This window comes from Caballeronia sp. GAWG1-5s-s (assembly GCF_023631445.1).
Lineage (GTDB): Bacteria > Pseudomonadota > Gammaproteobacteria > Burkholderiales > Burkholderiaceae > Caballeronia.
The window spans coordinates 112481-226626 of the sequence record NZ_JALQDC010000012.1 but is presented as its reverse complement, the minus strand read 5'-3'; the positions used below and the strand labels follow the sequence as shown (position 1 = coordinate 226626).

105 protein-coding genes, 2 tRNA genes, 5 pseudogenes and 1 riboswitch (2 of these 113 running past the window's edge) are annotated in these 114146 nt (G+C 64.7%); of the genes and pseudogenes, 64 read left to right on the top strand and 48 right to left on the bottom strand.

Translation table 11 applies throughout. The features are described from left to right. From NCR34_RS11940 to NCR34_RS11915, 6 genes are all read right to left on the bottom strand, one after another. Positions 1-216 carry the 5' end (the start) of a prepilin peptidase gene (locus NCR34_RS11940; RefSeq protein ID WP_250500003.1) on the bottom strand. It extends 696 nt beyond the left edge of the window, so 216 of the gene's 912 nt are visible here — the first part of the coding sequence; its start codon is at positions 214-216; its stop codon lies off the left edge, out of view. Positions 217-247: 31 nt separating this feature from the next. Continuing rightward, positions 248-1459 (bottom strand): type II secretion system F family protein, encoded by a 1212-nt coding sequence (locus NCR34_RS11935; protein WP_250500001.1) that lies wholly within the window; start codon positions 1457-1459, stop codon positions 248-250. Continuing rightward, positions 1459-2658 carry a GspE/PulE family protein gene (locus NCR34_RS11930; protein WP_250500000.1) on the bottom strand — a complete coding sequence of 400 codons (1200 nt, stop codon included), beginning with the start codon at positions 2656-2658 and terminating at the stop codon, positions 1459-1461. The genes NCR34_RS11935 and NCR34_RS11930 overlap by 1 nt, the downstream gene beginning before the upstream one ends. Positions 2659-2736: 78 nt before the next feature. Continuing rightward, complete coding sequence (locus NCR34_RS11925) at positions 2737-4023, bottom strand: HlyC/CorC family transporter (protein ID WP_206467060.1); 1287 nt, start codon at positions 4021-4023, stop codon at positions 2737-2739. Positions 4024-4167: 144 nt separating this feature from the next. After that, positions 4168-4244 (bottom strand) — tRNA-Pro (locus NCR34_RS11920). Between the two features lie 38 nt (positions 4245-4282). Then, positions 4283-5275 carry a polyprenyl synthetase family protein gene (locus NCR34_RS11915; protein ID WP_175945149.1) on the bottom strand — a complete coding sequence of 331 codons (993 nt, stop codon included), beginning with the start codon at positions 5273-5275 and terminating at the stop codon, positions 4283-4285. A 235-nt stretch (positions 5276-5510) separates the two neighbouring features. On the opposite strand from NCR34_RS11915, the gene rplU reads away from it, so the two are divergent. From rplU to proB, 4 genes are all read left to right on the top strand, one after another. After that, a complete protein-coding gene (gene rplU / locus NCR34_RS11910; protein WP_008342953.1) occupies positions 5511-5822 on the top strand; it encodes a 50S ribosomal protein L21 in 312 nt (103 codons plus the stop codon). 31 nt (positions 5823-5853) lie between these two features. Continuing rightward, positions 5854-6117 carry a 50S ribosomal protein L27 gene (gene rpmA / locus NCR34_RS11905; RefSeq protein ID WP_175945147.1) on the top strand — a complete coding sequence of 88 codons (264 nt, stop codon included), beginning with the start codon at positions 5854-5856 and terminating at the stop codon, positions 6115-6117. A gap of 205 nt (positions 6118-6322) precedes the next feature. Beyond that, entirely contained in the window at positions 6323-7429 is a 1107-nt protein-coding gene (gene cgtA, locus NCR34_RS11900; RefSeq protein WP_175945145.1) for an Obg family GTPase CgtA, read from the top strand. Positions 7430-7478: 49 nt separating this feature from the next. After that, entirely contained in the window at positions 7479-8597 is a 1119-nt protein-coding gene (proB, locus tag NCR34_RS11895; protein ID WP_250499998.1) for a glutamate 5-kinase, read from the top strand. 80 nt (positions 8598-8677) lie between these two features. Here proB and NCR34_RS11890 read toward each other — a convergent pair whose 3' ends face one another. Then, positions 8678-9202, bottom strand: a complete 525-nt coding sequence (locus NCR34_RS11890; protein ID WP_250500038.1) for a CNP1-like family protein — start codon at positions 9200-9202, stop codon at positions 8678-8680. A 177-nt stretch (positions 9203-9379) separates the two neighbouring features. Further along, positions 9380-10030 (bottom strand): RNA pyrophosphohydrolase, encoded by a 651-nt coding sequence (locus NCR34_RS11885; RefSeq protein ID WP_175945142.1) that lies wholly within the window; start codon positions 10028-10030, stop codon positions 9380-9382. 315 nt (positions 10031-10345) lie between these two features. Between NCR34_RS11885 and NCR34_RS11880 the strand changes: the two genes are divergently transcribed. Then, the gene (locus NCR34_RS11880; protein WP_250499997.1) at positions 10346-12082 is read left to right on the top strand and encodes a proline--tRNA ligase; all 1737 of its coding nucleotides are present in this window, start codon (positions 10346-10348) and stop codon (positions 12080-12082) included. Beyond that, the gene (locus NCR34_RS11875; RefSeq protein ID WP_175945138.1) at positions 12083-12682 is read left to right on the top strand and encodes a MarC family protein; all 600 of its coding nucleotides are present in this window, start codon (positions 12083-12085) and stop codon (positions 12680-12682) included. Between the two features lie 48 nt (positions 12683-12730). Here the strand turns inward: NCR34_RS11875 and NCR34_RS11870 are convergent, their stop codons facing one another. Beyond that, positions 12731-13282, bottom strand: coding sequence for a hypoxanthine-guanine phosphoribosyltransferase (locus NCR34_RS11870; RefSeq protein WP_244847266.1), 552 nt, complete (start codon positions 13280-13282; stop codon positions 12731-12733). A gap of 118 nt (positions 13283-13400) precedes the next feature. Continuing rightward, positions 13401-14768, bottom strand: a complete 1368-nt coding sequence (ffh, locus tag NCR34_RS11865) for a signal recognition particle protein (protein WP_175945134.1) — start codon at positions 14766-14768, stop codon at positions 13401-13403. Positions 14769-14888: 120 nt separating this feature from the next. Between ffh and NCR34_RS11860 the strand changes: the two genes are divergently transcribed. The 3 genes from NCR34_RS11860 to NCR34_RS11850 all read left to right on the top strand — a co-directional run bounded on the left by NCR34_RS11860 (position 14889) and on the right by NCR34_RS11850 (position 20634). Continuing rightward, entirely contained in the window at positions 14889-15803 is a 915-nt protein-coding gene (locus NCR34_RS11860) for a cytochrome C assembly family protein (RefSeq protein ID WP_250499995.1), read from the top strand. A 24-nt stretch (positions 15804-15827) separates the two neighbouring features. Further along, on the top strand, positions 15828-16148 hold the full coding sequence (locus NCR34_RS11855) for a PP0621 family protein (protein ID WP_250499994.1): 321 nt from the start codon (positions 15828-15830) through the stop codon (positions 16146-16148). A 1474-nt stretch (positions 16149-17622) separates the two neighbouring features. After that, positions 17623-20634: a ribonucleoside-diphosphate reductase subunit alpha gene (locus NCR34_RS11850; protein ID WP_250499992.1), complete on the top strand. Its 3012-nt coding sequence runs from the start codon at positions 17623-17625 to the stop codon at positions 20632-20634. Between the two features lie 793 nt (positions 20635-21427). Here the strand turns inward: NCR34_RS11850 and NCR34_RS11845 are convergent. Beyond that, positions 21428-22825 carry an MFS transporter gene (locus NCR34_RS11845; protein ID WP_175945126.1) on the bottom strand — a complete coding sequence of 466 codons (1398 nt, stop codon included), beginning with the start codon at positions 22823-22825 and terminating at the stop codon, positions 21428-21430. A 119-nt stretch (positions 22826-22944) separates the two neighbouring features. On the opposite strand from NCR34_RS11845, the gene NCR34_RS11840 reads away from it, so the two are divergent. From NCR34_RS11840 to NCR34_RS11825, 4 genes and pseudogenes are all read left to right on the top strand, one after another. Next, a complete protein-coding gene (locus NCR34_RS11840) occupies positions 22945-23154 on the top strand; it encodes a DUF3820 family protein (protein WP_250499991.1) in 210 nt (69 codons plus the stop codon). 525 nt (positions 23155-23679) lie between these two features. Next, entirely contained in the window at positions 23680-24933 is a 1254-nt protein-coding gene (locus NCR34_RS11835) for a ribonucleotide-diphosphate reductase subunit beta (RefSeq protein WP_250499990.1), read from the top strand. A gap of 105 nt (positions 24934-25038) precedes the next feature. Next, positions 25039-25364: pseudogene (locus NCR34_RS11830) on the top strand (hypothetical protein). Positions 25365-25395: 31 nt separating this feature from the next. Then, positions 25396-26100 carry a histone H1-like DNA-binding protein gene (locus NCR34_RS11825; protein ID WP_244847258.1) on the top strand — a complete coding sequence of 235 codons (705 nt, stop codon included), beginning with the start codon at positions 25396-25398 and terminating at the stop codon, positions 26098-26100. Between the two features lie 249 nt (positions 26101-26349). Here the strand turns inward: NCR34_RS11825 and NCR34_RS11820 are convergent, their stop codons facing one another. The 9 genes from NCR34_RS11820 to NCR34_RS11780 form a co-directional block, all read right to left on the bottom strand. Beyond that, entirely contained in the window at positions 26350-26829 is a 480-nt protein-coding gene (locus NCR34_RS11820; RefSeq protein WP_248320525.1) for an outer membrane lipoprotein, read from the bottom strand. A gap of 25 nt (positions 26830-26854) precedes the next feature. After that, positions 26855-27793, bottom strand: a complete 939-nt coding sequence (locus tag NCR34_RS11815; RefSeq protein ID WP_248320524.1) for a carbohydrate kinase family protein — start codon at positions 27791-27793, stop codon at positions 26855-26857. Positions 27794-27923: 130 nt separating this feature from the next. Then, complete coding sequence (tpx, locus tag NCR34_RS11810; protein WP_175945115.1) at positions 27924-28424, bottom strand: thiol peroxidase; 501 nt, start codon at positions 28422-28424, stop codon at positions 27924-27926. Between the two features lie 102 nt (positions 28425-28526). Further along, positions 28527-29855, bottom strand: coding sequence for a zinc-ribbon and DUF3426 domain-containing protein (locus NCR34_RS11805; protein WP_250499988.1), 1329 nt, complete (start codon positions 29853-29855; stop codon positions 28527-28529). A 61-nt stretch (positions 29856-29916) separates the two neighbouring features. Then, positions 29917-30819: a 50S ribosomal protein L11 methyltransferase gene (gene prmA, locus NCR34_RS11800; protein WP_250499986.1), complete on the bottom strand. Its 903-nt coding sequence runs from the start codon at positions 30817-30819 to the stop codon at positions 29917-29919. 23 nt (positions 30820-30842) lie between these two features. Continuing rightward, positions 30843-32210: an acetyl-CoA carboxylase biotin carboxylase subunit gene (gene accC / locus NCR34_RS11795; protein WP_248320520.1), complete on the bottom strand. Its 1368-nt coding sequence runs from the start codon at positions 32208-32210 to the stop codon at positions 30843-30845. Between the two features lie 151 nt (positions 32211-32361). Beyond that, entirely contained in the window at positions 32362-32835 is a 474-nt protein-coding gene (gene accB / locus NCR34_RS11790; protein ID WP_175945107.1) for an acetyl-CoA carboxylase biotin carboxyl carrier protein, read from the bottom strand. A gap of 449 nt (positions 32836-33284) precedes the next feature. Then, complete coding sequence (locus NCR34_RS11785) at positions 33285-33824, bottom strand: TlpA family protein disulfide reductase (protein ID WP_250499984.1); 540 nt, start codon at positions 33822-33824, stop codon at positions 33285-33287. A gap of 29 nt (positions 33825-33853) precedes the next feature. After that, the gene (locus NCR34_RS11780; RefSeq protein ID WP_250499983.1) at positions 33854-34510 is read right to left on the bottom strand and encodes a UDP-N-acetylmuramate--alanine ligase; all 657 of its coding nucleotides are present in this window, start codon (positions 34508-34510) and stop codon (positions 33854-33856) included. Between the two features lie 185 nt (positions 34511-34695). Here NCR34_RS11780 and mpl point away from each other — a divergent pair, with 185 nt between their 5' ends. The 16 genes from mpl (at position 34696) to pyrF (ending at position 51737) form a co-directional block, all read left to right on the top strand. Then, positions 34696-36111 (top strand): UDP-N-acetylmuramate:L-alanyl-gamma-D-glutamyl-meso-diaminopimelate ligase, encoded by a 1416-nt coding sequence (gene mpl / locus NCR34_RS11775; protein ID WP_250499981.1) that lies wholly within the window; start codon positions 34696-34698, stop codon positions 36109-36111. Then, positions 36108-36707, top strand: a complete 600-nt coding sequence (locus NCR34_RS11770) for a YqiA/YcfP family alpha/beta fold hydrolase (protein ID WP_248320517.1) — start codon at positions 36108-36110, stop codon at positions 36705-36707. The genes mpl and NCR34_RS11770 overlap by 4 nt, the downstream gene beginning before the upstream one ends. Positions 36708-36766: 59 nt before the next feature. After that, on the top strand, positions 36767-38818 hold the full coding sequence (locus NCR34_RS11765) for a ribonuclease catalytic domain-containing protein (RefSeq protein WP_250499980.1): 2052 nt from the start codon (positions 36767-36769) through the stop codon (positions 38816-38818). Continuing rightward, positions 38815-39672: a shikimate dehydrogenase gene (aroE, locus tag NCR34_RS11760; RefSeq protein ID WP_250499979.1), complete on the top strand. Its 858-nt coding sequence runs from the start codon at positions 38815-38817 to the stop codon at positions 39670-39672. Before NCR34_RS11765 ends, aroE begins: the two co-directional genes overlap by 4 nt. Continuing rightward, the gene (gene mtgA / locus NCR34_RS11755; protein WP_250499977.1) at positions 39672-40433 is read left to right on the top strand and encodes a monofunctional biosynthetic peptidoglycan transglycosylase; all 762 of its coding nucleotides are present in this window, start codon (positions 39672-39674) and stop codon (positions 40431-40433) included. Before aroE ends, mtgA begins: the two co-directional genes overlap by 1 nt. A 336-nt stretch (positions 40434-40769) precedes the next feature. Beyond that, complete coding sequence (locus tag NCR34_RS11750) at positions 40770-41684, top strand: IclR family transcriptional regulator (RefSeq protein ID WP_241269802.1); 915 nt, start codon at positions 40770-40772, stop codon at positions 41682-41684. Next, positions 41681-42646 carry a 2-dehydro-3-deoxygalactonokinase gene (locus NCR34_RS11745; RefSeq protein ID WP_250499975.1) on the top strand — a complete coding sequence of 322 codons (966 nt, stop codon included), beginning with the start codon at positions 41681-41683 and terminating at the stop codon, positions 42644-42646. Before NCR34_RS11750 ends, NCR34_RS11745 begins: the two co-directional genes overlap by 4 nt. Before the next feature lie 47 nt (positions 42647-42693). Further along, positions 42694-43371, top strand: coding sequence for a 2-dehydro-3-deoxy-6-phosphogalactonate aldolase (locus tag NCR34_RS11740; protein ID WP_250499974.1), 678 nt, complete (start codon positions 42694-42696; stop codon positions 43369-43371). Then, positions 43368-44147, top strand: coding sequence for an SDR family oxidoreductase (locus NCR34_RS11735; protein ID WP_250499972.1), 780 nt, complete (start codon positions 43368-43370; stop codon positions 44145-44147). Before NCR34_RS11740 ends, NCR34_RS11735 begins: the two co-directional genes overlap by 4 nt. A 140-nt stretch (positions 44148-44287) precedes the next feature. Further along, complete coding sequence (locus NCR34_RS11730; RefSeq protein ID WP_206467033.1) at positions 44288-45295, top strand: arabinose ABC transporter substrate-binding protein; 1008 nt, start codon at positions 44288-44290, stop codon at positions 45293-45295. Between the two features lie 57 nt (positions 45296-45352). Next, positions 45353-46867 carry an L-arabinose ABC transporter ATP-binding protein AraG gene (gene araG, locus NCR34_RS11725; protein WP_206467032.1) on the top strand — a complete coding sequence of 505 codons (1515 nt, stop codon included), beginning with the start codon at positions 45353-45355 and terminating at the stop codon, positions 46865-46867. 45 nt (positions 46868-46912) lie between these two features. Beyond that, on the top strand, positions 46913-47929 hold the full coding sequence (gene araH, locus NCR34_RS11720) for an L-arabinose ABC transporter permease AraH (RefSeq protein ID WP_206467031.1): 1017 nt from the start codon (positions 46913-46915) through the stop codon (positions 47927-47929). A 16-nt stretch (positions 47930-47945) separates the two neighbouring features. Continuing rightward, the gene (locus NCR34_RS11715) at positions 47946-48734 is read left to right on the top strand and encodes an SDR family NAD(P)-dependent oxidoreductase (protein ID WP_250499970.1); all 789 of its coding nucleotides are present in this window, start codon (positions 47946-47948) and stop codon (positions 48732-48734) included. Beyond that, the gene (locus tag NCR34_RS11710; protein ID WP_250499969.1) at positions 48725-49636 is read left to right on the top strand and encodes an SMP-30/gluconolactonase/LRE family protein; all 912 of its coding nucleotides are present in this window, start codon (positions 48725-48727) and stop codon (positions 49634-49636) included. Before NCR34_RS11715 ends, NCR34_RS11710 begins: the two co-directional genes overlap by 10 nt. Positions 49637-49730: 94 nt before the next feature. After that, complete coding sequence (locus tag NCR34_RS11705; protein WP_250499968.1) at positions 49731-50837, top strand: aldose 1-epimerase; 1107 nt, start codon at positions 49731-49733, stop codon at positions 50835-50837. An 87-nt stretch (positions 50838-50924) separates the two neighbouring features. Continuing rightward, complete coding sequence (gene pyrF / locus NCR34_RS11700; protein WP_250499966.1) at positions 50925-51737, top strand: orotidine-5'-phosphate decarboxylase; 813 nt, start codon at positions 50925-50927, stop codon at positions 51735-51737. 16 nt (positions 51738-51753) lie between these two features. Here the strand turns inward: pyrF and NCR34_RS11695 are convergent, their stop codons facing one another. Genes NCR34_RS11695 through thiL form a run of 3 tightly spaced genes read right to left on the bottom strand, consistent with a single transcriptional unit; the run spans position 51754 to position 53810 of the window. Beyond that, entirely contained in the window at positions 51754-52254 is a 501-nt protein-coding gene (locus tag NCR34_RS11695) for a CinA family protein (protein WP_175945071.1), read from the bottom strand. 31 nt (positions 52255-52285) lie between these two features. Then, positions 52286-52831, bottom strand: a complete 546-nt coding sequence (locus tag NCR34_RS11690; protein WP_250499965.1) for a phosphatidylglycerophosphatase A family protein — start codon at positions 52829-52831, stop codon at positions 52286-52288. Then, a complete protein-coding gene (gene thiL, locus NCR34_RS11685; RefSeq protein ID WP_250499964.1) occupies positions 52821-53810 on the bottom strand; it encodes a thiamine-phosphate kinase in 990 nt (329 codons plus the stop codon). Before thiL ends, NCR34_RS11690 begins: the two co-directional genes overlap by 11 nt. 250 nt (positions 53811-54060) lie before the next feature. Between thiL and NCR34_RS11680 the strand changes: the two genes are divergently transcribed. From NCR34_RS11680 to NCR34_RS11670, 4 genes and pseudogenes are all read left to right on the top strand, one after another. Continuing rightward, positions 54061-56355, top strand: a complete 2295-nt coding sequence (locus NCR34_RS11680; protein ID WP_175945065.1) for an NADP-dependent malic enzyme — start codon at positions 54061-54063, stop codon at positions 56353-56355. A 418-nt stretch (positions 56356-56773) separates the two neighbouring features. Beyond that, positions 56774-57256: a guanyl-specific ribonuclease gene (locus NCR34_RS11675; RefSeq protein WP_250500037.1), complete on the top strand. Its 483-nt coding sequence runs from the start codon at positions 56774-56776 to the stop codon at positions 57254-57256. A gap of 15 nt (positions 57257-57271) precedes the next feature. After that, positions 57272-57379: pseudogene (locus NCR34_RS28340) on the top strand (barstar family protein); the annotation flags it as partial. A 69-nt stretch (positions 57380-57448) separates the two neighbouring features. After that, a pseudogene (locus NCR34_RS11670) lies at positions 57449-57844 on the top strand (barstar family protein); the annotation flags it as partial. A 97-nt stretch (positions 57845-57941) separates the two neighbouring features. Here NCR34_RS11670 and NCR34_RS11665 read toward each other — a convergent pair. Both NCR34_RS11665 and NCR34_RS11660 read right to left on the bottom strand, forming a co-directional pair. Beyond that, on the bottom strand, positions 57942-58679 hold the full coding sequence (locus tag NCR34_RS11665) for a 16S rRNA (uracil(1498)-N(3))-methyltransferase (protein WP_250499963.1): 738 nt from the start codon (positions 58677-58679) through the stop codon (positions 57942-57944). 49 nt (positions 58680-58728) lie between these two features. Next, the gene (locus NCR34_RS11660; protein ID WP_206467021.1) at positions 58729-59142 is read right to left on the bottom strand and encodes a VOC family protein; all 414 of its coding nucleotides are present in this window, start codon (positions 59140-59142) and stop codon (positions 58729-58731) included. A gap of 361 nt (positions 59143-59503) precedes the next feature. On the opposite strand from NCR34_RS11660, the gene tkt reads away from it, so the two are divergent. Both tkt and gap read left to right on the top strand, forming a co-directional pair. Next, on the top strand, positions 59504-61555 hold the full coding sequence (tkt, locus tag NCR34_RS11655; protein ID WP_250499962.1) for a transketolase: 2052 nt from the start codon (positions 59504-59506) through the stop codon (positions 61553-61555). Positions 61556-61603: 48 nt separating this feature from the next. Beyond that, on the top strand, positions 61604-62614 hold the full coding sequence (gene gap, locus NCR34_RS11650; RefSeq protein ID WP_250499961.1) for a type I glyceraldehyde-3-phosphate dehydrogenase: 1011 nt from the start codon (positions 61604-61606) through the stop codon (positions 62612-62614). A gap of 60 nt (positions 62615-62674) precedes the next feature. Here the strand turns inward: gap and NCR34_RS11645 are convergent, their stop codons facing one another. Then, positions 62675-63064, bottom strand: coding sequence for a hypothetical protein (locus NCR34_RS11645; protein ID WP_250499960.1), 390 nt, complete (start codon positions 63062-63064; stop codon positions 62675-62677). 261 nt (positions 63065-63325) lie between these two features. After that, positions 63326-63754 (bottom strand): ferric iron uptake transcriptional regulator, encoded by a 429-nt coding sequence (gene fur, locus NCR34_RS11640; protein WP_159836963.1) that lies wholly within the window; start codon positions 63752-63754, stop codon positions 63326-63328. A 228-nt stretch (positions 63755-63982) separates the two neighbouring features. Here fur and NCR34_RS11635 point away from each other — a divergent pair, with 228 nt between their 5' ends. The 9 genes from NCR34_RS11635 (at position 63983) to NCR34_RS11595 (ending at position 73263) form a co-directional block, all read left to right on the top strand. After that, entirely contained in the window at positions 63983-64780 is a 798-nt protein-coding gene (locus NCR34_RS11635; RefSeq protein WP_250499959.1) for an outer membrane protein assembly factor BamE, read from the top strand. A gap of 127 nt (positions 64781-64907) precedes the next feature. Continuing rightward, on the top strand, positions 64908-65705 hold the full coding sequence (gene dapB / locus NCR34_RS11630; protein WP_250499958.1) for a 4-hydroxy-tetrahydrodipicolinate reductase: 798 nt from the start codon (positions 64908-64910) through the stop codon (positions 65703-65705). A gap of 14 nt (positions 65706-65719) precedes the next feature. After that, positions 65720-66385, top strand: a complete 666-nt coding sequence (locus NCR34_RS11625) for a MotA/TolQ/ExbB proton channel family protein (protein ID WP_244847221.1) — start codon at positions 65720-65722, stop codon at positions 66383-66385. A gap of 10 nt (positions 66386-66395) precedes the next feature. Further along, entirely contained in the window at positions 66396-66818 is a 423-nt protein-coding gene (locus tag NCR34_RS11620; protein WP_250499957.1) for an ExbD/TolR family protein, read from the top strand. A 318-nt stretch (positions 66819-67136) separates the two neighbouring features. After that, on the top strand, positions 67137-69731 hold the full coding sequence (gene leuS / locus NCR34_RS11615; RefSeq protein WP_250499956.1) for a leucine--tRNA ligase: 2595 nt from the start codon (positions 67137-67139) through the stop codon (positions 69729-69731). Between the two features lie 59 nt (positions 69732-69790). After that, on the top strand, positions 69791-70342 hold the full coding sequence (locus tag NCR34_RS11610; RefSeq protein WP_250500036.1) for an LPS-assembly lipoprotein LptE: 552 nt from the start codon (positions 69791-69793) through the stop codon (positions 70340-70342). Positions 70343-70363: 21 nt separating this feature from the next. Beyond that, a complete protein-coding gene (gene holA / locus NCR34_RS11605; RefSeq protein ID WP_250499955.1) occupies positions 70364-71446 on the top strand; it encodes a DNA polymerase III subunit delta in 1083 nt (360 codons plus the stop codon). 108 nt (positions 71447-71554) lie between these two features. After that, on the top strand, positions 71555-72826 hold the full coding sequence (locus NCR34_RS11600; protein ID WP_250500035.1) for a glutamate-5-semialdehyde dehydrogenase: 1272 nt from the start codon (positions 71555-71557) through the stop codon (positions 72824-72826). A 20-nt stretch (positions 72827-72846) separates the two neighbouring features. Next, entirely contained in the window at positions 72847-73263 is a 417-nt protein-coding gene (locus NCR34_RS11595) for a CopD family protein (RefSeq protein ID WP_250499954.1), read from the top strand. 27 nt (positions 73264-73290) lie between these two features. Here NCR34_RS11595 and NCR34_RS11590 read toward each other — a convergent pair whose 3' ends face one another. Next, complete coding sequence (locus NCR34_RS11590) at positions 73291-74130, bottom strand: MurR/RpiR family transcriptional regulator (RefSeq protein WP_206466997.1); 840 nt, start codon at positions 74128-74130, stop codon at positions 73291-73293. A 298-nt stretch (positions 74131-74428) separates the two neighbouring features. Here NCR34_RS11590 and edd point away from each other — a divergent pair, with 298 nt between their 5' ends. From edd to NCR34_RS11570, 4 genes are all read left to right on the top strand, one after another. Beyond that, positions 74429-76336 (top strand): phosphogluconate dehydratase, encoded by a 1908-nt coding sequence (gene edd / locus NCR34_RS11585; RefSeq protein ID WP_250499953.1) that lies wholly within the window; start codon positions 74429-74431, stop codon positions 76334-76336. An 81-nt stretch (positions 76337-76417) separates the two neighbouring features. Then, positions 76418-77050, top strand: a complete 633-nt coding sequence (eda, locus tag NCR34_RS11580; protein ID WP_250499952.1) for a bifunctional 4-hydroxy-2-oxoglutarate aldolase/2-dehydro-3-deoxy-phosphogluconate aldolase — start codon at positions 76418-76420, stop codon at positions 77048-77050. 703 nt (positions 77051-77753) lie between these two features. After that, positions 77754-79118: a GntP family permease gene (locus tag NCR34_RS11575; RefSeq protein ID WP_250499951.1), complete on the top strand. Its 1365-nt coding sequence runs from the start codon at positions 77754-77756 to the stop codon at positions 79116-79118. A 10-nt stretch (positions 79119-79128) separates the two neighbouring features. Continuing rightward, positions 79129-79623, top strand: coding sequence for a gluconokinase (locus NCR34_RS11570; RefSeq protein ID WP_175945018.1), 495 nt, complete (start codon positions 79129-79131; stop codon positions 79621-79623). Between the two features lie 69 nt (positions 79624-79692). Here NCR34_RS11570 and purB read toward each other — a convergent pair whose 3' ends face one another. From purB to NCR34_RS11555, 3 genes are all read right to left on the bottom strand, one after another. Beyond that, the gene (gene purB / locus NCR34_RS11565; RefSeq protein ID WP_175945015.1) at positions 79693-81081 is read right to left on the bottom strand and encodes an adenylosuccinate lyase; all 1389 of its coding nucleotides are present in this window, start codon (positions 81079-81081) and stop codon (positions 79693-79695) included. Positions 81082-81170: 89 nt separating this feature from the next. Next, positions 81171-81872, bottom strand: coding sequence for an N-acetylmuramate alpha-1-phosphate uridylyltransferase MurU (murU, locus tag NCR34_RS11560; protein WP_250499950.1), 702 nt, complete (start codon positions 81870-81872; stop codon positions 81171-81173). 14 nt (positions 81873-81886) lie between these two features. Beyond that, complete coding sequence (locus NCR34_RS11555) at positions 81887-82912, bottom strand: aminoglycoside phosphotransferase family protein (RefSeq protein WP_250499948.1); 1026 nt, start codon at positions 82910-82912, stop codon at positions 81887-81889. 246 nt (positions 82913-83158) lie between these two features. Between NCR34_RS11555 and NCR34_RS11550 the strand changes: the two genes are divergently transcribed. The 4 genes from NCR34_RS11550 (at position 83159) to rsmA (ending at position 88808) form a co-directional block, all read left to right on the top strand. After that, positions 83159-85549 carry an LPS-assembly protein LptD gene (locus NCR34_RS11550; RefSeq protein ID WP_250499946.1) on the top strand — a complete coding sequence of 797 codons (2391 nt, stop codon included), beginning with the start codon at positions 83159-83161 and terminating at the stop codon, positions 85547-85549. 71 nt (positions 85550-85620) lie between these two features. Next, on the top strand, positions 85621-86985 hold the full coding sequence (locus NCR34_RS11545; RefSeq protein ID WP_502800071.1) for a peptidylprolyl isomerase: 1365 nt from the start codon (positions 85621-85623) through the stop codon (positions 86983-86985). A 5-nt stretch (positions 86986-86990) separates the two neighbouring features. Continuing rightward, positions 86991-87980, top strand: coding sequence for a 4-hydroxythreonine-4-phosphate dehydrogenase PdxA (gene pdxA, locus NCR34_RS11540; RefSeq protein WP_250499943.1), 990 nt, complete (start codon positions 86991-86993; stop codon positions 87978-87980). 18 nt (positions 87981-87998) lie between these two features. Beyond that, positions 87999-88808, top strand: coding sequence for a 16S rRNA (adenine(1518)-N(6)/adenine(1519)-N(6))-dimethyltransferase RsmA (rsmA, locus tag NCR34_RS11535; protein ID WP_250499941.1), 810 nt, complete (start codon positions 87999-88001; stop codon positions 88806-88808). A 12-nt stretch (positions 88809-88820) separates the two neighbouring features. Here the strand turns inward: rsmA and NCR34_RS11530 are convergent, their stop codons facing one another. Continuing rightward, the gene (locus NCR34_RS11530) at positions 88821-89042 is read right to left on the bottom strand and encodes a hypothetical protein (protein WP_175945001.1); all 222 of its coding nucleotides are present in this window, start codon (positions 89040-89042) and stop codon (positions 88821-88823) included. Positions 89043-89220: 178 nt separating this feature from the next. Between NCR34_RS11530 and NCR34_RS11525 the strand changes: the two genes are divergently transcribed. After that, positions 89221-90486, top strand: a complete 1266-nt coding sequence (locus NCR34_RS11525) for a metallophosphoesterase family protein (RefSeq protein WP_250499940.1) — start codon at positions 89221-89223, stop codon at positions 90484-90486. A gap of 4 nt (positions 90487-90490) precedes the next feature. Beyond that, positions 90491-93955, top strand: a complete 3465-nt coding sequence (locus NCR34_RS11520; RefSeq protein WP_250499939.1) for an ATP-binding protein — start codon at positions 90491-90493, stop codon at positions 93953-93955. Between the two features lie 14 nt (positions 93956-93969). Here NCR34_RS11520 and NCR34_RS11515 read toward each other — a convergent pair whose 3' ends face one another. From NCR34_RS11515 to NCR34_RS11505, 3 genes are read right to left on the bottom strand one after another with little or no spacing between them, the layout of a single operon-like run. Then, entirely contained in the window at positions 93970-94791 is an 822-nt protein-coding gene (locus NCR34_RS11515; RefSeq protein WP_250499938.1) for an SIR2 family NAD-dependent protein deacylase, read from the bottom strand. Beyond that, positions 94788-95888, bottom strand: coding sequence for a helix-turn-helix transcriptional regulator (locus tag NCR34_RS11510; RefSeq protein WP_250499937.1), 1101 nt, complete (start codon positions 95886-95888; stop codon positions 94788-94790). The genes NCR34_RS11515 and NCR34_RS11510 overlap by 4 nt, the downstream gene beginning before the upstream one ends. 19 nt (positions 95889-95907) lie before the next feature. Beyond that, positions 95908-96300, bottom strand: coding sequence for a LuxR C-terminal-related transcriptional regulator (locus NCR34_RS11505; protein ID WP_250499936.1), 393 nt, complete (start codon positions 96298-96300; stop codon positions 95908-95910). 78 nt (positions 96301-96378) lie between these two features. Between NCR34_RS11505 and NCR34_RS11500 the strand changes: the two are divergent. The 3 genes and pseudogenes from NCR34_RS11500 to NCR34_RS11490 all read left to right on the top strand — a co-directional run. Next, positions 96379-97151: pseudogene (locus NCR34_RS11500) on the top strand (acetyl-CoA C-acyltransferase); the annotation flags it as partial. 14 nt (positions 97152-97165) lie between these two features. After that, entirely contained in the window at positions 97166-99028 is a 1863-nt protein-coding gene (locus tag NCR34_RS11495; protein WP_250499934.1) for an acyl-CoA dehydrogenase, read from the top strand. An 8-nt stretch (positions 99029-99036) separates the two neighbouring features. Beyond that, positions 99037-99820 (top strand): annotated as a pseudogene (locus NCR34_RS11490) (SDR family oxidoreductase). 110 nt (positions 99821-99930) lie between these two features. Here the strand turns inward: NCR34_RS11490 and NCR34_RS11485 are convergent. The 9 genes from NCR34_RS11485 to NCR34_RS11445 all read right to left on the bottom strand — a co-directional run bounded on the left by NCR34_RS11485 (position 99931) and on the right by NCR34_RS11445 (position 106585). Continuing rightward, positions 99931-100006: transfer RNA gene (locus NCR34_RS11485), tRNA-Lys, on the bottom strand. Positions 100007-100151: 145 nt separating this feature from the next. Next, entirely contained in the window at positions 100152-100901 is a 750-nt protein-coding gene (gene ybgF, locus NCR34_RS11480) for a tol-pal system protein YbgF (RefSeq protein ID WP_250499932.1), read from the bottom strand. Positions 100902-100937: 36 nt separating this feature from the next. Continuing rightward, on the bottom strand, positions 100938-101444 hold the full coding sequence (pal, locus tag NCR34_RS11475) for a peptidoglycan-associated lipoprotein Pal (RefSeq protein ID WP_244847193.1): 507 nt from the start codon (positions 101442-101444) through the stop codon (positions 100938-100940). Positions 101445-101498: 54 nt separating this feature from the next. Beyond that, positions 101499-102791, bottom strand: a complete 1293-nt coding sequence (gene tolB / locus NCR34_RS11470) for a Tol-Pal system beta propeller repeat protein TolB (protein ID WP_250499931.1) — start codon at positions 102789-102791, stop codon at positions 101499-101501. 107 nt (positions 102792-102898) lie between these two features. Next, positions 102899-103990, bottom strand: coding sequence for a cell envelope integrity protein TolA (gene tolA / locus NCR34_RS11465; RefSeq protein ID WP_250499930.1), 1092 nt, complete (start codon positions 103988-103990; stop codon positions 102899-102901). Further along, entirely contained in the window at positions 103987-104430 is a 444-nt protein-coding gene (gene tolR / locus NCR34_RS11460; RefSeq protein WP_175944941.1) for a protein TolR, read from the bottom strand. Before tolR ends, tolA begins: the two co-directional genes overlap by 4 nt. 12 nt (positions 104431-104442) lie before the next feature. Next, positions 104443-105120, bottom strand: a complete 678-nt coding sequence (gene tolQ, locus NCR34_RS11455) for a protein TolQ (RefSeq protein WP_175944939.1) — start codon at positions 105118-105120, stop codon at positions 104443-104445. Between the two features lie 121 nt (positions 105121-105241). Beyond that, complete coding sequence (ybgC, locus tag NCR34_RS11450) at positions 105242-105712, bottom strand: tol-pal system-associated acyl-CoA thioesterase (protein WP_175944937.1); 471 nt, start codon at positions 105710-105712, stop codon at positions 105242-105244. 126 nt (positions 105713-105838) lie between these two features. Beyond that, the gene (locus NCR34_RS11445; RefSeq protein ID WP_248320471.1) at positions 105839-106585 is read right to left on the bottom strand and encodes an SDR family NAD(P)-dependent oxidoreductase; all 747 of its coding nucleotides are present in this window, start codon (positions 106583-106585) and stop codon (positions 105839-105841) included. Positions 106586-106806: 221 nt separating this feature from the next. Then, positions 106807-106905: riboswitch (ZMP/ZTP riboswitch) on the top strand. Positions 106906-107053: 148 nt separating this feature from the next. On the opposite strand from NCR34_RS11445, the gene glyA reads away from it, so the two are divergent. The 7 genes from glyA (at position 107054) to NCR34_RS11410 (ending at position 111674) form a co-directional block, all read left to right on the top strand. Then, on the top strand, positions 107054-108301 hold the full coding sequence (glyA, locus tag NCR34_RS11440; RefSeq protein ID WP_175944933.1) for a serine hydroxymethyltransferase: 1248 nt from the start codon (positions 107054-107056) through the stop codon (positions 108299-108301). 30 nt (positions 108302-108331) lie between these two features. Next, positions 108332-108814: a transcriptional regulator NrdR gene (gene nrdR, locus NCR34_RS11435; RefSeq protein WP_175944931.1), complete on the top strand. Its 483-nt coding sequence runs from the start codon at positions 108332-108334 to the stop codon at positions 108812-108814. Positions 108815-108972: 158 nt separating this feature from the next. Continuing rightward, positions 108973-109551: a GspH/FimT family pseudopilin gene (locus NCR34_RS11430; RefSeq protein WP_250499929.1), complete on the top strand. Its 579-nt coding sequence runs from the start codon at positions 108973-108975 to the stop codon at positions 109549-109551. Further along, positions 109548-109931, top strand: a complete 384-nt coding sequence (locus NCR34_RS11425; RefSeq protein ID WP_250499928.1) for a type IV pilus modification PilV family protein — start codon at positions 109548-109550, stop codon at positions 109929-109931. Before NCR34_RS11430 ends, NCR34_RS11425 begins: the two co-directional genes overlap by 4 nt. Next, positions 109928-110707: a PilW family protein gene (locus tag NCR34_RS11420; RefSeq protein WP_250499926.1), complete on the top strand. Its 780-nt coding sequence runs from the start codon at positions 109928-109930 to the stop codon at positions 110705-110707. The genes NCR34_RS11425 and NCR34_RS11420 overlap by 4 nt, the downstream gene beginning before the upstream one ends. Continuing rightward, entirely contained in the window at positions 110673-111203 is a 531-nt protein-coding gene (locus NCR34_RS11415; RefSeq protein WP_250499925.1) for a pilus assembly PilX family protein, read from the top strand. Before NCR34_RS11420 ends, NCR34_RS11415 begins: the two co-directional genes overlap by 35 nt. A gap of 12 nt (positions 111204-111215) precedes the next feature. Continuing rightward, the gene (locus tag NCR34_RS11410) at positions 111216-111674 is read left to right on the top strand and encodes a type IV pilin protein (RefSeq protein WP_250499924.1); all 459 of its coding nucleotides are present in this window, start codon (positions 111216-111218) and stop codon (positions 111672-111674) included. A gap of 13 nt (positions 111675-111687) precedes the next feature. On the opposite strand, the gene NCR34_RS11405 is transcribed toward NCR34_RS11410, so the two are convergent. The 4 genes from NCR34_RS11405 to NCR34_RS11390 form a co-directional block, all read right to left on the bottom strand. Then, positions 111688-112197 carry a DUF3318 domain-containing protein gene (locus NCR34_RS11405; RefSeq protein ID WP_206466917.1) on the bottom strand — a complete coding sequence of 170 codons (510 nt, stop codon included), beginning with the start codon at positions 112195-112197 and terminating at the stop codon, positions 111688-111690. 69 nt (positions 112198-112266) lie between these two features. Next, positions 112267-112647 (bottom strand): phage holin family protein, encoded by a 381-nt coding sequence (locus NCR34_RS11400; RefSeq protein WP_175944917.1) that lies wholly within the window; start codon positions 112645-112647, stop codon positions 112267-112269. Between the two features lie 215 nt (positions 112648-112862). Next, positions 112863-113165, bottom strand: a complete 303-nt coding sequence (locus NCR34_RS11395) for an ElaB/YgaM/YqjD family protein (RefSeq protein WP_175944915.1) — start codon at positions 113163-113165, stop codon at positions 112863-112865. A gap of 289 nt (positions 113166-113454) precedes the next feature. Further along, positions 113455-114146: the 3' portion of an acyl-CoA dehydrogenase gene (locus NCR34_RS11390; protein ID WP_250499922.1), read on the bottom strand. Its footprint extends 499 nt past the window's final position; the window shows 692 of its 1191 coding nt (coding positions 500-1191); its start codon lies off the right edge, out of view; the stop codon is at positions 113455-113457.

Genomic DNA, 114146 nt, shown 5'->3' with positions numbered 1-114146 from the left:
CGGCTTCGGCGCATCGGGCAGCGCCGCGTCGAGTTCCGCGCGCCACGCGCGTTCGAGCATGACCGGCAGGCGATGCACGACCACGCTCAGAAAGCTCCCGACGATCAGCCCGAACACGATCGCGAACGCGTATTGCGCGGCCACCGGCAACGCGGCGAACGTTGCCAGATAAGGGCTCGCGTGATGCGCGGCGGACGTAGTGATCGGAGGCTGCATGGTCGTGATGCGATGTCTTTGGCCCGCGATGCTACACCACGTTGCCGAGCTGAATGATCAGAAGATACATCGCGATGACGAGTCCGCCGACGAGCGCCCCCAACACCGCGATGACGAGCGGCTCGCACAAGCTCGCGAACGCGCCGATGCGCTCGTCCACCTGACGATCGGCGAGCGCCGCGAGATCGAGCAGCATGGAGTCGAGCGAGCCGGATTCTTCGGCGACGGCGATCGGCTGCACCACGTCCTGCGGAAAGCAGCCGAGCGCGCGCATCGCGGCGGCGAGCCGCTCGCCGTTGCGCAGGCGCGACGCGATCTCGACGGTGGCGCTATCGAACACCGGACTCCCGGTGGCCTGCGAGAGCGAGTCGAACGCGTCGGAAAGCGGGGTGCCGGCCGCGAGCAGCGTGCCGAGCGCGCGGCTCCAGCGCGCGACGGCCAGTGACCGTAGCAAGGGACCGGCAATCGGCAACTTCAGTGCGATGTGGTCGGCCGTCTTGCGGGCGTGGGCCGATCGCTTGATCCAGCGAGCCGCGACGAGCGTCATGCACGCGCTCACCGCGATGAACGGCACGCCATGTCGCGCGACCACATCGGACAACGCGAGCACGAAGCGCGTCGGTGCGGGCAGCGCGGCGCCGAAGCCGTCGAAAATCGTCTTGAAAGTCGGCACGACGCCGATCAGCAGTCCTGCGGTGATCGCGAGCGACAGCAGCAGCACCACGACCGGATAGGCGAGGGCGGCGCGCAGCTTCGCGCGCTGGGCGCTGGCCCGCTCGCGATCGTCGGCGAGACGCGCGAGCACCGCAGGCAGCGCACCGGCTACTTCTCCGACGGCGACGAGTTGACAGTACAACGCGCCGAACGCCGGGTGACGCGCGAGCGCGGCCGAGAACGGCACGCCGCGCGTGATGTCGCGCGCCAATGAACGCACAATGCGCGGCAAACCTCCGCGCCCGCCCGCGTTGCCAAGCAGGTCGAGCGCGCTCGCGAGCGGCAACCCGGCGCGAAGCAATCCGGCGAGTTGGCGCGTGAACACGCCGACTTCCGCCGACGATGCCTTGGGCGGCGGCGCTGCGCCCAACGCGTCGAGTTCGAGCACGGTCACGCCTTCCCGGCGCAACGAGGCGCGCGCCGAAGCGGAATTCGCCGCGATCAGCTTGCCGCGCTTCGTCGCGCCTTGCGCATCGATGCCGCGCCACGCGTAGCGCATCTCGCGCATCTCGGATAAGTCGGCGGCCATCACGCGATCTCCGTCGCGTCGGCGGCTTCCGCGACGCTCGTCACGCCTTCGCGCACGCGCGCGAAAGCGGCGTCGCGCAAGGCGGGCATGCCTTCGGACTGCGCAAGCCGCGCAACCGCGTGAGTCGCCGCGCGACCGACGATCAACTCGCGGATACCATCCGACACCGGCATCAACTGATGCACGCCGACGCGCCCGCGATATCCGATGCCGTGACACGCCGGGCAGCCGCGCGGCTCGAACGGACGAAAACCATCTGGGAGCGTCAGCGCGGACGGCGCGCGGCACGCATCGCAGAGCTTGCGCACGAGCCGTTGCGCCGTCACCAGCCGCAACGCCGACGCGAGGTTGTACGGCGCGACGCCGATGTCGATCAGGCGCGCGATGGCGGCGGGCGCGTCGTTGGTGTGGAGCGTCGAGAGGACGAGGTGGCCGGTCTGCGCGGCTTTCACGGCGACGTCGGCGGTTTCGGCATCCCGAATCTCGCCGACCATGATGACGTCCGGGTCCTGCCGCATGAACGCACGCAGCGCGACGGCGAAGGTGAGGCCGGCCTTCTCGCGCACGCTGACCTGATTGATGCCCGCAAGCTGGATCTCGGCGGGATCTTCCACGGCGCAGATGTTGCGCGCTTCGGCGTTGAGCATCTGAAGGAAACAGTACAGCGAGAGCGTCTTGCCGCTGCCGGTCGGACCCGTGACGAGCACGAGGCCATGCGGCGCGCGAATCGCGGATTCGACGACGCCGCTTTGCTCGTCACTGAGGCCGAGCGCGCCGAGCGACAGGTCTCGCGGCAACGCATCGAGCCGGCGCAGGACCAGCTTTTCGCCGAAGAGCGTCGGCAGTGAACTCACGCGATAGTCGCCGGTCTGGCCGCCCGGCAAGGCGAGCCGCAGACGTCCGTCCTGCGGCACGCGACGTTCCGCGATATCCATGCGCGCGAGCACTTTGATTCGCGTGACGAAGGCATCGCGCAAATGCGGCGGAGGACGGCGCAAGACGTGCAGCGCGCCATCGACGCGCAGCCGAATGCGCCAATCGTGCTCGGACGGCTCGACGTGGATGTCCGACGCGCCGCGCTCGGCGGCTTCGCGCAAGGTGTCGGCGAGCAGCGAAACGGCGGGCGAGTGACCGTCGGACGTTGTCTCGAAGGTGGGGTCGGCCGGGCGTGGAAACGCGGCGGGAGGAACGGAATTCATCGGCGGTAGCGGGTCGGGATCGGAACGAGATGACCGATCATCCCGCCGTCCCGCGTGCCCGGCTACTCGTCCGAACGGCTAACGCAACGCGCGCTTCGCCGGCGCGGCCGGACGAAAGATCTTGACCGTGCGAACCGCCTGATCGTCGCTGCGCATGACTTCCAGATACACGCCGCCGATGCGCATCGCCACGTCGCCGTCCGGAATGTCTTCGAGCGTTTCGAGGATCAGCCCGTTGAGCGTCTTCGGACCGTCCGTCGGCAGCGTCAGCTTGAGCCAGCGGTTCAGTTCGCGCAGCGGCATGCTGCCGGGCACGATGCACTCGCCGTTCTCGTCCCAGCCGCGCGAGCCCGCGCCGCGCGGAATCGTCGACGTGAATTCGCCGATCAGTTCCTCGATGATGTCTTCCGGCGTGACGAGCCCTTGCAGCTCGCCGTATTCGTCGACGACGATCGCGATGCGGTGACCGCTCTCTTGAAAGTACTGCAACTGCTGAAAGACAGGCGTGCCGGCCGGCACGAAATAAGGCTCGGTCAGCAGTTCGCGCAGCGTGTCGCGCTCGAGTTCCTGGTTATGCAGCGCCGACAGCGTCTTGCGCACATGAAGGACGCCGAGCACGCGGTCGATATCGCCCTGATAGACGACGAGCTTGTTGTGATAGCACGTCTCCAACTGATGCAGGATGTCGTCGAACGGCGCGTCGAAGTCCAGCGCCTCGATGCGCCGGCGCGGGATCATCACGTCATCGACGGAGATGTTTTCCAGGTCGAACAGATTGAGCAGAATGCTGCGGTGCTTGGTCGGCATGAAGCTGCCGGTTTCCAGCACGATGGTGCGCAGTTCCTCGGGCGAAAGACGCTGATCGCGGTTGCCCTTCAGATTGATATGCAGCGCGGCGAGAATCGCGTTGGCGAAAAGGTTGACGAACCACACCAGCGGCCGCGCGATGCGCATGAGCGGCGCGAGCACGAGACTCGCCGGCAATGCGACCTTTTCGGGATACGTCGCGCCCACGATCTTCGGCGCGATTTCTGCGAACACGATGATGAGGAACGCGATCACGCCCGTCGTGACCGAGAGCACGACGTTGTCGTGCCCGAACGTGCGCAGCGCGATGGAGGTGGTCAGGACCGGGATGATCGTGTTGATCAGATTGTTGCCGATCAGGATGACCGAAAGCAGCTGATCCGTCTTGGCGAGCAAACCTTGCGTCGTCCGCGCGCCCAACGAGCCTTGGCTAGCCAGGAACTTCAGCCGATGGCGATTGAGCGCCATCATCGACGTTTCAGAGATGGAGAAAAAACCGGAAAGGAACAGCAGCAGAAAAATGGCGCAGATTTGCGCCCATAAGGGAAGGTTGTCCACGCGGTGATCGAGTAGGGGCGGTGATGGATGGACTATAGCAGACGGCTTTCCCGGGCCGCCGGGGCCCGCCCGCTGGCTCGCGCGCGGAGCATCGGACGAAAAAGAAAAAACCCGCATGGCGAACCATGCGGGTTTTTGCAATTCTGGTCGGGGTGAGAGGATTCGAACCTCCGGCCTCTACGTCCCGAACGTAGCGCTCTACCAGGCTAAGCTACACCCCGAATTCGTTACTTGGACGCTTTCGGCTCGAAAGTCTCTTTCAAGACTGCCTCGACGTCGAGTAAGAACATAATTCTAGCAGGCTCTCTTTGTAAATGGAAGCGGGGAATGCAGAAATCGCGTTCGCCGCTGCCTGCGCTTCTTTCCGCGCGCATTCGAGCGTATGGTCCAGCGCGCCCGACGTGGTGATGGCGTGGAAAATCGTGTCGAAGCGATCCGTGCCGCCGTGCTCGATCGCCTCGCGCGCGAGCGCCGCCTGTTCCGCCGTGCCGTGCTCCATCAAATAGATGAGCGGGAGAGTGGGCTTGCCTTCGCGCAGATCGTCGCCGGCGTTCTTGCCCATGGATTCGGGCGTGCCGGTGTAGTCGAGCCAGTCGTCCATGATCTGGAATGCGGTGCCGATGCGCCGGCCGAATTCCGCCGCCGCCGCTTCCGTGCGCGCGTCGGAACCCGAAAGCACCGCGCCCAGTTGCGCCGCCGCCTCGAAGAGCTTCGCGGTCTTGTAGCGGATGACCTGCATATAGCGCGCTTCGTCCACATCCGGGTCGTGCATGTTGAGGAGCTGCAGCACTTCGCCTTCGGAGATAATGTTGGTCGCGACCGACAGAATCTCCATCACGCGCATCTTCCCGACGCTCACCATCATCTCGAACGAGCGCGAGTAGAGGAAATCGCCGACGAGCACGCTCGCCGCGTTGCCGAAGAGCGCATTCGCCGTCTTGCGGCCGCGGCGCAGGTCGGATTCGTCGACGACGTCGTCGTGCAGAAGCGTGGCCGTGTGAATGAACTCGACCACGGCGGCCAGTTCATGGCGATGCCCGGTCGTATCGCCCAGCGCGCCCGCCACGAGCAGCAAGAGCGCCGGGCGCAGCCGCTTGCCGCCCGCGCCGATGATGTACTCGGAAATCTGGTTGATGAGCATCACTTCTGATGCCAGGCGCTGCCGGATGACGCGATTGACCTGCTGCATGTCCTCGGCGATCGGGGCAAGCAGTGCGGCGGCGTCGGGGGAGGAAGTGGCGGTGGACGACATGATCGGCAAATGAGGTAATGCGGCGGATTATAAGGCGAATCGGACCCGCGACGAATCACCGGGCGCTTTGCGGCGTCCTTCGCGCACCGCTTTGCGGCTGCCATCGCCTTCAACGGGCTCCCAAAGCCGCTTGCGCGAAATGTCAATGCCTTTTGACGCGGCGTCTAAGCCTATGTATAATCTCGTGTTTTCCCCGCGCGGTGCGTGGAAAAACGAATTCTGAGTGAGGTTCTCAATGTACGCGGTCATAAAAACCGGCGGCAAGCAGTACAAAGTTGCCGTTGGCGAAAAATTGAAAGTAGAACAGATACCGGCAGACATTGACGCTGAAATCACGCTCGACCAGGTTCTCGCAGTAGGCGAAGGCGAATCGATTCAGTTCGGTACGCCGCTGGTCAGTGGGGCTTCCGTCAAGGCTACCGTCGTGTCGCAAGGTCGTCACAAGAAAGTGACCATCTTCAAGATGCGTCGCCGGAAGCACTACCAAAAGCACGCTGGCCATCGCCAGAACTACACCGAACTGCGCATCGACGCGATCAACGCTTAAGCGTCGCGCAACGGTCAAGGAGCTATAGCAAATGGCACACAAAAAAGCAGGCGGGTCTTCCCGCAACGGCCGCGATTCGGAATCGAAGCGCCTCGGCGTGAAGGTTTACGGCGGCCAGGCAATCAATGCAGGCGGCATCATCGTTCGCCAGCGCGGCACGCGCATGCACCCGGGTGAAAACGTCGGCATCGGCAAGGATCACACCTTGTTCGCGCTGACGGACGGCCACGTCCAGTTCACGACGAAGGGCGCAGCGAAGAAGCACACGGTCGTCGTCGTCCCGGCAGCAGCGTAAGGTTCACTGCACGGGCTTCAGGACCGCAAAAAAGGCCCCGCGAAGTTCGCGGGGCCTTTTTCATTGGCGCGCCGGAAAACGCGGCGCCCACAGAATCGAAGCATATGAGTGCCCGGCACGCGCCGGTCACGGCAAAATAGCGTGTCGACTGAGCGAGTTCGGACTCGCGGCAGTCATCGCACGGAAACACGGGACGGAGCAACGCATGAAGTTCATTGACGAAGCGAGGATCGAAGTCATCGCCGGCGACGGGGGAGATGGCAGCGCGTCGATGCGCCGCGAAAAGTTCGTCCCCTTCGGCGGGCCGGACGGCGGCGACGGCGGGCGCGGCGGCAGCGTCTACGCGGTCGCGGACCGCAACATCAACACGCTGATCGACTACCGGTTCGCGAAAAAGCACCAGGCGCGCAACGGCGAAAACGGGCGCGGTTCGGACTGCTACGGCAAAGGCGGCGACGACATCACGCTGCGCATGCCGGTCGGCACCATTATCTCGGACCAGGAAACGGGCGAGATCATCGCCGACCTCACCGAGCACAATCAACAAGTGCTGATCGCGCAAGGCGGCGCGGGCGGTCTCGGCAACCTGCACTTCAAATCGAGCACGAACCGCGCGCCGCGTCAGAAGACCGACGGCAAGCCGGGCGAGCGCCGCATGCTCAAGCTCGAGCTGAAGGTGCTCGCGGATGTCGGCTTGCTTGGCATGCCGAACGCGGGCAAATCGACGTTCATCGCTTCCGTTTCGAACGCGCGGCCGAAGATCGCGGACTATCCGTTCACGACGCTCGCGCCGAATCTCGGCGTCGTGCGCGTCGGGCCGAGCAAGAGCTTCGTGATCGCGGACATTCCGGGGCTGATCGAAGGCGCAGCGGAAGGCGCGGGCCTCGGCCACCGCTTCCTGCGCCATTTGCAGCGCACGGGCGTCTTGCTGCACCTCGTGGACCTCGCTCCGTTCGATGAAAACGTCGATCCGGTCGCGGAAGCGAAGGCGATCGTCAACGAACTCCGCAAGTACGACGAGTCGCTGTACGAAAAGCCGCGCTGGCTCGTGCTGAACAAGCTCGACATGGTGCCGGAAGACGAGCGCGCGTCGCGCGTGAAGGACTTCCTCGACCGCTTCGAGTGGGACGGCCCGGTGTACGAAATTTCGGCCCTCACCGGCCAAGGCTGCGAGGCGCTGGTCTACGCCATCTACGACTACATCTCGACGCATTCGGACGCGTCGCGTGCGGCGGAAGCAGAAGATCTCGCGGCCGACGTGCGTTTTCGCGATGACATCGCCGGAAATCAGGCGGACGACGAAGACAGATAACGACGCCGCCCGCAGTCGCGGGCCGCGACACCGAGGAGAGAAGCGCACGATGCGTTCGGTCATTGCCGCTGCGAAGCGAATCGTAGTGAAAGTGGGGTCCAGCCTCGTCACCAACGACGGGCGCGGACTGGATCACGCGGCCATCGCCCGGTGGGCGGCGCAGATCGCGGCGCTGCGCGGAGAGGGCAAGGAAGTCGTGCTCGTGAGCTCGGGCGCGATTGCGGAAGGCATTCACCGGCTCGGCTGGACGAAGCGCCCAAGCGAAATCGACGAATTGCAGGCCGCCGCGGCCGTCGGGCAAATGGGCCTCGCGCAAGTCTACGAGAGCAGCTTCGGCGCGCATGGCATCCGCACCGCGCAGATTCTGCTCACGCACGCCGACCTCGCCGACCGCGAGCGTTATCTCAACGCGCGCTCCACGCTGCTCACGCTGCTGCGTCTGGGCGCGGTGCCGGTCATCAACGAGAACGACACCGTTATCACCGACGAAATCAAGTTCGGCGACAACGACACCCTCGGCGCGCTCGTTGCCAACTTGATCGAAGGCGACGCCCTCGTCATTCTCACGGATCAGCGCGGCCTGTTCACCGCCGATCCGCGCAAAGACCCGAACGCGACGCTCGTCGAACAGGCCGATGCCGGCACGCCCGAACTCGAAGCGATGGCCGGCGGCGCGGGATCGAGCCTCGGCCGGGGCGGCATGCTGACCAAGATTCTGGCGGCCAAGCGTGCCGCGCACAGCGGCGCGAACACCGTGATCGCGAGCGGCCGCGAGGCCGACGTGCTCACGCGCCTCGCGTCGGGCGAGCTCATCGGCACGCAGCTTATCGCGCGCACCGCTCGCATGGCTGCGCGCAAGCAGTGGATGGCGGACCACTTGCAGGTGCGCGGGCACGTCGTGATCGACGATGGCGCGGTGCAGAAGCTCACCGCCGACGGCAAGAGCTTGCTGCCGATCGGCGTGGTCGATGTGAAAGGCGCCTTCGGTCGCGGCGAAGTGATCGCGTGCGTCAACGATAAAGGGCAGGAAGTCGCGCGCGGCATCACGAATTACAGCAGCGCCGAGGCGCGGCTGATTCATCGGCGGCCGAGCGCGGAGATCGAAGCCGTGCTCGGGTATATGCTGGAGCCGGAACTCATCCATCGCGACAATCTGGTGCTGGTCTGAGGCACTTCATCCCGCCGAATGAAAAAAGCCCGCTGAGCCGAAAGGCCAGCGGGCTTTTTACTGCTACATCGCCAACGCAATCAGCGCAGGTTGATGGACCGTTGCGTGCGCTCGTACTGGATGTTGTTGACGATCTGCTTCGCGGTGCCGACCGGCAGCTTGCTCGTGCAGAAGTAGTCCTGATACAGCGCTGCCTGATACGCGTTCAGTTCGCCGTTCTCGATGCGCCGGAAGTCGAACGCGACGCCGCGATCCCAGCCGGTGCCGTCTTCGTTGATGCTCGCATAGCGGCGCCATTCGTACGTGTCGCAGCGAATGCCTTCGTAGTTGATGTTGCGCGCGCCGCTCGGGCTCGTCGCCACGACGACATAGCGCACGACGCCGTCATCGCCGACCGTGAGCGAGGTCTTGTCGACCGCGAACGTCAGCGGTGTGTTCTGCGAAACATTGAACGGCAGCAGGTTCGACGGCTGCGGCAGCGGCGGCAGCGTATCTATTTTGTTCTCCACCCATTCGGTCTTGCGGTCGAGCAGATAGGTGAAGACGCCGTCGTCCTGATTGGACGGGCCCTTGGAACTGGAACAGCCGGCAAGCGCGGCGAGCATGGCGACGAGTACCGCGGATGAGACGATGACTTTCAATTCGATGTTCCCGAATAACGGATGCGCGGACGGCGAACGCCCGGCGCCGCGAGCAGTGCTCGCCGCGCCGGGCTATGAAACATGCCGAGTGTCAGAATGAACGAAGAATCGCCGCGCTCGACGCCAGGACCGAGCGCGAAGTCAGTCGCACGATGAACGCCGCGCGATGATCTGCACTTCTTCGCTGACCGTACATTCTGCCTGAACCGCGGCGCCCGCGGCGGTTACGGCAGGTGTCTCGATCGTCATGGTTTGAATGACGCGCGGATAACGCGGCCCATGATGCGCGGCGCGCTCACCGCGTTCGCCACGAGTATTGGTTCGCCGCAAGAAGCGGGAAAGCTCGGTGAGAGCCAGTTGATAAACGTCGCGCTTGAACTCGATCACCGCGTCGAGCGGCACCCAGTATTCGTTCCAGCGCCAAGCATCGAATTCCGGATGGTCCGTCGCGCGCAGGCAAATGTCGCAGTCGCGCCCGACCATGCGCAGCAGAAACCAGATCTGTTTCTGACCGCGATAATGACCGCGCACTTCGCGCTTGATGAACTTATCCGGCACCTCATAACGCAGCCAGTCGCGCGTGCGACCGACAACTTTCACGTGCTCAGGAAGCAGGCCGGTTTCTTCGTGTAACTCCCGATACATTGCTTGCACGGGGGTCTCGCCGTATTTGATACCCCCTTGCGGAAACTGCCAGGAATGTTCACGCAGCCGCTTGCCCCAAAACACTTCGTTGCGCGCGTTCAAGAGGATGATGCCGACGTTCGGGCGAAAGCCTTCACGATCCAGCATACAACCACCTTCGAATCCTTTAAAATTGCTTTGATTATAAACAGATAACGGCCCCGGCGCATCCGTTCCAACCCGTGTCGGAGCCCTAATTTCGGGGCTCGCGGTGCGCCTGCCCGCAAGGAATCTTTGCCAGGCAACCCGGAAGTCGGCAGAATCTTCTTTTCCGGCTTCATGCAGGGCGGTCGGCCGCAAGTGGCGCGCGAGCGTTTCATTGCGGCCTCGTGCAGAGCCGTCGACCGTTTCGTCGTTCACCCGTTTCGCCAGCCTTCAACCACATGGTTTCGTGGGCGCGCGCCGCTTTTGGAAAATTTCTGAATGAAAGCATCCCGTTTCTTCATCGGCACCCTGAAGGAAGCTCCCGCCGACGCCGAGATCGTCAGCCACAAGCTGATGATGCGCGCCGGCATGATCCGCCGCGTCGCGGGCGGTATCTACGATTACATGCCGATCGGCCTGCGCTCCATTCGCAAGGTCGAAGCCATCGTGCGTGAAGAGATGAATCGCGCGGGCGCGCTCGAACTGCTGATGCCGGCCGTGCAGCCGGCCGAGTTGTGGCAGGAATCGGGACGCTGGGAGCAGTACGGCCCCGAACTGCTGCGCATCAAGGACCGTCACGAACGCGATTTCGTCGTCGGCCCGACGCACGAGGAAGTGGTCACGGACATCGCGCGGCGCGAGATCAAGAGCTATCGCCAGTTGCCGGTCAACTTCTATCAGATCCAGACGAAGTTCCGCGACGAGATTCGTCCGCGCTTCGGCGTCATGCGCGGCCGCGAGTTCATCATGAAGGACGCGTATTCCTTCGATAAGGACACCGCCGGCCTCGCCGAGTCGTACAAGAAGATGTATGACGCCTACGTGCGCATCTTCACGCGCATCGGCCTGGAATTCCGCGCGGTCGCGGCAGACAACGGGTCGATCGGCGGCAGCGGATCGCACGAGTTTCACGTCATCGCGGAAACGGGCGAGGACGATATCGCGTACTGCCCGGACTCGGACTTCGCGGCGAACGTGGAAGCGGCCGACGCCTTGCCGTTGATTGCCGAGCGCGCCGCGCCCGCCGAGGAGATGAAGAAGACGCCGACGCCCGGCGCGGCCAAGTGCGAAGCCGTCGCACAGTTGCTCAACATCCCGCTCGAACGCACGATCAAGTCGATCATTCTCGCGACCGACAACGAAGGCGCCGAGCCGACCATTTGGCTCCTGATGCTGCGCGGCGATCATTCGCTGAACGACATCAAGGTCAGCAAGCTGCCGGGCCTGAAAGGTTACCGCTTTGCGACGGAAGCCGAGATCGTCGAATGGTTCGGCACGCCGCCGGGCTATCTCGGTCCCATCGGCACGAAGAAGCCGGTGCGCGTGATCGCGGATCGCACGGTCGCAAACATGAGCGATTTCGTCGTCGGCTCGAACGAGGTCGACTATCACACGACTGGCGTGAACTGGGGCCGCGATCTGCCGGAACCGGAAGTCGCCGATATTCGCAACGTCGTGGCGGGCGATCCTTCGCCGGATGGCCGTGGCACGCTGGAAATCTGCCGCGGCATCGAAGTGGGGCACGTGTTCCAGCTCGGCACGAAGTATTCGGATTCGATGGGCGCCACGTTCCTCGACGAAGGCGGCAAGCCCGCGCCGATGCAGATGGGCTGCTACGGCATCGGCGTGACGCGCGTCTTGGGCGCGGCTATCGAACAGAATTTCGACGACAAGGGCATCATCTGGCCGGAAGCCATTGCGCCGTTCGAAGTCGTGATCTGCCCGATGGGCTACGACCGCAGCGACGCCGTGCGCGAGCAGGCCGACAAGCTGTACGCCACGCTGCAGGACGCGGGCATCGACGTGATTCTCGACGATCGCGGCGAGCGCCCCGGCGTGATGTTCGCGGACTGGGAGCTGATCGGCGTGCCGCATCGCATTGTGATCGGCGATCGCGGGCTGAAGGAAGGCAAGCTCGAATATCAGGCGCGCCGCGACACCGAAGCCACGCTGCTGCCGGTGGACGAAGCGGCGGGCGTCGTGACGGCGAAAGTTCGGGCCGCGCTCGGGAAGTAAATGCAGTACAACTTCCTGTCGGCGACGATCCTTCTGCTGCTGATCACCGATCCGCTCGGCAACATTCCGATCTTCATCAACGCGCTGCGCGGTGTCGCCACCGAGCGGCGCCGCGTGGTGATCTTGCGGGAAGTGGCGATCGCGTTCGGCATTCTGCTCGTCTTCATGCTGGCCGGCGACCGCTTCCTGCGGGCGATGAATCTCACGGATGTGTCGCTGCGCATCGGCGGCGGGATCGTGCTCTTTCTGATCGCGCTTCGGATGATCTTCCCGCATCCGGATGGCCCGATGGGCGGCGACACGCGCGGCGGCGAACCGCTGATCGTGCCGCTCGCGATTCCGGCGCTCGCCGGCCCGTCCGCGCTCGCGACGGTGATGCTGCTGACGTCGCAGGCGCCGGGCAAGATGTTCGAGTGGATCGGCGCGCTGACCGTCACGATGGTCGTCTGCGCGGTCGTGTTGATTCTCGCGGAGAAGATTCAGCAATGGCTAGGCGAGCGCGCGGTCACGGCGTTCGAGCGGCTGATGGGACTCGTGCTCGTCGCGATTTCCGTCGAGATGATTCTTACCGGGATACGCGCGTTCGTGCATCAGTTGTGAAAAAAGCGGCCGAGGCCGCTTTTTCTTTTTCGTCGCACGTGCGAGCGCTCACGCCCCTTCGGTCAACGCCCGGATAGTCGGCAGATTTCGCCAGTAACCCTTCGCATCCATCCCGCAGCCGAACACATAACGGTCCGGCACTTCGAAGCCGCAGAAATCCGGGCGCAGCGGCTTCGCCTTCGGGATGAGCTTCTCGCACAGCACCGCCGACAGGAATTGCTTCGCGCCCATCGCCATAATGCGGTCGCGAATGGCGGCCATCGTTTCGCCCTCGTCGAGAATGTCGTCGAGCACGAGCACCACGCGGTCCTTCACCGATTCGGCCGGCGCCACGCGCCACTGCATTTCGCTGCCGCCCTTGATGGCGTTGCGATAGCGCGTCAAATGGATGTAGTCGAATTCCAGCGGGAAATCCAGATGCGGCAGCAGCATGCCGGTGAACACGGCCGCGCCGCCCATGACGGAGAGCAGCAACGGGAAGTCGTCCTGCGTCGCGGCCTTGATGTCCGCAGCCATGCGTTTGATCGACGCGTCGACCTGATCGGCGCTGACGATCTCTTCGGAGTGGCTGAAAATGTGGAGAGCTTCTTCGCGGTTCATAGAGGCAGGCGGGGGAGACGACGACTCAGTGTGGAAAAAACGGCGGCGTGCGCCATATGATAAACCCGCGTTCTCTTCGCGTCGGGCGAACGAAAGCGCGGGTTCGAAGCGGCGCGGATTAGCGCATGCCCGGCATCATGCCTTTCATGCCGCGCATCATCTTCTGCAGGTTGCCGCCTTTGAGCTTCTTCATCATGCCGCGCATCTGCTCGTACTGATTCAGCATGCGGTTGACTTCCTGCACGTGCACGCCCGCGCCCGCGGCGATGCGGCGCTTGCGAGCCGCCTTGATAAGCTCCGGCTTCGCGCGCTCCTGAAGCGTCATTGAATTGATGATGCCTTCCATGCGGCGCATCTGCTTCTCGGCGTTGTTCATGTCCGCGCCTTGCGCCGCCTGCTGGAACTGCGCGGGCAGCTTGTCCATCAGCGACGACAGCCCGCCCATCTTCTTCATCTGGGAAAGCTGCGCCTTGAAGTCGTTCAGGTCGAAGTCGCCGCCCTTCTTGACCTTGTCGGCGAGCTTCTGCGCCGCTTGCGTATCGACGCCGCGCTGCGCTTCCTCGACGAGCGCGAGAATGTCGCCCATGCCGAGAATCCGGTTCGCCATGCGATCCGGATGGAAGACTTCGAGGCCGTCCAGCTTTTCCGCGACGCCGACGAACTTGATCGGCTTGCCGGTGACGTGCCGCACCGAAAGCGCCGCGCCGCCGCGCGAATCGCCGTCGAGCTTCGTGAGCACGACGCCCGTGAGCGGCAACGCGTCGTTGAACGCCTTCGCGGTGTTCACGGCGTCCTGGCCGAGCATCGCATCGACGACGAAGAGCGTTTCAGCGGGCTTGAGCAGCGCGTGCAGCTCGCTGATCTCTTTCATCATCGCTTCGTCGATACCGAGACGACCGGCCGTATCGACGATCACGACATCGTGGTAATGACGCTTTGCCCAGTCGATCGCCGCGCGCGCGATGTCCGCGGGCTTCTGGTCCGGCTCTGACGGGAAGAAGTCCGCGCCGACCTGTTCCGTCACCGTTTGCAGTTGGCGGATAGCGGCGGGGCGGTACACGTCGACGGAAACCGTCAGCACCTTCTTCTTCTGCTTTTCGCGCAGCAGCTTGGCGAGCTTGCCGGTGGTCGTGGTTTTACCCGCGCCCTGCAAGCCGGCCATCAGGATGACAGCGGGCGGCGTGACGGCGAGATTCAGCTCGGCGGCCTTGCCTTCGTAGTCGCCGCCGATCACGGCGGTCAGCTCGCGCTGCACGACGCCGACGAGCGCCTGACCCGGCGACAGGCTCGAAAGCACTTCCTCGCCGAGCGCCTTTTCCTTCACCTTGGCGATGAACTCGCGCACGACGGGCAGCGCCACGTCGGCTTCGAGCAGCGCGAGGCGCACTTCGCGCAGCATTTCCTGCGTGTTGGCCTCGGTGAGCCGGGCCTCGCCGCGCAGCGTCTTGACGACGCGCGCCATCCGTTGAGTGAGGTTGTCGAGCATGGGAGTGTGAGAGTGCGGCCCTGGTTTCCGGCGACGCGCAGGCGGTTTAGCGGCGATGCGCCCTACTTTGGCGCAAGGGGGAAGACGTCGCGGGTTCGGGGCCTAGTGTAAACTTCGAACATGGATATTGTACTGTATGCCCTCACTGCGTTTCTCTACGGCGGACTGGCCGTGGCGGGCTGGCGCGCGCATCGTCATACGGCCGTGGAGCCGGTTCTGGCGGGCGTGCCATCGGGCATCGGCACCGGGCCGGCGAATCCATCGAAGGCGTCGGGCATGAGCGGCATGGGACGCGCTCTATTATTAATAGCGTTGGTCGTGCACGGCGTTCTCCTGCACATGACCATCTTCCCGCAGAACGCGATGATCTTCGGCTTCGCGTTCGCGTTGTCCGCCATGTTCTGGCTCGGCGCGGGCATCTACTGGATCGAGAGCTTCTTCTTTCCGCTCGACGGCCTGCGCCTGCTCGTGTTGCCGCTCGCCTGCGTCGCTTCCCTGTTGCCGCTCGCGTTCGGCGGCGTGCGCGTGCTGTCGTACTCCGCCGCGCCGATGTTCAAGCTGCATTTTCTGATCGCGAACATCGCGTATGGCCTTTTTGCCATTGCCGCGCTGCATGCCGTGCTGATGCTGATGCTCGAACGACGCCTTCAGCGCATGCGCGGCCTCGCGATGCGTCACAGTGGCGGCAACGGCTGGCTCGCGAGCTGGCTCGACACGTTGCCGCCGCTGCTCACGCTCGAAAAGCTGTTGTTCCGGCTGATCGGCGCGGGCTTCGTGCTGCTGACGCTCACGCTCGTGTCGGGCATCGCGTTCAACGAGCAACTGGTCGATCGGGCGCTGCGTTTCGATCACAAGACCGTCTTCGCCATTCTGTCCTGGCTGATGTTCGGCGGGCTGCTCACTGCGCGCCGCATCTCCGGCTGGCGCGGACGCGCCGCGCTGCGCTGGGTGCTGGCTTCGTTCGTGGCGCTGCTGCTCGCGTATGTCGGCAGCCGCTTCGTGTTCGAAGTGCTGCTGCATCGCGCGGTGGTCTGAGCGCGGTCTTACTTCATCAAGCCGATGCGAAATTTTCTTCTTCTTATCGTTCTCTTCTTCGTGACGCAATGGCTCCTGAAGAAGCTCCGCCGCGCCAACGAGCGCGAGCAGGCGGGGACGCGTGCTTCGTCTAGCCGCGCTTCGTCGACGACGGGCGGCGCGGGCGCCCGCAACGGCGCGGCTCGCCGCGATGCGCCGCAGCTTGCCGATCCGCTCATTCGCTGCGCGCAGTGCGGCGTGCATACGCCGACGAGCGAATCCATAGCCGTCGCGGGACAACGGTTCTGCTGTGCGGAGCACGCGCGGCGTCATGCGGCGCGTCCTGGCGGTCGGGACGCGAGATGAGGGCGCTGGCTGCGGACATCGAGGCGCATCTGCGCCCGCGCGTGAAGCAATAATCGTAGCGGACAAGCGTTCGGCCGCGTCGGGCGCGTCCGACGCCGGTGCGACGCGCGCTGAATGCGTTGCCTGCGAGCGATGCGGATAGCTACGCGCACGTGTGCCCACGAGCGAATTGCTAGACGTTGCGGGACAGCATTAGCTGCGTCTAGCGCGCGGCGTCGCGCGGGCGCGTAAGAGCGGTCGCGACGCCAGATAAATGCGCTGCCTGCGCGCGGTGCCTTTATCGGCGCGCACGGCCGGCTTGGAAGCGCGGCGCGTATGCCGCCGCTGAACGTCGAGGCGCGTCCTCGCGGCTTGACGCCGACGCTCGGCACGATTCGCAACATTTGCATGCCATCCGGTGATATCAGCGCGCGCTTTTTCGAACACGTTCAATCGCGACGCGCTTCCGTACTTCGATCGCCTCAGCCGCATGCGCGTGTCGGCGCATTTCATGATTCACTGCGACGGCGCGTTCGCGCTGTCCGTCCCGTGTGATGAACGCGCGCGCCAAGCGTGCGTGTCGTCGTTTCGGAGCGCGGGCGTCGTAGCGACGACTTGATGAGCCCTGCGGTTCGACGAGTACCGTAGCTTGCGCGGTCGTGTGAATCATCGCGAAGCAATATCCGATCGACGCTTTCCCGCTGTCCGTCCCGAGCGATGAACGTGCGTGCCACGCGTGTGTGTCGTCGTTTCGGGAACGCGGGCGTTGCAGCGACGACTCGATGAGCATCTTCGCGGAGCTTGCCGCTCGCGATGAATCCATCGCGAACCGATATCGCGATCAATGCAATCGCCCCGGCGCCCCCACTGCGACCACGCACCGCCGCCACTTCAACGAGTCGCCCAAGCCGAAACCTCGACGTCCCAGACCACCACCTACGGTCATTCTCGCTGCGATGCAACAGCGTCGCGCGGGAGCCCTTGCCGCGCTTCGACGCCGCAAAAGTCAACCCCGCGCGGGCGCTTCCGAAGCAAATAAACTTTTTTGAGACCGTGCGAAGTTCCACTATACTTGGTACCGAAGGACGTGATTTGCACTATATCTTGTGTTGTAGAGGCGGCGCCCGCTCCCACGAGCCGGCGCCGTCGGCTTTCCGGCGTATCTGAAGTTTGGCTGGCCCGGGGCGGTGCGCAAGCGGTTTCATCAAGAGACCCTCAGCGCATCGAGCGCCAGCGCAGCAGCACCGTGAAGAACGTATGCAAGTGAATGCGAGTCGCGTCGACCGACACCGCGCGCCAACGCGGGCACCGCACGCGACGCCATGACAGTGCGGGCCGCCATCGCCGCGACTCGTGTTCAGGGCCTGCCGTCTTCACAGCCCGCCTTACTGCCAAACACCGCGACGCGCGTCCTCGTTATCGACGGGCGACGCACGCGGCATAAGTGATAAATCCGCGGATCATCCGCACCATTCGAACACCAGGAGTTTTGCACATGCAAACCACCGACAACGCCACGACTTCCTTCGAAGGCGCATCCGCGCAGCATGCTGGCGGGGCGCACGTTCAGGGCGCGCAATCGCCCGCGTCGAACACGACGTATGCCGACTACAAGGTCATCCGTCGCAACGGGAGCGTGGTGTCGTTCGAGCCGTCGAAGATCGCGATTGCCGTGACGAAGGCGTTCATCGCCGTGAACGGCGGTCAGGGCGCTGCGTCCGCTCGCGTGCGCGAGCAGGTCGAGCAACTGACGCAGGCGGTCGTGCGCGCGCTGCTGCGCAGCCGTCCGCACGGCGGCACGTTCCATATCGAAGACATTCAGGATCAGGTCGAGCTGGCGCTCATGCGCGGCGGCGAGCACAACGTCGCGCGCGCCTACGTGCTGTATCGCGAGAAGCGCACGCAGCAGCGTGAGCAGGACCGCGGCCATGCGCAGAACGCGAAGACGCACGAAGGCGTCATTAACGTGACGGACAACGGCATCACGCGCCCGCTCGATCTCGACGCGCTGAAGGCGCTGATCGTCTCGGCCTGCGCGAATCTGGGCGATGCCGTCTCGGCTGATCCGATCGTCGCGGAAACGGTGAAGAACCTGTACGACGGCGTGCCGATGAATCAGGTCTACGATTCGGCCATTCTCGCCGCGCGCACGATGATCGAAAAAGATCCGGCGTACAGCCAGGTCACCGCGCGCATCTTGCTGCACACGATCCGCCGCGAGATTCTCGAAGGCGAAGTGACGCAAGCCGAGATGGGCGAGCGCTACGCCGAGTACTTCCCGCAGTTCATCAAGCGCGGCGTCGAAGCCGGCCTGCTCGACGACAAGCTGCAGCAGTTCGACCTGAAGCGTCTTGGCGCCGCGCTCGACGCGAACCGCGACCTGCAGTTCGGCTATCTCGGCCTGCAAACGCTGTACGACCGCTACTTCCTGCACGTCGAGGGCACGCGCATCGAGTTGCCGCAGGCGTTCTTCATGCGCGTCGCAATGGGTCTGTCGCTGAACGAAATCGACCGCGAAGCGCGCGCCATCGAGTTCTATAACGTGCTGTCGTCGTTCGACTTCATGTCGTCGACGCCGACCCTCTTCAACTCGGGCACGCATCGCTCGCAGCTTTCGTCGTGCTATCTGACGACGGTGGCCGACGACCTCGATGGCATCTACGAGGCGCTCAAGGAAAACGCGCTGCTCTCGAAGTTCGCGGGCGGCCTCGGCAACGACTGGACGCGCGTGCGCGCGCTCGGCTCGCATATCAAGGGCACGAACGGAAAGTCGCAAGGCGTCGTGCCGTTCCTGAAGGTCGTGAACGACACGGCGGTCGCGGTGAACCAGGGCGGCAAGCGCAAGGGCGCGGTGTGCGCGTACCTGGAGACGTGGCACCTCGACATCGAAGAATTCCTGGAACTGCGCAAGAACACGGGCGACGACCGCCGCCGCACGCACGACATGAACACGGCGAACTGGATTCCCGACCTCTTCATGAAGCGCGTGATGGAAGGCGGCGAGTGGACGCTGTTCTCGCCGTCGACGTGTCCGGACCTGCATGATCTGTTCGGCGCGGACTTCGAGAAGGCGTACGTCGCTTACGAAGAGAAAGCCGCGCGCGGCGAAATCAAGCTCTTCAAGAAGGTGCCGGCGCAGCACTTGTGGCGCAAGATGCTCGGCATGCTGTTCGAAACCGGCCATCCGTGGATCACGTTCAAGGACCCGTGCAACGTGCGTTCGCCGCAGCAGCACGTCGGCGTGGTGCATTCGTCGAACCTGTGCACGGAAATCACGCTGAATACGAGCGACACCGAAATCGCCGTGTGTAACCTCGGCTCGGTGAACCTCGTCGCGCACCTGACGAAGCAGGCCGACGGCACGCTCGCGCTCGACCACGCGAAGCTCAAGCGCACCATCAGCGTCGCGATGCGCATGCTCGACAACGTGATCGACATCAACTACTACGCGGTGCCGAAGGCGCGTAATTCGAACCTGAAGCATCGTCCGGTGGGCATGGGCATCATGGGCTTCCAGGACTGCCTGCACTTGCTGCGCACGCCGTACGCGTCGCAGGAAGCGGTGGAGTTCGCGGATCGTTCGATGGAAGCCGTCTGCTACTACGCGTACTACGCGTCGACGGAACTGGCGGAAGAGCGCGGCCGTTATTCAAGCTATCGCGGCTCGCTGTGGGATCGCGGCATCCTCCCGCAAGACACGGTGAAGCTCTTGGCCGAAGCGCGCGGCGGTTATGTGGAAGTGGACACGTCCGAGTCGATGGACTGGTCGACGCTGCGTTCGCGCATCGCGACGCACGGCATGCGCAATTCGAACTGCGTGGCGATTGCGCCGACGGCGACGATCTCGAACATCATCGGCGTGTCGGCGTGTATCGAGCCGACGTTCCAGAACCTGTACGTGAAGTCGAATCTGTCTGGCGAATTCACGGTGGTCAACGACTACCTGGTGCGTGATCTGAAGGCGCGCGGCCTGTGGGACGAAGTGATGGTGTCGGACCTGAAGTACTTCGACGGCACGCTCTCGCGCATCGACCGCGTTCCGGCCGACCTGCGCGCGATCTACGCGACGGCATTCGAAGTGGATCCGAAGTGGCTGGTGGAAGCGGCGTCGCGCCGGCAGAAGTGGATCGATCAGGCGCAGTCGCTGAACATCTACATGGCGGGCGCATCGGGCAAGAAGCTCGACGAGGTGTACAAGCTCGCGTGGCTGCGCGGTCTCAAGACGACGTACTACCTCCGCACGATGGCGGCGACGCACGTCGAGAAGTCGACGGTGGCGCACGGCGCGCTGAACGCGGTGCCGTCGGGTGAGGGCGGCTCCGGTGCTAGCGGTGGCTTCGGGGTGTCGTCGGGCGGTGCTGCTTCTGCTGCCGGCGGCGTGGGTGGCGGTTTTAACGCTGCCGCTGCTGCGCCTGCGGTCGAGGCGGCTGCGCCGGAAGCCGACGGTCCCGTCTGCATGATGCGTCCGGGCGATCCGGGGTTCGACGAGTGCGAGGCATGTCAGTGAGGTTTTTTGCTGGCGCCTGAGTAGGGTTCTGCTCGCGGCGAAGGCCGGTGCTGAGTTTCTCGGTGCCGGCCTTTTTGTTTTTTGTTTTTGTTGTCTTGTCTTGTCGTTGAACTTGTTTTCGTGTCGGTCTATTAGCGTTGCCCCTCCCCGGGGCGGGGGTCACTTTCTTTGCTGCTGCAAAGAAAGTAACCAAAGAAAGCAGCTTCTTCGCCCGTGGTATTGAATGACGTTGCACTCCGCAATACGTCGTTGGCACCCAGCTTGAATCAACCCTGAATCACCTTCCGCGCCCGCTGATCGCCACGTCCTCCGAGCCCCTTGGCTCGTCAACACCGAGGGTTGGCATGCGTGGGCTGCGGCTATCAATCTAAGTTGGGGCGCGACATGGGGGCTAGATGTGCACCGGTGCGTGCAGGAACTTATCGATGCGCTACCGACTACCACTTGCCAGAGGCGAAGCGTGAAGGCGCGCGAATGGTTTTATCGAGCCAAAGGGCTCGGAGGACGTGGCGCTCCGCGGGCGCGGAAGGTGATTCAGGGTTGATTCAAGCTGAGTGCCAATGTCGTTCTGCGGAGTGCACCGTTATTCCGAACCGCGGGCGACAAAGCTGCTTTCTTTGGTTACTTTCTTTGCATGGGACCAGCGTACGGCGCTAAAGCGCCTACTCTGGTCGACAGCAAAGAAAGTGACCCCCGCCCCGGGGAGGGGCAACGCTAATAGACCGACGCGAAAACAAATTCAACGACAAGACTGGCCCACAGGTCGTCGCCGGCAGGCAAAAACAAACAACCCTTACCCCCGCGTCCCACGCGAAATCTCAACGCCAGCATCCCGCGACAACCGAGCCGTAACCGGCATGGAAAGAAACGAGAACAACCCGACGACAACAAACGCAGGCCAGAAGTCCGACCATCGCACGGTCGCATGACCATTCACGTACTGCGTGAGTTCGAGCGTAATGCCCGCCACCGTGACGCCAAGCCCGAGCGACACCTGCTGCACGAAGCTGGCAAGACTCGTCGCCCGTCCGACATCGCGGGTTTCGATCTCCGCGTAAGCGAGCGAATTGAGGCTCGTGAACTGCAGCGCCGGAAAGAAGCCGCCGAGCAGCACCACAGCCCAGATCACCCAGGTCGGCGTGCCGGGAAAGAACGTGCCGCATGCCGCAATCGCCAAGCCCGACAACGCCGCGTTGAAGAGAAGCGTCTGCCGAAAGCCGAACCGATGCAACACGCGCGACGCAAGCGAGCGCATGAACATGCCGCCGAACGCCGATGCGCACGTGATCGCGCCGGACTTGAACGCCGTCATGCCGAGACCTTCCTGCAACGCGAGCGGCAAGAGGAACGGCACCGCGCCGAGCCCGATGCGAAAGAGCGAGCCGCCCAGCACGCTTGCCTGAAACGTCGGCACGCGAAAGAAGCGCAAGTCGAGCAGCGGTCGCGCGGCCCGGCGCGCGTAGAGACAGTAGAGCGCGGCCATCAGCGCGCCGGCCGCGCACATCGCGAACGCAACGCTTTGCGGCACCAGTTCACCGCCGACGAGCGAAAGCCCGAGCAGCAGCAACACCCCCGCGCCCGCCGAGAGAAAGAAGCCGAGCCAGTCGAGCCGGCCCGGGTGTTCTTCGCGCGAGTCGGCGATGTAGCGATTGGTCAGGTAGATGCCCGCAATGCCAATCGGAATATTGATGAAGAAGATCAGCCGCCAGTGCAGATACGTCGTGATGAAGCCGCCGAGCAGCGGGCCGGCGGCCGGGCCGAGCATGGCGGGAACGGAGAGATAGTTCATCGCGCGAATGAACTCGGAGCGGCGCACCGAACGGAAGATGATGATGCGCCCGACCGGTACCATCATCGCGCCGCCCACGCCCTGTATGAAACGCGCGACGGTGAAGGGCCCGAGCGACGTCGATGCCGCGCACAGGATCGAACCGGCCACGAACACGCCGATGGCCGCGCGAAAGACGGCGCGTGCGCCGAAGCGGTCGGCCACCCAGCCGCAGATCGGAATGAAGACGCCCAAGCCAAGCACGTAACTGGTGACGGCGACCTTGAGTGTGACGGGATCGCGTCCGAAGGCGCGCGCCATTTCGGGGATTGCAGTGACGATGACGTTCGCGTCGACGCTTTCCATGAACATCGCACACGCGACGATGAGAGGAGCGATGAAAGCTTTGACGGCGAGCGGCATCAGAGAATGCGATCAGTCATGGCGGCAAGAGCGGCGATTATGGCACCGATACTACGCGCATGCGATCGCGCGCCCGGGCGCGATGCGACGCGATCAACATAACGAGGAGTGAAGACACGATGGACCCGCAAGACCTGCAGCGTCTCGTGACGCAGACCATGCCTTACGGCAAGTACAAGGACAGACTCATCGCCGACTTGCCCGGTCACTATCTCGCGTGGTTCGCGCGTGAGGGTTTTCCTCAAGGCAAGCTCGGTGCGTTGCTTGCGCTCAGGCACGAGATCGATCACAACAATCTGCGCTCGTTGCTAGACCCTTTGAGGCGTTGACTCCACGCGCTATAGGTAGTAGAGCAGCGCGACAGCGGACACAATATATAGTGGTAAAGCGAGGCAGCGAATGCTAAACTTCGGCAACGAATTCGAAGCGCGCGAAGGCAACGAAGACATGTCGCTCCGCTGCTGGAGCGTCATCGGGCGAAGCCAGAACGAGCACGCGCTTTCATCTTCGCTTGCATCGCATCGCATTCGATCAACGGCACTCGCGTCGATCGCGTCGATCGCCTCGAACGATTATCGCGGACTGTCGCCAAGCGTTGCATGACAGCATCGAAGCATTGAAGCCACGCAGTTCAATCACACATCGCAACGCTTGAAGAGAGTCGATGAGGACCGCTTCACACACGTCTCTCTCTTGCTCGCATCACGCATGAAAGACCGTGCGCAGAGCCAAGTGTTGTATGCAGGTAGCAACGCTGAATCCAAATCGCTAGAAAACGAGAATTTTCATGAGCAAGCTCTTTTATCGCTCATGAAAAGATGGTACAAACCGATCTAAATTGATGGTGAGAATTTATGCTCAACTGGGATGACGAGACCACTGCCGTAACTCCGTCGAGCGGTTCGCAACACAACACGTTGCGCAACGCTCAAGGCACGGCTTTCGGTACGCGGAGCGCAGCGCATGCTGCCCAATCGTTCGATCATCAAGCCGCCCATCAGACTGCTCAGGCGCAGAACATCTTCTCGGATGGCTTCGTGCCTCCCGCAGCCGCCACGCCTTCCGCTGGCGCCATCGCCGCGCAGAGCGAAGCGCGCGTCAACGTCGCCGACAAGCGCATCATCAACGGCAAGACCGACGTCAACCAGCTCGTGCCGTTCAAGTACAAGTGGGCGTGGGAGAAGTACCTCGCCGGTTGCGCGAATCACTGGATGCCGCAGGAAGTGAACATGTCGCGCGACATCGCCCTGTGGAAAGACCCGAACGGTCTGTCCGACGACGAGCGCCGCATCGTCAAGCGCAATCTCGGCTTCTTCGTCACGGCCGACTCGCTCGCCGCGAACAACATCGTGCTCGGCACGTATCGTCATATCACCGCTCCGGAGTGCCGCCAGTTCCTGCTGCGCCAGGCGTTCGAAGAGGCGATCCACACGCATGCGTATCAGTACATCGTCGAATCGCTCGGCCTCGACGAAAGCGAGATCTTCAACGCGTATCACGAGGTCAAGTCGATCCGTGACAAGGACGAGTTCCTGATCCCGTTCATCCAGACGTTGACCGACCCGGCGTTCACCACCGGCACGCTGGAAGCGGACCAGAAATTGCTCAAGTCGTTGATCGTGTTCGCCTGCATCATGGAAGGGCTCTTCTTCTATGTGGGCTTCACGCAGATTCTGGCGCTCGGTCGCCAGAACAAGATGACGGGCGCGGCGGAGCAGTATCAGTACATCCTCCGCGATGAATCGATGCACTGCAACTTCGGCATCGACCTCATCAACCAGATCAAGCTCGAAGAGCCGCAACTGTGGACCGCCGAATTCAAGGCGGAGATTCGCGAGCTCTTCAAGCAAGCTGTCGATCTTGAATATCGCTACGCTGAAGACACCATGCCGCGCGGGGTTCTCGGCCTGAACGCGTCGATGTTCAAGAGCTACTTGCGGTTCATCTGCAATCGGCGTTGCCAGCAGATCGGCCTGAACCCGCTCTACCCGAACGAGGAAAACCCGTTCCCGTGGATGAGCGAAATGATCGACTTGAAGAAGGAACGCAACTTCTTCGAGACACGCGTGATTGAGTATCAAACCGGCGGCGCGCTGACCTGGGAATAACAACAAGCCCAGGACGTGTTGCAGACGAAATCGATGGGACGGCTGGGCTGCAGCGTGCGTCATTGCGCGCGCCCCGCCGACAAGGTTTAGGAGAACGGTCGCCTGATGCAAAGTGCGCCTACTGACTTGACGGACCGTGTGGTTCGATTGAAAGACAGGCGTTTTGCGTTCCCTTCAATGGGATGGGCAAACTTCCCCCCGGAAAATGCCGGCGACAAGCTCGCTGGCTCGATCAAGCGATGGCCGGCGCCGTGTATGGGCGCTGACTCAATTTGGCGCGCGGTGCCTCGGGGCACGGCGCGCCTTGCCGTATTCATTAGCGTAAGCAGGTGGGATCAGCGTACGCCGATGAATAATCCGCTTCGTAGCGTGTGCCCTGAGAGCCTCCACGTGAAGAAGCGGGTTTTGACGAAGGGTGTTGTTTGAACTGACTCTCATCTGAAAACCTGAAGGAGAAAAACCATGGCAGTTGCCAAGAAGAAACCCGCCGCGAAAAAGGCTGCAGCAAAGAAAGCCCCCGCCAAGAAAGCCGCCGCTCCGGCAAAGAAGGTAGCCGCGAAGAAGGTCGCTGCGAAGAAGGTTGCGGCGAAGAAAGTCGCCGTGAAGAAGGTCGCGGCGAAGAAGGCTGCGCCGGCCAAGAAGGCAGCAGCAAAGAAGGTCGCAACGAAGAAGGTAGCGGCCAAGAAGGCGCCCGCGAAGAAAGCCGCAGCGAAGAAGGTCGCCACCAAGAAGGTAGCCACGAAGAAGGCCGCAGCCAAGAAGGCGCCTGCGAAGAAGGCCGCAGCGAAGAAGGCGCCTGCGAAGAAGGCTGCCGCCAAGAAGGCGCCCGCGAAGAAAGCAGCGGCGAAGAAGGCCGCTGCGAAGAAAGCGCCCGCGAAGAAGGCTGCCGCGAAGAAGGCTCCTGCGAAGAAGGCGTCGGCGAAAACCGCCGCTGCTCCCGCTGCGCCTGCTGCTTCCGCGCCTGCTCCCGCAGCGAAGAAAGCCGAGCCTGCTGCAAAGAAGGCGCCGGCCAAGAAGGCTGCTGCTGCAAAGAAGACGACGGCTGCCGCTCCCGCAACGACGGCTACCACGGTGTCGACGCCCGCTCCGGCGGCTCCGGCCACTGCGGTCAAGACGGCGCTGAACCCGGCGGCGGCATGGCCGTTCCCGACGGGCAGCCGTCCGTAAGTCGCGACAACAGCAGTCCGAAGCACCGCGGCACACGTCGATGTGCCTTAAGACCGGGTAGGCCTACCCGGCCTCGACCCGTCGCCGGTCAAGTCCGGCGGCGGGTTTTTCGCTTCGGCGCCCGAAGTAACTGCGCGCCGTGGCCAGCCAGCCGCGAACGAAAAAAGCGCATGCCTCTTTCGATGCATGCGCTTCTTTGTGCCTATCGCAGGCTGGCTGCGAATCCTCGGCGGAATAGCTCCGACGGACTTAGTGCGTCACGCGCGTCACGCCGCCGCTCGACAGCAGCCGTACGCGCTCGCCGGCCTGGAACACTTCGCCATTCGACGTCTGCGTGATCGCGCGCAGGTCGCCGTTGTCGAGACGCACGGTGATTTCCAGCCCGTTCTTGGTCGCGACGCTGTTCTCGACCGCGTTGCCCGCGACCGCGCCAGCCAGACCACCGATGATGCCCGCGATGATCGACCCGTTGCCGCCGCCGATTGCGCTGCCCGCCGCGACGCCGCCGAGCGCGCCGCCGCCGATGGCGCCGAGGCCGGTCGGCTGGCCGTTGTTCGAGCTGATCTTCACGCCGCGCACGCTTTCGACGGTCGCCATGCGCACCGTTTCCTCGCGCTGCGCCTGCGACGCCGTGTAGACGTCGGGCGAACTGCTGTTGTAGGCGCAGCCCGTCAGCGCGACTGAGCCGATGAGCGATGCTGCCAGCACGATGCGACTTACCGTTTTCATTCCTTCACTCCCTTCATCCACTCGATCACGACAGGCTGCTTCCGAATGCCTGCTTGAAACGCTCTTCGATTTCGGCGCGCGTCGGCGCATAAGTTTGCGGGCCCTGATGCTCGATCTTCAACGCACCCATCAGACTCGCGAGACGCCCCGTCTTTTCCCAGCCAAGCTTGTTCTCGATGCCGTACAACAGGCCGCCGCGAAATGCGTCGCCGCAGCCGGTCGGGTCTACCACTTGCCGCGCCTTCACGGCCGGCACGTCCATCACGCCGTCTTCATGATAGATCTGCGCGCCGTGTTCGCCGCGCGTGACGACCAGCGCCTCGACCCGGCTCTTGATGTCTTCGATCGACCAGCCGGTCTTGTTGCTCAACAACTTGGCTTCGTAATCGTTGACCGTCACGTATGTGGCAAGTTCAATCATGCGACAAAGCTCTACACCTTCAAGAATGGGCAAACCCTGACCCGGATCGAAGATGAACGGCACGCCCGCCGCCGCGAACTGCTTCGCGTGCTCGCGCATGCCGTCCGCGCCGTCCGGCGCCACGATGCCGAGCGTGATGCCCTGGGCTTCGTCGGCGCGATTCAGGTGCGATTCCATCATCGCGCCGGGGTGGAAGGCCGTGATCTGATTGTTCGCGAGGTCGGTCGTGATGAAGCATTGCGCCGAGTGCTGCCCGGGCAGCACGCGCACGTATTCCTTCGACAATCCGAGCGCGTCGAGCCGGTCGATATAGAGCTGCGCGTCCGCTTCGCCGAGCGTCGCCATGATCTTCGCATCGCCGCCGAGCAGCTTCAGCGCATACGCGATGTTGCCCGCGCAGCCGCCGAAGTTGCGCCGCATCGTCGGCACCAGGAAGCTGATGTTCAGCATGTGCACCTGGTCCGGCAGGATGTGGTCGCCGAAGCGGCCCTGGAAGGTCATGATGTTGTCGTAGGCGAGCGAGCCGCAGATAAGCGTAGCCAAGGCGAACGTCCTTATTGGTTAGGCGCGAAGGAAGAGTAGCGCATACGGCGCGCGGCGGCGTTGGCATCGGTCGAACCGAAAGACCGCCGCGCCCCGTATGCGGACCGCCGCAGCGGTCCGTCGATGCACTTTACTTCAGTGCGGCGAGCGCTGAATCATAGTTCGGCTCGTTCTTGATTTCCGGCACGAGTTCGGCGTGCACGACCTTGTCGTTTTCGTCCAGCACGACGACCGCGCGCGCGGTCAGCCCTTTGAGCGGGCCGCTCGTCACGTCGACGCCGTACGACTGAGCGAACTCGTGGCCGCGGAACGTCGAGGCCGTCACCACGTTGGCGAGACCTTCGGTCGTGCAGAAACGCTTGGCCGCGAAGGGCAGGTCGCCGGAGACGACGAGCACCACGGTGTTGTCCAGCTTGCCGGCCGCTTCGTTGAACTTGCGCGTCGACGTGGCGCATGTGGGCGTGTCGAGGCTCGGCACGATGTTCAGCACCTTGCGCTTGCCCGCGAAGCTCGCGAGCGTGATATCGCCGAGATCCGCGCCGACGAGCGTGAACGCGGGCGCTTGCTGTCCTTCGCTCGGGAACGTGCCGCTGACTTCGATCGGGTTGCCACCGAGGGTAACTTGACTCATGTTGCGCTCCAGAGGATGTGTCAGATGCTGACGGGAACTGTGCGACCGGCTCTTGCTGCCGGGTCGCGTCTTGGAAAGCCGGGCGCTCGCGCCGCTATCCGGTCACGGATAGAAGACCTGCACCCGGTAATTCGCGGCGACGGCATCGCCCGTATCGAGCCGGACGACGACCGGTTGCGCGCTTTGCGGCGGAAGGCCGATGGCGAATATCGTACCCGGTCGCGCGTAATCCTGCGGCCACAGCACGCGGCGAATGGCGACGTCGCTCTTGTCGTCGAGCAGCGTGAGTTCGAGCGCCGGATAGGCGAGCGCGACGTCCGAGCGGTTGCGCAGCATGAGCTTCAGTTCGAGCTTGTGCGGGCCGTCCACCTGACGCAAGCCGGAACTCTCGATCTGCAAACCGGAGATGTAACGCGGCGGCGAAATCGTGCAGCCGACCTGGTCGCAGATATTGACGTAGAACGCGTGCGAGCCGGGGACATTCACCATGATCGTTTCGCGTTGCCACCAGGCGAACTGGACCAGGAGCAGCAACGCGAGCAAGACTGCAATGACGATACCGAGCGCACGCAAGCCCTTACGCGCGGGCTTGCTCGGTTGCGTCGTCTCGATAAGCGGCTCTCGCGAGACCGGAAACGCTTCGTTGGCGCTCGGCGGGTGCGCGGTGCCGAGACCGGCCGGCCGCGCGCCGAAGCCGGGCTCGTCCTCGTCCCATGCGGAAGCCGGCGTCGGGGTCGGAGTCGGGGCAGCGGCGGGGCGCGCGCGCGGCGGTTCGGGCCGGTTTTGCGCCGGACCGATGAAAGGCTCCGCGCGGTCGTCGAGCGGATCGACGAAGCGCGAGGGCGGCGGCGCGGGTTCGGGACGCCTCGGCGCTTCGCTTCTGGCGGGCGGCGCGGGTGCGTCGTCGTTGAGCGGCGCGCCGGACACGGCCACCGGCTTCACCCGGCCGAGCGGTACCGGTTCGACGACAGGCTCGGCGTCGGGTTCGTTCGCGGCGTCCTTGCGCGGCACGTTGCGGGACACATTGCGTTCGGGCGGCGGCGGCATCGGCGCGCCAGCGAACGCCGGCGCGTTCGCATGCACGGTCGGATCGTTGTCTTCTTTCGCCGGGGGCGGCGCGAAGGGTTTCGCGGCCGACTTGTTGCCGAGATCGAGCTGACGCGGCACTGCCAGCGTGGGCGGCACGCTCGTGGCTTCCTTTTTCGACGACGAGAACGTCAATGGCCCGACCGCGACTTCATCATCGATCAGCGCGGCGTGCTGCGCTTCGTCGGCTTCGGCCGACTCGTCCGGCAACTCGAACCGATGGTGCGCGGCGTCGAAAACTTCCTGGCAATGGCCGCAACGCACCCGCCCGTCATGCGGCGCGAGCAGATGCGGATCGAGCTTGAAGACGGTTTCGCAGTGTGGGCAGCGGGTAGCCAGCGCCATAGGAAGTGCCAGTGGAAAGTGCCAGCGGCCTCACGGCCGAAACGGTGACGATGGCGCTATTCTAAAGGCTTTCGCGCCGCGTTCCGGCAAGGCAGACCCAGCCTTCGTGCTCGCGCCAGACGCCGATGTCGATCCACTTCGCATAGACCGCCGCGACCTCGTCGGCCTGGCGCGCGAGGATGCCCGACAGCGCGATCCGCCCGCCCGGTTTCACCTTCGCGGCGAGCATCGAGGCCATGAGTTTCAGCGGATTCGAGAGGATATTGGCGACCACGATATCGAACTCGCCGGCGGGGCAGTCGTCGGGCAGGCCGTAGGTGACGTCCGCGTGATTGCGCTCGCTGTTCTGGCGCGCGGACTCGACCGCTTGCGGGTCAATGTCGATGCCATACACCGGATTCGCGCCGCACTTCTTCGCGAGAATGGCGAGGATGCCGGAGCCGCAGCCGTAGTCCAGCAACGACTGCCCCGGTTTCACCGATTGCTCCAGCCACTCCATGCACAGGCGCGTAGTCGGATGGCTGCCCGTGCCGAACGCGAGACCTGGATCGAGTTCGAGCACGAGGGCGTCGGGATCGGGCGCGTCGTGCCATGACGGCACGACCCAGATGCGCTCGCCGATGGCGATCGGATCGAACTGCGCCTGCGTCAGACGCACCCAGTCCTGCTCCTCGACTTCGCGCACCGAGAACGCGGGCGTCGCCTGCAAGCCGATGTCGTTGGACGCCGCGGCGAGCAGCACGGCCGGGTCCGCGTCCTGGCCGAGCAGCGCGACCACGCGCGAACGCTTCCACGCGCTGCGCTCGGGCGTGAGCCCGGGCTCGCCGAAGAGCGGCTGCTCGTCGGGCGTGTCGGCGTCGGCGTCCTCGACGGACACCGAGAGCGCGCCCATGTCCAGCAGCGCATCCGATAGCGCCTCCGCGTGCTCGCGGTCTAGCTCGGCGATCAGTTCCCGGTAACTCATGCTCGCTTCTCTGCCAAGGCGCTTCAGGACTCTTCGGCCACCGCCGCCTGACGCGCGGCGAGCTTGTTTTCGAGGTAGTGGATGCTCGTGCCGCCTTCGACGAACTTGGCGTCGATCATCAGTTCGCGGTGCAGCGGAATGTTGGTCGAGATGCCTTCCACGACCATTTCCGACAGCGCGATGCGCATGCGGTTGATCGCCTGTTCGCGCGTCGCCCCGTACGAGATCAGCTTGCCGATCATCGAATCGTAGTTCGGCGGGACGAAATAGCCGTTGTACGCGTGCGAATCGACGCGAATGCCCGGGCCGCCCGGCGCGTGCCACGACGTGATGCGTCCCGGCGACGGCGTGAACTTGAACGGATCTTCTGCGTTGATGCGGCATTCGATCGCGTGGCCGCGGAACTGGATGTCCTTCTGGCGCAGCGTGAGCTTCTCGCCGGCGGCAATGCGGATCTGTTCCTGCACGATATCGACGCCCGTGATCAGCTCCGTCACCGGATGCTCGACCTGCACGCGCGTGTTCATTTCGATGAAGTAGAACTCGTTGTTCTCGTACAGGAATTCGAACGTGCCCGCGCCGAGATAGCCCATCTTCTTGCACGCTTCGGCGCAGCGGTCGCCGATGCGGTCGATCAGCCGCCGCGCGATGCCCGGCGCCGGCGCTTCCTCGATCACCTTCTGGTGGCGGCGCTGCATGGAGCAGTCGCGCTCGCCGAGCCACAGCGCGTTGCGGAACGAATCCGACAGCACCTGAATCTCGATATGCCGCGGGTTCTCCAGGAACTTCTCCATGTAGACCTGCGGATTGCCGAACGCACGGCCCGCTTCTTCGCGCGTCATGTTCACCGCGTTGACGAGCGCCGCTTCGGTATGGACCACGCGCATGCCGCGACCGCCGCCGCCGCCCGCCGCCTTGATGATGACGGGATAGCCGACCGCGCGCGCAATTTTCACGATCTCTTTCGGATCTTCCGGCAACGCGCCTTCCGAACCCGGCACGCACGGCACGCCGGTCTTGATCATGGTCTGCTTGGCGGTGACCTTGTCGCCCATCAGGCGAATGGTCTCCGGGCGCGGCCCGATGAACGTGAATCCGGATTGCTCGACGCGCTCGGCGAAATCCGCGTTCTCGGAAAGAAAGCCGTAGCCGGGGTGGATGGCTTCGGCGTCGGTGACTTCGGCCGCGCTGATGAGCGCAGGCATGTTCAGATACGACAGATTCGACGGTGCCGGTCCGATACAGACGGCTTCGTCGGCGAGCTTGACGTACTTCGCTTCCTTGTCGGCCTCTGAATAGACGACGACTGTCTTGACGCCCAGTTCGCGGCACGCGCGCTGGATGCGAAGCGCGATTTCGCCGCGGTTCGCAATGAGGATTTTTTCAAACATGGCAGTGGGTCGGCTCATCAACGGGCACGCGCGAGCGGCCCTCGGGATTCGAATCGGCGGCGCGCGCGTCCGGATGCTTCCGGATGGCGCGCGCCGGCGCGGTGAAGCCGGGCGGACCGGAGCGAAGCGTCCGGCGCACGGCCCGACGCGCTTAGTCGCCGATCACGAAGAGCGGCTGGCCGTACTCGACCGCCTGACCGTTCTCGACAAGAATTTCCTTCACGACGCCGGACTTGTCCGATTCGATTTCGTTCAGAAGCTTCATGGCTTCGATGATGCACAGCGTCTGGCCTTCCTTGACCGTATCGCCGACCTGCACGAAAGGATCGGCGCCCGGCGACGGCGCGCGGTAGAACGAGCCGACCATCGGCGACGTCACGACGTGGCCCTGCGGCGCGGCGGCGCTCGCGGCGGCGCCAGCGCTCGCGCCGGCATCGCCCGATGCGGATGCGCTCGGCGCGGCTTGCGCCTGCACTTGCGGCGCGTATTGCTGCGGCGCCTGCATATAGACGGGCGCCGCGTTCTTGACGATGCGAACCTTGCCTTCGCCCTCCGTCACTTCCAGCTCCGAGATGCCGGATTCCGAGACGAGGTCGATCAGCGTTTTCAGTTTACGAAGGTCCATCGAAAAATCCCCTTTCAATACTTGGAGACCGGGACTGCCCGGTGCTTGACTTGATTTGTGGGTGTGTTCTGAGCGTCAGCCGCGTGCCGGCGCGGCCATCATCCGGTGCGCGCGGGCGTGTGGCGCAGCGCGCCCGCGGCGAAACTGGCGGCGGTGCGACCTGTCGTATGGGGCGCGGTGGCTCGGCCAGCGCCGCTTTCGCGGGCGGCTAAACGGGCGGCTACGTGGCCTTGCTGCGCCGGCGCAATAGTCATGGTCGCTTCGGGTTGTGCGGAATTCGGCGCACTTTAGCGCCGTTTAGAGAATTTTGTCTAGTTTTACAGCGCGACAGACCGTGCTCGTTCGCGCGTGCGACCCGACATTATCGCAGCCAAACAGAGAAATTACAGCAAACGTCCGGCAACTTGCTGCTTAATCGTGCGAACGTCAGCCGAAGTCGCAGCGAATTTTTACAGCGCGTCGAGCGTGTGGCGCAGTTCCGCTTCGTTGACTTCGCCTAGCTTGGTCGAGTGAACCACGCCCTTGCTGTCGATGACGACGGTGAACGGCAGCCCGCCCGCGTTGTTGCCGAAGCTACGCGCAAGGTCCGCGCCACCGAAGCCGGTGACGTAGACGGGATAGTCGACCGGGACCTTCTTTAAGAAGTCGTTGATGTTCTTCTCGCTGTCGACGCCGAGCCCAATGAACGTGATGCCCTTCTTTTGATACTCGCGCTGCAAGGCCGAGAGCGTCGGCATTTCCTTGACGCACGGTCCGCACCACGACGCCCAGAAGTTCACGACGACCGGCTTGCCCTTGTACGCCGCGAGCGGTTGCGATGTGCCGGACGCGGCGGGCGGCGTGATCTTCCACAGTTGATCGACGGCGTTGCCGCTCGGCTGCGTCGCGGCTTCGGTGTCGTTGCCGGTAAACAGATGACCTGCGTAGAAGCCGCCGACCGTCGCGGCGATGGCGACCGCCAGGGCCGCGAGGATACGTGTGCTGTTCATGGAGGTGAGATTGAAAGCGCCTTGCCGTTTCACTCGCCAATGTAAAGCGGCGGGCGATCCGGATCGTCGGTTTGATCGAGCAGCGCGCGCACGGCGGCGGCGTTCGCGCGGGCGAGCCGGCCGCGTCCGTCGGCGCGCACCGCGCCGCGCAGATCCACGGTGGTGTAGAGCGCGATGTGGACCCCGATCGGCTCCTCGCCGCGCAAGCGATGCAGAAAGCTCAATGTCTCCACATAACCGCGCCCCGCGAAGTGCCGCGTCTCCGAGACGTCGTATTGAATATTGGCATTGAGCAGATAGATTGCGACTTCCTTCGGGTTGTCGCAGAAGCATTGCAGATGGATATCCGAATGCTCGCCCGCTGTGCCGTTGAGCACCGCGCCGGTCAGATACGGATCGTAGGGCTTCAGGCGCTCCATCCATTCGAGCGCGGTTTCGCGCATGCGGCGCAGCACGGCGGGCTGGCTGTCGCTCTGGAAAATCGCCTGATATTCGCGGATTTCCTCTTCGATCTGATCGTTGTCGGGCAAAAACTCGCCGCCGATCTTGCTTTCGCCCACCACGAGCCGCGCCGCCTTGCGCTTGGCGGTGGAGTAGTCGAGACCGTCTTCGGCGATCATTCTCGCGGCCGCGATCGCGATTTCCTCGCGCACGCGCTGCGGATCGATATGTGATTTGCGAACCATGGGGGCATCATACTAGATAACGTCTGGGCGTCCGGCGGGGCGGCGGCCGTGGCAGCCTTGGCCTCAGGGCGGCGGGCGCGCTCGGTTACAATATGCGCCTCCGGGCGCACTCCCGCACGGCTTTTATCCGTGGTGCGCCGTTCCAGTTTTCCGCACTCCATCGCCCGCGCGGCGCGACACGCTTTATGCACATCCACATCATCGGCATCTGCGGCACCTTCATGGGCGGTCTCGCCGTCCTGGCGCGCGAGGCCGGACACAAGGTCACCGGCTGCGACGCCGGCGTCTATCCGCCGATGAGCACCCAGCTCGAAGCACAAGGCATCGAACTGATCGAAGGCTTCGGGGCCGAGCAGATCGAACTCGCGCCGGACCTCTTCGTCGTCGGCAATGTGGTGTCGCGCGGCAATCCGCTGATGGAAGCGATTCTCGACCGCGGCCTGCCGTACACGTCGGGCCCGCAATGGCTCGGCGAGCATGTGCTCGCGGGCAAGTGGGTGCTGGCGGTCGCGGGCACGCACGGCAAGACCACGACGAGTTCCATGCTCACGTGGCTGCTGGAAGACGCCGGCATGAATCCGGGCTTTCTGATCGGCGGCGTGCCGCTCAACTTCGGCATTTCCGCGCGCCTGACCGATTCGAGCTTCTTCGTGATCGAAGCCGACGAGTACGACACCGCCTTCTTCGACAAACGTTCGAAGTTCGTTCACTACCGCCCGCGCACGGCGGTGCTCAACAATCTCGAATTCGATCACGCCGATATCTTCCCGGATCTCGCGGCTATCGAGACGCAATTTCATCACCTCGTTCGAACGGTGCCGGGCGTGGGCCGCATCGTCACGAACGGGCGCGAGGCGGCGCTCGAGCGCGTGCTGTCGCGCGGCTGCTGGTCGGGCGTCGAGCGCTTCGGCGTCGAGGGCGGCTGGCAGGCCCTACCCGCCGAGGACGGTGCGACCGTCGACGAACAGTTCGCTGTCTACTGGCAAGGCGAGCGTCAGGGCGTGGTCGACTGGCAAGTGCAGGGCGAGCACAATCGCATGAACGCGCTCGCGGCCATCGCGGCGGCGCGCTCGGTCGGCGTGCCGGCGGCGCAGGCGGCGAAGTCGCTCGCGAGCTTTCGCAACGTGAAGCGGCGCATGGAAGTGAAGGGCAGCGTCGACGGCGTCACGGTCTACGACGACTTCGCGCACCATCCCACCGCCATCGAAACGACGGTGGCGGGATTGCGCACGCGCATCGGCGATTCGGGTCACGCGCGCATTCTCGCCGTGCTCGAACCGCGCTCGAACACCATGAAGCTCGGCACGATGAAGGCGCAACTGCCCGCGAGCCTTGCCGGCGCGGACGTCGTCTTCGGCTATGGCGCGCGCGAAGGCCGCGACAAGCTCGGCTGGAATCTGGCCGAGGCGCTGTCCCCGCTCGGCGACAAGGCGCACGCCTTCGACGAAATCGACCCGCTCGTGAAGGCAGTCACCGCCGCCGCGCGCCCCGGCGACCACGTGCTCGTCATGAGCAACGGCGGTTTCGGCGGTGTGCATCAGAAACTGCTCGACGCACTTTCCGCGCGTGAGTCCGGCACCACGACACGAGGCCCCGCGTGATCCTCTACCTGCACGGCTTTCGCTCGTCTCCCCAATCGTTCAAGGCGCGCGCCATGCGTGCGCGGCTCGCGGAACTTGGCCGGTTGAGCGAATGGCAGTGCCCGGTGTTGCCCGTATCGCCGTGCGACGCCATCGCGCTGGCGGAAACCATCGCGAGCACGGCGGCGTCGGACGATGTCACCGTCGTCGGCAGTTCGCTCGGCGGCTATTACGCGACCTATCTCGCAGAAAAGCACGGCTGGCGCGCGGTGCTGCTCAATCCCGCCGTGGTGCCGCAGTCGGACCTGAGCGCGTACCTCGGCGAACAGCCGTTGTGGCACGGCGGCGGCAGCATCACCGTATTGCCGCGCCATCTGGACGAACTGCGCGCGCTCGCCGTCGATGCCATCACGCGGCCCGAGCGCTACTTTCTGATTGCCGCGACCGGCGACGAAGTGATCGACTACCGCACGATGCTCGCGCGCTATCCCGGCGTGCGCACCACGTTGATTCAAGGCAGCAACCACGCGATCAGCGACTTCGCGGACTATCTCGGCGACGTGCTCGCGTTCTGCGATCAGTCGCCGCGTGCGGCCGTCGCGCCCGCGGCGGCATGACGCCTCATTCATCCACCGGCGCATGCCGCGTCCGGTCCACCGTCTTACGAGAGTATTGAGTGAACGTTTTCTTCGAGGAATCGGGTAGTTTCAAGGCCGGCTCGGTCTTGTCGAAACAAGGCGACGCGTTCCAGGTCGAGTTGCCGGGCGGACGCCGCGCAAAGGTGCGCGCGAAAGACGTGCTGATCGAATTCGAAAAGCCCGCCGCCGCCGATCTGATGCAGGAAGCCGACGCCATCGCGCAGGACATCGACCTCGATTTCCTGTGGGAATGCGCGCCCGAGGAAGAGTTTCCGTTCACCGCGCTCGGCGCGGACTATTTCGGCGACAAGTTCGGTCCGAGCGAGCGCGCCGCGCTCGTGCTGCGCATGCACGGCGCGCCGGTGTACTTCCGTCGCAAGGGGCGCGGGCAGTATCAGCGCGCGCCGCAGGAGCAGTTGCAAATGGCGCTCGCGTCGCTGGAGCGCAAGCGCCAGCAGGCGCTCGTGCAGGCGGGCTACGAAGAAGAACTGAAGGCGGGCAAGCTGCCCGAGGCGCTGAAGGACAAGGCCATCGGTCTTCTGACGAAGCCGGACAAGAATTCCATCGAATACAAGGCGCTCGAAGCGGCGGCGGCCGCGCGCGGCATTTCGCAGGCGCGGCTCATGCTCGAATGCGGCGGCATTGCGTCCGCGCGCCAGTTGCACGAAGCGCGTTTCCTCGCCGAGTACTTCCCGCATGGCGTCGGCTTCCCGTCCGTGCAGCCCGCGCGGCTGCCCGAAGACCTGCCCGAAGCGGACGTCGAAGCGTTCTCCATCGACGACGTGACGACCACCGAAATCGACGATGCGTTCTCCGTGCAGCATCTGGCGGACGGGCGCGTGCGCATCGGCGTGCATATCGCGGCGCCGGCGCTCGGCATCGCGCGGGGCGACACCATCGATTCGATCGCGCGCAGCCGTCTTTCGACGGTCTACATGCCCGGCGACAAGATCACGATGCTGCCCGACAACGTCGTCGATGTGTTCACGCTCGGCGAGGGCGGACTGCGGCCGGCGCTGTCGCTCTACATCATCGTGAATCGCGAGACGCAGGACATCGTCGCGAGCGAAACGCGGGCCGAGCGCGTGTTCATCAAGTCGAATCTGCGCCACAACCATCTCGACGAGCATGTCACCGAAGAAAGCCTCGCCGCCGGCACGGGCGATTATCCGCACAAGGAAGACATCGCCGTACTGTGGCCGCTCGCGCAGGCGCTTTTCGAAAAGCGCCAGCAAGCCCGCGCGACGTACGGCCTCAAGCGCGAGGTGCAGCGCAACAACGACTTCAACTTCTACGTCGAAGGCGAGCACATCACCATCACGCCGCGCCGTCGCGGATCGCCGCTGGACCTGATCGTGGCGGAACTCGCGATCCTCGCGAATTCGTCGTGGGGCGCGTTTCTCAACGATCACGGCGTGCCGGGCATCTACCGCTCGCAGCGCGGCTTCGGCGGTCCGGGCCCCAAGCGCACGCGCATGCAGACGACGCCCGCGCCGCACGAAGGCCTCGGCGTCGCGCAATATGCGTGGAGCACGTCGCCGCTGCGCCGTTACGTCGATCTGGTCAATCAGTGGCAACTGCTCGCGTGCGTGCAGCACGGCGTGACCGCGAAGCTCGCCGCGCCGTTCAAGCCGAAGGACGCGGACCTGTTCGCCGTCGTGCAAGGCTTCGACGATACGTACACCGCTTACGCGGATCATCAGCGCCGCATGGAGTACTTCTGGTGTCTGCGCTGGCTGAAGCAGGAGAACAAGCGGCAGGTTCCGGCGTCGGTGGTGAAGGACGACCTCGTGCGCTTCGAGGAAATCCCGCTGATTCTGCACGTGCCCGGCCTGGGCGTGCATGCGCGCGGCACGCGGGTGATGCTGGAAGTCGTGTCGATCGATGAACTGACCGTCGAAGCGTCGTGCCGTCTGCTGCACGTGATCGACGCGCCGTCCGCCGCCGCGCCGGTCGAAGAAGACGAAGCCGAGGAAGAAATCATCGAAGCCGACGACCTCAGCGCCGAAAGCGAAGCCGAAGCGCAGGCGGAGGCATCGGCGGATGAATCGGCGGAAGCATCGCCGCAGCCACAGGAGCCGAACGCATGAACGCGCCGCAGCCGCGCGACCGGTACGCGGTGATCGGCAATCCGGTCGAGCACAGCAAGTCGCCGTGGATTCACGCGCGCTTCGCGGAACAGACCGGCGAAGCGGTCGAATACGGGCGCATTCTCGGACCGCTCGGCGGCTTCGAGCGGGAGGTCACAGCGTTCATCGCGTCGGGCGGACGCGGCATGAACGTGACCGTGCCGTTCAAGCTCGACGCCCACGCGTTCGCCGATTCGCTCTCGCCGCGCGCGGCGGCAGCCGGCGCAGTCAACACGCTGTCGTTCACCGAGGACGGCGTGCGCGGCGACAACACCGACGGCGTCGGCCTCGTGCGCGACATCGAAGCGAATCTCGGCGTGAGTCTGCAAGGCGCGCGCGTGCTGCTGCTCGGCGCGGGCGGCGCGGCGCGCGGCGTCGTCTTGCCGATTTTCGACCGGCGGCCGGCGTCGCTCGTCATCGTCAATCGCACGGCGGCGAAGGCGCAGCAACTCGTCGGGCAATTCGCGCAGGCCGCGCAGGAGGCGAACGTGCGCCTGTCGGGCGGCGGCGCCCACAGCATCGAAAAGACGCGCTACGACGTGATCGTGAACGCGACGGCCGGCAGCCTCGACGCCGCGCTGCCCGAATGCGACGATGCCGCTTTCGGCGTGGGCACGCTCGCCTACGACATGATGTACGGCCCGAAGCCGACGGTCTTCATGCAGCACGCGGAGCGTCTCGGCGCGCGCGCGGCCGATGGTCTCGGCATGCTGGTCGAACAGGCCGCCGAATCGTTCTTCATCTGGCGCGGCGTGCGCCCGGACGGCGGCGCGGTGCTGCGCGAACTGCGTCAGACACTGACGGCAAAAGCCTGATGACCACCGCGCCCGGCCACAGCCGCACGTCGCCGAGCGACCGGCCCACGCGCCGCGCGGTGCGGCTCGGTCCTGCGCGATGGATCGCGTACGGCATATCCGTGTTCTTCATCGCGATTCTCGCGACGCAGCTCTACTTCTTCCTTCAGATCGGCGTGTGGACGGCGATCAATCCCGGTTCGACCGCCTTCATGCGCGCCGACGCGTGGACGCTCGCGAAGACGCATCCCGGCATCGCGCTGCAACGCACGTGGGTGCCGTACGACCAGATCTCGCGCAATTTGAAGCGCGCGATCATCGCGTCCGAAGATGCGAACTTCGTCAATAACAATGGCTACGAAACCGACGCCATCTTGCAGGCGTGGGAGAAGAACAAGTCGCGCGGAAAGATAGTCGCGGGCGGCTCGACTATCTCGCAGCAACTCGCGCGCAATCTGTTTTTATCGCGCGAGAAGAGCTATATCCGCAAGGCGCAGGAGTTGGTGATTACGTGGATGCTCGAATTTTGGTGGACCAAGGAACGCATCTTCGAGGTCTATCTGAATTCGGTGGAGTGGGGCAACGGCGTCTACGGCGCGGAAGCGGCGGCGCGCTATTACTACAAGACGTCGGCGGCCAAGTTGACGGCGGGACAGAGCGCGCGCCTCGCCGTGATGCTGCCGCGCCCGAAGTACTTCGACGACCATCGCAATTCGGCGTATCTGACGATGCGGGCGCGCGTCATCGCCCGGCGAATGGGCGCCGCCGAACTGCCGGAATAGAATTTAGCTCGCGTCGCTAAACTCGATAAGGCCCTGATCCGTCAGGGCTTTTTTTGTTGGCGCGTCGCTTTCCGTTGTCAGCTAGACTCCCATTATGTGAACAGCGCGGTCACATATTGAAGATTCGAGATAGCCGGAACTACAATCCGTCCAAGCCTTCGACGACATCGCCAGAAGGCACTGCAGAGGCCAAGACGCCTCGCGCCAACAAGAACAAAACCGGAGACACGTCATGCATTCGATCGCCTGCCCGCGCTCGCGGGTCGCGCCGCACGATTCATCCGCCTCACGCGAAAAGCGCGCGCCGTCTTGCTCGCCCATCGAGGGGTGATCGACATGACCAAGCTCCAGCATGCCGATACGGACAATGGCCTAGCCGCCAACGACGCCCGAGCGCGCGAAACCGGCCGCCGCGACGCCGACGCCATCGCGCTGCCGAGCGCGCTCGTCGATGTCACGCCGCAGCAGGCCGGCACGCAGACGCTGCTGCGCGGCCTGGCGATTCTGGAAGCGGCCGCGAACGGCGCGCGCGATCTGCGCTCGTTCAGCGCGGCGCTCGGCACGACGCGCAGCACCACGCACCGGCTCGTGAGCTCGCTCGTGCAGGCGCGGTATCTGCGGCAAGTGCAGGGCGGCTATCTGCTCGGGCCGAAGCTGATCGAACTCGGCACCATTGCGCTCGAACAGATGCCGCTGACGGCGGTCGCGCGTCCGCATCTTCAGGCGCTCGCGCAGCATACGCACGACACGATTCACCTGGGCGTGCGCGACGGCGACGACGTGCTCTACATCGACAAGATTCCCGGCACGCGCGGGCTCGAAATGCGTTCGCGCGTCGGGCACCGCATGCCGCTCGCATCGACGGGCATCGGCAAGGCGATGATGCTCGACCTCGAAGCCAACGCGTGGAAGAAGCTGCTCGACGCCTCGCACCGGGCGCTCGCCCGCACGAGCTTCAAGCCGGAGAACCGCCCGGACGTCGATACGTTTCTTCAGCGCATGACGCGCTATTCGCAAGGCGGTTACACCTTCGACCTCGAAGAAAACGAGGCGTCGATTCGCTGCGTCGCCGCGCCCGTGCGCGATGCGTCGGGCGCGATCGTCGCGGCGCTTTCTGTCGCGAGCACCATCCCTTATATGCCGGACGAACGCATGGAAGAACTGATCCCGGTCGTGCAGCGCGAAGCGCGCTCGATCTCCGAAGAACTCGGCTGGCGCGCGCCGCAGGCCAATCGCAGGATCAAGCGATGACCGCGCCCGCTCTCATTGCGCTCGACTGGGGCACCACGTCCCTGCGCGCCTATCTGCTCGGCGACGACGCCACGGCGCTCGACACCCGCGCGTCGTCGGCAGGCATCATGAAGCTGCCCGCGGGCGGCTTCGACGAGGCGTTCGAGGAAACCTGCGGCGCGTGGCTCGACGCGCATCCGCGCTTGCCCGTGATCGCGGCAGGCATGATCGGCAGCGCGCAAGGCTGGATCGAAGCGCCGTATGTCGATACGCCCGCAGACGCCAACGCCCTCGTCGCGGGCATCGTCACCGTGACGGCGGCGCGCGGCGTGACCGTGCGCGTGGTGCCGGGCGTGCTCGAACGCGGCGTGCTGCCGAACGTGATGCGCGGCGAGGAAACGCAGATCGTCGGCGCGCTTTCGGCGGACGCGTCGCTGTCCGCGCCGGGCGGCGCGTTGATCGGCCTGCCCGGAACGCATGCGAAATGGGCGTTCGTCGAAGACGGCCGCATCGAGCGTTTCTACACCTTCATGACCGGCGAGACGTTCAGCGCGCTTCGCGACCACACGATTCTCGGCCGCACGATGCAGCACGGCGCGGCCCCCGACGCAGCGGCGTTCATCCGCGGTGTCGATACCGCGCGCGATGCCGGTCATCCCGGCGTGCTCGCGACCATTTTTAGCACGCGCACGCTGGGACTCACCGGGCAACTGACGCCTGAACAGCAGCCGGAGTACTTGTCGGGGTTGCTCATCGGCCACGAACTGCGCGGGCTGAACGAAGTGCTGGGGCGGGATGCGTCGTCGCTCGCGGGCAGGACGCTACGGCTGATCGGCAACGATGCGCTCTGCGACCGCTATCGCGCAGCGCTCGCGCGTTTCGACTGCCAGGACGCGCAGACGGTCGCGCATGCCACCGAACACGGTCTGTACCGAATCGCCGCGCAAGCCGGGCTCGTGACCGCGCCCGCGAGCGCCGCCTGACGCAACGCATACGAACGCACACGAACGCATACGCAAGGAGCACGACGATGCAACCTCACATCAATCTGCCGGGGCCGTACGAGATGCACGCCGGTCTCGCGAAGGCGTTCGCCCAATGTCCGCTCATCGCGATCCTGCGCGGCGTCACGCCCGCCGATGCCGCCGAGCACGGCCGCGCGCTCTATGAAGCGGGCTTTCGGATCGTCGAGGTGCCGCTCAATTCGCCGCAGCCGTTCGACAGCATCGCAGCGATCCGGCAGGCGCTGCCGGACGACGCCATCGTCGGGGCGGGCACGGTGCTGCATCCGAGCTACGTCGATAACGTGAAAGACGCGGGCGGCGAACTGATCGTGATGCCGCACAGCGACGGCGATGTCGTGCGGGCCGCGAAGGCGCACGGACTCGCGTGCGCGCCGGGCGTCGCCACGCCGAACGAAGGTTTTCTCGCGCTGAAGAACGGCGCGGACGTGCTGAAAATGTTCCCCGCCGAGCAACTCGGCCCGACGGTGGTGAAGGCGTGGCGCGCGGTCATCGCGAAGGAAGTGCCGCTCGTGCCGGTCGGCGGCATCGCGCCGGACAACATGGGGCCGTTTCTCACGGCGGGCGCGAACGGCTTCGGCTTAGGGTCCGCGCTCTACAAGCCGGGACAGAGCGCGAGCGTGACGGCATCGCACGCGAAGGCGTTTATCGCTGGGCTCGCTATCGCGAAGGGTGAGAAGCGATGAACCGGCTGGCCGGCAAAGTCGCGATGGTCACCGGCGCGGGCCGCGGCATCGGCGCGGCGATCGCGCTCGCGTTCGCGCGCGAAGGCGCGGCGGTCGTGCTCGCGGAACTGGACATCGAGACGGCGCGCGAGACGGCGAAGCGCATCGCCGACGAAACGCAGTCCGAGCGCGTCTTCGCGGTGCAGACGGACGTGACGCAAAGCGCGTCGGTGAAAGACGCCGTCGCGCAAACGGAAGAGAAGTTCGGCGCGCTCGACGTGCTCGTGAACAACGCCGGCATCAACGTGTTCTGCGATCCGCTGACCATGACCGACGACGACTGGCGGCGCTGCTTCGCCGTCGATCTCGACGGCGTGTGGAACGGCTGCCGCGCGGTGCTGCCGGGCATGGTGGAACGCGGCCGGGGCAGCATCGTGAATATCGCCTCGACGCACAGCTTCAAGATCATCCCCGGCTGCTTTCCGTATCCGGTCGCGAAGCACGGCGTGATCGGGCTGACGCGCGCGCTCGGCATCGAATACGCGCCGAACAACGTGCGCGTGAATGCCATTGCGCCGGGTTACATCGAAACGCAACTGACGCTGGACTGGTGGGACTCGCAAGCCGATCCGAAGGCAGCGCGGCAGGCGACGCTCGATCTCCAGCCGATGAAGCGCATCGGCAAGCCGCAGGAAGTCGCGATGACGGCGGTGTTCCTCGCATCGGACGAAGCACCGTTCATCAACGCGAGCTGTATCACCGTCGATGGCGGCCGTAGCGCGCTCTATCACGACTGAGACGACTGAAGACGTACGAATCAAAAGAAATGACGCACTGGCCGCGGTGCGGCATCCACGCAGAAAGACACGCGGCCACACGCTTTTTACCGCCCGCACGCGGGTATTTTGAGACAACGGAAAAAGTCGGGAGACAAAAGATGAAACGCAGACTGTTCCTCACGCTGATCGCCGCCGCCACGGCCACGAGCGCCACGATGATCGCCGCGCCCGTCGCGCAGGCCGCCGACGACATCAAGATCGGCTTTCTCGTGAAGCAGCCGGAAGAGCCGTGGTTCCAGGACGAATGGAAGTTCGCCGAGACCGCCGCCAAGGAGAAGGGCTTCACGCTCGTGAAGATCGGCGCGCCGTCGGGCGAAAAGGTGATGAGCGCGATCGACAACCTCGCCGCGCAGAAGGCGCAGGGGTTCATCATCTGCACGCCGGACGTGAAGCTCGGGCCGGGCATCGTCGCGAAGGCGAAGGCCGACAAGCTGAAGATGATGACGGTGGATGACCGTCTCGTCGATGGTTCCGGCAAGCCGATCGAGTCGGTGCCGCACATGGGCATTTCGGCCTACAACATCGGCAAGCAGGTGGGCGACGGCATCGCCGCGGAAATCAAGAAGCGCGGCTGGGACATGAAGGATGTCGGCGCGATCGACGTCACTTACGAGCAGTTGCCGACCGCGCACGACCGCACGAGCGGCGCGACCGACGCGCTTCTCGCCGCCGGTTTCCCGAAGGCGAACGTGATCGCCGCGCCGCAAGCGAAGACCGACACGGAGAACGCGTTCAACGCGGCGAACATCGCGCTCACGAAGAACCCGCAGTTCAAGCACTGGGTCGCCTACGGCCTGAACGACGAAGCCGTGCTCGGCGCGGTGCGCGCGGCGGAAGGCCGCGGCTTCAAGGCGGACAACATGATCGGCATCGGCATCGGCGGCTCGGATTCGGCGCTCAACGAGTTCAAGAAGCCGAACCCGACGGGCTTCTTCGGCACGGTCATCATCAGCCCGAAGCGTCACGGCGAAGAGACGTCCGAACTGATGTACGCGTGGATCAAGGACGGCAAGGCGCCGCCGCCGCTCACGCTCACGACGGGCATGCTCGCCACGCGTGAAAACGTGTCGTCGGTGCGTCAGCAAATGGGCCTGGCGTCGAACTAAATCCATCGAGCAGGCGGGCCGCATGACAGCGCGGCCTGCGCAGAACAAGGAGGCGATGTGTCAGCGACGCTGCGTTTTGACAATATCGGCAAGGTGTTTCCAGGCGTGCGCGCGCTCGACGGCGTGTCGTTCGACGTCAATGCCGGCGAAGTACACGGTTTGATGGGCGAGAACGGCGCGGGCAAATCGACCTTGCTCAAGATTCTCGGCGGCGAGTATCAGCCCGATTCGGGGCGCGTGCTCATCGACGACCGCGAAGTGCATTTCGGAAGCGCCGCGGCTTCGATTGCATCGGGCATCGCGGTGATTCATCAGGAATTGCAGTACGTGCCGGACCTGACGGTGTCCGAGAACCTGCTGCTCGGCGCGCTGCCGAACCGGCTCGGCTGGGTCGACAAGCGCGCGGCGAAAAAGCACGTGCGCGAGCGGCTCGCCGCGATGGGCGTCGATCTCGATCCCAACGCTAAGCTGCGCAAGCTCTCCATCGCGCAGCGGCAGATGGTCGAGATCTGCAAGGCGCTCTTGCGCAATGCGCGCGTGATCGCGCTCGACGAGCCGACTTCGTCGCTCTCGCACCGCGAAACCGAAGTGCTGTTCAAGCTCGTGCGCGACCTGAAAGCGGACAAGCGCGCGCTCATCTATATCTCGCACCGCATGGACGAGATCTACGAGCTATGCGACGCCTGCACCATTTTTCGCGACGGCCGCAAGATCGCGTCGCATACGCGCTTGGCCGAAGTGCCGCGCGACACGCTCGTGCAGGAGATGGTCGGCCGCGAGATCTCGGATATCTATAACTATCGTCCGCGCAAACTGGGCGACGTGCGCTTCGCGGTGCAGAACGTGCAGGGCGAGGCGCTTTCCGCGCCGGTGAGCTTCGAGGTGCGGCGCGGGGAAATCGTCGGGTTCTTCGGGTTGGTCGGCGCGGGGCGCAGCGAACTCATGCATCTGATCTACGGCGCGGACAAGAAGAAGGAAGGCACGATTCAGCTCGACGGCCAGCCGATCAAGATTCGCAGCACCGGCGAAGCGATTCGCCACGGCATCGTGCTGTGTCCGGAGGATCGAAAGGAAGAGGGCATCGTCGCGATGGCGACGGTCGCGGAGAACATCAACATTTCGTGCCGCCGTCATTTTCTGCGCGCGGGGCTTTTTCTCGACCGCAAGAAGGAAGCCGAGACGGCGGACCGCTTCATTCAGCTTCTGAAGATCAAGACGCCGAGCCGCCGTCAGCGCATCCGCTTTCTGTCGGGCGGCAATCAGCAGAAAGCGATTCTCTCGCGCTGGCTCGCGGAGCCGGATCTCAAGGTCGTGATTCTGGATGAACCGACGCGCGGCATCGACGTCGGCGCGAAGCACGAAATCTACAACGTGATCTATCAGCTCGCGGAGCGCGGCTGCGCGATCGTGATGATCTCGTCGGAACTGCCGGAAGTGCTCGGCGTGTCCGATCGCATCGTCGTGATGCGGCAAGGGCGCGTCGCGGGCGAATTGCCGCGCGGACAGGCGAACGAACAGTCGGTGCTGAGCCTCGCGCTGCCGCAATCGGAGACGGTCGCCGAGGCCGCTTGAGGACGACGCGGACGAGGAAGAACAAGGGGACTGAGGAAAGAAATCATGGAAGCCAGAGAAAACATCGTGGGACAGGCTAGCGAAACGGTCGCGAACGCGCTGATCCCGCAAAGAAGCGACAAGCAGAAGTGGTGGCAGCAGATCACGGAATACAGCCTAATCGTGATCTTCATCGTGATGTTCGTCACGATGTCGCTGACCGTGGATCACTTCTTCTCCATCGAGAACATGCTCGGGCTCGCGCTGTCGATCTCGCAGATCGGCATGGTCGCCTGCACGATGATGTTCTGCCTCGCCTCGCGCGACTTCGACTTGTCGGTGGGTTCGACCATCGCGTTCGCGGGCGTGCTCTGCGCGATGGTGCTCAACGCGACGAACAACACGTTCATCGCGATCATCGCGGCCGTGGCGGCAGGCTCGGTGATCGGCTTCGTGAACGGCGCGGTGATCGCGTATCTGCGCATCAACGCGCTGATCACCACGCTCGCGACCATGGAAATCGTGCGCGGGCTCGGCTTTATCGTGTCGCACGGGCAGGCGGTGGGCGTGTCGTCGGATACGTTCATCGAACTCGGCAGCCTCACCATGCTCGGCATTTCTCTGCCGATCTGGGTCACGCTCGCGTGTTTCATCGTGTTCGGCGTGTTGCTGAACCAGACGGTTTATGGCCGCAATACGCTTGCTATCGGCGGCAATCCGGAAGCGTCGCGGCTCGCGGGCATCAACGTCGAACGCACGCGCGTATGGATTTTCCTCGTGCAGGGCGCGGTAACGGCGCTCGCAGGCGTTATCCTTGCGTCTCGGATCACGTCCGGACAGCCAAACGCGGCGCAAGGTTTCGAGCTGAACGTGATTTCGGCGTGCGTGCTCGGCGGCGTCTCGCTGCTCGGCGGCCGCGCGACGATTTCCGGCGTGGTGATCGGCGTGCTCATCATGGGCACGGTTGAGAACGTGATGAACCTGTTGAACATCGACGCGTTCTATCAGTACCTCGTGCGCGGCGCGATTCTGCTCGCTGCCGTGTTGCTAGACCAGTTGAAAAATCGCGGATCGCGCGACTGAAAGGACGGCGAAACATATGACATCCATCGACAAATCCCTCGCGCGCTACCCGAGCCTCGCGGGCAAGACCGTGCTCATCACGGGCGGCGCGACCGGCATCGGCGCGGCGTTCGTCGAGCATTTCTTCGATCAGGGCGCGAAGGTGGCGTTCTTCGATATCGACACCGAAGCCGGCGAGGCGCTGGCCGACCGGCTCGGCGCGGACCTTGGCGCGGACCGCACGCGCCCGATGTTCCTGCGCGTGGACCTAACGGACATCGACGCATTGCGCCAAGGCATCGCGGATGTGCGCGGCGCGCTCGGGCCGATCGGCGTGCTCGTGAACAACGCGGCCAACGACAAGCGTCATACCATTCAGGAAGTCACGCCCGAATCGTTCGACTGGGGCATCGCGGTGAATATCCGTCACCAGTTCTTCGCGGCGCAGGCGGTCGTCGACGACATGAAGCAACTCGGCGGCGGCTCGATCATCAATCTCGGCTCCGTCAGCTGGATGCTGAAGAACCCGAATCTGCCCGTGTACGTGACGGCGAAATCGGCGGTGCAGGGCCTGACGCGCGGTCTCGCGCGCGACCTCGGCAAGTTCGGCATCCGCGCGAATTCGCTGGTTCCGGGCTGGGTGATGACGGAAAAGCAGAAGCGCCTGTGGCTCGACGAGGCAGGCAAGCTCGCGATCAAGCAGGGACAGTGCATCGACGCCGAAGTGCTGCCCGAGCATCTCGCGCGCGCCGCGCTCTTTCTCGCATCGGACGATAGCAGCATGATGACGGCGCAGGAAATCATCATCGACGGAGGATGGGTCTAATGAACCAAAGCGGCGCAACCGATGCAACCGAGGCACGTCTTCTGATCGACAGCCGGTGCGCGCTCGGCGAGGGCGCGACGTGGTGCGCCGCGAGCGGGCGGTTCTACTGGACGGATATCGAAGGCAAGCGGTTCCTGCGATACGATCCGCGCGACGGATCGACCGAAGCCTTCGACATGCCGGAGCGCCTCGCGTGCTTCGCGCTCTGCGCGGACCCGGACTTCGTGCTGCTCGGGCTCGCGTCGCGGCTCGCGTTCTTCCAGTTCTCGACGGGCAAGATCGAGACGATCACGGAAGTGGAAGCCGGCCTGCCGACGCGCCTGAACGACGGCCGCTGCGACCGCGAAGGGCGCTTCGTGTTCGGCACGAAGCACGACGTGGACGACGCACAGCCGCTCGGCGCTTACTATCGGCTGAACCTGGATTTGTCGCTAGAGCGCCTGCCGCTCGGGCAGTGCGCGATCAACAACAGCACCGCGTTCAGTCCGGACGGCACGACGCTGTACTACTGCGATACGCCGACGCGCCGCATTCGCGTCTGCGATTACCCGAGCCTCGCGAACGACCGCGTGTTCGTCGAATTGACCGACGATACCGGCGCGCCCGACGGCTCCACGGTCGACGCGGAAGGCGGCTTGTGGAACGCGCAGTGGGGCGGGCGGCGCGTGGTGCGCTACGGGCCGGACGGCCGCGAGACGGCGCGCATCGAGGTGCCGAGCGCGCAGCCGAGTTGCGTCGCGTTCGGCGGCGACTCGCTCGATACGCTTTTCGTGACGACGGCGCGCATCGGCCTTTCCGACGACGCGCTCAAGACCGACGCCCACGCGGGCGGCATCTTCACCGCGCAGCCCGGCGTGCGCGGCATCGCGGAGCCGGTTTTCGCCGGCAAGCCGCGAGCATAAAAAAAAACCGAGGCGGCGCGCGATCCGACGCGCCGCCCGTTCAGCGCCCGGCGCGGCCGCGCCGGGTTCTTCGCCTCTCGATGGAGCACAGGTCATGACGGTTGCGCGCAATGAGCAAAGGGTGAATCCGCCGTCCGCGTCCACGGCGCAGGCGAACGCGCGCCGTTCGCGGCTCGCCGCCGCGGCCGAACCGCCCATTCGCCCGGGACCGAGCACGGCGGTCGTCGCCATCGGCGGCGCGGCCGTCGAAGGCTGCATCACGCTCGCGAACGCGCACTTGAGGCTCGATGTCGCGCCGGCGCTCGGCGGCGGCGTCACGCGTTTCGACTGGCGTCACGAAGGCGCCCTCGTGCCGATTTTCCGGCCGTGCGCCGAACCGGGCCCGGACACCGATCCAAACCAGCTCGCGTGCTATCCGCTGCTGCCGTATTCGAACCGCATCGGCAACGGGCATTTTCGATTCTCCGGACGCGCCATCGACGTGCCGCGCAATCGCCCGGATGAGCCGCTGCCGCTGCACGGCGACGGCTGGCTCGGCGCGTGGACCGTCGAGGAAGAAGAGGCGACGCGCGTGCGTCTGGCGTTCGAGCGCAGCGACGGCAAGCCGTACTCGTTTCGCGCGACGCAGACGTATGCGCTCGACGAAGCCACGCTCGTCGTCACGCTCGACGTGCAGAACACCGGCGACGAGGCGCTGCCCTTCGGTCTCGGCCTACATCCGTTTCTGATGCGCGAAGCCGATACCGAGCTTTCGGCGGCGGCGGGCGGCCTGTGGCTCTGTGGCGACGACTGGCTTCCGGTGCGCCATGTGCCCGCGCCGCCTGCGTGGCAGTTCGGCGTCGCCTATCCGATGCCATCGGAAATGGTGAACAACGCGTTCACCGGCTGGAGCGGACGCACGAGCGTGCTCTGGCCGAAGCGCCGTCTATCGCTGACGATTGCCGCCGACACCGACTACTACGTGCTCTATGCGCCGCCCGGCGAAGACTTCTTCTGCTTCGAGCCGGTCGATCATCCGATCAACGCGGTGAACCTGCCGGGCGGCGGCGAGGCGAACGGCATGACGGTGCTCGCGCCCGACGAGCGGCTTTCGCGCGAGTTCCGCTTCACCGTCGAGCGCACCGGCGAGGCCGCGCGTCGCGGCCGGCCGCGCACGCGTGCGGGAGCGAAGGCGCGCGGCCGCGCGGCCCTTGCGCGCTGAACGCGCTGAACGCGCCAAACGCCCGAACCGGAAAGCGATGCCGCGCACGTTAAAATGCGTGGCATCCCTTTCCGCCGGTTTTTCCCCATGTCTTTCATCCAGTCGCTCAACGCCGCGTGGTCGCGCACGCAGTCGCTCCTGTGCGTCGGCCTCGATCCCGAGCCGTCGAAGTTTCCCGGCGCGCTCGCGGGCCGCGCCGACGCGATCTTCGAATTCTGCAAGACTATCGTCGATGCCACCGCGCCGTACGCGTCGTCGTTCAAGCCGCAGATCGCGTACTTCGCCGCGCATCGCGCGGAAGATCAGCTCGAAGCGCTGATCGCGCATATCCATGAAAAGCACGCGGGGCTGCCGGTCATTCTCGATGCGAAGCGCGGCGATATCGGCAGCACGGCCGAGCAATACGCGAGGGAAGCGTTCGAGCGCTACAAAGCGGACGCCGTGACGGTGAATCCGTACATGGGTTTCGATTCCATCGAGCCGTATCTCGCGCATGAAGGCAAGGGCGTGATCGTGCTGTGCCGCACGTCGAACGCGGGCGGTTCCGACCTGCAATTCCTGACGACGGACGGCAAGCCGCTGTATCAGGTCGTCGCGAAGCTGGCAGCCGAGAAGTGGAACGCGAGCGGGCAACTGGGGCTCGTCGTCGGCGCGACCTTTCCGAAGGAGATCGAAGCGGTGCGTGGCATTGTCGGCGACATGCCGCTGCTGATTCCAGGCATCGGCGCGCAAGGCGGCGATGTCGAAGCGACCGTGCGCGCGGGCCGCACGGCGAATGGCACGGGCATGCTGATTAACTCGTCGCGCGCCATTCTGTACGCCGGCAAGAGCGACGATTACGCGAACGCGGCGGCCGAAGCCGCGAAGAAGACGCGGGATACGATCAACGCGTATCGGTGATGAGGGCGGCGCGGGTTTATCGCTCGCGCTGTTCCAGAAACTCCAGCAACTTTCTCAAAGCGTGCGCCGCTGCCTGCGTGCGCACCTGCTCGCGGTCGCCTTTGAAATGCTGCGTCTCGAACGCGGTATGCAGGCGATTGCTCCACGCAAAGCAAACCGTGCCGACCGGCTTCGCTTCGCTGCCGCCGGCAGGTCCAGCGACGCCCGTGATCGACACCGAAACCTGCGCGCGGCTGTTGCGCAGCGCGCCTTCGGCCATCGCTTTCGCGACCGGCTCGCTCACCGCGCCGTGCTGCTCGATCAGCGCGGCCGGCACGCCGATCATCTCCGTCTTCGCCAGATTCGAATACGTGACGAAGCCGCGCTCGAACCACGCGCTGCTGCCCGAAATATCCGTGATCGCGGCCGCCACCATGCCGCCCGTGCACGATTCGGCGGCGGCGAGCATCAGCCGTTCGTCGCGCAGCTTGTTGCCGACGCGGATCGCAAGTTGATGAACGACGGTATCGGTTGGCATGGCGGTGTCTCGCAGACAAAGGAGTGAAACGTCACACGGTCATGCGCCACAGCGCAATCACGAGCAGGCTGAAGAACGCGGCGACGAGATCATCGAACATGATGCCAAAGCCGCCTTTCAGATGGCGGTCGAAATAGCGGATCGGCGGCGGCTTCACCATGTCGAAGAAGCGGAACACGATAAACGCCCACAGCTGCCCGGTGAAGGTCGCGGGCGTCACGACCAGCAGCACGAGCCAGAACGCGACGATCTCGTCCCACACCACCGGCGACGGGTCCGCGACGCCCATCTTCTTCGCGGTGAAGCCGCAAAACCAGCATCCGGCGATGAAGCCGACGGCGATCAGCGCGCCCCATTCCGCCACGGTCAAATGCCGGTTGAGCGGCACGAACGACGCCCACGCGAAGAGCGTGCCGACCGTGCCGGGCGCAATGGGCGAAAGGCCGCTGCCGAAGCCGAGCGACAAAATGTGCAGCGGATGCGCGAGCATGAAACGTGCGCTCGCCTTGCGCGGTTTGGCGGGGGACGGCGAACGCGGCGGCGCGGATTCGCTCGCGGCGGTGGGGTCAGTCTGCATGAAAGTGGTCGAAGCCTTGCAACGTCAGGGAAAGCGGCGCGCCCGCGCCGTCGCGCCAGGCGATGGCGAGCGCGCCCGCGGAACCGATTGTACCGATGCGCGTGAGCGGCACGCCCACCCGCTCGCCGATGCGCGCGACCGCATCGCGCGCCTCGCGCGGCGCGGTGAAGCAGAGCTCGTAGTCGTCGCCGCCCGCGAGCGTGCACTGGCGGCGCGCGGTTTCGGGCAGCGCGCGCACCGCGTCGGAACACGGCACGGCGTCGGCATCGACTGTTGCGCTAACGCCCGAGCGCGTGAGGATGTGCATGAGGTCGCCCGCGAGGCCGTCGGAAATATCGAGCGCCGCGTGCGCGATGCCGGCGAGCGCGAGCCCGAGCGTCACGCGCGGCTCCGGGCGTTCGAGCGCCTGCTTCCATGCCGGCGCGCTCGCTTCGTCCGGCGCGCGCCATTCGTCGCGCAGGACGCCCAGGCCCGCGCGGGCATCGCCGAGCACGCCCGACACGTAGATGTCGTCGCCCGGTTTTGCTGCGTCGCGTCGCAGCGCCGCGCCGTGCGCCACATCGCCGAATACGGTGATGCAGATATTGAGCGGCCCGCTCGTCGTGTCGCCGCCGACGAGCGCGCAGTCGAAGCGTTCGGCCAGTGCGAACATGCCGTCGCTGAACGCGGCAAGCCACGCTTCATCGGCGCGCGGCAAGGCGAGCGCGAGCGTGAACGCGTGCGGCTTCGCACCCATCGCGGCGAGATCCGACAGATTCACCGCGAGCGCCTTGTGACCGAGCGCGTACGGATCGACGTCGGGGAAAAAGTGACGGCCGGCGACGAGCATGTCCGTCGAGATCGCAAGCTGATGGCCGGCGGGCGGCGCGATCAGCGCGCAGTCGTCGCCGATGCCGAGCGGCGCGTCGCCCTGTCTCGGCGAGGGCGCTTTCGCGCGGCGGGCGAAGTATCGATCGATTAGGGAGAACTCGGAAAGCATCGTCGGGGAAGCGGTTATTTGTGCGGTGCAAGAGAAAGGCGGCGCGGCAACGGCTGCGCCTCCAAGCGCCGCCGCACGTCTTCAAAAAACGGAATGATGTGTCGAAAGCCTTGCCCAGCCGGGCGATCAGGCGTTCTCCGGTCATGGCACTTGTAGCCGAATTGCATGGACTGCGCATAAAAGCGGGGCTTGATTGGCGCTACAATGCGTTCGAGGTTCCATTCTAATTCCCGCACTGCTAGCCCGCCTTATGACGACTCCCGCCAATACGAAGTTGCGCGAAGCCGCGCTCGATTATCACGAGTTTCCGACGCCCGGCAAAATCGCGATCGCCCCGACCAAGCAGATGATCAACCAGCGCGACCTCGCGCTGGCGTACTCGCCGGGCGTGGCGTTCGCATGCGAAGCGATCGTCGAAGATCCGCTGAACGCCGCGCGCTTCACCGCGCGCAGCAACCTCGTCGGCGTCGTGTCGAACGGCACGGCGGTGCTCGGGCTCGGCAACATCGGGCCGCTGGCCTCGAAGCCGGTCATGGAAGGCAAGGCCGTGCTCTTCAAGAAGTTCGCCGGCATCGACGTGTTCGACATCGAGCTGAACGAAAGCGACCCGCACAAGCTGGTCGATGTGATCGCCGCGCTGGAGCCGACTTTCGGCGGCATCAATCTCGAAGACATCAAGGCGCCGGACTGCTTCATCGTCGAGCGCGAGGCGCGCAAGCGCATGAAGATTCCCGTCTTCCACGACGACCAGCACGGCACGGCCATCGTCGTCGCGGCGGCCATCACGAACGGCCTGAAGGTGGTCGGCAAGAACATCGGCGAAGTGAAGCTCGTCGCATCGGGCGCGGGGGCGGCGGCGCTCGCGTGTCTGGATCTGCTCGTCGACCTCGGCATGAAGCTCGAGAACATTTTCGTGACGGATCTGGCCGGCGTGGTCTACAAGGGCCGCGTCGAACTCATGGACCCGGACAAGGAACGCTTCGCCCGCGAAACCAGCGCGCGCACGCTTGCCGAAGTGATCGAAGGCGCGGACGTGTTCCTCGGCCTCTCGGCGGGCGGCGTGCTGAAGCAGGACATGGTGAAAGGCATGGCCGCGAAGCCGCTCATTCTCGCGCTCGCCAATCCGACGCCCGAAATCCTGCCGGAGCTCGCGCTGGAAGTGCGCCCGGACGCGGTGCTCGCCACCGGCCGCACGGACTACCCGAATCAGGTCAACAACGTGCTGTGCTTTCCGTTCATCTTCCGTGGCGCGCTGGATGCCGGCGCGACGACGATCACGAAGGAAATGGAAATCGCCGCGGTGAACGCGATCGCCGAACTCGCGCGTCAGGAGCAGAGCGATATCGTCGCGACGGCGTATGGCATTCAGGACTTGTCGTTCGGGCCGGAATATCTGATTCCGAAGCCATTCGATCCGCGTCTCATCGTGAAGATCGCGCCGGCGGTGGCGAAAGCCGCGATGGAATCCGGCGTGGCCACGCGTCCTATCGAAGACATGGACGCGTACGAGCAGCACTTGCAGCAGTTCGTCTACCACAGCGGCACGACGATGAAGCCGGTGTTCCAGCTCGCGCGCAGCGTGGAGCCGGAGAAAAAGCGCATCGTGTTCGCGGAAGGCGAGGAAGAGCGCGTGCTGCGCGCGGTGCAGATCGCCGTGGACGAGAAGATCGCGAAGCCCATTCTCATCGGCCGTCCGGCGGTCATTCAGCAGCGCATCACGAAGTTCGGCCTGCGCCTCACGCCGGGCGTCGACTTCACCGTGGTCGACACGGACCACGACGAGCGTTATCGCGACTTCTGGCAGACGTATTACGCGATGATGGCGCGCAAGGGCATCAGCCAGCAGATGGCGAAGCTGGAAATGCGCCGCCGCACCACGCTGATCGGTTCCATGCTCGTGAAGAAGGGCGAAGCGGACGGCATGATCTGCGGCACGGTGAGCACCACGCATCGGCATCTGCACTTCATCGACCAGGTGATCGGCAAGAAGGACGGCTGCAACGTGTATGCGGCGATGAACGCGCTCGTGCTGCCGGGCCGCCAGATTTTTATCGTCGATACACACGTGAACGTGGACCCGACGCCCGAGCAGCTCGCCGAAATCACGATCCTCGCGGCGGAAGAAGTGAAGCGCTTCGGCATCATGCCGAAAATCGCGCTCTTGTCGCATTCGAACTTCGGCACGAGCAACGCGCCGACCGCGCAGAAGATGCGCGACGTGCTCGCCATCCTGAAAGAGCGCGCGCCCGATCTCGACGTGGACGGCGAAATGCACGGCGACGTGGCGCTGGATGCCCGTCTGCGCAAGGAAGTGCTGCCCGAATCGACGCTCGAAGGCGACGCGAACTTGCTGATCCTGCCGAACATCGACGCGGCGAACATCTCGTACAACCTGCTGAAGACGGCGGCGGGCAACAACATCGCGATCGGGCCGATCCTGCTCGGCGCGGCGAAGCCGGTGCACGTGCTGACCGCTTCAGCGACGGTGCGGCGCATCGTGAACATGACGGCGTTGCTGGTGGCGGACGCATCGGCGGCGCGCTGATTCTCGCTGGATGCAATCCCGACGCGGCGGAGCTTCCCGCCGCGTTTTTTTTTGCGCCCAAAAAAAACGTGCCGCGAGTGCGGCACGCCGGGGCAATAGCAAGGGGGAAGTTTGCTGTTCCCTAAAAGCGCAGGGCGTCCGGCATGGAGCGCATGCCGTGAAACTGGCGACAAGTGAGGCGGCTTGTCCAAGGGTTTCGATTCCCAGCGCGTGAAATTATTATCTTGCTCAGTTGAAATGTCTCTCAGATTTGGGCTAGATGTAGCTGCCTTTTCTCCGCAAAACGGTGCATGCGCCCGCGAAGTTGAGAAAAAATTTCCGAAATCCCGCCGAACGTTGCTTCGCTTTGGCATTAGCGATACCCTTACATCTTTCGGGGTTGTCGCATTTTTGGGTTTATCGCGGGGACAATCGTTTCGTGAAGCGCGCTACGGCACTTGCCTGCATCGTCGCACTCGGCGTCTTTCTGGGCGGCTGCGGCAAGGACGAATCCCGAAGCGCGGCAGACACGGTCATGCCCGCGAAACCGGCGAATCAGGCCGATCCGGCGAAGATCCCGCCGGAGGCCAGCCGGTCGTCCGCAGCGCAGACCCGGCAAGCGCGCAACGACGACTTCGCGACCGTGACCGTCGCGCAGTTGCCGAAACAGGCGGTCGAGACACTGCAGTTGATCCAGGCGGGCGGGCCTTTCCCTTACGAGAAAGACGGCGTCGTGTTCGGCAACCGCGAACGCTTGCTGCCACGGCGTGCGCGCGGCTACTACCACGAATACACAGTCCCCACGCCGCGAGCGCGGGATCGCGGCGCACGCCGGATCGTATGCGGCGGCCCCAAGCGGCAGATCGACGATTGTTACTACTCGGACGACCACTACGCCAGTTTTAAACGCATTGCGGGATAACGAGGGATTAACGGCATGAGCGACAACATCTACGCGCACGACAACGGCGTCGCGGGTGATTTTTTCGCAACCGGCGACGGCAACCTGTTCCAGCGAGTATTGCGGCTACGCATGACAGAACACGACAACAGACCCGATGACGAGCCGAATCCGAACCTGCATCCGGCGGCGCATCCGCAGGACGAGTCGGAGTCTCTGTTTGCGACGGTGCGGCCGAACATCGTGCAGTCCATCCGCGCGTTTCGCGTGCAGGAACTCGCCGACGAGGCCAATCGGCTGGGCCAGCATTTTCTGTATGCGTATCTCGGCCAGGCGCAGAGCAAACAGGAAGTGCTGGAAACCATCGCGACCTCGTTCCTGTTTCCGAAGCACTTCGGCAAGAACTACGACGCGCTTTACGACTGCCTCACCGACCTCGTTCATCGCGCGGGTTCGCAGCCGGGCTTCGTGATCGTGCTGGAGCAGTTGCCCATCGCGCAGAAGTTCGACAAGGAAGGGCGCGAAACGCTGCTCGACGTTTTCCGCGATGCCGCCGAATTCTGGGCCGAGCGGCGCGTGGCGTTCCGCGTGTTCTATTCGTTCGTTTGAGTTCGTTTGAGTTCGTTTGAGTTCTTTCGATCGCGTCAGCGGTTAGCAGAACAGCCCGTCACCGGGCTGTTTGCTTTTGTGGCGGCCGGGCGCGGCTTCACCATCCGCCCCAACGCGCGGCCAGCGCCGCGAGCACCGCGGTTCCCGCCGTTTCCGTGCGCAGCACGCGCGGTCCGAGACCGAGCGCCGCGAAACCCGCCGCGACGATCTCGCTCTCTTCTTTCGGCGAAAAGCCGGCTTCTGGACCGATCACCAGCGTGACACGGCCGCGCGGCGGCTCTGCGGGCAGCGCGGCGAACGAAACTTCGGCGCGAGGCGAAAGCAGCAGCCGCAGGTCGCCATCCGCAGCGGTCGGCAACGACGCCAGCCACGCGCTCAGGTCGCGCGGCGCGGCCACTTCCGGCACGCGATTGCGCCCGCATTGCTCGCAAGCCGCGCGCGCGAGCGCCTGCCAGTGCGCCTGACGCCGCAGCGCGCGCTCGCCCGCGAGCCGCACGACGCCGCGCTCGGCCGTGAGCGGCACGATCTGCGCGACCCCCAGTTCCACCGTCTTTTCGATCAGCCAGTCCATCTTGTCGCCGCCCGCGACGCCCTGCGCGAGCGTCACGCGATACGGCGGCTCCGCTTCGCGTTCGCTGTGCGCGTCGATGCGCGCGAGCGCCGCGCGTTTGCCGATCTCGACGAGCACGCCGTGATACTCGCCTCCGGTGCCGTCGAAGAGCGTGATCGCGTCGCCGTTCTGCAAGCGCAGCACGTGCACGTGGCGCACGACGTCGTCGGGAAGAGACAGGGTCTGGCCCGCCGCGAGCGGGCCGTCAACGAAAAAGCGTGGCATGGAGATCGATCACGGACGCACGGTCCGCGGATAGCGCCTTGCGGCGAGTTCAACGAAGGTGGCGCGCAATCGCCCAGCGATAACCGTCCGGGTCTTCGATCTGCGCGAAGCGGTCGCCCCAGAACTGGTCTTGCGGCTCGATGAGCGCCTTTGCGCCGACGGCGAGCGCCTGCGCGAAGGTGGCATCGACATCGTCGACATAGAGATAGAACGACTGCGGCGCCATCTGGCCCGCGCTCTTCGGCGTGCGCGCCTGCGATCCGTACGCGCCCTCCGGCGCGAACATCAGAATCAGTTGCCCGCGATACGTCATCTCGACGTGGATGATGGTGCCGTCGTCGTTCACGCTGTCACGTACCGCGAAGCCGAACGCCTTCTCGTAGAACCCGATGCTCACGCGCGCATCGCGCACGGTGAGATAGGGCGTGAGCCAGGGGACGTCGGCGGGGCGAGGGTCAGTCATCGAAAGCACTCCTTGAAGCCTTTTGCTCGTACCAGTGAGGGGCATTTTGCCATGAGGCGCGAACCGCCCGCGGCGCGACGCCGCGTGATGACGCGATGAACGGCTTCGCCCGGCTGCACGGAACATGCCCGCGAACGCCGGAAGCCGCACGTTCGGCGCCGTGTCGCACGCCTGTCGATCGGACCGGTCTGTTAGAATGACCGCCTCCCGATCCTCGTCGTTTCTCGTCGTTCCGGTACTGAAAACGCGGTGTGCCGCGGGTCCGGCGTCCGGTGCGAAGTACCGGTCAGACGCAGCGTCAAGAAGCACCGTGGATCATTCCAGCACTGCCCCAACGCTCCCGTAGCCGCCGACACCCGACATGACGATCCCGACTTCCAGCCCGACCGCCCTCATGGCCAACGCAATTCGCGCGCTCGCCATGGATGCCGTTCAACAAGCCAACTCCGGCCACCCCGGCATGCCCATGGGCATGGCCGAGATCGGCGTCGCGCTGTGGTCGCGCCATCTGAAGCACAACCCGTCGAATCCGCACTGGTTCGACCGCGATCGTTTCGTCCTGTCGAACGGTCACGGCTCCATGCTGCTGTACGCGCTTTTGCACCTCACCGGCTACGACCTGCCGATGAGCGAGATCAAGAACTTCCGCCAGCTGCATTCGAAGACGCCGGGCCATCCCGAAGTGGGCATCACGCCGGGCGTCGAGACGACCACCGGCCCGCTCGGCCAGGGCGTCGCCAACGCGGTCGGCATGGCGCTCGCCGAAGCGCTGCTCGCCGCCGAGTTCAACAAGGCGGACGCGAAGATCGTCGATCACTACACGTATGTGTTCCTCGGCGACGGCTGCCTGATGGAAGGCATCTCGCACGAAGCCTGTTCGCTCGCGGGCACGCTGAAGCTGAACAAGCTGATCGCCCTGTACGACGACAACGGCATTTCCATCGACGGCCACGTCGAGCACTGGTTCCACGACGACACGCCGAAGCGCTTCGAAGCGTACGGCTGGAACGTGATTCGCGCCGTGGATGGCCATGACGTCAACGCAGTCGACGCCGCCATCGCTCAGGCGAAGCAATCCGACAAGCCGACGCTCATTTGCTGCCGCACGGTCATCGGCAAGGGCGCGCCGACGAAGGCGGGCGGCCACGACGCACATGGCGCGCCGCTCGGCGGCGACGAGATCGCGGCCACGCGCGCGGCCATCGGCTGGCAGTACGAGCCGTTCGTGATTCCGCAGGAAGTCTATGCGGCGTGGGACGCGAAGGAGCAGGGCGCGCGCGTGGAAGGCGAGTGGAACAAGGCGTTCGACGCCTATCGCGCGAAATACGCCGAACAGGCCGCCGAATTCACGCGCCGCATGAAGGGCGAACTGCCCGCCGACTGGAAAGCGAGCGCCGCGAAGATCATCGAGGACGCGAACCAGCGTGCGGAAACGGTGGCGACGCGCAAGGCATCGCAGCAAGCCATCGAAGGGCTCGCCGCCGCGCTGCCGGAACTGCTCGGCGGTTCGGCCGACCTGACCGGCTCGAATCTCACGAACTGGAAGGCGTCGAAAGCCGTGCGCGCCGCCGGCGACGCGGAGAACGCCAACGCTGGCCACGCGGGCATCCAGTGGGGCAATCACATCAATTACGGCGTGCGCGAATTCGGCATGAGCGCGGCCATCAACGGCATTGCGCTGCATGGCGGCTTCCGTCCGTTCGGCGGCACCTTCCTGACCTTCTCGGACTACAGCCGCAACGCGCTGCGCGTCGCCGCGCTGATGAAAGCGCGCTCGATCTTCGTGTTCACGCACGATTCCATCGGCCTCGGCGAAGACGGTCCGACGCACCAGTCGGTCGAGCACGTCTCCAGCCTGCGCCTGATTCCGCAGTTGCAGACGTGGCGGCCGGCGGATACTGTTGAAACGGCCGTCGCGTGGACGCATGCCATCGAACACGAAGGCCCGTCGACGCTCATTTTCAGCCGCCAGAACTTGCAGTTCTCGCCGCGCAACGACATTCAGATCGCGAACATCGCGAAGGGCGGTTACGTGCTCGTCGACTGGAACGACGACATTCCCGCGCGCAAAATCATCCTGGTCGCGACGGGATCGGAAGTGCAGCTCGCGTTGCAGGCCGTCGAGGCGCTCGCGAAAGAAGGCATCGGCGCGCGCGTCGTCTCGATGCCCTGCACGAACCTCTTCGACAAACAAGACGCCGAGTACCGTGAGCGCGTGCTGCCGAAGGGCGTGGCGCGCGTAGCGATCGAAGCGGGCGTGACGGATTTCTGGCGCAAGTACGTGGGCCTCGAAGGCGGCGTGGTCGGCATCGACACGTTCGGAGAGTCCGCGCCGGCCGGTGCGCTCTTCAAGCACTTCGGCTTCACGGTGGAGCACGTCGTCGAAACGGCGAAGGCCGTTCTGGCCGCGTAAGCATCCGCGTGCAGCGAAGCAGGTTTTTTTAAGCCAAGGAGATAGACCATGACGATTCGCGTTGCAATCAACGGCTACGGCCGGATCGGCCGCAACACGTTGCGCGCCTTCTACGAGAACGGCAAGAAGCACGACATCGAGATCGTCGCCATCAACGATCTCGGCGATGCCAAGACGAACGCGCACCTGACGCAGTACGACACCGCGCACGGCAAGTTCCCCGGCGACGTGTCGGTGGACGGCGACTACCTGGTCGTCAACGGCGACAAGATTCGCGTGCTGGCGAACCGCAACCCGGCTGAACTGCCGTGGGGCGAGCTGAACGTCGACGTGGTGATGGAGTGCACCGGCTTCTTCACGACGAAGGAAAAGGCGAGCGCGCACATCAAGGGCGGCGCGAAGAAGGTCATCATTTCCGCGCCGGGCGGCAAGGACGTGGACGCGACCGTCGTGTACGGCGTGAACCACAACGTGCTGAAGGCATCGGACACGGTCATCTCGAACGCATCGTGCACGACGAACTGCCTCGCGCCGCTCGTCAAGCCGCTGAACGACAAGATCGGCCTCGTCAACGGCCTGATGACCACGATCCACGCCTACACGAACGACCAGGTTCTGACCGACGTGTATCACGAAGACCTGCGCCGCGCGCGCTCGGCCACGCACAGCCAGATCCCGACGAAGACGGGCGCTGCGTCGGCGGTCGGTCTCGTGCTGCCGGAGCTGAACGGCAAGCTGGACGGCTACGCGATCCGCGTGCCGACCATCAACGTGTCGGTCGTGGATCTGTCGTTCATCGCGGCGCGCGACACGACGGTCGAAGAAGTCAACAAGATCATGAAGGAACCGTCGGAAGGCGAGCTGAAGGGCATTCTCGGCTACAACGACGCCCCGCTGGTGTCGGTCGACTTCAACCACAACCCGGCTTCGTCGACGTTCGACGCAACGCTCACGAAGGTGTCGGGCCGTCTCGTGAAGGTTTCGAGCTGGTACGACAACGAGTGGGGCTTCTCGAACCGCATGCTGGATACGGCGGTCGCGCTCGCGAACGCGAAGTAACGTTCGGTCCGCTGAAATGACAAAGCCGCTCCTCCGAGCGGCTTTGTTTTTTGCGCGGCGTTATGCGAACCGCTGGCGCAGGAACGATATGACGTAAGGCGTCGCGGCGGCCGCAACGGTCGACGCCGTGCCCGGGTCCAGCCGCATGCGCGCGCCGATGGATTCCGCGATGCGTCCGGTCAGCACGCCTTCGCCGCCTTCTTCCAGCGACTTGAAGAAGCCGTCGCCGCGCACGAGTCCCGCCGCGAACGCCGCGAAGAAGCTCTTGCCGGGGTGGTCGCCCAGCAAGCCCTGGCTCTGCTCTTCGGCGTGCGCGTGCGCCGTTTCCGCAGCCGTACTAAGCATTTGCTGACTGTCTTCCTGGCTGAAGCCCTGATCGGTCAGCGCCTGCGTGGCTTGCGCCCCGTGCGACGAAGACAGAAATTCTGATACGAGTTGTTGCACGTCCATCGACGTTACTCCTTTTGACGTTCGCTGATTGCAGGTCCGCGGAAAGCTGATTGAAGCCACGGAGGGCTAGCGATCGCTCGCGGCCGGTGCTATGACCGCGGCTGTCGCGGGAAGTGCCTGCGTCAGCGGAGACGAACGTCGTTATCGGAATTCGCCGCATAGGGACGAAAATGGACGAAACAAAACCGCCGTCCATCGAAGCCGATGGACGGCGGCTCATTTTCGTCACTATGCGTTCGCGCCGCCCCGGGCGCGGGTCGCTCAGTGCTTGCGGTGCGGGCAGTTTTCCTTGGTGCAGGCGCCATAGAGCGCGAGCGCGTGCTCGTGCAGCTTGAAGCCGCGCTCCTTGGCGATGGACTGCTGGCGCCGTTCGATCTCGGCGTCGAAGAACTCTTCGACGCGCCCGCAGTCGATGCAGACGAGGTGATCGTGGTGCGAACCTTCGTTCAGCTCGAACACCGCTTTGCCCGATTCGAAATTGCTTCGCGACAGCAGGCCCGCTTGCTCGAACTGCGTGAGCACGCGGTACACGGTGGCGAGCCCGATATCGAGCTCTTCATTGAGCAGATTGCGATACACGTCTTCAGCGGTCAGGTGACGCACCGGACTATGCTGGAAGATTTCCAGAATCTTGAGGCGGGGCAGGGTCGCCTTGAGCCCGATATTTTTCAGATCGGAGGGATTGGTCATGGCTAGGCATCCCTAGAGTACAATTCAAGGTTCTCATAGTAATGCGTTTTTCCGAATCCTGACATCTCATGCGGAAAGTACGCAAAACGGCGCGGAAGCTACGCAGAAGCCACGCAGAAGCGCACGGAGAGCGGAACGAGAAGCGCGGCGTTGTCAGTGTCATCGGCGCTGTGCGCGAAAGGTGAAATGATCTCAAAATTTTTATCGAATTGCAGGGAGAGCCGTCGCATGCGGGGAACCATTATCGCAGCAACCCTCGCCGCGCTGCTCGCGGGTTGCTCGACGTACGACAGCGTCACGCAGAAGATCGCGCAGAGCATCACGCCATACCGCATCACGGTCGTGCAGGGCAACTTCGTTTCGCAGGAAGCGGCGAGCCAGATGCAGGTCGGCATGTCGCGCGATCAGGTCAGGCAACTGCTCGGCACGCCGCTGCTCACCGACATGTTCCACGCGGACCGCTGGGACTACGTGTTCTACTTCAAGCGCGGTTCCACCTCCGTCGTGCAGCAGCGTGACTTCGTCGTGAACTTCGCGAGCGATCGCGTCGTGAGCTGGTCGGGCGGCGAGAATCTGCCGTCTAACCTCGAACTGCTCGCCGAGATCGACGGCGACCGGGGCCTGAAGGTCGCGAAGGCGCCAACGGCGCCCGCGGCGGTTGCGGCATCGGCTTCGGCGGCTTCGGCAAGCACCGTGACCGCGCCCGTCGGCGAGCCGTCCACGCAGCCGAACACCGCGGCAGCCTTCGCGGGCGATGCGAATCAGCAGGCCGCGCAGGCTGCGAATCGCGCGACGGCGCAAGTCGAAATGCCGACTGGCCGCACGCAATCGTCCGTGCGCCCGAACGTGCCGCAAAGCGCGGGCGCGGCGCCCGGCGCGGCGAGCGTCGGCGGCAACTCGCAGATCCAGTTGCAGCGCAAGCCGCAGACGATCACGATTCCGGACAGCAGCGCGGTCGGTCCCGCGAGCACGTCGCCGGCTCCGGCCAACGCGGGCGGGCAAGCGCAGTTCAGCATGCCGCAGTAACGCGGCGAAGCATCGTCGGGAAGGCGCGCCGTTCGCGCCTTGCCGGACAGACCGGCGTCGCGGGCGCTCGCCGCGTGACGCCGTATCAATCAGCCGCGCTCGCCGCGCGGTCCAACACGAGACAGCCATGAAGATCGCCATCGCCGGGGCGTCGGGCCGCATGGGCCGGATGCTGATCGAAACCGTTCTCAACGACCCCGACGCGCAACTCGTCGGCGCGCTCGACCGTCCGGGCGTGCCGCAACTCGGGCAGGACGCGGGCGCGTTCCTCGGCAAGACCACCGGCGTCGCGCTCACCGACGACATCGAGCGCGTGTTCGCCGACGCCGACTATCTGATCGACTTCACGCGCCCTGAAGGCACGCTCACGCATCTGGAAGCGGCGCTGCGTCATAACGTGAAGATGGTGATCGGCACGACCGGCTTCTCCGACGAGCAAAAAGCGCAGTTGAAGCAGGCGGGCGACAAGATCGGCGTGGTCTTCGCGCCGAACATGAGCGTCGGCGTGAACGTGACGCTCAAGCTGCTCGAATTCGCCGCGAAGCAGTTCGCGCAGGGTTACGACATCGAGATCATCGAGGCGCATCACCGGCATAAGGTGGATGCGCCGTCCGGCACCGCGCTGGCGATGGGCGAAGTCGTGGCCCGCGCGCTCGGCCGCGATCTGAACGACTGCGCCGTCTATGCGCGTGAAGGCGTGACCGGCGAGCGCGATCCGTCGACCATCGGCTTCTCGGCGATACGCGGCGGCGATATCGTCGGCGATCACACGGTGCTGTTCGCGGGCATCGGCGAGCGCATCGAGATCACGCACAAGTCCGCGAGCCGTCTGTCGTACGCGCAGGGCGCGCTGCGCGCGGTGCGCTTCCTCGCCGCGCACGACAAGGGCTTCTTCGACATGCAAGACGTGCTCGGCCTGCGCTGAGGCGTTCACGGACGATGGCGGCAACGGGCGTTATCCACTATCTGCAAAGCGGCGATGCCGTCACGCATGCGGTCGCGGGCGTGCTGCTCGCCATGTCGCTCGCGAGCTGGTGCTTCCTGCTCGTGAAGGCGTGGGTGCTGGCGCGCGCAAAATGGCAAGGGCCGCTCGCGCTGCAACGCTTCTGGCAGGCGTCGACGCTGAAAGATGGCATCGGCGCGTTGCGCAGCGCGGACCGCGAGCGCGTGTATCTGCCGCTCGCCGAAGCGGCGTGGCGCGCTTCCGAAGCGGAAGTACCCGGCGCGCTGCTCGCCCGCGTCGAGCGCAACGAGCGCGTGTTGCGCGCGTTGCGCCAGGCGTTGCTGCGCTCGCAACGTCGGCTCGAATTCGGACAGGTGTTGCTCGCGTCGGTGGGCAGCACGGCGCCCTTCGTCGGCTTGCTCGGCACGGTCTGGGGCATCTATCACGCGCTCGGCAGCATTGCGGCGAGCGGGCAGGCGATGATCGAAAACGTCGCGGCGCCGGTCGGCGAGGCGCTCATCATGACCGCGTTCGGGCTCGTCGTCGCGATTCCGGCGGTGCTTGCGTACAACGTGCTCGGCCGCTACGTGCGGCAGATCTCCGAGGAACTCGACGGCTTCGCGCACGATCTGCACGCGTTCGTTTGCGGCGAGAAAGAATAGGGAGCGCGCGATGGCCTTCGGCGGACTCGACAACAAGCCCAACGGCTCGCCTATGGCCGACATCAACATGACGCCGCTCATCGACGTCATGCTCGTGTTGCTGGTGATCTTCATCATCACCGCGCCGCTTTTCACGCACGCCATCCGGCTGGATTTGCCGAAGGTCTCGTCGCAGCCTGCGCGCGAGACGCCGCAGACCATCACGCTTTCCATCGACGATACAGGCAACCTCTATTGGAACGACGCGCCGATCAGCGCCGCTGACATGCGCGCGCGCTTCGCCGCAGCCGGCAAGGCGGCCGAGAAGCCCGAGCTGCATCTGAGGGCGTCGAGCGCCACGCGCTATGAAATCGTCGCGCAGGTGATGGGCGCGGCACAGCAGGCCGGAATCGAGCGGATTGGTTTCGTGACGCAGCCGGTCGCCGCGCACTGACACGTTCAGATTCGGCCTATGCTGTTCGGCTGAGTTGCCGGGCGGCCGCGCGCCCCGCACACTTGCAGCGAATGGCCCGGAATTCGCGCGGCCAGCGGCTTTACGAATCCAGGACACGCGAAGAGCGGACGGTATAATCGCCCTTTGCCCGTCCAACGCGTCCCGCGTCAATCAGAGCAGGCCCGATTCCGCCGTTGCATCGCGCGGGTCGCGCCGGCCGGTCGACCACGCAGCGTCTGGATTCGCCACCGCAAGCCAGCGGCCAAGCCCAACGAAGCTCGCGCCCGTTCACAGCATCAAGCGTAAAGCCACCACACCATGCACGATAAATACGTACCCGCCGACGTCGAATCCGCCGCGCAGAGCAACTGGCGCGCGAACGACGTCTACCGGACGACCGAGACGTCGGCCAAGCCCAAGTTCTACTGCGTCTCGATGCTGCCGTATCCGTCGGGCAAGCTGCACATGGGGCACGTGCGCAACTACACCATCAACGACGTGATGTACCGTTATCTGCGCATGAACGGCCACAACACGCTGATGCCGATGGGCTGGGACGCGTTCGGCATGCCCGCCGAGAACGCCGCGATGGCCAATGGCGTGCCGCCCGCGAAGTGGACGTACGACAACATCGCGTACATGAAGAAGCAGATGCAGTCGATGGGCCTCGCCATCGACTGGTCTCGCGAAGTCGCCACGTGCTCGCCCGAGTACTACAAGTGGAACCAGTGGCTGTTCCTCAAGATGCTGGAAAAGGGCATCGCGTACAAGAAGACCGGCACGGTGAACTGGGATCCGGTCGACCAGACGGTGCTCGCGAACGAACAGGTCATCGACGGGCGCGGCTGGCGCTCGGGCGCGCTCGTGGAGAAGCGCGAGATTCCGATGTACTACCTGCGCATCACCGATTACGCGGATCAACTGCTCGACGATCTGGAAGGCCTCGGCTGGCCCGAGCGCGTGAAGATCATGCAGCAGAACTGGATCGGCAAGAGCTTCGGCGTCAACTTCGGCTTCCCGTATGAGATCGACGGCGAGGCGAAACTCTTGCGCGTGTTCACGACGCGCGCCGACACCATCATGGGCGTGACGTTCGCGGCGATCGCGGCGGAGCATCCGCTCGCCACGCGTCTTGCGCGCGACAACCCCGGTTTGCAGGCGTTCATCGAGGAATGCAAGCGCGGCGGCGTCGCGGAAGCCGACGTCGCCACGATGGAAAAGAAGGGCATGGCGACCGGCTTTTTCATCACGCATCCGCTGACGGGCGAGAAGGTCGAAGTGTGGATCGGCAACTATGTGCTGATGTCCTACGGCGAAGGCGCCGTGATGGGCGTGCCGGCACACGATGAGCGCGACTTCGCGTTCGCGAAGAAATACGATCTGCCGATCAAGCCGGTGATCGCTGTCGAAGGCAAGACCTACTCCACCGCGGCGTGGGAAGAGTGGTACGGCGACAAGACGGCCGGCCGCCTCGTCAACAGCGGCAAGTACGACGGCCTCACCACCGAGGAAGCGATCGATGCGATCACCGCCGACTTGAAAGCCAAAGACCTCGGCGATAAGCAGGTCACCTGGCGTCTGCGCGACTGGGGCATCTCGCGCCAGCGTTACTGGGGCACGCCGATCCCGATCATTCACTGCCCGAGCTGCGGCGACGTGCCGGTGCCGGAGAAGGATCTGCCGGTCGTGCTGCCCGAAGACCTGGTGCCGGACGGCACGGGCAATCCGTTAGCTAAGTCCGAAACGTTCCTGAATTGCTCGTGCCCGAAGTGCGGCGCGGCGGCGAAGCGCGAAACGGACACCATGGACACGTTCGTCGATTCGTCGTGGTACTTCTCGCGCTACAGCGCGCCGGACGCGGCGACGATGGTCGACGAGCGTACCGATTACTGGATGCCGATGGATCAGTACATCGGCGGTATCGAGCACGCCATTCTTCACCTCTTGTATTCGCGCTTCTGGACCAAGGTCATGCGCGACATGGGCCTCGTGAAGTTCGGCGAGCCGGCCAAGAACCTGCTCACGCAGGGCATGGTGCTCAACGAGACGTTTTATCGTGAAGACGCGAGCGGCAAGAAGACGTGGTACAACCCGCTCGAAGTCACCGTGTCGCACGACGACAAGGGCCGCCCGACCGGCGCGACGCTGATTGCCGACGGCCAGCCGGTCGTGCTCGGCGGCGTCGAAAAGATGTCGAAGTCGAAGAACAACGGCGTGGATCCGCAGACGCTCATCGACCAGTACGGCGCTGATACGGCGCGTCTCTTCGTGATGTTCGCGGCGCCGCCGGAGCAATCGCTCGAATGGTCGGGCGCGGGCGTCGAAGGCGCGAGCCGCTTCCTGCGCCGCGTGTGGCACTTCGCGCATGACAACGCGGAGGCGCTGCGCCAGCACCGCAAGCTGGATGCATCGAAGCTGAGCGACGCCGACCGCGCCCTGCGCCGCGAAGTCTATACCGTGCTGAAGCAAGCCGATTTCGACTATGGCCGCCTGCAGTACAACACGGTCGTGTCTGCCGCGATGAAGATGCTCAACGCGCTCGACAGCGCGAAGAATGCAGGCGAAGGCGTGCTGAACGAAACCTTCGGCGTGCTGCTGCGCGTGCTGTATCCGGTCGTGCCGCATATCACGTTCCAGTTGTGGTCGGAACTCGGTTATGCCGACGAATTCGGCCCGCTGCTCGACGCGCCGTGGCCGAAGGTCGACGAAGCCGCGCTCGAGCAAGCGGAAATCGAACTGGTGCTGCAGGTCAACGGCAAGGTGCGCGGCGCGCTGACCGTGGCGAAGGATGCAACGCGGGAAGCCATCGAACAGGCGGCGCTCGCGCACGAAATGTTCGCTAAGTTCTCGGAAGGCCGCGCGCCGAAGAAGATCGTCTTGGTGCCGGGGCGTCTCGTCAACGTGGTGGTCTGATGGCCAAAACCTGGGGATTCGATGTGAGCGTCAAAGCCGTCGAAAATCGCGCGGCGCGCGTGAGCCGGCGTACCTTCCTCGCGCTCGTGGGCGGCGCGGTCGCGCTGTCCGCGTGCGGCTTCCAGTTGCGCGGCGAGCAGGACTACGCCTTCAAGCGCCTGGCGATCAGCGGCGGCGCGCCGCAGATGGTCGGGCGGCTCGAACGCATGGTGCAGGGCGGAAGCGATACGGTTATCGTAAAGCCCTCGGAGAAGCCGGACGCGACGCTCTATCTCACGGAAGGCCAAGGCCTCAGCACACTCAGCCTCAATTCGCAGGGCGTGATCCAGGAGTACGAGCTCGTCTACAACCTGAGCTATACGCTCGTCGGCGCGGACGGAACGGTGCTGATTCCGCCTAGCGCCATCGCGCTGAATCGGGCGATGACCTATAGCAACCAGTACACGCTCGCGAAGTCGCAGGAAGCCACGCTGCTCTACAACGACATGCGCAACGACGCCGTGGATCAACTGACGCGCCGGCTCGCGGTCGTGCGTTCGCTGCATCCGACGCCGGCCGAGCAGACGCCGGGTATCGCGCCGAGAGCGCCGTTGCCCACGCCGCCGCTGTAACGGGCTACGCGACCGTCCACCATGCAACTGAAGCTCGACGCGCTCGAAGCGCATCTCGCCAAAGGCCTGAAGGCGCTGTACGTCGTCTATGGCGACGAGCATTTGCTCGTGCAGGAAGCGTGCGACCGCATCCGGGCCGCCGCGCGCGCGGGCGGCTTCACGGATAGAACCGTGTTCACGGTCGAGCGCGGGTTCGACTGGAGCGCGCTCATCGGCGCAACGCAGTCGATGTCGCTGTTCGGCGACCGGCAACTCATCGAGTTGCGGATTCCGACGGGCAAGCCCGGCAAGGAAGGCGGCGAGGCGCTGAAGACCCTCGCCGCCGCCGACAATCCCGACGTCGTGACCTTGGTCACGCTGCCGCGCCTCGATTCGGCGGCGCAGAAATCCGCGTGGTTCACGGCGTTGATCGGCGCGGGTGTCGCGCTGAAGGTCGATCCGGTCGACCGGGCGCAGTTGCCGATGTGGGTGGGCCAGCGGCTCGCGCAGCAAGGCCAGCGCGTCGCGCCGGGCGAAGAGGGCCGGCGCGCGCTCGTTTTCATCGCGGAACGCGTCGAGGGCAATCTGCTTGCCGCGCATCAGGAAATACAGAAGCTGGGGCTGCTTTATCCGCAAGGCGTGCTTACGTTCGAGCAGATTCACGACGCGGTGCTGAACGTCGCGCGCTACGACGTTTTCAAGCTGAACGAGGCGATGCTGACGGGCGACGTCGGCCGCCTTTCGCGCATGCTCGATGGTCTCAAAGGCGAAGGCGAAGCGGCGGTGCTCGTGCTGTGGGCGCTCGTCGACGAGGTGCGCACGCTCCTGCGCATCAAGCGCGGTGTGACGTCGGGCAAGCCGCTCGCCACGCTGCTGCGCGAAAACCGCGTGTGGGGACCGCGCGAGCGGTTGATCGGCCCGGCCCTTTCCCGCGTGACGGAAGACGCGCTCGAACGCGCCCTCTCGCTCGCGGCGCGGCTCGACCGGCAGGTCAAAGGGCTTTCGGGTAGTTCCGGCGCGGGTGCGCGCGGCAGCGAGCCGCCGCCCGATCCGTGGGCCGGCATGTTCGAACTGGCGATGGCCGTGGCGCAAGGCGCGTCGCCAGCCCCGCGACCGCGTCGCTAGTACGCGCCACGGCTTAGAATGATTCTTTGCGCGTCGGGCCATTCAACCGGACGCGACTCCCATCTCACTGATGCCGCGCTTTCGCAGCCGGCATACGGAATGATCCAGATGAACATCGACCAGTACATGACCGATCTCGGCCGCCGCGCGTGCGTGGCGTCACGCGCGATGGCGCGGGCGTCGACGGCGGCGAAGAACGCGGCGCTCGTCGCGGTGGCGGATGCGATCGAGCGGGAACGCGACACGCTCAAGGCCGCGAATGCGCGCGATCTGGATCGAGCCCGCGAGAAGGGCTACGACGCGGCGTTCATCGACCGTCTGACGCTCTCCGACAAGGCGCTCCGCACGATGGTCGAAGGCTTGCGGCAAGTGGCGTCGCTGGCCGATCCGATCGGGGAAATCAGCGGACTCAAGTTCCGTCCGACGGGCATTCAGGTCGGGCAGATGCGCGTGCCGCTCGGCGTGATCGGCATCATCTACGAATCGCGGCCGAACGTGACCATCGACGCCGCCGCGCTCTGCCTGAAATCCGGCAACGCGACGATTCTGCGCGGCGGTTCCGAGGCGCTCGATTGCAACACTGCGCTTGCCCGGCTCATCGGCGAGGGACTGCGAGCGGCCGGGCTGCCGCAGGACGCGGTGCAGGTCGTCGAGACGGCGGATCGCGCGGCGGTCGGCAAGCTCATCACCATGACGGAGTTCGTCGACGTGATCGTGCCGCGCGGCGGGAAAAGCCTCATCGCGCGGCTGATGGAACAATCCCGCGTGCCGATGATCAAGCATCTCGACGGCATCTGCCACGTGTACGTGGACGACCGCGCCGATCTCGCGAAAGCGGCGGCGATCTGCGACAACGCGAAGACGCATCGCTACGGAACCTGCAACACGATGGAAACGCTGCTCGTCGCGCGCGCTGTCGCCGACGCCGCGCTGCCCATGCTCGCGCGTGCTTTTCAGGCGAAAGACGTCGAACTGCGTGTCGACGCGGCGGCGCGCAAGGTGCTCGAAGCGGCGAACATTGGCGGGCTCGTCGATGCCACCGACGAAGACTGGAGCACCGAGTATCTCGCGCCAATTCTGGCGGTGAAGATCGTCGATGGTCTGGACGAGGCCATCGACCACATCAACACGTACGGCTCGCATCATACGGACGCGATCGTCACCGAAGATCACGACCGCGCCATGCGCTTCCTGCGCGAGGTGGATTCGGCGAGCGTCATGGTCAACGCGTCGACGCGCTTCGCGGATGGCTTCGAGTTCGGGCTCGGCGCGGAAATCGGCATCTCGAACGACAAGCTGCACGCGCGTGGCCCGGTGGGACTGGAAGGCCTGACATCGCTGAAATACGTCGTGCTCGGCCACGGCGAAGTGCGTCAATAAGAACGACCCAAAGACAAACGATGCTCTGGATCAAATCGCTGCATATCGTGCTGGTCGCCTCGTGGTTCGCGGGGCTGTTCTACTTGCCGCGCATTTACGTCAATCTCGCGATGGAGACGGACCCGGCAGCGACCGCGCGCCTGCTGCTGATGGCGCGCAAGCTCTTTCGCTTCATGACGTTCATCGCGGTGCCGGCGCTCGCGTGCGGGCTGTGGCTGTGGCTGGATGTCGGCATCGGGCGCGGGCAGGGGTGGTTGCACGCGAAGCTCGGCATCGTCGTGTTGCTGATCGTTTATCACGCGTATTGCGGCGTTCTGCTGCGCACGTTCCAGCGCGGCGAGAACACGCGCTCGGACAAGTGGTACCGTATGTACAACGAGCTGCCGGTGCTCGGCTTGCTCGGCGCGACGCTGCTGGTGGTCGTCAAACCGTTCTGATGTCTCTTCCGTGAGCCCGGCGCCGGCTCACGTTCCCACCCGGCGTCCTTCCAGTACGTCCTTCGCCTCGGCGAGCTTCTCCGCCAACTGCGGACCGCGCGCCAGCGCCAATCCCACCGCCAGAATGTCGCCGATTGCGAGATGCGAGACGCGCGATGTCATCGGCGAAAAGATATCCGTGTCCTCATCGACATTCGCGAACAGGCCGACGCTCGCCAGTCGCGCGAGCGGCGAATTGCCGTGCGTGATCGCGATCACTTTCGCCCCGCCATTGAGCGCGGATTTGCACGCATCGAGAATGTCCTTCGTGCGGCCGGTGTTCGAGATGGCGACCACCACATCGCCGGGACCGAGCAGCGCCGCCGACGTCGTGTAGGTATGCGGATCGGCGTACGCGACTGATGGCACGCCGAGGCGGAAAAACTTGTGCTGCATGTCGAGCGCGGCGATGCCCGAGCCGCCCGCGCCATAAAACTCGATGCGCCGCGCATCCGACAGAATCGCAATGGCCGCCGCCACGCTGTCCGACGACAAGCTGTTCCGCACCGCGATCAGCGCCCCGATGGTGCGGTCCAGCACTTTCGCCGCGACGCCGGCGGCGGGCTCGTCGCTGCGGACGTCGCGGTAGACCGTGGGCACGTCCGCTGCGACGCTTTGCGCGAGCCGGATCTTGAATTCCCGGAAGCCCGAGAAGCCGAGCGCCTGACAAAAGCGCGCGATGGTCGGCTGGCTGACGCCTGCTCGGGCCGCAAAATCGGTCATCGAGAGGTCGAGGACTTCGCGCGGCGCTTCCAGCACGTAATCGGCGAGCTTTCGCTCGGACGGGCGCAACTGCTCGCGCATTGCTTCGACTTGGGACAGCAACATCGGAAAACTCGCCTATGCTGGAATTTGCCTGCGACTATAGCCGATGAATCGGTTTGTACAAATACTACATGACGTCGACCGCGGTTCTTAGGGAAATCCCTGAGACATCGATCGGTAAAGGCATTGACTTAGGTGTTCGCTGAATTGGCGGGCGCATTCAGTGCATTGTCACCGTGTAGTTTTTCTACTAATATGACGCCAAACGGCCAGCCATACAACAACGACGCAGCCGCCGTTTTCGCGATTGTCCAATCCACAACTCGACGGCACGCGCGCCGCAGTGAGACAAGGAGCTTCGATGGTTTCCCCGCATTCACAACTCAAGAAGGTCACCGACCGCGTGATCGAGCGCAGCAAGTCCACGCGCGCGGCGTATCTCGCGCGCATCGACGCGGCGCACGGCAAGTTCCCGGCGCGCGGCGCGCTGTCCTGCGCCAACCTCGCGCACGGTTTCGCCGGACTCGAAGGTCAGGAGAAGATCGCGATCAAGGCGGTGCGCGAGCCGAACATCGGCATCGTGTCGTCGTACAACGAGATGCTTTCCGCGCACGCGCCGTACAAGAGCTTTCCGGACATCATCAAGCAGGCGGCGCGCGAACACGGCGGCATCGCGCAATTCGCGGGCGGCGTGCCGGCCATGTGCGACGGCATCACGCAGGGCAACGCGGGCATGGAGCTGTCGCTGTTTTCGCGCGAAGTCATCGCCATGAGCACGGCCGTCGCGCTCACGCACAACATGTTCGACGCGGCGCTGTGCCTCGGCGTCTGCGACAAGATCGTGCCGGGCTTGGCCATCGGCGCGCTCCAATTCGGCCATCTGCCGACCATCTTCGTTCCCGCAGGCCCGATGACGAGCGGCCTCACCAACGACGAGAAGGCGAAGGTTCGCCAGGAGTTCGCGACCGGCAAGTGTAATCGCGACGCGTTGCTCGAAGCGGAGGCCGCCGCGTATCACGGTCACGGCACCTGCACGTTCTACGGGACGGCCAACAGCAATCAGATGCTGATGGAAGTGATGGGCCTGCATCTGCCGAGCGCGGCGTTCGTGCATCCGCACACGCCGCTGCGCGATGCGCTCACCGCCGAAGCCGCGCGCCGCGTGCTCGATCTCACGCTGGAGCGCGGGAACTACACGCCGATCGGCCATGTGGTCGATGAGAAGGCGATCGTCAACGGCATCGTCGCGCTGCTCGCGACAGGCGGTTCGACCAATCACACGTTGCATCTCGTGGCAATCGCGCGGGCGGCGGGCATCGTGATCGACTGGAACGACTTCGACGAGTTGTCGCAAGTCGTGCCGCTACTCGCGAAGATCTACCCGAACGGCAAGGCCGATGTGAACCACTTCCACGCGGCGGGCGGCGTGGCGTTTCTCGTGCGCAATCTGCTGGAAGGCGGCTTGCTGCACGAAGACGTGCAGACGGTTGCGGGCCGCGGGTTGTCGCACTACACGAAGGAGCCGAAGCTTATCGACGGCAAGCTGCAATGGGTCGATGGCGCCGCCGAGAGTCATGACACGAAGGTGCTGCGCGGCATTCGCGAGCCGTTCCAGCCGGATGGCGGCTTGCGGCTCATGCAGGGCAAGCTCGGTCGCGGCGTCATCAAGATTTCGGCGGTGGCGCCGGAGCATCGCGTGGTGAAGGCGCCGGCCATCGTCTTCAATTCGCAGGAAGAAGTGCAGGAAGCGTTCGACAAGGGCGAACTGAAGCGCGATTTCGTCGCGGTCGTGCGCTTTCAGGGCGCGCGCGCGAACGGCATGCCGGAACTGCATCGGTTGACGCCGCTTCTCGGCGTGTTGCAGGATCAGGGCTTCCATGTCGCGCTGGTCACCGACGGGCGCATGTCGGGCGCATCGGGGAAGGTGCCCGCCGTGATCCACGTGTCGCCGGAGGCGCTGTTGCACGGGCCGCTCGGCAAGGTGCGCACCGGCGATATGCTCGTGATCGACGCGCCGGCCGGCGTGCTCGACATCGAGATCGACGCGCGCGAATGGGCGTCGCGCGAAGTCGAAGCGCCGGCGAATCAGGCGGAGAACGAAGTCGGCTTCGGGCGCGAACTGTTCGGCGTGTTCCGCAGCGCGGCGTTGCCGGCCGAGGAGGGCGCGTCGGTGTTCGGTCCGCTAATCGGCGCGAAGACCGCGTCGACGGATGGCGGCGCGACGGCGACTGCGGGCCACGCCGATCGTCAAATGGTGCATGGACGCTAGCGAATCGAGCCACAGTTCGAACCTGACAGAAACCCGCGGTCCGACGACAGCGTCGCCGCACACAAGAAGGAGTCGCATCACATGAAGACGGTAAGCGAAATCGTGCGTCTGGGCCCGGTCATTCCGGTGCTCGCATTCGATTCGGTCGAGCAGGGCGAACACGTATCGCGGGCGCTGCATGCGGGCGGCGTGAAGGTGCTCGAAATCACGTTGCGCACGGCGGCGGGCATCGGAGCGATCGAACGCGCGAGCCAACTCGCGGAGGACATCGTCGTCGGCGTGGGCACGATCACGAAGCCTGAGCATTGCGAGCAGGCGAAGAAGGCCGGCGCACAGTTCGGCGTGTCGCCGGGCTTGACGAAAGACATGCACAAGGCCGCGCAGGACGCTGGATTGCCGCTGCTGCCGGGCGTGATGACGCCGAGCGACATCATTACCGCGATGGAACTGGGCTATGAGATCGTGAAGTTCTTCCCCGCGCAGCAGGCGGGCGGCGTTCCGATGTTGCAGGCGTTTTATGGGCCGTTCCCGAATCTGAAGTTCTGCCCGACTGGCGGCATTACTGCGGAGACGGCGTCGCTGTTTCTCGCGCAGCCGAATGTCGTTTGTGTCGGGGGATCTTGGCTGACGCCGAAGGCGGCGATTGCTGCGGAGAATTGGGAGGAGGTGACGCGGCTGGCACGGGCTGCGAGCACACTCGCGCCGCAGAAGTGAGGTCTTGAAGCGCTGTGCAGAGTCTGGGCCTTTTTCGGCGATCGACTGCGACGGGCTCGGGCTTTGAATCCGCGTGACAAGAGCCGAACCGCAGGCGCTGTTTCCCTGGTCAATGCGTTGATGAAAGTCGCCGCTGTAATAGAACAAGGTTCAGCGCCGTTGCGGAACTGGACCTTGTCTGCGGCCGGCCGAGTGCCTGCTGCCCTTGCGGAGGCAGATTTTCCGCGTTTCGATGTTCGCCGTTCGGCGAACCACGCAAAGCGGCCGAATCTGCTGCTTAGCCGCAGAACCTATCGCAAAGAACCGACCCTCCTCCGAGCGTCGGTTTTTGTTTATGGGCGTCCACATCGCCGAACGTTAGGCCGTCAAAACGTCAACTACTCCCATGCTCGCCTGCGACGAGGCTTATCGAGCAGATCCCTGGACGTCTCGTGCACGCACTTGTTGAATAAACTGCATATCAAGGTCCACCCTGGCGCTCGAGAACATGGCCATCTCCCGAACGTCGCGAAGGAGAGCAAGGCGACGTTCCACAAACGCAACATTGCGTCGGCTCGCCTCTGACGACGCAATCCTCGCTTACCAGTAGAATTCGGTTCGTCCGCGCCGTGCGTGCGCTTGCCGGACATTGCCCGACGAAGCAGGGCAGCGACGGCAAACGCACGGGCAGCGCAAATAATCTCAACAAAATCAAGGAGGCGTTATGCCAGCCGTCCACGGGAGCATGTTGCTGCTCTACGCGGTGATCGCGATCGCGGTTCTGATCCTGATGATCGCCCGTTTCAAGGTTTACCCATTTCTGGTGCTCATGATTGTGTCCGTGTTGCTGGCCCTCGCGGTCGGCATGCCGATGGACAAAATCGTCAAGTCGTTCGAAACGGGCAACGGCAATACGCTCGGCCATATTGCGGTCGTGGTCGGTCTCGGGACCATGCTCGGCAAGATGATGGCCGAATCCGGCGGCGCCGAGCGCATCGCGAATACGCTCATTAATCTCTTCGGCGAGAAGAACATTCACTGGGCGATGATGGTCGTCGCGATCATCGTCGGCTTGCCGGTCTTCTTCGAAGTCGGTTTCGTGCTGCTTATTCCCATCGCGTTCAACGTCGCGAGACGAACCGGCAAGTCACTGTTGCTGATCGGCCTGCCGATGGTCGCAGGTCTTTCTGTCGTGCACGGTCTGATTCCGCCGCACCCGGCCGCGCTGCTCGCCGTGCAGGCGTACCACGCGGATATCGGCAAGACCATCGCGTACGGCCTGATCGTCGGCGTGCCGACCGCGATCGTCGCCGGTCCGCTTTTCGCGCTCTTGATCCACAAGTACGTCAAGCTGCCGGATGCCAACGCGCTCGCCGATCAGTTCACGCAAAAGCATGGCGACACCGAGAAGAAGCGTGACCTGCCGAGCTTCGGCATCACGTTGTTCACCATTTTGCTGCCGGTCATTCTAATGCTGGTCGGAAGCTGGGCCGATCTGATCTTCGCGCCGAAGACCTTGCCGAACAATTTGCTGCGCTTCATCGGTCAGTCGGACATGGCGCTCTTGATTGCCGTGCTGGTCAGCTTCTGGACTTTCGGCGCGAAACAGGGCTTCAATCGCGAGCAGATTCAGAAGTTCTGCGGCGAGTGTCTTGCTCCTATCGCGGGCATTACGCTGATCGTGGGCGCGGGCGGCGGTTTCGGCCAGGTTCTGCGCGATAGCGGCATCTCGCAGCAGATCGTTTCCACGGCGTCGTCGGCGAACCTGTCGCCGCTGTTGCTCGGCTGGTTCGTCGCTGCACTCATTCGTCTCGCGACGGGTTCGGCTACAGTTGCCATGACGACCGCGTGCGGCATCGTCGCACCGGTCGCGGCGGCAGCGGGCGGGCATGTCACGCCCGAATTGCTGGTGCTGGCCACGGGCTCGGGCTCGCTCATCTTCTCGCATGTGAACGATGGCGGCTTCTGGCTGATCAAAGAATATTTCGGGATGACGGTCGGACAGACGTTCAAGACCTGGTCGTTGCTGGAAACCATCATTTCCCTGATGGGACTCGGTTTGACCCTCGCACTCGCGGCGGTCGTGTAAGGAGCTTTAGATGATTCTCATCGCGATGGGCGTGTCGGGCGCCGGCAAGACCCGAATCGGCGAATTGCTGGCGGAGCGCCTGCACTGTCCGTTCACGGACGGCGACGCCTTTCACAGCGCCGCCAACAAGGAAAAGATGCACCACGGCATTCCTCTGACCGACGAGGACCGCTGGCCCTGGCTCAAGACCATACGTGCGGCCATCGAAGAGAAGCAGCGGGCGGGCGAAACGGCGGTGTTCACGTGTTCGTCGCTCAAGCGCTCGTACCGCGACATCTTGCGCGACGGCGACAAGGACGTGTGTTTCGTCTATTTGCACGGTACCTTCGAGACGCTGCAGGAGCGCCTGCAAACGCGCACCGGGCATTTCTTCGATCCGTCGCTGCTCACGAGCCAGCTCAACACGCTCGAAGAACCTGGTGAGGACGAGGCGATTATCGAGAGCATCGAGAAGACGCCGGAGCAGATCGTCGATGACGTGATCGAGAAGCTCAAAACGCGCTGATCGTGCCGTAAAGAGAAAGCCCCGCGCTCGCGAGAGCGTGGGGCTTTCTTTTGCTGCGCAGCGGCCGCGTTACGCGATGCGCTTCGCCAGTTCCGCCGCCTTGCCGATATACGACGCCGGCGTCATGTCGAGCAGCAATTGCTTCGCGTCGGCCGGAATCGCGAGACCGCCGATGAACGCTTGCAGCGCCTCGCGCGTGATGCCTTTGCCGCGCGTCAGTTCCTTCAGTTGCTCGTACGGATTCTCGATGCCGTAACGGCGCATCACGGTCTGCACCGGCTCCGCGAGCACTTCCCAGCAGTTGTCGAGGTCTTCGTTTAGGCGCGCGGCGTTCACTTCGAGCTTGTCGAGCCCGCGGATCAGCGCGTCATACGCGAGCAGCGAATAGCCGAACGCGACGCCGATGTTGCGCAGCACGGTCGAATCGGTGAGATCGCGCTGCCAGCGCGAGATCGGCAGCTTGTCGGCGAGGTGGCGCAGCGTCGCGTTCGCGAGACCGAGATTGCCTTCCGAGTTCTCGAAGTCGATCGGATTGACCTTGTGCGGCATCGTCGACGAACCGATTTCGCCCGCCTTCGTGCGCTGCTTGAAGTAGCCGAGCGAGATGTAGCCCCAGACGTCACGGTCGAGGTCCAGCAGGATCGTATTCGCGCGCGCGACGGCGTCGAACAGTTCGGCCATGTAATCGTGCGGTTCGATCTGGATCGTGTACGGATTGAACGTCAGCTTCAGCCGGTTCTCGACGACATCCTTTGAAAACGCTTCCCAGTCGAACTCCGGATACGCGGACAGATGCGCGTTGTAGTTGCCGACCGCGCCGTTCATCTTGCCGAGCAGCGGCACATGCGCGATACGCTCGATAGCACGCGACAGGCGCGCCGCGACGTTCGCGATTTCCTTGCCGAGCGTCGTCGGGCTGGCGGGCTGGCCGTGCGTGCGCGAGAGCATCGGCTGTTCGGCGTGCGTGTGCGCGAGCTTGACGAGCCGCTCATGCACCGACCGCAGCGCGGGCAGGATCACGTGTTCGCGAGCGCCCGCGAGCATCAGACCGTGCGACGTGTTGTTGATGTCTTCCGACGTGCAAGCGAAATGGATGAACTCGCTTGCGCGCTCCAGTTCCGGCTGGCCCTTGACGGACTCTTTCAGCCAGTATTCGACCGCCTTCACGTCATGATTCGTGACGCGTTCGATATCCTTGATGCGCGCCGCATCGTGCGCCGTGAAGCGGCTGACGAGGCCCAGCAGAAACTGTTCGGCGGCTTCGGAGAAGCGCGGCACTTCGGCGAAACCCGCACGCGACAGCGCGATCAGCCAATGAATTTCGACCGTCACGCGATGGCGCATGAAAGCCGCTTCGGAAAGCCAGTCGCGCAGGGCTTCGGTTTTGGCGGCGTAGCGGCCGTCGAGCGGCGAAAGCGCGGTGAGCGCAAAGAGGGTATCGGGGCGGGTATCGGACATGGTGACGTGTCGGCAGCGGCGTGCGGCTGCAGGGAAAAGACGGAAGAACCGCGCATTTTACCATCGGATGCGTCCCATTCCGGGGGCGCTCAGGCCGTCCGCAGTTCCCGGTCCAGCGACTGAAGCTGCTCCGGCGTGCCGACGTTCTCCCAGCGGCCTTCGTACAGTTCACCGGTCGCGCGTCCCTGCGAGATGGTTTCGCGATAGTAGGGCGTCAGTGCGCGCCGCGTGCCGGGCGCGAGATCGCGGAACATGCGCGTGTCGTAGAGACCGATGTTGCCGAACGTGTAGCGCGGCGAGCCATCGAGCGCGAGCTTGGCGTCGATTAGCGCGAAGTCGCCCCTCGGGTGAAACGGCGGATTCGGCGTCATCACGAGATGCAGGCCCGGCTGTTCGCTGCGCCGGAGTTCGTCAGCGCGTTCCCGCAGCGTCGCGTAGTCGAAATCGCAGAACACGTCGCCGCTCACCGCGATGAATAGGCCTTCGCCGATCAACGGCAACGCCTTCGCGATGCCGCCCGCCGTTTCGAGCGCCTCGCCCTCGGGCGAGAAGCGCAACTCGACGCCCCAACGCGATCCGTCGCCAAGCGCCGCTTCGATCTGCGCGCCGAGCCACGCGTGATTAATGACGATAGTCTCGACGCCCGCCGCCGCGAGCCGCTCGATCTGCCAGACGATGAGCGGCTTGCCGCCCGCTTCGAGCAGCGGCTTCGGGCACGTGTCGGTGAGCGGGCGCATGCGCTCGCCGCGGCCGGCGGCGAAGATCATCGCCGTCTTCAGGTGTTGGGTCATGCGGGAATGGGGGATCAGAACGTGTAGCCGACTTCGACGGCGCGGCCTTCGAGTGAATCGAGCAGGCGCGCGAACGGCCACAGCGGCGCATAACGCTCCGCGACCTTACGCGCATAACCGATGAAACGCGGCAGATCCGCCAAATAGTGTGACTTGCCGTCCCGATAGTGAATGCGCGCGAAAAGACCGAGCACCTTGATGTGCCGTTGCAGGCCCATCCATTCGAGTTGACGGTAGAACTCGCCGAAGTCTAGATCGACATCCAGTCCCGCCTTCTTCGCGCGCTCCCAGTAATACGCGATGCAATCCAGCTGAAATTCCTCGTCCCAGCTGATGAACGCGTCGCGCATGAGCGAGGCGATGTCGTAGGTGATCGGCCCGTACACCGCGTCCTGAAAATCCAGCACGCCGGGGTTCGGCTCGCTCACCATCAGATTACGCGGCATGAAATCGCGCAGCATGAAGGTCTGCGGCTGCGCGAGCGCGCTTTGTGCGAGCAGCGTGAACGTGTCGTCGAGCGTCTTGCGTTCGCCCGCCGTCACTTCGCGGCCCAGATGGCGGCCGATGAACCACTCGGGCATCAGTTCCATCTCGCGGCGCAGGAACGCTTCGTCGAACGGCGGCAGCACGCCCTCGCGCGCCGTCTTCTGGAAGCGGATCAGGCTGTCGATGGCCGCGCGCATCAAGGGCCGCGCGTTCTTCTCGTCGAGCACGAACATATACGTGGTCGTGCCGAGATCGGTGACGAGCATGAAGCCCGCGTCGAAATCCGTTTGCAGGACCTTCGGCACATGCACGTTCGCCGCCTCCAGCAGGCCCGCGACCTGCACGAACTCGCGGCATTTCTCCGGCGGCGGAGCGTCGACGGCGATCAGCGTCTTGCCGTGCTCGGATTCGCAGTCGAGACGGAAATAGCGGCGGAAACTGGCGTCGGCGGAGGCAGGGGCGAGGCTGTCCAGATTCAGCCGATACGTTTCGGCGAAAGTCTGAAGCCAGGAACGGAGTTGCTCGAAGCGGGTGTCGGCGGGATTGTGCGTCATAAATTCGAGAGGCAAAACATCTTGCCATATAATACCCCACGACTTTTTTAAGCGATCCTTGAGCTATCTGTTCGCGCCTGGCGCCAGGCGCCGACGACCGTGCCGCGTCATCGTTCGATCGGGTGTCGTCCCTGCCTAGCCACGGACCGTCGAATTCACTCCGGCAATGATGCGGGCGAACCGCGGCCGCTCACTTGGCGGCATCGAGCGCGTCCGACGCGAACGGGATCGAACCGCCACCCATACATGCCGCCACGACAGTTTCCCGCATCGAAGATTCAAGGCGACGCACAGCCACGCCGGCGGCGGCTCGTCGCCGCGCTGCTTTCCGTACCGGGCCTGATGCCCGCTCTCGCGCATGCGCAGCTCGCCGGTCCGGCCGCCGACGCGCAGCCGATCGACGGTCCCGGCAGCCTGCGTCTCGCGCCGCAGTTGCAGGAACGGCCGCTCAAGAGCGGTCAGCAGCCCACGACCTTCCTGCTCGGCGACAAGGCCACCGGCACGTCCGACGAGGACATGGCGGCGAAAGGCTCGGCCGAAGTGCGCCGCACGGTCACGGTCATCAAGGCCGACGCGCTGCATTACGACCAGGACACGGACATGGCCGATGCTTTCGGCCATGTCAGGCTCATCAACAACGGCGTGTCGTTCGTCGGCCCGGAAGCGCATCTGAAGGTGGATTCGAACGAAGGGTTCATGACGAACCCGAAGTACCACTTCAATCTGACGGGCGGCTCGGGCAGCGCGGAGCGCATCGATCTGATCGACAACGAGCGCGCGCGCGTCGATCACGGCACCTACACCGCGTGCCAATGCGACACGAATCCGGCGTGGTACATCAAGGGCTCGTCGTTCGATTTCGATACCGGCTCGGAAGAAGGCATCGCGCATAACGGCGTGCTGTTCTTCCAGGGCGTGCCTGTGTTCGCGAGCCCGTGGCTCTCGTTCCCGCTGACGGGCGACCGCCGCAGCGGCCTGTTGCCGCCGACGTTCTCGCTCAGTTCGACGACGGGCTTCGAAGCGACGATCCCGTACTACTTCAACATCGCGCCGAATCGCGATCTGACCGTCACGCCGCGCATCATGTCGCGGCGCGGCGTGCTCGGCGAAGCGAATTATCGCTACCTGTCGCCGACGTACTCGGGCTCGCTCACGGTCGACTATCTGCCGAACGACCGCGAAACGCACACCAACCGTTATGCGATCTTCTGGCAGCATCGGCAGAACTTCGGCGGCGGCTTTGGCGGCTACGTCAATTACAACAAGGTCTCGGACGATCAGTATCCGGAAGACCTGGGCAACGCGTCGAATCAGTTCCTGAACGGCACGCAGTTGCTGTATCAGCAGGAAGCCGGGCTCACGTACAACAACGGGCCGTGGTCCGTGCTCGCCCGCGAGCAACGCTGGCAGACGCTGCAGCCGTCGATTCCGCCGTATGCGCGCGAGCCGCAGTTGAACGTGCAGTACAACAAGTACAACGTCGGCGGCTTCGATTACGGCGCGGAAGCGGACTTCACGCGCTTCACGATCACGCAGGAAGGCGCGACCGACGGTCAGCGCATGTATCTGAACCCGTACGTGAGCTACGGGATCAACGCGCCGGGCTATTTCTTCACGCCGAAGGTTCAGTGGCACTTCGCGTCGTACGACCTGAGCCACATCGCGACCGGCCCGATTCCGGGCCAGCCGCTGACGCCGGCCGGGCAGCCGAAGAACTTCACCGAGTCGATTCCCACGGTCAGTCTCGATACGGGGCTCGTGTTCGACCGTTCCGTGCGGCTCTTCGGGCAGGACTACATTCAGACGCTCGAGCCGCGGCTCTATTACGTCTACACGCCGTACCGCAATCAGAACTTCGCGCCGATCTTCGATACCGCCGAAGCCGACTTCGGGCTCGCGGAAATCTACACGCCGAACACGTTCGTCGGTAACGACCGCATCGCGGATGCGAACCGCCTGACGGCCGGGCTGACCACGCGCTTCATCAACCCGGCGACGGGCGACGAGCGCGCGCGTTTCGTGATCGCGCAGCAATACTATTTCACGAGCCAGCGCGTCACGATCAGCCAGGACCAGCCGATTAACGAGGCCAAGCACTCGGACCTGATCGCCGGCGCGGCCATCAAGCTGGGCGCTGGTTTCGCTTCGGAAACTGCGTTCCAATATAATGTCGACAATAACCAGCTCGTGCGCACGAGCGTCGGCTTCGCGTTCAGTCCGGCGGACCGCAAGGTCATCAACGTCGGCTACCGGTACACGCGCTCGAACCAGACCACGCTCGTCAACGAGCCGATCAACCAGTTGCTGGTGTCCGGCGAATGGCCGCTGACGAACCGTCTCTATGCCGTCGCGCGTGTCAATTATGATCTTGCCGGCCACCGGCTCGTCGACGGCCTGGTGGGCTTCCAGTACGATGCCGACTGCTGGGCGCTCGGCTTCGGCGCGCAGCGTTACGCCAACGGCGTGAACACGAGCGGCCAGCCTTCGTCGGGTACGCGCGTGCTTGCGCAGATCACGTTCAAGGGTTTGTCGAAGGTCGACAACGGTCTCGTCAGCGCGTTCCGCGCGAGCGTTCAGGGCTATCAGCCGCCGCCGCCGTCCGCTCCGCCGCTCGCCCGCTTCAGCGACTACGAGTGACAAGCCGTACCACAACGCCAAAGAAGCGCACAGCGCACGAATGGGTCAAGTCAGGATTTGATGGAGTATCTGTGGCAAACATGAAACTGTTTCGATCGACGGCGATGGCCGCGGGCGCGCTGACAGCGGCGCTGATGGTGAGTTCGCCGGCCGGTGCGCAGGCGTTGTCGAACCCGAATGTGCAGGTGGCGGATTCCGTCGTCGCGGTGGTGAACGACGGCGTCATCACGCAGCGCGAGCTGGAAGAGCGCACGAGCCTGATCGTGCAGCGGCTCAAGCAGCAGAACGCGCCTGTGCCGCCCATCGAACAGATGCGCCGGCAGGTGCTCGACCAGATGGTCCTCGAACGCATCCAGCTCCAGAAGGCGAAAGAGGACGGCATCGTGATCGACGACGCCACCGTCAACCGTACGCTGCAACGCCTCGCGCAGCAGAACCAAATGACGCTCGACGTCTACCGCTCGCGCATCGAGGCGCAAGGCGTGCCGTGGGCGACCTTCATGCGCGACGCGCGCACCGAACTCACGCTCTCAAAGCTGCGCGAGAAGGAAGTCGACAGCAAGATCACCGTGTCGGACGGCGAAGTGGCGAACTACATCGCCAGCCAGCGCGGGCCGGGCGCGCGCAACGCGAGCGACCTGCATCTGCAGCACATCATGTTCAAGCTCGCGTCGAACGCGCCGGATTCGGAGGTCGCGGCCGTGCAGGCGAAGGCCGACGCCGTGCTCAAGCAGGCGCAGGCCGGCGAAGACTTCGCGAAGCTCGCCAAGCAGAATTCGCAAGATACCGACGCCAGCAAGGGCGGCGACCTCGGCTTTCGCGCGCCGGGGACGCTGCCGGCGGGCATCGTCTCGGCGGTGTCGGGGCTGCGTCCGGGGCAGGTCGTGCCGACGCTCCTGCGCACCGACGGCGGCTTCGAGATTGTGAAGCTGGTGGACCGTCGCGCGAGCGAGGGCACCGCGGCCGATGCGCCGAAGCTCGTGCAGACGCATGTGCGCCACATTCTGCTGCGCGTGTCGGACGGCATGTCGGAAGCGAGCGCGCGCCAGAAGCTGCTCGATATCAAGCAGCAAGTGGCCGCGGGCGGCGACTTCGCCAACTTCGCGCGCACGTATTCGCAGGACGGCTCGGCCTCGCAAGGCGGCGATCTCGGCTGGATCAGCCCCGGCGAAACCGTGCCCGAATTCGAACGCGCCATGAACAACCTGCAGGACGGCGCGGTGAGCGATCCGGTGCGCAGCGAATACGGCTATCACCTGATTCAGGTGCTCGGCCGCCGCGATGCGGAAGGGACCGCCACGCAGCAGCTCGACATCGCGCGTCAGGCAATCGGTCAGCGCAAGGCCGAGCAGGCGTACTCCGACTGGCTGCGCGAACTGCGCGACACGGCGTACGTGCAGTACAAGGGCATCGCTGCGCAAGAGGCGCAGCAGTAAGCCGCATGAGCACCGCCGCGCATCCGGACAGGCCGCTTACCGTCGCCATTACGACCGGCGAACCGGCTGGCGTCGGTCCGGAACTGACGGCTGCGGCGCTCGCTCAGGCGCACGCGCGCTGGCCATCGGTGCGCTTTGTCGCGCTCGGCGACCGCGCGTTGCTTGAAGCGCGCTCGGGCGCTGCCTGGCCCACGAACGGCGACCTCATTGACATCGAACATCACGCGCTCGCGGCGCCCGCCGAAGCCGGCAAGCTGGACGCGGCAAACGGGCGCTACGTGCTCGATCTGCTCGATGCCGCCATCGACGGCGCAATGGCGGGCCGTTTCGATGCCGTCGTCACCGCGCCGCTGCAAAAGAGCACGATCAACGATTCCGGCGTGCCCTTCACGGGCCACACCGAATATCTCGCGGAGCGCACGCATACGCCGCGCGTCGTGATGATGCTCGCGGGCAGCGGCGAGCGGCCGTTGCGCGTCGCGCTCGCGACCACGCATTTGCCGCTGAAGGACGTATCGGCTGCGTTGAGCATCGACGGTATCGTCCAGACGTTGCGCATCATCGACCACGATCTGCGCGCGCATTTCGGGCTCGCCGCGCCGCGCATTCTCGTGACCGGTCTCAATCCGCACGCGGGCGAAAACGGCTATCTGGGCCGCGAGGAAATCGATGTGATCGCGCCCGCGCTCGAACGCGCCCGCGCGCTCGGCATCGACGCGCCCGGCCCGTATCCCGCCGACACCCTGTTCCAGCCGCGCTATCTGAAAGACGCCGACTGCGTGCTCGCCATGTTCCACGATCAGGGCCTGCCCGTGCTGAAATACGCGACGTTCGGCGAAGGCATCAACGTGACGCTCGGCCTGCCGATCATCCGCACCTCCGTCGATCACGGAACGGCGCTCGATCTCGCGGGCACAGGCCGCGCGGACCCCGGCAGCATGATCGCCGCCATCGACGCCGCCGTGACCATGGCGCGCCATAAACGCAGCGCCTGAGCGCAATCAAGAAAACGTATGTCCACACGACACCAGGGCCATCTGGCGCGCAAACGCTTCGGCCAGAACTTTCTCGTCGATCAGGGCGTGATCGATTCCATCGTCGACGCCATTGCGCCGCAGCGTGGCGAGCGCATGGTCGAAATCGGGCCGGGGCTCGCGGCGCTCACCGAGCCGTTGATCGAGCGCCTCGCCACGCCCGAGTCGCCGCTGCACGCCGTTGAACTGGACCGCGACCTGATCGGGCGGCTGGAGAAGCGCTTCGGCGAGCGGCTCGTCGTGCATTCGGCGGACGCGCTCGAGTTCGATTTCGGCACGCTCGCGCTCGGGGACGACAAGCCGTCGCTGCGCATCGTCGGCAATCTGCCGTACAACATTTCGAGTCCGCTGCTGTTCCATCTGACGACGTTCGCGCCGAAGGTCATCGACCAGCACTTCATGCTTCAGGACGAAGTGGTCGAGCGCATGATCGCCGAGCCCGCGAGCAAGGAATACGGGCGTTTGTCGGTGATGCTGCAATACCGCTACGTGATGGACAAGCTGATCGACGTGCCGCCCGAATCGTTCCAGCCGCCGCCGAAGGTGAACTCCGCGATCGTGCGCATGATTCCGTTCGCGCCGCATGAACTGCCGGCCGTCAATGAAACCGTGTTGAGCGATGTCGTCAAGGCCGCGTTCGCGCAGCGTCGCAAGGTCCTGCGCAACAATCTCGCGGCGTATCGCGACAAGGTCGATTTCGATGCGCTCGGTTTCGATCTCGCGCGTCGCGCCGAAGAAGTGCCGGTGGCGGAGTTCGTCGCGCTGGCGCAGGCTCTCGAGCGCAGTTGATTCGTCGGTTCGTCATTGGCATGTGGCCTCGCATGCGTCGGTGGCGAGCAGTTTCATCAACCGGTCGAGCCTCATGCGCTGATCGCGCTGCAAGCCGCGCGTCGCGCTGACCTGCTGCACGCGCTTGCGCCAGTAAGTCTGGCCGAATAGCGAATTCGCGCCTTCCGCCGACAAGACGCGCTCAAGATGCACGATCGCGGCGTCGACGTTATGAGCGGTGTAGGGACTGGTCATCGGGTTACCTCGCTGCGTGTTGACGTTGACGAATTCTGCGTGCCTGTCGGGACATTTCGCGTCTCTTGAGCGCGGCGAAGCACTGAGTCGAACGAGACGCGAAATGTCCCGAACGTCTGCAAGCATCGTCGTTCGAACACGCGAGAAGCGCGACCACTCATTCAAAGGAGACAGCGCCATGCGCTTCATTCACGCGGCCGATATCCATCTCGACAGCCCGCTGCACGGGCTTTCCGCCTACGCCGACGCGCCCGCCGACATGCTGCGCAACGCCACGCGCGAGGCGTTCTCGAAGCTCGTGTCGGTCGCCATCGACGAGCAGGTGGACTTCATGGTCATCGCGGGCGACCTGTACGACGGCACCTGGCGCGATCACAACACCGGCATCTTCTTCTGCAAGGAGATGGGCAAGCTGCGGCGCGCGGGCATTCCGGTGTATCTGCTCTACGGCAATCACGACGCCGAAAGCGAAATGACGAGCCAGCTTCAGTTGCCGGACAACGTCCACACGTTTTCGACGAAGAAGCCGCAGACATATCGCATCGACGCGCTGAAGGTCGCGCTGCACGGCCACAGCTTCAAGGACAAGGCGGTGACGACGAATCTCGTGACCGCGTATCCGCCGCCTGTCGACGGTTATTTCAATATCGGCGTGCTGCACACGGCGCTCGAAGGCGCGGCGATGCACGCGAGCTACGCGCCGTGCACGGTCGCCGAACTGCATGCGCGCGAGTATCACTACTGGGCGCTCGGTCACGTGCATGAGTTCGCGATCTGGCAGGAAGCATCGACCATCGTGTTTCCGGGCAACTCGCAGGGACGCACCATTCGCGAGACGGGCCGGCGCGGCGCGGTGCTGGTCAGCGTGTCCGAGGCGGAGGACGTCAGCGTCGAGCGGCTATTTATCGACGTATTGCGCTGGGAAGCCGTGAATGTCGATGCTTCCGGCCTCGACACGCTCGATGAGGTCGCCCGCGCGGCCGGCCGTGCGCTGGAGGCGCTCGTGGATGCGGCCGAGCGCCCCGTGCCGCACGCGGTGCGCGTGAGCATCACCGGCGCGACTAAGGCGCACGGCGAACTCTTCGCCAACGAGAAGCAGCTACGCGCCGAAGTGCTCGCCCAGATCGCGGCGATCAGCCATGACCGCTTGTGGCTCGAAAAGGTGAAAGTCGCGACGCAGCCGATCACGCGCGAACGCACGGCAGCGGATCTTGCCGATGGCGGCGACGCGCTCGCCGATCTTCACGCGCTTCTGGTCGAAGCCGAATCCGATCCCGAATTTCTCGCCATGCTCAAAGACAGGCTCATCACGCTCGCGACGCAAGCGCCGAGCGACTTGCAGAAGTCTGTGCCCGAACTCGACTACGTGCGCGACGGCGAACTGGCAAAGCTCGTGAGCGAAGCGCGCTCCGGCCTGATTGCGCAACTCGCGGACGCGGAGTAACGGGATGCGCATCAGCCAGCTCGATCTCATCCGCTTCGGCAAATTCACGGATCACGCCGTCGAGTTTCCGCTGGCGGACCACGATTTCCATTTCGTCGTCGGCCCGAACGAGGCGGGCAAATCCACCATCAAGACGGCCATTTCCGAACTGCTTTTCGGCATGCCGCATAGCTCGTCGCTCGCGTTCCTGCATCCGCAAAGCGATCTGCGGCTGGGCGCTAAGCTGGAGAAAGACGGCGCGGCGCTCGCGTTTCATCGCACGAAGAGCCGCAAGTCGCCGCTCACGACGCCGAACGGCGACCCGCTCGCCGCCGATGCGCTCGCCCCGTTCCTCGGCACCGCCGACAAGAGCTTCTTCGAGCAGATGTACTGCCTCGACCATACCGCGCTGATTCGCGGCGGCCAGAGCATTCTCGACGCATCGAGCGATGTCGGGCAGGTGCTGTTTCAGTCGGCGGCGGGCATCGCGAGTCTGGGCGAGGTGCGCCAGCGTCTCGCCGACGAAGCCGACAGCCTTTGGGCCAAGCGCAAGTCGGGCGAGCGGGCGTACTACGTCGCGCTAAAGCATTACGAAGAAGCCACCGCCGAACTGAAGGCGGCGAGCGTGCGGACGGCGCAGTGGCGTCGGGCGCACGGCGCGGTGGAGGAGGCGCAGGAGCGCAGCCGCGAGCAGGAAGCGCGTCGCGCGGAACTCGAAGTCATGCGCGCGAAGCTCGAACGCATCCGCCGCGCCGCGCCGTATCTCAACGTCTGGCGCGCAAAGTCGGCCGAACTCGACGCGCTCGGCGATACCGCCGATCTGCCCGCCAACGCCGAGGCGACGCTTCAGAACGCGCTCACGCGGCTGGCGTCGGCGCAGACCGCGCTCGATCTGCACGCTCGCGATGTCGAGCAGTTGCAGAAGGACTTGAGCGAGATTCGCATCGATCAGGCGCTGCTCACGGTCGAAGCGGACATTCGCGCGCTCGAAGGGACGCGGCATCAATGCGCGAATCACGCGAACGAGATCGCGCGACTCGAGCAGGAAGTCGCCGTGCGCGTGCGGCAGATTGCGCAGGATTGCGCGCAACTCGGCTGGGCGCAGGACGAAGCAAGCGCGCGGCAGTCGCTGCCCGGACCGCTCGTGCTGCAGACCGTGTCTAGCCTGATGCTGGATCGCGGCGAACTGGAACTCGCGGCCCGGAACGCCGAGCGCGCGGCGCACGAGAGCGTGGAGCAGATCGCGGCGTTGCAGACGCGGCTCGCCGCGCTGTCCGATTGCGACGTCGCGCCCGGCTTGCGCGTGGCGCTGCGGGCGGCGCAGAAGTCTCGCGATACCGCGACGACGCAACGCCGCCTCGACGATGCCCGCCGCGAAGCCGACCACGCCTTGCAGGCGGCGCTCGCGTCGCTCGGCAAGTGGACGCGGCCGCTGCCCGAACTGCGCGCGATGACGCTGCCGGCCGCCGAGCGCATCGCGGTGCTCCGCGACGAACGGCAGGCGCTGGCGTCGCGGCTCGCGATGGCCGACGAACGGCTGAAGGAAGCGCAAGACGCGCTGCACGCGACGCAAACCGAACTCGGCGATTTCGTGCAGACACACGATGTCGTGACGGCCGCCGATGTCCGCGAGGCACGCGACGCGCGCAACGCCGCGTGGCACGCGATCCGCGCGGGCGAGACGCCGCTCGCGACAGCCGCGCCGTGCTTCGAAACGGCGATGCACGCCGCCGACGGGCTCGCGGATCGTCAACTCGGCTCGGTCGGTCAGGCGACGCAGCTCGTCGCGCTGAAGCGGCGCGTCGCGGTGGAACAGGAAACCGTCGGGCGTCGCGAGCAGGCCGCGCGCGATGCCGCGACGGCGCTCGCTGAATTCGACGCCGCGTGGGCCGCGCTGGCCGCCCAATCGCAGATCGCGGAGATGGCGCTCGACGACGCGCCGTCGTGGCTCGCGCGCCGCGATCAGGCGCTTGCCGCATCGCAGACGCTCGACCGCTACACCGAAGAACTGTCACGCGAATCCGCCGATGCAGACTCGCGTCGCGCCGAACTCGCGCGGCAACTCGCGCAGGCGGGCGTAACTGCCGATCCGTCCGCCGATCTCGACGCGCTATGCGACATCGCCGAGCGCCATATCAGCGCCATCGACGAGGCTGCGGTCACGCGGCGTCACGTGAGCGAGCAACTGGACGCAGCGCGTGCCGAGAGCATCGCGCGTCAACGCGCCGCGAAGACCGCCCGCGACGCGTTCGAGCAGTGGCAGCGCCAATGGTCGGCAGCGGTCGGCCGCGCGGGCCTCGCGGTCGCGGCGGAGTCGCAGGCGGCGGCGGAAACGGCCATCGGCATCGTAAAGAAGATCGGCGATCAAATCGCGCAGATCGACGCCATTCGCTCGCAACAGATCGAACCGATGCGCGCGTCGCTCGCGGCGTTCCAAGCGGACGCGGCGCGGCTCGCCACGCACATCGACCGTGAGCTTGCCTCGCTCGAAGCAAGCGGCATTTCGGCGGAACTGTCGTCGCGGCTGGAGAGCGCGTGCGCGGCGCGCGGCGAAGCGCAGCGAATCCGCAAGGAATTGGCAACCGCCAACGAGCAAGCGAGCGCCGCGAAGGCTGCGCTCGACGAAGCCCGCGCGACTTTGCGCCCGCTCTACGAACTCGCGGGCGTGGATACCCCGGAACTGCTGGCCGCGCGCATCGCCGAGTCGCAACGCAAGCGCGACCTGACCGCCGCCGTGAACGAGGCGCGCGACGCGTTCATCAAAGGCGGCGACGGACTCGCGCTCGCCGCGTTGATCGCGGAAGTGGACGGCGCGGACATCGCGGACGTGCAGGCGCAACTATCGCTGACGAGCAGCGCGCTCAACGAATCGGTGAAAGTGTCGACAGCGCTGGCCGCCGAACTCGACGCCGCCGAACGCGAACTGAAGGCGATTTCAGGCGAAGCCAACGCGGCGCGCGCCGAGGCGAAGCGTCAGGAAGCGCTCGCCGCCATGGCCGACGCCGCCGAGCGCTTCATCAAGGTGGAGACGGCATCGACGCTGCTGAAGTGGGCCATCGACCGTTATCGCGAGCGCCGCCAGGGCCCGATGCTTTCGCGTGCGAGCGCCATCTTCGCGGAATTGACGCTCGGGGCGTTTTCGCGGCTCGTCGTCGATTACGACCGCCAGCCGATGGCGCTCGCTGCCGTGCGCGCGACGAACGGCGCGCATGTCGAAATCGGCGGAATGAGCGAGGGCACGCGCGATCAGCTTTTCCTCTCGCTGCGGCTCGCGGCGCTGGAGGAGCATGGCGAGAAGGCATCGGCGCTGCCGTTCGTCGCGGACGACCTGTTCATCAATTTCGACGATGGCCGCGCCCGCGCCGGCCTGCGCGTGCTCGCGCAGATCGCCAGGCGCACGCAGGTGATTTTTCTGAGCCACCACGATCATCTGGTAGGCATGGTGCGCGAAGTGTTCGGGCCGCAGGTCAACGTTCGGTACATGGGCTGAAGCGCGAGGCGGCATCAGCCGTTCAGCGCGCGATCGAGCCGCAGCAGCGTGTCCTTCGCGCCGCCCGCGATGCCCACGCCCACGCCCGGCGCAATGCCGTGCTCGCGCGGATTGATGCGCACGACGCGCGGGCCGTGCCGTTCGCTGAAGCGCCGCACCGTCGGCAGCGCGCGGCCCGCGCCCAGTTCCACGACGACAAGCCGTTCGACGCTTCCAAGCCAAGCCGCGAGTCGCCGTTCCTCATGCGCGGATTGCCTGTCGATCCAGTTCCAGTCACCGAACATCAGAATGTTCGGACGCGCGACACGACCGCAATGCGGGCAAAGCGGCAACGCGTTAACGAGTTCGCAGCGGCTTTCGTCGACGACCGGCTCGAACGCGTCGGCGGGCCAGATGTCGTTCGTGCAGGCGTCGATGCACTGCATCGCATGGATGGCGCCGTGGCACTGCGCGACGCGCTCGGCCGCGAAACCGGCGCGCTGGAATTGACCATCGACATTGCTCGTGAAAACGAACGCGCCGTGACGCATGCGCGCGCCCCAGTGCCGCAGCACGTCGAAGCCTTCGTGCGGCTGCGTCGCGCGATACAGCGCCAGCCGATGCCCGTAGAAGCCCCACGCAAGACGCGGATGCCGAATGAAGCCGTCGGGATTGGCCATGTCTTCGAACGAGAAGCCGTGATGCCGCAACGCCGGATACGCGCGCCAGAAGCCTTCCGGGCCGCGAAAGTCAGGCAGGCCCGAATCGACGCCCATGCCCGCGCCTGCGGTAATCAGGAGGCCATCGGCGTCGGCGATCCACGCAGCGGCTTGCTCAATGAGCGCTTCGTCGCTCATGCCGCTTCTCCTGCGTGCGCGCTTGCTGTTGCATGCCGATAGCGGTTCGCGAGCTTCAGATAGTCCTGCGCGAACTCGTCGCGCAACGCTTGGGGCGCAAGAATCTCGACGCCCGCGCCGAGCGCGCGCAGCCACCAGCGCAGCTTGAGGCTTGGCGTGACGGTGCCGGTCACTTTCATGCGGCCGTCGGGCAGGGTGTCGATCTGTTGATCCTTCGACATCGGCGATTCGCGCAACTGATTGCCCGCGCTGCCTTCGAACGCAAGCTCCAGCTTCACCGCCGGTTCAGGCAGAAAGTCGAACGCCTGCTGCGTCTCGATGTATTTGCGCAGCCGGAAGTCCGCCGGATAGCTGAACGATTCGCCGGACTCCGTCACCGACCGGATGCGGTCCAGCCGATACAGCGCGCGCGCCGATTCCGGCTCGCCTTCGCCGGCCGGAGGCGCGCGGCGCGGGTCCTGCGCGACCATGTACATGACGCCCGCCGATTCGACGAGCGCGAGCGGCCAGAGGCGCTTCGTCTTCGGCGCATCGCTCTTTTCCTTGCTTTCGCTGCGGTACGCGGCGCGATACTGCACGAGCAATTCGCGCTCGAAGAACGTCGCGGTCGCCACCGTGTTGAAGATTTCCGGCCGCAACTTCGGGCGAATCAGCGTGAAGGCGCCATCCACGGAATCAATTTTGTCGGCCCACGCGCGATACATGCGGCTGTCCGCTTTTTCCTGCGACAGCCGCGCTTCCGCCGCCTTGAACAGCGGATCGATGTCTTGCGTCACCGCTGCCGGCAGTTTGTTGCCCGCGAAGCGCTGAAGAATATGAAACGCGACGGCCTCCGACGCACTCATCAAACCGACGCCTTCCTGAAGGCCGTGCAGCCACGGCTTGCGCTGCCACAGCAACTCGCGGCCGTTGATGCTGGAAATAACGCGCGACTCCGCTTCCAATGCGGTGAGATGGCGCTGCACCTTTTTCGTGTAGCCGACGCGATGCCCGCGCTCTTCGAGCCGGCGGCGCACCTCGGGCGTCGAGAGCCACGAGACGGCGTCCCGCTCCGTCGGCAGCACGCGGAGAATGGCTTCGTCGAGACTGGAGGTCATGGGGCAGTTCCTTGAGGCGTTATCGCCTCATTATAGGAACGACCGGGACATAACGTGTCTCAAACGACATGCCGTCAGCGACACCTAATGAATCAGCCAGCCCCTCATTACGCGCCCAGACCATCGCGTCGTAACGGCTCGATACGCCCAGCTTCGCGAAGTTATTGGGCAGGTTCAGTTTCACCGTTTCCAGCGTGAAGTTCAGCGTGAGCGCTATGCACTTGTTCGACATGGTCTGCGCGACGAGTCCGAGAAGTTTCGACTTCGCGTGCGTGAGAACCCCGTCCGTCTTCGACATGTTCGCGCGTTGCTGCATCGACGCGGTGTCGTCCGCGCTGGGTCTATCGGCGAGCTTTGCGGCCAGCTCTTCCAGATAGCACAGGCTAGATGCGTCCCGCCGCTTCTCGCGCAATAGAGCGCCGAGCTAATGGCCGACTATATACGCTGCATCGACGAACGTCCGCATGAACATGCAGGCCGACAAGGCCCGTGGCTCACCGCGAACAAGCCCGAGATCTACTGGAGCACGTTGCAGACGGCGGAGGAGGTCGCCAAGCGCTACGGCATTTCGCGCGAACGGCAGGACGAGTATGGCGTGCGCAGCCAGCAACGCGCGGCGGCGGCGCGCGAGGCCGGCCGCTTCGACGAAGAAATCGTGCCGATGACCGTCGCCGCGGCGTCGTCGGTCGCGCGACCGGCGATATCGTGAGCCGCGAACTGACCACCGCCGCCGACCAAGGCATTCGCGCGGACACCACGCTGGAAGGCGTCGCGAAGATTCGCAGCGCGCTGCCGGGCGGCGTCATATCGGCGGGCAATGCGTCGCAGTTCTCGGATGGCGCGTCGGCGTGCGTCGTGATGGATGCGCGCGTCGCCGCATCGAGGGGCATCGCGCCGCTCGGCGTGTTTCGCGGCTTCGCGGTGGCGGGCTGCGAGCCGGACGAAATGGGCATCGGACCGGTGTTCGCGGTGCCGAAACTCATGAAGAAGGCGGGCCTGACAGTTGACGACATCGGCTTGTGGGAGCTGAATGAGGCTTCCGCCGTGCAGGTCTTGTACTGCGCCGATACGCTCGGCATTCCGATGGAGCGGCTCAACGTGAACGGCGGCGCCATCGCGGTGGGGCATCCGTTCGGCGTGTCGGGCGCGCGGCTCGTTGGACACGCGCTGGTCGAAGGCAAGCGCCGCGGCGTGAAGCACGTCGTCGTGACAATGTGCATCGGCGGCGGACAAGGCGCGGCCGGCCTCTTCGAAGTGCTTTGACAAGGACGAGAGACATGTCGTTGATCCTTTCCCGGCGCGATCTGAACTTTCTTCTGTACGAATGGCTGAAGGTCCAGGCGCTCACCGACAACCCCCGCTACGCCGACCATTCGCGCGAAACGTTCGACGCCGCGCTCGATACGTGCGAGATGATCGCCACCGATCTCTTCGCCACGCATAGCAAGAAAAGCGATCAGCAGGAGCCGCATTTCGACGGCGAGCGCGTGCAGGTCATCCCCGAAGCGAAGGCGGCGCTCAAAGCGTTCAGCGATGCCGGGTTGATGGCTGCGGGACAGGACTACGATCTGGGCGGCATGCAGTTGCCGGTGGTCGTCGAGAAGGCGGGCTTCGCGTACTTCGTCGCCGCGAATATCGGCACGGCGGCGTTTCCGTTCCTGACCATCGGCAACGCGAACCTGCTGCTCGCGCACGGCACGCAGAAGCAGATCGACACCTTCGTGCGTCCTGAACTAGAAGGCCGCTTTTTCGGCACCATGTGTCTGTCCGAGCCGCAGGCGGGCTCGTCGTTATCGGATATCACGACGCGCGCCGAGTACGAGGGCGAATCGCCGTTCGGGGCGCAGTATCGGCTGCGGGGCAACAAGATGTGGATCTCGGGCGGCGAGCATGAGCTGTCCGAGAACATCGTCCATCTGGTGCTCGCGAAAATCCCCGGTCCGGACGGCAAGCTGATTCCCGGCGTGAAGGGCATCTCGCTTTTCATCGTGCCGAAGTATCTTGTCGAAGAAGACGGCTCGCTCGGCGAACATAACGATGTAGTGCTCGCCGGGCTCAATCACAAGATGGGCTATCGCGGCGTGACCAACTGCCTGCTCAACTTCGGCGAAGGCGTGCGGCATCGGCCGCAGGGCAAGGCGGGCGCGGTGGGCTATCTCGTCGGCGAGGCGGGGCAGGGGCTCGCCTGCATGTTCCACATGATGAACGAGGCGCGCATCGGCGTCGGGCTCGGCGCGGCGGCGCTCGGCTATACGGGCTATCTTCACGCGCTCGACTATCCGCGCAACCGTCCTCAGGGACGCCCCACGGGCCGCGGCGGCAAGGACCCGGCGAGCCCGCAGGTGAAGCTCGTCGAGCACGCCGACGTGCGCCGCATGCTGCTCGCGCAGAAGAGCTACGCGGAGGGCGGCCTCGCGCTGAACCTGTACTGCGCGAAGCTCGTGGACGAAGCGCGCGCCGCCGAAGCTGCGGACGACGCGCAAAAACATGAACGCCTCACGCTCTTGCTCGACATCCTGACACCGATTGCGAAAAGCTGGCCGTCGCAATGGTGCCTCGAAGCGAACAATCTCGCAATTCAGGTGCACGGCGGCTACGGCTACACGCGCGAGTACAACGTCGGGCAGTTCTATCGCGACAACCGTCTCAACGCGATCCACGAAGGCACGCACGGCATTCAGGCGCTCGATCTGCTCGGCCGGAAAGTGACCCTGAAAGACGGCGCGGCGCTTCGGCTGCTCGTGGACCGCATGCACGCGAGCGCGGCGCGCGCATCCGCGGCGGGCGATGCGGCGCTCGTCAAGCACGCGTCTTCGTTCGACGAATCGGTGACGCGCCTCATGCACGTCACGCGCATGTTGTGGGCGGCGGGCGATCCGTCGGTCACGCTCGCGAACGCGTCGCTGTACATGGAGGCGTTCGGCCATGTGACCGTTGCGTGGATCTGGCTCGAACAGGCACTTGCGGCGCGCGCGGGGCTCGCCGCCGCCGGCAACGACGACGACGCGGCGTTCTATCGCGGCAAGCTCGCGGCCGCCGATTACTTCTTCAAGTGGGAACTGCCGCGCGTCGGACCGCAGTTCGATCTGCTCGTGTCGCTGGACCGCACGACGCTCGACATGCAGGACGCGTGGTTCTAGGAGAGCGAATGCGCACCGTACAACAACTCATCGACCTGAGAGACAAGACCGCGCTCGTGACGGGCGGCTCACGCGGCCTCGGCCTGCAGATTGCCGAGGCGTTGGGCGAGCAGGCAGCGCGCATCGTGCTGTCCGCGCGCAAGCCGGACGAGCGCAGATGCCGCCGCGCAGCATCTGCGCTCGCGCGGCGTCGATGCGCGGTGGATCGCGGCGGATGGCGCGCGGGAGGACGACATCGCCCGCCTTGCCGATGAAGCGCTCGCCGTGCTCGGCCGCGTCGACATTCTGGTGAACAACGCGGGCGCGACATGGGGCGCGCCCGCCGAGGATCATCCGATCGCCGGGTGGGACAAGGTGATGAATCTGAACGTTCGCGGGCTGTTCCTGCTGACGCAGCGCATCGGCAAGCTCTCGATGATTCCGCGCCGCTATGGACGCATCATCAACGTGGCGTCCATTTCGGGGCTGGCGGGCAACGGCCCCGGCACGATGGAGACGATCGCCTACAACACGTCGAAAGGCGCGGTCGTGAACTTCACGCGGACGCTCGCGGGCGAGTGGGGCGAGCACGGCATCACGGTGAACGCGCTTGCGCCCGGCTTCTTTCCGTCGAGGATGACGCAGAGCTCGCTCGACCGCTGGGGCATCGAGCGCATGTGCGAGAGCATTCCGCTTCACCGTCTTGGCGACGACGAAGACCTGAAGGGCGCGGCTGTTCTTTTTGCGAGCGATGCCGGCAAGCACATAACCGGGCAGGTGCTTGCCGTAGATGGCGGGGTGACCGCGGTGTAGGTTCGGTGTCTCGGCTGCGGCTGAGTGCCGAAGCGTCCATTCGTCGAGCGAACTAATTAGCAGAAACGACAAAGGGCTACGGGCTTGCGCCTGTAACCCTTTAATTTCTTTGGTAGGCCGTGCGGGATTCGAACCTGCGACCAACGGATTAAAAGTCCGCTGCTCTACCAGCTGAGCTAACGACCCGAAAGAGGCGAAATTATAAGCGGCGATCTCGAATACTGTCAACCGTATATCGCCGTTACTCGCTCAAGAAAAACGCCCGCGGCATGCGTGCCCGCGAGCGTCCTTCAACGAGAGGCGCGGAACCGGAGAAGCTCAAGAGCTCCGCTTACTTCACCTGCGACATCTTGCTTTGCGCCGTCTGCGCGACTTCAGTGCCCGAATACTGCGAGATGATCTGTTGGAGCGTCTGCTTCGCAGCCGATTTCTGGCCCTGTTCGATCTGGTTATTCGCGATTGCGAGCAACGCTTCGGGTGCTCGCGGATGCGTGGGGTACGTCTTCACCAGATTCTGCCAGATCGCGGTCGAGCCCTTGTAGTCGCGCTGCGCATACAACGCGTTGCCGAGCCAGTACTGCGCGGTCGGCTGATACGGGCTTTGCGGGTACTTCGCGACGAACGCCTTGAACGACGCCGCGGCACCCTTGTAATCACCGTTACGGAACTCCGTCGACGCTGCGTTGAACGCTTCCGTCTCGCCGGGCTGCACCGAACCCGTCACGCCGTCGATGGTCTGCTGCTGCGGCTCGAACTTCTTCAAGCGCGTATCGAGGTCGGCGTAATAGTCCTTCTGCTGCTTTTGCAGCGTGGCCACCTGGTTCGCCAGGTCCTCGTTCTGGCCGCGAACCGTCGCGAGCTGCTGATTCAGCTGGTCGAGGCGATTCTGCTGATCGAGGATCGTGCGCTGCGCAGCCTGCAACTGATTGGTGAGGCCATCGGTCTTGGTGCGCAGATCGAGCACGGCTTTGCGCGCTTCGTTGTCGTCGAAGACGCCGGCGTGCGCGGGCACGCCGAGCATTGCCAAACCGGCTACACACGCGGCTGCGGCAGCGCGCAGCAAGGGAAAGCGATACAACATAGGGCGACTCACCCGTGACTGGTTACGTTAGTTCGATTACTGCTGGTACACGAGATCCGCGCGGCGGTTCTGCGCGTACGACGATTCGTCGTGACCCGTCGCCATCGGCTTTTCTTTGCCGAGGCTCACGGCTTCCATCTGCGAATCGGCCACGCCCATCAGCGACATCGCGCGACGCACGGCTTCCGCACGCTTCTGGCCGAGCGCGAGGTTGTACTCGCTCGTGCCGCGTTCGTCGGTGTTGCCCTGAATCAGGACGTGACGCTCCGGATGACTCTTCAGATACGACGAATGTTGTTGCAGCAGCGGCTGATAGTCGTCCTTCACGGCGTAGCTGTCGAAGTCGAAATAGATGCTGCGCTTGGCTAGCGGGCTGTTCGGATCGTTCAGCGGGTCGATGTTGACTTGCTTCACGTCCGTCGGGTTGGGCTGCGTGCTCACCGCACCCTTGTTTGCGCCTTCATCGAGCTTCACGCCCGAATGACACGCGGCCAATGCGCCGACCATTGCAACTGCCAGGCCGATACGGAGTTTCGACATCATGGTACCTCTCCTTGTGTTGTAGCTGAACGTTGTAGGTGAAACGTATTGCTGGACTTATTGCATGAACGGACCCCAGGACGGCTCGCGCACCGCGCCGCCCTGTACGGACAAGACTTGCCGCGTGCGACCATCGGTCGACACGGCTGCCAACACGCCACGTCCGTTCACTTGGGTGGCGTAGAGGATGTACTGACCGTTCGCCGCGAAGCTCGGCGATTCGTCATGCGTCGTGTCGGTCAGCCCCGTTGCCGTGCCGGACGCGAGGTCCTGCAAATACAGCTTGAAGCCGCCGCCGGTGCGCGAAATGTACGCGAGTTGCTTGCCGTCCGGACTCACGCGCGGGCTCGTGTTGTAGCTGCCCGTGAACGTGACCCGCTGGGCCGCGCCGGCAGATTCCCCCGCCGCCGGCATTTTGTAGATCTGCGGTTGGCCGCCGCGATCGCTCGTGAAATAGATGGAGTTGCCATCGGGCGAGTAGGCCGGCTCGGTATCGATGGAACTGCCTTGTGTCAGACGGCGCAGGCCGGTGCCGTCCGCGTTGACTTCGAAAATCTGCGTATTGCCTGTGCGCGACAGCGCGACCGCGAGCTTGCGGCCGTCAGGCGACCACGCCGGCGCACTGTTGTTGCCCTTCTGATTCGACACGACGATGCGGCGCCCGGTCGGCAGGTCGTGAATGTAGACGACGGGCTTCTTCTTTTCGAAGGACACGTACGCGACCTTCGTGCCGTCCGGCGACCACGCCGGCGAGATGATCGGTTCCGGGCTGGAGAGGGCGATCTTCGCGTCCTGGCCGTCCGAATCCGAAATCTGCAACTGATAGCGCCCGCCCGTCTGAATGACATAGGACAGGCGCGTGGCGAACACGCCCCGGCCGCCGAGCAGCTTGGCGTAGATGTAATCCGCAATCTTGTGCGCGCTCATGCGCAGGCCGCTTTCCGCGCTGACGAGCGACAGGCCGCCGAGATTCTGCTGCTTCACCGTGTCATAGAGGCGAAAGCGCACTTCGTACTGGCCGTTCGACAGGCGCGTGACGCTGCCCGACACGAACGCGTCCGCGCCCTTGGCCTTCCACGCGCCGAGATCGACGGATTCGGTTTCCGAAACCGGCGTGCTGCCCGCGTCGATGTTCGTGAACTTGCCGCTCCTCTGCAAATCCTGACGAATGATCGCGCTGATCTGCTGCGGCGAGCTCGCCTCGTTGGCGAAATTAGCCGTCGCGATCGGGAACTGAGTCGAACCGACGCCGGTGACGAGCACGTTCAACTGGGCGTGTGCGGCGGTGCCGGCTGCAATCAGGCAGGATGCGACCAGCGTTCTCAGGCCAAGCTTCGTCATCAAACTCATGCTGTATAGGTTCCGAAAAAAGCGTTTTCAAGTGTCTGGGGAATGCAGAACAGACCCCCGGTTGCACGATTCGTTCCCAGCGCAAAGCGCCTCGCACGCTGGCCCAATCAGCCTCCAGCCGGGCGCAGCGTGATGGTGAAATGATCGGGCGCCTTGCCGTCGACATCGACGGGCATCGGGTCCGAACGCTGCACTGCGCGAAGCGCCGCCTGATCCCATTGCTCGTTGCCGCTCGACCGGCTGATGTTTGCCGAGAGCAGCGTGCCCGACGGCGAACAACGGACCGACACGACCGTTTCGAGTCCTGCGGTCTCACCGGCCCAGACGATGTTCGGCCGCACGCGCCGCTGCACCTTCTCGGCATAGCCGGGCGATGTCGCGTTGCCGCCCGCGCCCCGGCCCGTGCCGCTCTTCGCGAGGCCTTCGCCGCTCGAACTCGTGCCGCCGCCCAACTGGCCTTGCAGCGCGGCGAGCCGCGCCCGGCGTTCGGCGTCGACCTTCGCTTTGGCCTCCGCGTCGGCCTTCGCCTTTGCCTGCGCCTTGGCTTTCGCTTCGGCGTCGGCTTTCGCGCGGGCTTCCTTCTGCGCCTGCAGTTGCTCGGCCTTGAGCTGTTCCGCCTTCTGCGCCTCGGCTTGCTGCTGACGTTCCTTCTCTTGCTGCGCCTTGGCTTGCTGTTGCTTTTGCAGTTCCGCCTGACGCTGCTTCTCGATCTGCTTCTGCTTGTCCTGCATCGCCTTCTGCGCTGCGGCGGCTGCGGCCGCTTGCGCGGCGAGTTGCTGCTGACGTTTCGCCTCGGCTTCCTGCTGCGCCTGCTGCTGCTCGCGACGCTGCTCGGCAAGCTGCGCCTCGCGCGCGGCGGCTTCCTGCTGCTTGCGCTTCTTCTCCTGCAACGCGATGTCCGCCTGCTCGTCTCTCGCGGGCGGCGGCGCGGGCTGCGCCTTTGCAGGCGCGGGCGGCGGAGGAGCGGGGCGCGGCGTCGGCGCGGACATGTCGGGGATATCGGTCCAGATTTCCGCTTCCGCGCCGGCCGGCGTGTTGTTCTGCCAGTTGATGCCGTGATAGAGCAGCCAGCCGAGCAGCAAATGCATGACGGCCGCGAGCGCGAACGCCTTGCCCGTGCCTCGCTCGCGCGGCGGACGGATGGGCCGCGCGGAACGCGCGCGCGCCTGCTGGGGCTGGCCGGTGCGACGATCGATCATTGCGATTTGACGAGCAATCCAACGCGCTTCACGCCGCGCGCTTTCATATCTGACATCACGTCCATGACGACTTCATACTTCACCGTCTTGTCCGCCGCGATCACGACAGGCTGATCCGGGTGCGACTCCTGACGATTGAGCACGAATGCGTTGAGATCGCCCTTCGTCATTTTCTGCTCTTGCGTGGCGCCGCCTTCTTCCTTATAGCGCACGTTCATGCTGCCGTCCGCCTTGATGTTGATGACGAGCGGCGGCTGCTGTTCCTGCGGCTGCGCATTGCCGACGGTCGGCAGATTGATGATCGACGGCGACACGAGCGGCGCGGTCACCATGAAGATGACGAGCAGCACGAGCATCACGTCGATATACGGCACGACGTTGATGTCGGCCATCGCGCGGCGCGAACTGCCGCGCATGCTGGAACGGATCGGGCCTGCCATCGCGGACTCCTGTTAGTGCGCCTGACGCTGCAAGATGTTCGAGAACTCTTCGATAAAGGTCTCGAAGCGGATCGCCAGACGGTCGATGTCGTGCGCGTAGCGGTTGTACGCGACCACGGCGGGAATCGCGGCGAACAGGCCGATCGCGGTAGCGACGAGCGCCTCGGCGATGCCCGGCGCGACGTTCGCGAGCGTCGCCTGTTGCACGTTGGCGAGACCGCGGAAGGAATTCATGATGCCCCATACCGTGCCGAACAAGCCGATATACGGACTCACGGAGCCGACCGACGCGAGGAACGCGAGGTTCGCTTCAAGCACGTCCATTTCGCGCTGGAACGCGGCGCGCATCGCGCGGCGGGAGCCGTCGAGAATCGCGCTCGGATCGGTGATGCGGCGTTCCTTGCCCTTCAGGAATTCGCGCATGCCCGACTCGAAGATACGCTCGAGTGCGCCGATGGTGTGACGGTTGTTCGCCGCGCTCTGATACAGCGCCTGGAGGTCGCCGCCCGACCAGAAATCGCGTTCGAAGCGCTCCGTCTGCGCGCGCGCGCGGCGAATGGCGAACCACTTGCGGAAGATGAAGGTCCACGACAGAAGCGACAGAACCAGCAAGAGCGCCATCACGGCCTGCGCGAGCACGCTGGCATGGACGACGAGAGATACGATCGACAGGTCTTGTGTATTGTTCATAAAGGTCCGCTGTTACTTCCCGGAAAACGGCGTCCGGTCTGAGCGTCAGGCTTTCGTGAATGAGATGTGAACGGAACGAAAGCCGCGCCTTTGCCGGCTCTTTCTCGATTGTCTTGCTCTGCTAACCACGGCTGAATCCGCCATGCGGCGCGATGGGTGCATCGGCTGACTGCGCCGCAGGAGGGCCGCGCCGGAGTCCGTCGAGGACGGCTGCCGGAATGCCGGCGGGCCGAATGGATGCGCGATCCACCGACGCCACGCGAATCTCGCCGCTCGCGAGCAGCACGCCGTCGCGCCACGCTTCCTGATGAAAGTCCACCGACGCGCGCCCGAGCCGCTCGATACGGCTGACGACGCGGATCACGTCGTCGAGGCGGGCGGGCGCTGAATAATCGACGGACGTCCTTTTCACGACGAACACGATGCCGTCCGATTCCGCGAGGCGCTGCTGGTCGATGCCGCACGCGCGCAGCCATTCGGTACGCGCACGCTCGAAGAACTTCAGGTAATTCGCGTAGAAAACGATGCCGCCGGCGTCGGTGTCCTCGTAGTACACGCGAATCGGCCATTCGAAAACGGACGGATTGCTCACCTGCGCGCCGCCCCGCTTGCGCCGGGCCTTCTCAGACCGCTGCGGCTCGCTTTTTGACAGATATTCATCCGCGGCATTTTACCGGAACCCGCTAAGTGCTCGCCAAATCCTCAGGCAGTTTGCCGCTCAGCCGCGGTGAATTTGCAACGGTCCGAACGTCTGCGCGACCGGCATCAGTTCGATCGTGTTGATGTTCACGTGCGCCGGCCGCGTGGCGATCCAGTAGATCGTGTCCGCGATGTCCTCGGCCGTGAGCGGCTGCACGTCCTTGTAGACGGACGCGGCCTTGTCGTCGTCGCCCTTGAAGCGCACGTTGGAGAACTCGGTTCCGCCGCACAGGCCCGGCTCGATATCCGTCACGCGCAATGCAGTGCCCGCAAGATCGGCGCGCAGGTTCAGGCTGAACTGCCGCACGAACGCCTTGGTCGCGCCGTAGACGTTGCCGCCGGGATAAGGATAAGTACCTGCCACCGAGCCGAGATTGAACACGTGCCCGCGATTGCGCTCGACCATGCCCGGCAGAACGGCATGCGTGACGGCGACGAGACCGGCGCAGTTCGTGTCGATCATGTTCTTCCAGTCGTCGAAGTTCGCGCGTTGCGCGGGCTCGAGACCGAGCGCGAGGCCGGCGTTGTTCACGAGCACGTCGATCTGCGCAAAGCCGTCAGGCAGCGATGCGATCGCGTTTCGCACGGCGCTTTCGTCGCGCACGTCGATTTCGACGGGCAACAAGGCGTCGCCGAGTTCCTTCGACAGCGCGTCGAGGCGTTCCTTGCGACGCGCCGCCGCGACGACGCGATGGCCGCCCTTGACGAAAGCGCGCGCGATGGCGGCGCCGAAGCCGGCTGACGCGCCGGTGACGAAGACGATCATGGTCGAGCTCCGATTGGAGATAAGCGATAGGCCGAACCGGGCGGCGCGCGGGCACGCGTCCGGCAACGGCGCAAAGGGTACTTCCATTGATGCCAGGCGGCAAGCGACCGCGCACACGAACGACCGTGCTTCAGGGCGCAGCCACGCACCGCAAAAGAGGGTCGCGAAGGGGTCCGGAGGCCGGTTGCCTAAAGCCCGGCCGCCCATTAAACTACAACGCTCAAACCCCGCGTGACTGGCGATAGAATCTTCGGATTCAAGGTGGAACGACCCACTAGGAAGCGCGGAGCGTCGTTTTGCCGTTCGCCTGGGCAGCTGAGATCCGCGCGCCGTCGCTGCGTTGCCGGTGGCTGTCCGTTCCGCGAAACCGGATTCTTCCCTCATCCGCCGCGTCTGGACTTCATCGGTGTCCAGCCTTTCGTGCGCCCGCGCGATCCGGTCAACCTGTTTTGATCTCACGGAAAACGTATGTTCGACAGAGCCGAAAGTACCCTTGCCAAAGTCGATCCCGAATTGCTCAAGGCCATCGAGCAGGAAAACCGCCGACAGGAAGAGCACATCGAGCTGATCGCCTCGGAAAACTACACGAGCCCGGCCGTCATGGCCGCGCAGGGTTCGCAACTCACGAACAAATACGCGGAAGGCTACCCGGGCAAGCGCTATTACGGCGGTTGCGAGTACGTGGATATCGTCGAGCAGCTGGCCATCGACCGCGTGAAGCAACTTTTCGGCGCAGAAGCCGCGAACGTGCAGCCGAACTCCGGCTCGCAGGCGAATCAGGGCGTGTTCTTCGCCGTCCTGAAGCCGGGCGACACGATCATGGGCATGAGCCTCGCGGAAGGCGGGCACCTCACGCACGGCTCGCCGGTGAACATGTCGGGCAAGTGGTTCAACGTCGTGAGCTACGGCCTGAACGAAGCCGAAGACATCGATTACGAAAAGACCGAGGCGCTCGCCAAGGAACATAAGCCGAAGCTGATCGTCGCGGGCGCGTCGGCGTTCGCGCTGCGCATCGACTTCGAGCGTCTTTCGAAGATCGCGAAGAGCGTCGGCGCTTACTTCATGGTCGACATGGCGCATTACGCCGGTCTCGTCGCCGCGGGCCTGTATCCGAACCCGGTGCCGCACGCGGATTTCGTCACGACGACCACGCACAAGAGCCTGCGCGGCCCGCGCGGCGGCGTCATCCTGATGAAGGCGGAATTCGAGAAGCAGATCAATTCGGCCATCTTCCCCGGCATTCAGGGCGGCCCGCTGATGCACGTGATCGCCGCGAAGGCCGTCGCGTTCAAGGAAGCCCTCGCGCCCGAGTTCAAGACGTATCAGCAAGCCGTGATCGACAACGCTCGCGTGCTGGCCGAAACGCTCGTCAAGCGCGGACTGCGTATCGTGTCGGGCCGCACCGAAAGCCACGTGATGCTGGTCGACCTGCGCGCGAAGAAGATCACGGGCAAGGCCGCGGAAGCCGCGCTCGGCGCCGCGCACATCACGGTGAACAAGAACGCGATTCCGAACGATCCGGAAAAGCCGTTCGTCACGAGCGGCGTGCGTCTCGGTTCGCCCGCCATGACCACGCGCGGCTTCGGCGTGAAGGAAGCCGAAATCGTCGGCAACCTGATCGCGGACGTGCTGGACAATCCGGAAGACCAGGCGACCATCGAGCGCGTGCGCGCGCAAGTGGCCGATCTGACCAAGCGTTTCCCGGTCTACCGTTAATCCTCTAGCCAAGTCCCGAGACACGCCGCGATGCGCTGCCCGTTCTGCCGACACGAAGACACTCAGGTCGTCGATTCCCGCGTGTCGGAGGACGGCGCGGCCATCCGGCGGCGTCGGCGCTGCCCTGCGTGCGACAAGCGTTTCACCACATACGAGCGCGTGGAGCTTGCGCTGCCGTCCGTCGTCAAGAAAGACGGCAGCCGCACCGAGTTCGACCGGCGCAAGATCGTCGCCAGCATGAAGCTCGCGCTGCGCAAGCGCCCGGTCGCGGCCGACGCCATCGACGCCGCCGTTGCGCGCATCGAATACCAGCTGCTCGGCAGCGGCGAGCGCGAAGTGCAGAGCGAGCGTCTCGGCGAGCTCGTGATGAACGAATTGCGCCAGCTCGACACCATCGCCTACGTGCGGTTCGCCTCCGTCTACAAACGCTTCGAGGACGTTTCCGAGTTCGAAGACGTGCTCGAGGAATTCCGCCGCGCCGCGCCCAAGAAATCCGCTTCCCGTAAGCGTTGATTCGTTCTGCATTCGCCCTCCGCAAGGTTTTCTCTCATTCCCGCGGCTAGTCTGCCGGCCGAAAAGTCACCTGAACACTAGGCCGTTCGGCTAATGGCGGCGCGCGTCGCTTCCCGATAAATTCAGCGTTCTTCAACTCGAATCGTTCAGGGATGCAGATGAATCGCGCTTCCTCATGTGGCTTCCGTGGTTTCAGCGGCTTAAGCGGCTCAAGCGGCTTCACGCTGGTCGAACTGTGCGTCGTGCTGGCCGTCATGGCGATCATCGCGACATTCTCGGCGCCGTCGTTTTTCGCCTGGCAGATGCGCGATCAGGTCGATGCCCGGGCGCGCTCCTTCTTTTCGACGCTTTCGCTCGCGCGGGCCGAAGCACTGAGGCGCGGCGCGCGCGTCACGCTGTGTCGCATCGACGCCGCGCGGCACTGCCTCGCATCGGGCAAAGGCTGCGAAGGCGGCATCACGGACTGGTCTTGCGGCTGGGCGCTTTTCGTCGATCGCGACGGCGTTCCGGCGCTGCTGCGCGTTGAACCGGCCATGTCTTCCATCGCCATCGCGGGCGCGGCCACCGATCTTTCTTTCACGCCGCCGTCGGGTCAGGTGATCGGCGGCTTTCGCAGCTTCGATTTCTCCCCGCGCGGCGCCAATCCCGCTGGCAATGCCGCAGCGCGCCGCTGCATTCGCATCGCGGCGGGCGGGCGGCCGCGCATCACGCAGGGCGGCTGCGGAGCATCGACATGAAGACGACGCAAAGCGGCGATTCGCTGATGGAAGTGATGATCGCGCTCGCGCTCGCCGCCGTGACGGCGCTCGGAATCGTCGCGGTGCAAAGCGCGCTCGCGAGGGGCGAGCGGCTCGCGTTGCTGCGAGAGCGCGCGACGCTCATCGCCGATTCGGTCGCGGAAGGCATTCGCAGCGACGCGGATCGCGCGGCGGTCCTGTCGCAATGGCAGGCGATAGCGTCCTCGACCTTGCCCGATGGCGATGTCGCCGTGCTCGATCGCGCAGACGGCGTGCGCGTCGCGACCGTCAGCTGGCACGCCGACGACCGCGCCGATCCGTGCCCCGAGCCGCAAGCGAGGCCGCTCACGTCGTGCATTGCCGTGGCTTTCGCGCGATGACGCCGCGTTCTTTTCCCGTGCGCGGCCACACGCTCGTCGAACTCGCGATATCGCTCGCGCTCGGCATGTTGATCGTGCTGGCCATGCTGTCGCTGTATCGCGGCCAGCGCGCGGCGTTCGACCGCGCCACCGACGCCGCGCGCATGCACGACGCCGGCGTGTCTGCGCTCGACCTCATCGCTCAGCAGATACAGATGGCGGGCTTCGGGGCAACGCGCGCCGATGCCGCGCTATTCGGTTGCTCGCAGGCGCGCGTGGTCGGCGCGGATACGGCGGCGTCGTGCGAGTCGCTGGCGAGCCGGTCCGACGGCGTGCAGGTGCGCTATGCAGCCGACACCGTTTCGACGTGGGCGACATCGGCGGGCGCGCCGACGGATTGCATCGGCCAGTCGGTGGCGGACGCCTTCGTCGGCAACCGCTTGTATGCGAAAGCCAGCGCGTCGACGGGCGAGCCGGAACTGTATTGCGAGGGCAGTGGCAAGCAGGCGCAGCCGCTGGTCGAAGGCATCGAACGCATTCGAGTTTTGTACTGGCTGGCGGGCGCGTCGAGCGCGGTGGATGCTTCCGCGATCCCGCGCGACCGTTGGCCCGACGTTCGCGCCGCCGACGTGTGCGTGCTCGTCCGAGGCTTTGCGGCCGCGAGACAGCGCCGCACGAACTACTTGGATTGCACCGGCGCGCCCGCCGTCGCCGACGATGCGCGCATGCACCAGGCGTTCTGGCGTCGCGTGCAGATTCGCAATGCAGCTTCGGCGAATCAAGGAGGCGCGGCATGAACCGTCGCGCGTTGTCTCGCGGCACGGCGCTGCCCATTGTCTTGTGCTCGCGGCGATCATCCTCGTCACGGCGAGCGCATGGCTGCAAACATCGCTCGTGGCGGCGCGCACGACCGTCGCGGCGCGCGAGCGCGTGCAGGCGTTCCATGCGGCGGACAGCGCGCTCATCCGATGCAGCCACATGCTGTCGGCGGCGTTGCCGGCGATAGGAGCGGTCGATCAGGAGCCGGCGCGCTGGCGGCTGAAGGCGTCGTTCGAAGGCGCGTCGGCGATTGCAGTCGCGCCGTACGCGTCGTGGCCCTACGCAATGCGTCCGCCCCAATGCCTGATCGAAACGTGGTCGCGTTCCGGTCAGTCGTCGGCGACCTCGTATCTGATTACGGCGCGCGGCTTCGGCGCGACGTTGCAGACCGAAGCCTGGCTGCAACTGCGCATCGATTCGACGAACGGCACCGTCACGCAACAGTGGCGGCGCGTCGCGGGGAAACCATTCTAAGGAAAACCAAGGATGAGCAAACTGAGATCAAGCGCGGGCTTCAGCCTGCTGGAACTGATGACCGCGCTAGGCGTCGCGGCGATCATCGCGACGTTCGCCATTCCTGCGTATCAGTCGCATGTCGCGAAAGCGCATCGGCTGGACGCGGCTGCCGCGCTGTTCAAGGCGGTGCAGTTCGTGGAAAGCGCGCGGCTGTCCCAGACCGGAGCGGGCACCGTTGCGCTGAGCGCGGGCATCGACCAGGCGCCGTCGAGCGGAACGGCCGTCTACCGGCTCGCGCTCTTGCCCGAGTCCGCGACTAACGGAGGTTATACGATCGAAGCGGCGCCCGTTTCGCCTGGCCCGATGGAGGCCGACGCATGCGGCGTGTTCACCATCGACGCGACCGGCTCGCGCTCGAATCGGCTGACGGATGGCGCAGCGACGCTCGACGCGGCCAAATCGGCCGCGTGCTGGACGGGCAAGGGATGATGCGGCTATGCGACTAGAAAACGGTCGGATCGACGGCGTCGGTGGACGTTTCCACGCTCGTGGCCTTCATCTGTTGCCAGATGCGCCAGCCTTCCCATGCGGCCAGCCCGAGACCGCCCCATTTGATGAGCGGCTTCGCGCCGCGCAACAGGCGAGTGCGCACCGGCTTCGTCAACAGCAGCGAAGCGAGCGATCCGACCACCGGATACTGCTTGAAGAGGAAGCTGAACTTGCCCGCGCCGCCGCGGCCGAGCAGCGAATCCAGCACGCCGGCGATGGTGCCACGCGGCGATGTATTGCGGATGCCACGTCTCGCAGGGCGGCTTCCCGGCACCAGCATGCCGATGAGCGGCAGATGCGCGACGTTATCGCGCAATTCGTGCGTGGCCTGCCGCAGTTCCATGCGTTCGACATCCGCGCGCGCAAGCAGCAATTCCTTGCGCAGCGTGCGCATGCCGGGCGTGCGAAGCTGCTGCTGAACTTCCTGCTTGGCTGCGCTGGAGGTGGCGTCGTTATGGCTCATGATCGAACGGGCAAGTGAGTTTCGCGTGGAAAGAATGGGATCGCGTTCAAAGGCGCCGCGTGGCGGCGCTTAGTTGAACATGTCGCGGTCCTTGCGGAACTGGTCGAGCGTGTCGTCGAACAGATGCGGCGCATCGCTCAACTTGCCGCGCGCACGCAGGCCGCATCCGATCGCGAGCACCGCGTACAGCAGCGTGATGCCGCCGAGCGCCTGCCAACGATACGTATCCCAAAAGAATATGGCGATGAGCACTGTCAGCGAGATCAGCGCCATCATGGCGAGCAGCATGGCCGCGAGCCCGAGGAAGAGCACGCCGATCAGCCTGACTTTTTCTTCCTGCAGCTCGATGCCGATCAGTTCCAGCCGGGTCTCGAAGATGGCGAAGGCGGAACTCACAATGCGGCGCAAGGGTCCGGGGGACGAATCGCGCGGTAGCCGTTCTGTCGTCATGGTTTGGGTGCGAGAGCGCGTTGGGTGCCGCTTGGATGTTTCCGGCCGATGCACGAAGCAAGGAGCCGGCGCGAACGTCGAGCCGCGCGCCTGGTAAGAGCGTCGCAGTTCGAACTGATTCGATCCCGGAGGACCGCATCGGTTACGGATTTAGCAAGCCTCGGGCCATTGCGGCGAAAAAAATGCTGCCCGCGCGTGCGGGCAGCATGGAACGACTACTTACGATTGATGAGCAGACCGATCACCATGCCGATGCCCGCCGCGATTCCGATGGACGCCCACGGATGCTCGTGAACGTAATCGTCGGTGGCGCGCGCCGCTTTACGGCCACGCTCGACCACGACGACTTGCGCGTCGGCGGCTTTTTCCTTGGCTTGTTTCAGGCGCGACATGGCGCTTTCGCGCAGCTCAGAAGCGCGCTCGCCCGTGGCGGCAGCGGCTTGCTTGAGCAGGTCTTCGGCGTCAGCGAGAACGGTTTTGATATCCGACATGAATCGCTCCTTATTGGTATCTGACATTGAAAGCTCCATCGGTGAGGCTACGGGCATCGTAACCAAAGATGCCATCGCTGACGAGGAGGCTTTGCTGCAGCGGCTTGCGGATGCAGGTTCCGTTCCAGTCGCTTTGCCGCCGTGGCGCTGCGGGCGGGCCGCTCGCTTATGCCGGCCTCCTGTCCAACATGGAGGCGATCTGGCCCGTAAAAGTTTCAGCCGCGCATCGAAAGTTACAAAACGGCTGCGGGCCCGCATTAACGAAAAAGGCCGGTCGTGCCAGGACCGGCCTTGTCGCACATCGGGGGCTGCGCGCTTAGAAGAACGCCTGAATGCCGGTTTGCGCGCGCCCGAGAATCAGCGCGTGGATGTCGTGCGTGCCTTCATACGTGTTGACCACTTCCAGATTCACGAGATGCCGCGCCACGCCGAACTCGTCCGAAATGCCGTTGCCGCCCAGCATGTCGCGCGCAAGCCGGGCGATCTCCAGTGCTTTGCCACAGGAATTGCGCTTCATGATCGACGTGATCTCGACGGCCGCCGTCCCTTCGTCCTTCATGCGGCCGAGGCGCAGCACGCCTTGCAGCCCGAGCGTGATTTCGGTCTGCATGTCAGCGAGCTTCTTCTGAATCAGCTGATTGGCGGCAAGCGGACGACCGAACTGCTTGCGATCGAGCGTGTATTGCCGCGCCGTATGCCAGCACGCTTCGGCCGCGCCGAGCGCGCCCCACGAGATGCCGTAGCGCGCCGAATTGAGACACGTGAAGGGCCCCTTGAGCCCGCGCACGTTCGGCAGCAGGTTGTCCTCCGGCACGAACACGTCGTCCATCACGATTTCGCCGGTGATCGACGCGCGCAGTCCGACCTTGCCGTGAATCGCGGGCGCGGAAAGCCCCTTCCAGCCTTTCTCGAGGATGAAGCCGCGAATCTCGTCGCGGCCGTCTTCTTCGAGCTTCGCCCAGACGACGAACACGTCCGCGATCGGCGAGTTGGAAATCCACATCTTCG

Coding starts and splice junctions, on each gene's coding strand:
- NCR34_RS11595 (WP_250499954.1), top strand. CDS start 72,847: ATGCTCTGGATCAAATCGCTGCATATCGTGCTGGTCGCCTCGTGGTTC.
- NCR34_RS11415 (WP_250499925.1), top strand. CDS start 110,673: ATGCAGCTTCGGCGAATCAAGGAGGCGCGGCATGAACCGTCGCGCGTT.
- ffh (WP_175945134.1), bottom strand. CDS start 14,768: ATGCTCGACAACCTCACTCAACGGATGGCGCGCGTCGTCAAGACGCTG.
- NCR34_RS11885 (WP_175945142.1), bottom strand. CDS start 10,030: ATGCTGGATCGTGAAGGCTTTCGCCCGAACGTCGGCATCATCCTCTTG.
- tkt (WP_250499962.1), top strand. CDS start 59,504: ATGACGATCCCGACTTCCAGCCCGACCGCCCTCATGGCCAACGCAATT.
- mpl (WP_250499981.1), top strand. CDS start 34,696: ATGCACATCCACATCATCGGCATCTGCGGCACCTTCATGGGCGGTCTC.
- ybgF (WP_250499932.1), bottom strand. CDS start 100,901: ATGTTGTATCGCTTTCCCTTGCTGCGCGCTGCCGCAGCCGCGTGTGTA.
- NCR34_RS11635 (WP_250499959.1), top strand. CDS start 63,983: ATGCGGGGAACCATTATCGCAGCAACCCTCGCCGCGCTGCTCGCGGGT.
- NCR34_RS11845 (WP_175945126.1), bottom strand. CDS start 22,825: ATGCCGCTCGCCGTCAAAGCTTTCATCGCTCCTCTCATCGTCGCGTGT.
- pdxA (WP_250499943.1), top strand. CDS start 86,991: ATGAGCACCGCCGCGCATCCGGACAGGCCGCTTACCGTCGCCATTACG.
- NCR34_RS11890 (WP_250500038.1), bottom strand. CDS start 9,202: ATGCTCGCCGCGCTTGCCGGCTGTTCCAGTTCCAAGGGCCCGTCCAAT.
- NCR34_RS11750 (WP_241269802.1), top strand. CDS start 40,770: ATGACCAAGCTCCAGCATGCCGATACGGACAATGGCCTAGCCGCCAAC.
- NCR34_RS11525 (WP_250499940.1), top strand. CDS start 89,221: ATGCGCTTCATTCACGCGGCCGATATCCATCTCGACAGCCCGCTGCAC.
- aroE (WP_250499979.1), top strand. CDS start 38,815: ATGAACGCGCCGCAGCCGCGCGACCGGTACGCGGTGATCGGCAATCCG.
- NCR34_RS11645 (WP_250499960.1), bottom strand. CDS start 63,064: ATGGACGTGCAACAACTCGTATCAGAATTTCTGTCTTCGTCGCACGGG.
- NCR34_RS11930 (WP_250500000.1), bottom strand. CDS start 2,658: ATGAATTCCGTTCCTCCCGCCGCGTTTCCACGCCCGGCCGACCCCACC.
- NCR34_RS11875 (WP_175945138.1), top strand. CDS start 12,083: ATGCAGTACAACTTCCTGTCGGCGACGATCCTTCTGCTGCTGATCACC.
- NCR34_RS11915 (WP_175945149.1), bottom strand. CDS start 5,275: ATGTCGTCCACCGCCACTTCCTCCCCCGACGCCGCCGCACTGCTTGCC.
- edd (WP_250499953.1), top strand. CDS start 74,429: ATGGTTTCCCCGCATTCACAACTCAAGAAGGTCACCGACCGCGTGATC.
- pyrF (WP_250499966.1), top strand. CDS start 50,925: ATGTCTTTCATCCAGTCGCTCAACGCCGCGTGGTCGCGCACGCAGTCG.
- NCR34_RS11735 (WP_250499972.1), top strand. CDS start 43,368: ATGAACCGGCTGGCCGGCAAAGTCGCGATGGTCACCGGCGCGGGCCGC.
- NCR34_RS11880 (WP_250499997.1), top strand. CDS start 10,346: ATGAAAGCATCCCGTTTCTTCATCGGCACCCTGAAGGAAGCTCCCGCC.
- tolA (WP_250499930.1), bottom strand. CDS start 103,990: ATGATCGATCGTCGCACCGGCCAGCCCCAGCAGGCGCGCGCGCGTTCC.
- NCR34_RS11715 (WP_250499970.1), top strand. CDS start 47,946: ATGACATCCATCGACAAATCCCTCGCGCGCTACCCGAGCCTCGCGGGC.
- NCR34_RS11935 (WP_250500001.1), bottom strand. CDS start 1,459: ATGGCCGCCGACTTATCCGAGATGCGCGAGATGCGCTACGCGTGGCGC.
- NCR34_RS11575 (WP_250499951.1), top strand. CDS start 77,754: ATGCCAGCCGTCCACGGGAGCATGTTGCTGCTCTACGCGGTGATCGCG.
- thiL (WP_250499964.1), bottom strand. CDS start 53,810: ATGCTTTCCGAGTTCTCCCTAATCGATCGATACTTCGCCCGCCGCGCG.
- rpmA (WP_175945147.1), top strand. CDS start 5,854: ATGGCACACAAAAAAGCAGGCGGGTCTTCCCGCAACGGCCGCGATTCG.
- eda (WP_250499952.1), top strand. CDS start 76,418: ATGAAGACGGTAAGCGAAATCGTGCGTCTGGGCCCGGTCATTCCGGTG.
- NCR34_RS11410 (WP_250499924.1), top strand. CDS start 111,216: ATGAGCAAACTGAGATCAAGCGCGGGCTTCAGCCTGCTGGAACTGATG.
- NCR34_RS11660 (WP_206467021.1), bottom strand. CDS start 59,142: ATGACTGACCCTCGCCCCGCCGACGTCCCCTGGCTCACGCCCTATCTC.
- NCR34_RS11855 (WP_250499994.1), top strand. CDS start 15,828: ATGCGAAATTTTCTTCTTCTTATCGTTCTCTTCTTCGTGACGCAATGG.
- tolB (WP_250499931.1), bottom strand. CDS start 102,791: ATGAGTTTGATGACGAAGCTTGGCCTGAGAACGCTGGTCGCATCCTGC.
- NCR34_RS11550 (WP_250499946.1), top strand. CDS start 83,159: ATGCCGCCACGACAGTTTCCCGCATCGAAGATTCAAGGCGACGCACAG.
- NCR34_RS11835 (WP_250499990.1), top strand. CDS start 23,680: ATGCTCAACTGGGATGACGAGACCACTGCCGTAACTCCGTCGAGCGGT.
- NCR34_RS11510 (WP_250499937.1), bottom strand. CDS start 95,888: ATGACCTCCAGTCTCGACGAAGCCATTCTCCGCGTGCTGCCGACGGAG.
- proB (WP_250499998.1), top strand. CDS start 7,479: ATGCGTTCGGTCATTGCCGCTGCGAAGCGAATCGTAGTGAAAGTGGGG.
- fur (WP_159836963.1), bottom strand. CDS start 63,754: ATGACCAATCCCTCCGATCTGAAAAATATCGGGCTCAAGGCGACCCTG.
- araH (WP_206467031.1), top strand. CDS start 46,913: ATGGAAGCCAGAGAAAACATCGTGGGACAGGCTAGCGAAACGGTCGCG.
- NCR34_RS11665 (WP_250499963.1), bottom strand. CDS start 58,679: ATGCCACGCTTTTTCGTTGACGGCCCGCTCGCGGCGGGCCAGACCCTG.
- NCR34_RS11850 (WP_250499992.1), top strand. CDS start 17,623: ATGCAAACCACCGACAACGCCACGACTTCCTTCGAAGGCGCATCCGCG.
- tpx (WP_175945115.1), bottom strand. CDS start 28,424: ATGAGTCAAGTTACCCTCGGTGGCAACCCGATCGAAGTCAGCGGCACG.
- gap (WP_250499961.1), top strand. CDS start 61,604: ATGACGATTCGCGTTGCAATCAACGGCTACGGCCGGATCGGCCGCAAC.
- NCR34_RS11780 (WP_250499983.1), bottom strand. CDS start 34,510: ATGGTTCGCAAATCACATATCGATCCGCAGCGCGTGCGCGAGGAAATC.
- NCR34_RS11590 (WP_206466997.1), bottom strand. CDS start 74,130: ATGTTGCTGTCCCAAGTCGAAGCAATGCGCGAGCAGTTGCGCCCGTCC.
- murU (WP_250499950.1), bottom strand. CDS start 81,872: ATGACCCAACACCTGAAGACGGCGATGATCTTCGCCGCCGGCCGCGGC.
- NCR34_RS11425 (WP_250499928.1), top strand. CDS start 109,548: ATGAAGACGACGCAAAGCGGCGATTCGCTGATGGAAGTGATGATCGCG.
- prmA (WP_250499986.1), bottom strand. CDS start 30,819: ATGAGTTACCGGGAACTGATCGCCGAGCTAGACCGCGAGCACGCGGAG.
- NCR34_RS11785 (WP_250499984.1), bottom strand. CDS start 33,824: ATGAACAGCACACGTATCCTCGCGGCCCTGGCGGTCGCCATCGCCGCG.
- cgtA (WP_175945145.1), top strand. CDS start 6,323: ATGAAGTTCATTGACGAAGCGAGGATCGAAGTCATCGCCGGCGACGGG.
- NCR34_RS11445 (WP_248320471.1), bottom strand. CDS start 106,585: ATGATCGTCTTCGTCACCGGCGCGTCAGCCGGCTTCGGCGCCGCCATC.
- NCR34_RS11400 (WP_175944917.1), bottom strand. CDS start 112,647: ATGACGACAGAACGGCTACCGCGCGATTCGTCCCCCGGACCCTTGCGC.
- NCR34_RS11705 (WP_250499968.1), top strand. CDS start 49,731: ATGACGGTTGCGCGCAATGAGCAAAGGGTGAATCCGCCGTCCGCGTCC.
- NCR34_RS11430 (WP_250499929.1), top strand. CDS start 108,973: ATGAATCGCGCTTCCTCATGTGGCTTCCGTGGTTTCAGCGGCTTAAGC.
- rplU (WP_008342953.1), top strand. CDS start 5,511: ATGTACGCGGTCATAAAAACCGGCGGCAAGCAGTACAAAGTTGCCGTT.
- NCR34_RS11710 (WP_250499969.1), top strand. CDS start 48,725: ATGGGTCTAATGAACCAAAGCGGCGCAACCGATGCAACCGAGGCACGT.
- NCR34_RS11625 (WP_244847221.1), top strand. CDS start 65,720: ATGGCGGCAACGGGCGTTATCCACTATCTGCAAAGCGGCGATGCCGTC.
- NCR34_RS11680 (WP_175945065.1), top strand. CDS start 54,061: ATGACGACTCCCGCCAATACGAAGTTGCGCGAAGCCGCGCTCGATTAT.
- NCR34_RS11620 (WP_250499957.1), top strand. CDS start 66,396: ATGGCCTTCGGCGGACTCGACAACAAGCCCAACGGCTCGCCTATGGCC.
- NCR34_RS11555 (WP_250499948.1), bottom strand. CDS start 82,912: ATGACGCACAATCCCGCCGACACCCGCTTCGAGCAACTCCGTTCCTGG.
- NCR34_RS11740 (WP_250499974.1), top strand. CDS start 42,694: ATGCAACCTCACATCAATCTGCCGGGGCCGTACGAGATGCACGCCGGT.
- pal (WP_244847193.1), bottom strand. CDS start 101,444: ATGATGTCGAAACTCCGTATCGGCCTGGCAGTTGCAATGGTCGGCGCA.
- mtgA (WP_250499977.1), top strand. CDS start 39,672: ATGACCACCGCGCCCGGCCACAGCCGCACGTCGCCGAGCGACCGGCCC.
- NCR34_RS11520 (WP_250499939.1), top strand. CDS start 90,491: ATGCGCATCAGCCAGCTCGATCTCATCCGCTTCGGCAAATTCACGGAT.
- NCR34_RS11695 (WP_175945071.1), bottom strand. CDS start 52,254: ATGCCAACCGATACCGTCGTTCATCAACTTGCGATCCGCGTCGGCAAC.
- glyA (WP_175944933.1), top strand. CDS start 107,054: ATGTTCGACAGAGCCGAAAGTACCCTTGCCAAAGTCGATCCCGAATTG.
- tolQ (WP_175944939.1), bottom strand. CDS start 105,120: ATGAACAATACACAAGACCTGTCGATCGTATCTCTCGTCGTCCATGCC.
- nrdR (WP_175944931.1), top strand. CDS start 108,332: ATGCGCTGCCCGTTCTGCCGACACGAAGACACTCAGGTCGTCGATTCC.
- NCR34_RS11730 (WP_206467033.1), top strand. CDS start 44,288: ATGAAACGCAGACTGTTCCTCACGCTGATCGCCGCCGCCACGGCCACG.
- NCR34_RS11820 (WP_248320525.1), bottom strand. CDS start 26,829: ATGAAAACGGTAAGTCGCATCGTGCTGGCAGCATCGCTCATCGGCTCA.
- NCR34_RS11395 (WP_175944915.1), bottom strand. CDS start 113,165: ATGTCAGATACCAATAAGGAGCGATTCATGTCGGATATCAAAACCGTT.
- tolR (WP_175944941.1), bottom strand. CDS start 104,430: ATGGCAGGCCCGATCCGTTCCAGCATGCGCGGCAGTTCGCGCCGCGCG.
- NCR34_RS11495 (WP_250499934.1), top strand. CDS start 97,166: ATGTCGTTGATCCTTTCCCGGCGCGATCTGAACTTTCTTCTGTACGAA.
- NCR34_RS11805 (WP_250499988.1), bottom strand. CDS start 29,855: ATGGCGCTGGCTACCCGCTGCCCACACTGCGAAACCGTCTTCAAGCTC.
- NCR34_RS11530 (WP_175945001.1), bottom strand. CDS start 89,042: ATGACCAGTCCCTACACCGCTCATAACGTCGACGCCGCGATCGTGCAT.
- NCR34_RS11420 (WP_250499926.1), top strand. CDS start 109,928: ATGACGCCGCGTTCTTTTCCCGTGCGCGGCCACACGCTCGTCGAACTC.
- NCR34_RS11405 (WP_206466917.1), bottom strand. CDS start 112,197: ATGAGCCATAACGACGCCACCTCCAGCGCAGCCAAGCAGGAAGTTCAG.
- leuS (WP_250499956.1), top strand. CDS start 67,137: ATGCACGATAAATACGTACCCGCCGACGTCGAATCCGCCGCGCAGAGC.
- NCR34_RS11745 (WP_250499975.1), top strand. CDS start 41,681: ATGACCGCGCCCGCTCTCATTGCGCTCGACTGGGGCACCACGTCCCTG.
- NCR34_RS11600 (WP_250500035.1), top strand. CDS start 71,555: ATGAACATCGACCAGTACATGACCGATCTCGGCCGCCGCGCGTGCGTG.
- NCR34_RS11870 (WP_244847266.1), bottom strand. CDS start 13,282: ATGAACCGCGAAGAAGCTCTCCACATTTTCAGCCACTCCGAAGAGATC.
- NCR34_RS11860 (WP_250499995.1), top strand. CDS start 14,889: ATGGATATTGTACTGTATGCCCTCACTGCGTTTCTCTACGGCGGACTG.
- NCR34_RS11690 (WP_250499965.1), bottom strand. CDS start 52,831: ATGCAGACTGACCCCACCGCCGCGAGCGAATCCGCGCCGCCGCGTTCG.
- accB (WP_175945107.1), bottom strand. CDS start 32,835: ATGGACCTTCGTAAACTGAAAACGCTGATCGACCTCGTCTCGGAATCC.
- accC (WP_248320520.1), bottom strand. CDS start 32,210: ATGTTTGAAAAAATCCTCATTGCGAACCGCGGCGAAATCGCGCTTCGC.
- purB (WP_175945015.1), bottom strand. CDS start 81,081: ATGTCCGATACCCGCCCCGATACCCTCTTTGCGCTCACCGCGCTTTCG.
- NCR34_RS11825 (WP_244847258.1), top strand. CDS start 25,396: ATGGCAGTTGCCAAGAAGAAACCCGCCGCGAAAAAGGCTGCAGCAAAG.
- dapB (WP_250499958.1), top strand. CDS start 64,908: ATGAAGATCGCCATCGCCGGGGCGTCGGGCCGCATGGGCCGGATGCTG.
- NCR34_RS11515 (WP_250499938.1), bottom strand. CDS start 94,791: ATGAGCGACGAAGCGCTCATTGAGCAAGCCGCTGCGTGGATCGCCGAC.
- rsmA (WP_250499941.1), top strand. CDS start 87,999: ATGTCCACACGACACCAGGGCCATCTGGCGCGCAAACGCTTCGGCCAG.
- holA (WP_250499955.1), top strand. CDS start 70,364: ATGCAACTGAAGCTCGACGCGCTCGAAGCGCATCTCGCCAAAGGCCTG.
- NCR34_RS11840 (WP_250499991.1), top strand. CDS start 22,945: ATGGACCCGCAAGACCTGCAGCGTCTCGTGACGCAGACCATGCCTTAC.
- NCR34_RS11570 (WP_175945018.1), top strand. CDS start 79,129: ATGATTCTCATCGCGATGGGCGTGTCGGGCGCCGGCAAGACCCGAATC.